At 62.2% G+C, this 106,230-nt stretch carries 129 protein-coding genes, 1 tRNA gene, 1 pseudogene, 1 riboswitch and 1 other annotated feature (1 of these 133 only partly in view); of the genes and pseudogenes, 92 read left to right on the top strand and 39 right to left on the bottom strand.

What is annotated here, in order from left to right; translation table 11 throughout:
- Positions 1–88 precede the first annotated feature (88 nt).
- Entirely contained in the window at positions 89–2,110 is a 2,022-nt protein-coding gene (locus tag UIB01_RS15580; protein WP_038662403.1) for a TonB-dependent receptor, read from the top strand.
- Between the two features lie 210 nt (positions 2,111–2,320).
- On the top strand, positions 2,321–3,805 hold the full coding sequence (putP, locus tag UIB01_RS15575; protein ID WP_038662400.1) for a sodium/proline symporter PutP: 1,485 nt from the start codon (positions 2,321–2,323) through the stop codon (positions 3,803–3,805).
- A gap of 102 nt (positions 3,806–3,907) precedes the next feature.
- Here putP and UIB01_RS15570 read toward each other — a convergent pair whose 3' ends face one another.
- Complete coding sequence (locus UIB01_RS15570) at positions 3,908–4,723, bottom strand: DUF1206 domain-containing protein (protein WP_038662397.1); 816 nt, start codon at positions 4,721–4,723, stop codon at positions 3,908–3,910.
- Positions 4,724–4,928: 205 nt separating this feature from the next.
- On the opposite strand from UIB01_RS15570, the gene UIB01_RS15565 reads away from it, so the two are divergent.
- From UIB01_RS15565 to UIB01_RS15535, 7 genes are all read left to right on the top strand, one after another.
- Entirely contained in the window at positions 4,929–5,771 is an 843-nt protein-coding gene (locus tag UIB01_RS15565) for an IclR family transcriptional regulator domain-containing protein (protein WP_038662394.1), read from the top strand.
- 227 nt (positions 5,772–5,998) lie between these two features.
- Positions 5,999–6,856: a CoA transferase subunit A gene (locus UIB01_RS15560; protein ID WP_038662391.1), complete on the top strand. Its 858-nt coding sequence runs from the start codon at positions 5,999–6,001 to the stop codon at positions 6,854–6,856.
- Positions 6,856–7,653 carry a CoA-transferase subunit beta gene (locus tag UIB01_RS15555; protein WP_038662389.1) on the top strand — a complete coding sequence of 266 codons (798 nt, stop codon included), beginning with the start codon at positions 6,856–6,858 and terminating at the stop codon, positions 7,651–7,653. The genes UIB01_RS15560 and UIB01_RS15555 overlap by 1 nt, the downstream gene beginning before the upstream one ends.
- Positions 7,650–8,855 carry a 3-oxoadipyl-CoA thiolase gene (pcaF, locus tag UIB01_RS15550; protein ID WP_038662386.1) on the top strand — a complete coding sequence of 402 codons (1,206 nt, stop codon included), beginning with the start codon at positions 7,650–7,652 and terminating at the stop codon, positions 8,853–8,855. The genes UIB01_RS15555 and pcaF overlap by 4 nt, the downstream gene beginning before the upstream one ends.
- Positions 8,856–9,070: 215 nt before the next feature.
- Positions 9,071–9,859, top strand: coding sequence for a 3-oxoadipate enol-lactonase (gene pcaD, locus UIB01_RS15545; RefSeq protein WP_038662383.1), 789 nt, complete (start codon positions 9,071–9,073; stop codon positions 9,857–9,859).
- Between the two features lie 302 nt (positions 9,860–10,161).
- Entirely contained in the window at positions 10,162–10,398 is a 237-nt protein-coding gene (locus UIB01_RS15540; protein ID WP_038662380.1) for a type II toxin-antitoxin system ParD family antitoxin, read from the top strand.
- Positions 10,395–10,724, top strand: coding sequence for a type II toxin-antitoxin system RelE/ParE family toxin (locus tag UIB01_RS15535; protein WP_038662376.1), 330 nt, complete (start codon positions 10,395–10,397; stop codon positions 10,722–10,724). The genes UIB01_RS15540 and UIB01_RS15535 overlap by 4 nt, the downstream gene beginning before the upstream one ends.
- Positions 10,725–11,782: 1,058 nt before the next feature.
- On the opposite strand, the gene UIB01_RS15530 is transcribed toward UIB01_RS15535, so the two are convergent.
- The 3 genes from UIB01_RS15530 to UIB01_RS23555 form a co-directional block, all read right to left on the bottom strand.
- A complete protein-coding gene (locus UIB01_RS15530) occupies positions 11,783–12,493 on the bottom strand; it encodes a hypothetical protein (RefSeq protein WP_038662373.1) in 711 nt (236 codons plus the stop codon).
- Positions 12,494–12,549: 56 nt separating this feature from the next.
- A complete protein-coding gene (gene drt4, locus UIB01_RS15525; protein WP_051605104.1) occupies positions 12,550–14,154 on the bottom strand; it encodes an antiviral reverse transcriptase Drt4 in 1,605 nt (534 codons plus the stop codon).
- Between the two features lie 93 nt (positions 14,155–14,247).
- Positions 14,248–14,382 (bottom strand): hypothetical protein, encoded by a 135-nt coding sequence (locus UIB01_RS23555; RefSeq protein ID WP_256380614.1) that lies wholly within the window; start codon positions 14,380–14,382, stop codon positions 14,248–14,250.
- A 261-nt stretch (positions 14,383–14,643) separates the two neighbouring features.
- On the opposite strand from UIB01_RS23555, the gene UIB01_RS15515 reads away from it, so the two are divergent.
- From UIB01_RS15515 to UIB01_RS15445, 17 genes are all read left to right on the top strand, one after another.
- On the top strand, positions 14,644–14,859 hold the full coding sequence (locus tag UIB01_RS15515) for a hypothetical protein (RefSeq protein WP_014819553.1): 216 nt from the start codon (positions 14,644–14,646) through the stop codon (positions 14,857–14,859).
- Positions 14,856–15,005, top strand: coding sequence for a hypothetical protein (locus UIB01_RS23295; protein ID WP_196247244.1), 150 nt, complete (start codon positions 14,856–14,858; stop codon positions 15,003–15,005). The genes UIB01_RS15515 and UIB01_RS23295 overlap by 4 nt, the downstream gene beginning before the upstream one ends.
- Positions 15,002–15,175 carry an Arc family DNA-binding protein gene (locus tag UIB01_RS22885; RefSeq protein ID WP_038662367.1) on the top strand — a complete coding sequence of 58 codons (174 nt, stop codon included), beginning with the start codon at positions 15,002–15,004 and terminating at the stop codon, positions 15,173–15,175. The genes UIB01_RS23295 and UIB01_RS22885 overlap by 4 nt, the downstream gene beginning before the upstream one ends.
- 39 nt (positions 15,176–15,214) lie before the next feature.
- Positions 15,215–15,553 (top strand): lysogeny maintenance protein PflM, encoded by a 339-nt coding sequence (gene pflM / locus UIB01_RS23290; RefSeq protein ID WP_080695103.1) that lies wholly within the window; start codon positions 15,215–15,217, stop codon positions 15,551–15,553.
- A gap of 682 nt (positions 15,554–16,235) precedes the next feature.
- A complete protein-coding gene (locus tag UIB01_RS15500) occupies positions 16,236–16,595 on the top strand; it encodes a hypothetical protein (RefSeq protein ID WP_038662361.1) in 360 nt (119 codons plus the stop codon).
- Between the two features lie 15 nt (positions 16,596–16,610).
- Positions 16,611–16,790: a hypothetical protein gene (locus UIB01_RS15495; protein ID WP_008567547.1), complete on the top strand. Its 180-nt coding sequence runs from the start codon at positions 16,611–16,613 to the stop codon at positions 16,788–16,790.
- Positions 16,787–17,002: a hypothetical protein gene (locus tag UIB01_RS15490; RefSeq protein WP_015277797.1), complete on the top strand. Its 216-nt coding sequence runs from the start codon at positions 16,787–16,789 to the stop codon at positions 17,000–17,002. The genes UIB01_RS15495 and UIB01_RS15490 overlap by 4 nt, the downstream gene beginning before the upstream one ends.
- Before the next feature lie 10 nt (positions 17,003–17,012).
- Positions 17,013–17,222, top strand: a complete 210-nt coding sequence (locus tag UIB01_RS15485) for a major capsid protein (protein WP_038662356.1) — start codon at positions 17,013–17,015, stop codon at positions 17,220–17,222.
- Between the two features lie 155 nt (positions 17,223–17,377).
- On the top strand, positions 17,378–18,748 hold the full coding sequence (locus UIB01_RS23465) for a virulence factor TspB C-terminal domain-related protein (protein ID WP_230585257.1): 1,371 nt from the start codon (positions 17,378–17,380) through the stop codon (positions 18,746–18,748).
- Positions 18,748–19,074 (top strand): DUF2523 domain-containing protein, encoded by a 327-nt coding sequence (locus tag UIB01_RS15475; protein ID WP_038662353.1) that lies wholly within the window; start codon positions 18,748–18,750, stop codon positions 19,072–19,074. The genes UIB01_RS23465 and UIB01_RS15475 overlap by 1 nt, the downstream gene beginning before the upstream one ends.
- Before the next feature lie 12 nt (positions 19,075–19,086).
- A complete protein-coding gene (locus UIB01_RS15470) occupies positions 19,087–20,271 on the top strand; it encodes a zonular occludens toxin domain-containing protein (RefSeq protein WP_038662351.1) in 1,185 nt (394 codons plus the stop codon).
- A 147-nt stretch (positions 20,272–20,418) separates the two neighbouring features.
- Positions 20,419–21,696 carry a phage replication initiation factor gene (locus UIB01_RS15465; RefSeq protein ID WP_038662348.1) on the top strand — a complete coding sequence of 426 codons (1,278 nt, stop codon included), beginning with the start codon at positions 20,419–20,421 and terminating at the stop codon, positions 21,694–21,696.
- A complete protein-coding gene (locus UIB01_RS15460; protein ID WP_230585256.1) occupies positions 21,696–22,703 on the top strand; it encodes a phage integrase in 1,008 nt (335 codons plus the stop codon). Before UIB01_RS15465 ends, UIB01_RS15460 begins: the two co-directional genes overlap by 1 nt.
- A 44-nt stretch (positions 22,704–22,747) precedes the next feature.
- Positions 22,748–23,062 (top strand): type II toxin-antitoxin system RelE/ParE family toxin, encoded by a 315-nt coding sequence (locus UIB01_RS15455; protein WP_038662341.1) that lies wholly within the window; start codon positions 22,748–22,750, stop codon positions 23,060–23,062.
- Positions 23,063–23,067: 5 nt separating this feature from the next.
- Positions 23,068–23,358 (top strand): helix-turn-helix domain-containing protein, encoded by a 291-nt coding sequence (locus tag UIB01_RS15450; RefSeq protein ID WP_003302338.1) that lies wholly within the window; start codon positions 23,068–23,070, stop codon positions 23,356–23,358.
- A 62-nt stretch (positions 23,359–23,420) separates the two neighbouring features.
- A complete protein-coding gene (locus tag UIB01_RS22870; protein WP_080695101.1) occupies positions 23,421–24,074 on the top strand; it encodes a DUF6988 family protein in 654 nt (217 codons plus the stop codon).
- Positions 24,075–24,374: 300 nt separating this feature from the next.
- On the top strand, positions 24,375–25,574 hold the full coding sequence (locus tag UIB01_RS15445; protein ID WP_038662336.1) for a tyrosine-type recombinase/integrase: 1,200 nt from the start codon (positions 24,375–24,377) through the stop codon (positions 25,572–25,574).
- A gap of 3 nt (positions 25,575–25,577) precedes the next feature.
- On the opposite strand, the gene UIB01_RS15440 is transcribed toward UIB01_RS15445, so the two are convergent.
- From UIB01_RS15440 to UIB01_RS15370, 15 genes and pseudogenes are all read right to left on the bottom strand, one after another.
- Positions 25,578–25,778: a helix-turn-helix transcriptional regulator gene (locus UIB01_RS15440; protein WP_038662333.1), complete on the bottom strand. Its 201-nt coding sequence runs from the start codon at positions 25,776–25,778 to the stop codon at positions 25,578–25,580.
- A complete protein-coding gene (locus tag UIB01_RS15435; protein ID WP_038662330.1) occupies positions 25,765–26,076 on the bottom strand; it encodes a hypothetical protein in 312 nt (103 codons plus the stop codon). Before UIB01_RS15435 ends, UIB01_RS15440 begins: the two co-directional genes overlap by 14 nt.
- On the bottom strand, positions 26,073–26,537 hold the full coding sequence (locus UIB01_RS15430) for a hypothetical protein (protein ID WP_038662327.1): 465 nt from the start codon (positions 26,535–26,537) through the stop codon (positions 26,073–26,075). The genes UIB01_RS15435 and UIB01_RS15430 overlap by 4 nt, the downstream gene beginning before the upstream one ends.
- A complete protein-coding gene (locus UIB01_RS15425) occupies positions 26,534–28,126 on the bottom strand; it encodes a DNA cytosine methyltransferase (RefSeq protein WP_038662324.1) in 1,593 nt (530 codons plus the stop codon). The genes UIB01_RS15430 and UIB01_RS15425 overlap by 4 nt, the downstream gene beginning before the upstream one ends.
- 7 nt (positions 28,127–28,133) lie before the next feature.
- Positions 28,134–28,637, bottom strand: coding sequence for a hypothetical protein (locus UIB01_RS15420; RefSeq protein ID WP_038662321.1), 504 nt, complete (start codon positions 28,635–28,637; stop codon positions 28,134–28,136).
- A gap of 106 nt (positions 28,638–28,743) precedes the next feature.
- A pseudogene (locus UIB01_RS23550) lies at positions 28,744–28,854 on the bottom strand (YfdP family phage-associated protein); the annotation flags it as partial.
- Between the two features lie 24 nt (positions 28,855–28,878).
- Positions 28,879–29,142, bottom strand: coding sequence for a pyocin activator PrtN family protein (locus tag UIB01_RS23285; protein WP_038662318.1), 264 nt, complete (start codon positions 29,140–29,142; stop codon positions 28,879–28,881).
- A complete protein-coding gene (locus tag UIB01_RS23280) occupies positions 29,139–29,537 on the bottom strand; it encodes a hypothetical protein (RefSeq protein ID WP_051605103.1) in 399 nt (132 codons plus the stop codon). The genes UIB01_RS23285 and UIB01_RS23280 overlap by 4 nt, the downstream gene beginning before the upstream one ends.
- On the bottom strand, positions 29,534–29,809 hold the full coding sequence (locus UIB01_RS15400) for a hypothetical protein (protein WP_051605102.1): 276 nt from the start codon (positions 29,807–29,809) through the stop codon (positions 29,534–29,536). The genes UIB01_RS23280 and UIB01_RS15400 overlap by 4 nt, the downstream gene beginning before the upstream one ends.
- Positions 29,810–29,819: 10 nt before the next feature.
- Positions 29,820–30,362: a hypothetical protein gene (locus UIB01_RS15395; RefSeq protein ID WP_038662315.1), complete on the bottom strand. Its 543-nt coding sequence runs from the start codon at positions 30,360–30,362 to the stop codon at positions 29,820–29,822.
- Positions 30,359–30,553: a hypothetical protein gene (locus tag UIB01_RS15390; RefSeq protein ID WP_038662313.1), complete on the bottom strand. Its 195-nt coding sequence runs from the start codon at positions 30,551–30,553 to the stop codon at positions 30,359–30,361. The genes UIB01_RS15395 and UIB01_RS15390 overlap by 4 nt, the downstream gene beginning before the upstream one ends.
- Before the next feature lie 94 nt (positions 30,554–30,647).
- Positions 30,648–30,905, bottom strand: a complete 258-nt coding sequence (locus UIB01_RS15385) for a DUF1654 domain-containing protein (RefSeq protein ID WP_038662311.1) — start codon at positions 30,903–30,905, stop codon at positions 30,648–30,650.
- A 141-nt stretch (positions 30,906–31,046) separates the two neighbouring features.
- Positions 31,047–32,030 (bottom strand): LAPAL motif-containing putative phage structural protein, encoded by a 984-nt coding sequence (locus tag UIB01_RS15380; protein ID WP_051605101.1) that lies wholly within the window; start codon positions 32,028–32,030, stop codon positions 31,047–31,049.
- Positions 32,031–32,102: 72 nt separating this feature from the next.
- On the bottom strand, positions 32,103–32,309 hold the full coding sequence (locus tag UIB01_RS15375; RefSeq protein ID WP_038662309.1) for a carbon storage regulator: 207 nt from the start codon (positions 32,307–32,309) through the stop codon (positions 32,103–32,105).
- Positions 32,310–32,338: 29 nt separating this feature from the next.
- Positions 32,339–33,028 (bottom strand): S24 family peptidase, encoded by a 690-nt coding sequence (locus UIB01_RS15370; protein ID WP_051605100.1) that lies wholly within the window; start codon positions 33,026–33,028, stop codon positions 32,339–32,341.
- Between the two features lie 763 nt (positions 33,029–33,791).
- Between UIB01_RS15370 and UIB01_RS15360 the strand changes: the two genes are divergently transcribed.
- From UIB01_RS15360 to UIB01_RS23110, 4 genes are read left to right on the top strand one after another with little or no spacing between them, the layout of a single operon-like run.
- Positions 33,792–34,283, top strand: a complete 492-nt coding sequence (locus UIB01_RS15360) for a phage regulatory CII family protein (protein ID WP_038662306.1) — start codon at positions 33,792–33,794, stop codon at positions 34,281–34,283.
- Positions 34,276–34,497: a TraR/DksA C4-type zinc finger protein gene (locus UIB01_RS15355; protein ID WP_038662303.1), complete on the top strand. Its 222-nt coding sequence runs from the start codon at positions 34,276–34,278 to the stop codon at positions 34,495–34,497. The genes UIB01_RS15360 and UIB01_RS15355 overlap by 8 nt, the downstream gene beginning before the upstream one ends.
- Complete coding sequence (locus UIB01_RS22855; RefSeq protein WP_196247243.1) at positions 34,490–37,195, top strand: DUF5906 domain-containing protein; 2,706 nt, start codon at positions 34,490–34,492, stop codon at positions 37,193–37,195. The genes UIB01_RS15355 and UIB01_RS22855 overlap by 8 nt, the downstream gene beginning before the upstream one ends.
- The gene (locus UIB01_RS23110) at positions 37,192–37,470 is read left to right on the top strand and encodes a hypothetical protein (protein WP_155268716.1); all 279 of its coding nucleotides are present in this window, start codon (positions 37,192–37,194) and stop codon (positions 37,468–37,470) included. The genes UIB01_RS22855 and UIB01_RS23110 overlap by 4 nt, the downstream gene beginning before the upstream one ends.
- Position 37,471: 1 nt before the next feature.
- Here the strand turns inward: UIB01_RS23110 and UIB01_RS15345 are convergent.
- A protein-coding gene (locus UIB01_RS15345; RefSeq protein ID WP_107320815.1) for an IS3 family transposase occupies positions 37,472–38,694 on the bottom strand; the annotation gives its coding sequence in 2 pieces (ribosomal slippage) (positions 37,472–38,409 and positions 38,409–38,694; 1,224 coding nt in all).
- Positions 38,300–38,416 (bottom strand) — a sequence feature (AL1L pseudoknot). It overlaps the preceding gene by 117 nt.
- Before the next feature lie 146 nt (positions 38,695–38,840).
- Between UIB01_RS15345 and UIB01_RS15335 the strand changes: the two genes are divergently transcribed.
- The 29 genes from UIB01_RS15335 (at position 38,841) to UIB01_RS15205 (ending at position 61,069) form a co-directional block, all read left to right on the top strand.
- Positions 38,841–39,332 (top strand): hypothetical protein, encoded by a 492-nt coding sequence (locus tag UIB01_RS15335; protein WP_155268715.1) that lies wholly within the window; start codon positions 38,841–38,843, stop codon positions 39,330–39,332.
- Positions 39,333–39,646: 314 nt separating this feature from the next.
- Positions 39,647–39,985, top strand: a complete 339-nt coding sequence (locus UIB01_RS15330) for a phage holin family protein (protein WP_038662298.1) — start codon at positions 39,647–39,649, stop codon at positions 39,983–39,985.
- A 473-nt stretch (positions 39,986–40,458) separates the two neighbouring features.
- Positions 40,459–40,983 carry a phage terminase small subunit P27 family gene (locus UIB01_RS15320; protein WP_038662293.1) on the top strand — a complete coding sequence of 175 codons (525 nt, stop codon included), beginning with the start codon at positions 40,459–40,461 and terminating at the stop codon, positions 40,981–40,983.
- A complete protein-coding gene (locus UIB01_RS15315) occupies positions 40,946–42,769 on the top strand; it encodes a terminase large subunit (RefSeq protein ID WP_038662289.1) in 1,824 nt (607 codons plus the stop codon). Before UIB01_RS15320 ends, UIB01_RS15315 begins: the two co-directional genes overlap by 38 nt.
- Positions 42,766–42,939, top strand: a complete 174-nt coding sequence (locus UIB01_RS23275; protein ID WP_196247242.1) for a hypothetical protein — start codon at positions 42,766–42,768, stop codon at positions 42,937–42,939. The genes UIB01_RS15315 and UIB01_RS23275 overlap by 4 nt, the downstream gene beginning before the upstream one ends.
- A 1-nt stretch (position 42,940) precedes the next feature.
- Positions 42,941–44,212 (top strand): phage portal protein, encoded by a 1,272-nt coding sequence (locus UIB01_RS15310; RefSeq protein WP_038662286.1) that lies wholly within the window; start codon positions 42,941–42,943, stop codon positions 44,210–44,212.
- Positions 44,209–45,156 (top strand): S49 family peptidase, encoded by a 948-nt coding sequence (locus UIB01_RS15305; RefSeq protein ID WP_038662284.1) that lies wholly within the window; start codon positions 44,209–44,211, stop codon positions 45,154–45,156. Before UIB01_RS15310 ends, UIB01_RS15305 begins: the two co-directional genes overlap by 4 nt.
- A gap of 65 nt (positions 45,157–45,221) precedes the next feature.
- Entirely contained in the window at positions 45,222–46,538 is a 1,317-nt protein-coding gene (locus UIB01_RS15300; RefSeq protein WP_038662280.1) for a phage major capsid protein, read from the top strand.
- Positions 46,539–46,591: 53 nt separating this feature from the next.
- Positions 46,592–46,852, top strand: coding sequence for a hypothetical protein (locus tag UIB01_RS15295; RefSeq protein ID WP_038662277.1), 261 nt, complete (start codon positions 46,592–46,594; stop codon positions 46,850–46,852).
- Between the two features lie 3 nt (positions 46,853–46,855).
- Positions 46,856–47,407 (top strand): head-tail connector protein, encoded by a 552-nt coding sequence (locus UIB01_RS15290; protein ID WP_038662273.1) that lies wholly within the window; start codon positions 46,856–46,858, stop codon positions 47,405–47,407.
- 1 nt (position 47,408) lies between these two features.
- Positions 47,409–47,744, top strand: a complete 336-nt coding sequence (locus UIB01_RS15285; RefSeq protein ID WP_038662269.1) for a phage head closure protein — start codon at positions 47,409–47,411, stop codon at positions 47,742–47,744.
- Positions 47,741–48,214 (top strand): hypothetical protein, encoded by a 474-nt coding sequence (locus tag UIB01_RS15280; RefSeq protein WP_038662266.1) that lies wholly within the window; start codon positions 47,741–47,743, stop codon positions 48,212–48,214. Before UIB01_RS15285 ends, UIB01_RS15280 begins: the two co-directional genes overlap by 4 nt.
- Positions 48,211–48,786, top strand: a complete 576-nt coding sequence (locus tag UIB01_RS15275; protein ID WP_038662261.1) for a phage tail terminator protein — start codon at positions 48,211–48,213, stop codon at positions 48,784–48,786. The genes UIB01_RS15280 and UIB01_RS15275 overlap by 4 nt, the downstream gene beginning before the upstream one ends.
- A 3-nt stretch (positions 48,787–48,789) precedes the next feature.
- The gene (locus tag UIB01_RS22850) at positions 48,790–48,948 is read left to right on the top strand and encodes a DUF2635 domain-containing protein (RefSeq protein ID WP_080695097.1); all 159 of its coding nucleotides are present in this window, start codon (positions 48,790–48,792) and stop codon (positions 48,946–48,948) included.
- Positions 48,948–50,435 (top strand): phage tail sheath subtilisin-like domain-containing protein, encoded by a 1,488-nt coding sequence (locus UIB01_RS15270; protein ID WP_038662259.1) that lies wholly within the window; start codon positions 48,948–48,950, stop codon positions 50,433–50,435. Before UIB01_RS22850 ends, UIB01_RS15270 begins: the two co-directional genes overlap by 1 nt.
- Before the next feature lie 12 nt (positions 50,436–50,447).
- The gene (locus UIB01_RS15265; protein ID WP_038662256.1) at positions 50,448–50,807 is read left to right on the top strand and encodes a phage tail tube protein; all 360 of its coding nucleotides are present in this window, start codon (positions 50,448–50,450) and stop codon (positions 50,805–50,807) included.
- Positions 50,798–51,109: a phage tail assembly protein gene (locus UIB01_RS15260; protein WP_051605099.1), complete on the top strand. Its 312-nt coding sequence runs from the start codon at positions 50,798–50,800 to the stop codon at positions 51,107–51,109. The genes UIB01_RS15265 and UIB01_RS15260 overlap by 10 nt, the downstream gene beginning before the upstream one ends.
- On the top strand, positions 51,106–51,249 hold the full coding sequence (locus UIB01_RS23105; protein ID WP_155268714.1) for a hypothetical protein: 144 nt from the start codon (positions 51,106–51,108) through the stop codon (positions 51,247–51,249). The genes UIB01_RS15260 and UIB01_RS23105 overlap by 4 nt, the downstream gene beginning before the upstream one ends.
- A complete protein-coding gene (locus UIB01_RS22535) occupies positions 51,242–52,918 on the top strand; it encodes a tape measure protein (RefSeq protein ID WP_051605098.1) in 1,677 nt (558 codons plus the stop codon). The genes UIB01_RS23105 and UIB01_RS22535 overlap by 8 nt, the downstream gene beginning before the upstream one ends.
- A 625-nt stretch (positions 52,919–53,543) precedes the next feature.
- Positions 53,544–54,833, top strand: coding sequence for a DNA circularization protein (locus tag UIB01_RS15250; protein ID WP_038662253.1), 1,290 nt, complete (start codon positions 53,544–53,546; stop codon positions 54,831–54,833).
- Complete coding sequence (locus UIB01_RS15245; protein WP_051605097.1) at positions 54,830–55,930, top strand: phage baseplate assembly protein; 1,101 nt, start codon at positions 54,830–54,832, stop codon at positions 55,928–55,930. The genes UIB01_RS15250 and UIB01_RS15245 overlap by 4 nt, the downstream gene beginning before the upstream one ends.
- Positions 55,930–56,454: a phage baseplate assembly protein domain-containing protein gene (locus UIB01_RS15240; protein ID WP_051605096.1), complete on the top strand. Its 525-nt coding sequence runs from the start codon at positions 55,930–55,932 to the stop codon at positions 56,452–56,454. The genes UIB01_RS15245 and UIB01_RS15240 overlap by 1 nt, the downstream gene beginning before the upstream one ends.
- Positions 56,451–56,882 (top strand): phage GP46 family protein, encoded by a 432-nt coding sequence (locus UIB01_RS15235; RefSeq protein WP_051605095.1) that lies wholly within the window; start codon positions 56,451–56,453, stop codon positions 56,880–56,882. Before UIB01_RS15240 ends, UIB01_RS15235 begins: the two co-directional genes overlap by 4 nt.
- Positions 56,875–57,933, top strand: a complete 1,059-nt coding sequence (locus tag UIB01_RS15230; RefSeq protein WP_051605094.1) for a baseplate J/gp47 family protein — start codon at positions 56,875–56,877, stop codon at positions 57,931–57,933. Before UIB01_RS15235 ends, UIB01_RS15230 begins: the two co-directional genes overlap by 8 nt.
- A complete protein-coding gene (locus UIB01_RS15225) occupies positions 57,924–58,526 on the top strand; it encodes a YmfQ family protein (protein ID WP_155268713.1) in 603 nt (200 codons plus the stop codon). The genes UIB01_RS15230 and UIB01_RS15225 overlap by 10 nt, the downstream gene beginning before the upstream one ends.
- Positions 58,526–59,383 (top strand): pyocin knob domain-containing protein, encoded by an 858-nt coding sequence (locus UIB01_RS23270; protein ID WP_051605093.1) that lies wholly within the window; start codon positions 58,526–58,528, stop codon positions 59,381–59,383. The genes UIB01_RS15225 and UIB01_RS23270 overlap by 1 nt, the downstream gene beginning before the upstream one ends.
- A gap of 13 nt (positions 59,384–59,396) precedes the next feature.
- Positions 59,397–59,798, top strand: coding sequence for a hypothetical protein (locus tag UIB01_RS22525; protein ID WP_051605092.1), 402 nt, complete (start codon positions 59,397–59,399; stop codon positions 59,796–59,798).
- Positions 59,799–59,876: 78 nt separating this feature from the next.
- The gene (locus tag UIB01_RS15210; RefSeq protein WP_038662248.1) at positions 59,877–60,515 is read left to right on the top strand and encodes a glycoside hydrolase family 19 protein; all 639 of its coding nucleotides are present in this window, start codon (positions 59,877–59,879) and stop codon (positions 60,513–60,515) included.
- The gene (locus UIB01_RS15205; protein ID WP_038662245.1) at positions 60,506–61,069 is read left to right on the top strand and encodes a lysis system spanin subunit; all 564 of its coding nucleotides are present in this window, start codon (positions 60,506–60,508) and stop codon (positions 61,067–61,069) included. Before UIB01_RS15210 ends, UIB01_RS15205 begins: the two co-directional genes overlap by 10 nt.
- Positions 61,070–61,148: 79 nt before the next feature.
- Here UIB01_RS15205 and UIB01_RS15200 read toward each other — a convergent pair whose 3' ends face one another.
- From UIB01_RS15200 to metG, 5 genes are all read right to left on the bottom strand, one after another.
- On the bottom strand, positions 61,149–63,191 hold the full coding sequence (locus UIB01_RS15200) for an acyltransferase family protein (protein ID WP_051605091.1): 2,043 nt from the start codon (positions 63,189–63,191) through the stop codon (positions 61,149–61,151).
- 437 nt (positions 63,192–63,628) lie between these two features.
- Positions 63,629–63,702, bottom strand: a tRNA-Gly gene (locus UIB01_RS15195).
- Between the two features lie 80 nt (positions 63,703–63,782).
- On the bottom strand, positions 63,783–64,475 hold the full coding sequence (locus UIB01_RS15190) for a pseudouridine synthase (protein WP_038662241.1): 693 nt from the start codon (positions 64,473–64,475) through the stop codon (positions 63,783–63,785).
- Entirely contained in the window at positions 64,465–64,677 is a 213-nt protein-coding gene (locus tag UIB01_RS22840) for a cysteine-rich CWC family protein (RefSeq protein WP_080695094.1), read from the bottom strand. The genes UIB01_RS15190 and UIB01_RS22840 overlap by 11 nt, the downstream gene beginning before the upstream one ends.
- Before the next feature lie 62 nt (positions 64,678–64,739).
- A complete protein-coding gene (gene metG / locus UIB01_RS15185; protein WP_038662238.1) occupies positions 64,740–66,797 on the bottom strand; it encodes a methionine--tRNA ligase in 2,058 nt (685 codons plus the stop codon).
- A 180-nt stretch (positions 66,798–66,977) separates the two neighbouring features.
- Here metG and apbC point away from each other — a divergent pair, with 180 nt between their 5' ends.
- The gene (gene apbC / locus UIB01_RS15180) at positions 66,978–68,072 is read left to right on the top strand and encodes an iron-sulfur cluster carrier protein ApbC (protein ID WP_038662235.1); all 1,095 of its coding nucleotides are present in this window, start codon (positions 66,978–66,980) and stop codon (positions 68,070–68,072) included.
- 104 nt (positions 68,073–68,176) lie between these two features.
- On the opposite strand, the gene UIB01_RS15175 is transcribed toward apbC, so the two are convergent.
- Positions 68,177–68,386, bottom strand: a complete 210-nt coding sequence (locus tag UIB01_RS15175) for a cold-shock protein (RefSeq protein WP_003282211.1) — start codon at positions 68,384–68,386, stop codon at positions 68,177–68,179.
- Between the two features lie 328 nt (positions 68,387–68,714).
- On the opposite strand from UIB01_RS15175, the gene dcd reads away from it, so the two are divergent.
- Complete coding sequence (dcd, locus tag UIB01_RS15170) at positions 68,715–69,281, top strand: dCTP deaminase (protein WP_003302346.1); 567 nt, start codon at positions 68,715–68,717, stop codon at positions 69,279–69,281.
- 97 nt (positions 69,282–69,378) lie between these two features.
- Here the strand turns inward: dcd and UIB01_RS15165 are convergent, their stop codons facing one another.
- Genes UIB01_RS15165 through napE form a run of 5 tightly spaced genes read right to left on the bottom strand, consistent with a single transcriptional unit; the run spans position 69,379 to position 73,484 of the window.
- Positions 69,379–69,975: a cytochrome c3 family protein gene (locus tag UIB01_RS15165; protein ID WP_038662232.1), complete on the bottom strand. Its 597-nt coding sequence runs from the start codon at positions 69,973–69,975 to the stop codon at positions 69,379–69,381.
- Between the two features lie 10 nt (positions 69,976–69,985).
- A complete protein-coding gene (locus UIB01_RS15160; RefSeq protein WP_038662229.1) occupies positions 69,986–70,474 on the bottom strand; it encodes a nitrate reductase cytochrome c-type subunit in 489 nt (162 codons plus the stop codon).
- An 11-nt stretch (positions 70,475–70,485) separates the two neighbouring features.
- On the bottom strand, positions 70,486–72,990 hold the full coding sequence (gene napA, locus UIB01_RS15155; RefSeq protein ID WP_038662226.1) for a nitrate reductase catalytic subunit NapA: 2,505 nt from the start codon (positions 72,988–72,990) through the stop codon (positions 70,486–70,488).
- A complete protein-coding gene (locus UIB01_RS15150) occupies positions 72,990–73,244 on the bottom strand; it encodes a chaperone NapD (RefSeq protein WP_038662223.1) in 255 nt (84 codons plus the stop codon). Before UIB01_RS15150 ends, napA begins: the two co-directional genes overlap by 1 nt.
- 60 nt (positions 73,245–73,304) lie before the next feature.
- Positions 73,305–73,484: a periplasmic nitrate reductase, NapE protein gene (napE, locus tag UIB01_RS15145; protein ID WP_015277781.1), complete on the bottom strand. Its 180-nt coding sequence runs from the start codon at positions 73,482–73,484 to the stop codon at positions 73,305–73,307.
- Positions 73,485–73,684: 200 nt separating this feature from the next.
- On the opposite strand from napE, the gene UIB01_RS15140 reads away from it, so the two are divergent.
- Positions 73,685–74,863: an MFS transporter gene (locus UIB01_RS15140; protein WP_038662220.1), complete on the top strand. Its 1,179-nt coding sequence runs from the start codon at positions 73,685–73,687 to the stop codon at positions 74,861–74,863.
- Positions 74,864–74,879: 16 nt separating this feature from the next.
- On the opposite strand, the gene UIB01_RS15135 is transcribed toward UIB01_RS15140, so the two are convergent.
- From UIB01_RS15135 to UIB01_RS15120, 4 genes are all read right to left on the bottom strand, one after another.
- On the bottom strand, positions 74,880–75,374 hold the full coding sequence (locus UIB01_RS15135) for a SprT family zinc-dependent metalloprotease (RefSeq protein WP_038662217.1): 495 nt from the start codon (positions 75,372–75,374) through the stop codon (positions 74,880–74,882).
- Positions 75,375–75,436: 62 nt separating this feature from the next.
- Positions 75,437–76,138, bottom strand: coding sequence for a Yip1 family protein (locus UIB01_RS15130; protein WP_038662214.1), 702 nt, complete (start codon positions 76,136–76,138; stop codon positions 75,437–75,439).
- A 177-nt stretch (positions 76,139–76,315) separates the two neighbouring features.
- The gene (locus UIB01_RS15125) at positions 76,316–76,915 is read right to left on the bottom strand and encodes a Yip1 family protein (RefSeq protein WP_038662211.1); all 600 of its coding nucleotides are present in this window, start codon (positions 76,913–76,915) and stop codon (positions 76,316–76,318) included.
- Between the two features lie 139 nt (positions 76,916–77,054).
- Positions 77,055–77,648, bottom strand: a complete 594-nt coding sequence (locus UIB01_RS15120) for a DNA-J related domain-containing protein (protein WP_038662209.1) — start codon at positions 77,646–77,648, stop codon at positions 77,055–77,057.
- A 134-nt stretch (positions 77,649–77,782) separates the two neighbouring features.
- Here UIB01_RS15120 and ttcA point away from each other — a divergent pair, with 134 nt between their 5' ends.
- The 16 genes from ttcA (at position 77,783) to nhaD (ending at position 89,894) form a co-directional block, all read left to right on the top strand.
- On the top strand, positions 77,783–78,607 hold the full coding sequence (ttcA, locus tag UIB01_RS15115; protein ID WP_015277775.1) for a tRNA 2-thiocytidine(32) synthetase TtcA: 825 nt from the start codon (positions 77,783–77,785) through the stop codon (positions 78,605–78,607).
- 490 nt (positions 78,608–79,097) lie between these two features.
- Complete coding sequence (locus UIB01_RS15110; RefSeq protein ID WP_038662206.1) at positions 79,098–80,174, top strand: 3-deoxy-7-phosphoheptulonate synthase; 1,077 nt, start codon at positions 79,098–79,100, stop codon at positions 80,172–80,174.
- Between the two features lie 306 nt (positions 80,175–80,480).
- Positions 80,481–81,149 carry a DNA-3-methyladenine glycosylase I gene (locus UIB01_RS15105; RefSeq protein WP_038662204.1) on the top strand — a complete coding sequence of 223 codons (669 nt, stop codon included), beginning with the start codon at positions 80,481–80,483 and terminating at the stop codon, positions 81,147–81,149.
- Positions 81,150–81,207: 58 nt separating this feature from the next.
- A complete protein-coding gene (locus UIB01_RS15100; RefSeq protein WP_038662202.1) occupies positions 81,208–81,576 on the top strand; it encodes a DUF2946 domain-containing protein in 369 nt (122 codons plus the stop codon).
- Between the two features lie 105 nt (positions 81,577–81,681).
- Positions 81,682–82,236, top strand: a complete 555-nt coding sequence (locus tag UIB01_RS15095) for a putative natural product biosynthesis protein (RefSeq protein ID WP_038662199.1) — start codon at positions 81,682–81,684, stop codon at positions 82,234–82,236.
- Positions 82,237–82,561: 325 nt separating this feature from the next.
- The gene (gene cydP, locus UIB01_RS15090) at positions 82,562–82,741 is read left to right on the top strand and encodes a cytochrome oxidase putative small subunit CydP (RefSeq protein ID WP_038662196.1); all 180 of its coding nucleotides are present in this window, start codon (positions 82,562–82,564) and stop codon (positions 82,739–82,741) included.
- Positions 82,738–84,378, top strand: coding sequence for a cytochrome ubiquinol oxidase subunit I (locus UIB01_RS15085; RefSeq protein WP_038662192.1), 1,641 nt, complete (start codon positions 82,738–82,740; stop codon positions 84,376–84,378). Before cydP ends, UIB01_RS15085 begins: the two co-directional genes overlap by 4 nt.
- 10 nt (positions 84,379–84,388) lie before the next feature.
- Positions 84,389–85,531: a cytochrome d ubiquinol oxidase subunit II gene (cydB, locus tag UIB01_RS15080; RefSeq protein ID WP_038662188.1), complete on the top strand. Its 1,143-nt coding sequence runs from the start codon at positions 84,389–84,391 to the stop codon at positions 85,529–85,531.
- A 49-nt stretch (positions 85,532–85,580) separates the two neighbouring features.
- Positions 85,581–85,685, top strand: coding sequence for a cytochrome bd-I oxidase subunit CydX (gene cydX, locus UIB01_RS22835; protein WP_003292563.1), 105 nt, complete (start codon positions 85,581–85,583; stop codon positions 85,683–85,685).
- Positions 85,682–85,975, top strand: a complete 294-nt coding sequence (locus UIB01_RS15070; protein WP_038662183.1) for a cyd operon YbgE family protein — start codon at positions 85,682–85,684, stop codon at positions 85,973–85,975. The genes cydX and UIB01_RS15070 overlap by 4 nt, the downstream gene beginning before the upstream one ends.
- 42 nt (positions 85,976–86,017) lie before the next feature.
- Positions 86,018–86,479 (top strand): group II truncated hemoglobin, encoded by a 462-nt coding sequence (locus UIB01_RS15065; protein WP_219807507.1) that lies wholly within the window; start codon positions 86,018–86,020, stop codon positions 86,477–86,479.
- A 15-nt stretch (positions 86,480–86,494) separates the two neighbouring features.
- The gene (locus tag UIB01_RS15060) at positions 86,495–86,833 is read left to right on the top strand and encodes a cytochrome b/b6 domain-containing protein (RefSeq protein ID WP_038662180.1); all 339 of its coding nucleotides are present in this window, start codon (positions 86,495–86,497) and stop codon (positions 86,831–86,833) included.
- Positions 86,834–86,853: 20 nt separating this feature from the next.
- Positions 86,854–87,096 (top strand): hypothetical protein, encoded by a 243-nt coding sequence (locus tag UIB01_RS15055; RefSeq protein WP_155268712.1) that lies wholly within the window; start codon positions 86,854–86,856, stop codon positions 87,094–87,096.
- A 122-nt stretch (positions 87,097–87,218) separates the two neighbouring features.
- Positions 87,219–87,851, top strand: a complete 633-nt coding sequence (locus tag UIB01_RS15050) for a C40 family peptidase (protein ID WP_038662172.1) — start codon at positions 87,219–87,221, stop codon at positions 87,849–87,851.
- A gap of 76 nt (positions 87,852–87,927) precedes the next feature.
- Positions 87,928–88,452, top strand: a complete 525-nt coding sequence (locus UIB01_RS15045; RefSeq protein ID WP_038662170.1) for a C40 family peptidase — start codon at positions 87,928–87,930, stop codon at positions 88,450–88,452.
- A 188-nt stretch (positions 88,453–88,640) separates the two neighbouring features.
- Positions 88,641–89,894 carry a sodium:proton antiporter NhaD gene (nhaD, locus tag UIB01_RS15040; RefSeq protein ID WP_038662166.1) on the top strand — a complete coding sequence of 418 codons (1,254 nt, stop codon included), beginning with the start codon at positions 88,641–88,643 and terminating at the stop codon, positions 89,892–89,894.
- A gap of 13 nt (positions 89,895–89,907) precedes the next feature.
- Here the strand turns inward: nhaD and UIB01_RS15035 are convergent, their stop codons facing one another.
- A complete protein-coding gene (locus UIB01_RS15035) occupies positions 89,908–90,711 on the bottom strand; it encodes a metallophosphoesterase family protein (protein WP_038662163.1) in 804 nt (267 codons plus the stop codon).
- A gap of 145 nt (positions 90,712–90,856) precedes the next feature.
- Positions 90,857–91,071, top strand: a riboswitch (cobalamin riboswitch).
- Between the two features lie 115 nt (positions 91,072–91,186).
- Here UIB01_RS15035 and btuB point away from each other — a divergent pair.
- The 13 genes from btuB (at position 91,187) to UIB01_RS14970 (ending at position 103,354) form a co-directional block, all read left to right on the top strand.
- Positions 91,187–93,040: a TonB-dependent vitamin B12 receptor gene (btuB, locus tag UIB01_RS15030; RefSeq protein WP_038662161.1), complete on the top strand. Its 1,854-nt coding sequence runs from the start codon at positions 91,187–91,189 to the stop codon at positions 93,038–93,040.
- Positions 93,041–93,087: 47 nt separating this feature from the next.
- Positions 93,088–93,657 carry a hypothetical protein gene (locus UIB01_RS15025; RefSeq protein ID WP_038662158.1) on the top strand — a complete coding sequence of 190 codons (570 nt, stop codon included), beginning with the start codon at positions 93,088–93,090 and terminating at the stop codon, positions 93,655–93,657.
- Complete coding sequence (gene cobO / locus UIB01_RS15020; protein WP_015277758.1) at positions 93,654–94,265, top strand: cob(I)yrinic acid a,c-diamide adenosyltransferase; 612 nt, start codon at positions 93,654–93,656, stop codon at positions 94,263–94,265. Before UIB01_RS15025 ends, cobO begins: the two co-directional genes overlap by 4 nt.
- Before the next feature lie 124 nt (positions 94,266–94,389).
- The gene (locus tag UIB01_RS15015; RefSeq protein ID WP_038662154.1) at positions 94,390–95,682 is read left to right on the top strand and encodes a cobyrinic acid a,c-diamide synthase CobB; all 1,293 of its coding nucleotides are present in this window, start codon (positions 94,390–94,392) and stop codon (positions 95,680–95,682) included.
- Complete coding sequence (gene bluB / locus UIB01_RS15010; protein WP_038662150.1) at positions 95,679–96,326, top strand: 5,6-dimethylbenzimidazole synthase; 648 nt, start codon at positions 95,679–95,681, stop codon at positions 96,324–96,326. Before UIB01_RS15015 ends, bluB begins: the two co-directional genes overlap by 4 nt.
- Positions 96,323–97,123 (top strand): cobalamin-binding protein, encoded by an 801-nt coding sequence (locus tag UIB01_RS15005; RefSeq protein WP_038662147.1) that lies wholly within the window; start codon positions 96,323–96,325, stop codon positions 97,121–97,123. Before bluB ends, UIB01_RS15005 begins: the two co-directional genes overlap by 4 nt.
- The gene (gene cbiB / locus UIB01_RS15000; RefSeq protein WP_038662144.1) at positions 97,120–98,031 is read left to right on the top strand and encodes an adenosylcobinamide-phosphate synthase CbiB; all 912 of its coding nucleotides are present in this window, start codon (positions 97,120–97,122) and stop codon (positions 98,029–98,031) included. The genes UIB01_RS15005 and cbiB overlap by 4 nt, the downstream gene beginning before the upstream one ends.
- Positions 98,024–99,013 carry a threonine-phosphate decarboxylase CobD gene (gene cobD, locus UIB01_RS14995; protein WP_038662141.1) on the top strand — a complete coding sequence of 330 codons (990 nt, stop codon included), beginning with the start codon at positions 98,024–98,026 and terminating at the stop codon, positions 99,011–99,013. The genes cbiB and cobD overlap by 8 nt, the downstream gene beginning before the upstream one ends.
- The gene (locus UIB01_RS14990; protein ID WP_038662138.1) at positions 99,010–100,467 is read left to right on the top strand and encodes a cobyric acid synthase; all 1,458 of its coding nucleotides are present in this window, start codon (positions 99,010–99,012) and stop codon (positions 100,465–100,467) included. Before cobD ends, UIB01_RS14990 begins: the two co-directional genes overlap by 4 nt.
- 2 nt (positions 100,468–100,469) lie before the next feature.
- Positions 100,470–100,988, top strand: a complete 519-nt coding sequence (gene cobU / locus UIB01_RS14985; protein ID WP_038662135.1) for a bifunctional adenosylcobinamide kinase/adenosylcobinamide-phosphate guanylyltransferase — start codon at positions 100,470–100,472, stop codon at positions 100,986–100,988.
- Positions 100,988–102,037 (top strand): nicotinate-nucleotide--dimethylbenzimidazole phosphoribosyltransferase, encoded by a 1,050-nt coding sequence (gene cobT / locus UIB01_RS14980; RefSeq protein ID WP_038662132.1) that lies wholly within the window; start codon positions 100,988–100,990, stop codon positions 102,035–102,037. The genes cobU and cobT overlap by 1 nt, the downstream gene beginning before the upstream one ends.
- On the top strand, positions 102,034–102,612 hold the full coding sequence (gene cobC, locus UIB01_RS14975) for an alpha-ribazole phosphatase family protein (protein ID WP_038662129.1): 579 nt from the start codon (positions 102,034–102,036) through the stop codon (positions 102,610–102,612). The genes cobT and cobC overlap by 4 nt, the downstream gene beginning before the upstream one ends.
- Before the next feature lie 10 nt (positions 102,613–102,622).
- Positions 102,623–103,354, top strand: coding sequence for an adenosylcobinamide-GDP ribazoletransferase (locus tag UIB01_RS14970; protein WP_038662127.1), 732 nt, complete (start codon positions 102,623–102,625; stop codon positions 103,352–103,354).
- Here UIB01_RS14970 and UIB01_RS14965 read toward each other — a convergent pair.
- Positions 103,351–104,286: a LysR family transcriptional regulator gene (locus UIB01_RS14965; RefSeq protein WP_038662124.1), complete on the bottom strand. Its 936-nt coding sequence runs from the start codon at positions 104,284–104,286 to the stop codon at positions 103,351–103,353. The two genes, UIB01_RS14970 and UIB01_RS14965, sit on opposite strands and share 4 nt — an antisense overlap.
- A gap of 131 nt (positions 104,287–104,417) precedes the next feature.
- Between UIB01_RS14965 and UIB01_RS14960 the strand changes: the two genes are divergently transcribed.
- Positions 104,418–104,822 (top strand): RidA family protein, encoded by a 405-nt coding sequence (locus UIB01_RS14960; RefSeq protein ID WP_038662120.1) that lies wholly within the window; start codon positions 104,418–104,420, stop codon positions 104,820–104,822.
- Positions 104,823–104,828: 6 nt separating this feature from the next.
- Here UIB01_RS14960 and modC read toward each other — a convergent pair whose 3' ends face one another.
- Together modC and modB are read right to left on the bottom strand one after the other, a co-directional pair.
- The gene (modC, locus tag UIB01_RS14955; protein WP_038662117.1) at positions 104,829–105,926 is read right to left on the bottom strand and encodes a molybdenum ABC transporter ATP-binding protein; all 1,098 of its coding nucleotides are present in this window, start codon (positions 105,924–105,926) and stop codon (positions 104,829–104,831) included.
- Positions 105,923–106,230 carry the final stretch of a molybdate ABC transporter permease subunit gene (gene modB, locus UIB01_RS14950; protein ID WP_038662114.1) on the bottom strand. It continues 373 nt past the right edge of the window, so the window shows 308 of its 681 coding nt (coding positions 374–681); the start codon falls outside the window, past its right edge; it ends in the stop codon at positions 105,923–105,925. The genes modC and modB overlap by 4 nt, the downstream gene beginning before the upstream one ends.

Here is a 106,230-nt window from a genome sequence, read left to right as displayed (position 1 = left end):
CCCCGCGAAGCCGGCCCTCGCGAGCGGGGGCGGCGCACAGTCGTCTTCGGTTGCCTCGGAAGGCAACCGCCACTGTCTGGAGAGTCACATGAAACTGAAGCGTCATCCCCTGGCCTGGGCGATCAGCCTGGCCCTGATTCCGTCTGCCTGGGCCGTCGAACCGGTCGAACTGCAATCCGTGGTGGTCAGCGCCAGCGGCCTGGCCAAGCAGAGCCATGAGATGACCACGCCGGCTGCCGTGATGGAGGGAGATGAACTGGTGCTGCGTCGCGAGGCGACGCTGGGTGAAACCCTGGAAAGCGTGCCCGGCGTACGCTCCAGCAGTTTCGGTGCCGGTGCGGCGCGTCCGGTGATTCGCGGGCTGGATGGCGCCCGGGTCAAGGTGCTGAGCGATGGCGTGGAGTTGCTCGATGCTTCTACCATCAGCCCCGACCACGCGGTGACCAGCGAGCCGCTGCTGGCCGAGCGCATCGAGGTGCTCAAGGGACCGGCGACCCTGCTCTACGGCGGCGGCGCTATCGGCGGTGTGGTCAACGTGATCGACAAGAAGATCCCCACTCGCGTCCCGGAGAAGGGCTACGAAGGCGAGCTGGAGCTGCGCGCCAACAGCGTCGCCAACGAAGGGGCAGGGGTGTTCGGTATCACCGCCGGCAGCGGCAATTTCGCCGTGCGTGCCGAAGGCACCAAGCGCCAGGCCGATCCCTATGAAATCCCCGGTTCGCCGAAAAAGCAGGAAGGCTCCTACAACGACACCGACAGCTTCAATCTGGGTGCCAGCTTCATTGGCGAGCGCGGCTTCATCGGCGCCGCCTACGGTGAGCAGAACAACCGCTACGGGCTGCTGGCCCATGAGCACGCCGATTGCCACACCCACGGCAGCGACTGGCACTGTGGTGGCCATGATGACCACGACGATGACGACGACCATGATCATGACGAACATGGCAGCGTGCCCTATGTCGACATGCGCCAGAAGCGCTGGGACCTGCGCGGCGAGCTGAGCGACCCGCTGCCGGGCTTCGAACTGGCGCGGCTGCGCATCGGCCACAGCGACTACCAGCACAAGGAAATCGAAGGCGGCGAAGTGGGCACCCGCTTCAACAACGACGCTACCGACGCACGCCTGGAACTGACCCATCAGCCGCTGTTCGGCTGGCGCGGTGTGGTCGGCGCGCAGACCCTGCGTCGCGACTTCGAAGCCCTTGGCGAAGAGGCCTACGTGCCGCAGACGCTGACCCGTAACCACGGTCTGTTCCTGCTGGAGGAATACACCGCCGGCGCCTGGCGCTACGAGCTCGGCCTGCGTCACGAATGGCAGGACATCGATGCCGATGGCCGTCCGGATACCGACCACAGCGGCACTTCGATGTCCGCCGGTGCGGTCTGGACCTTCGCCCCGCAGTACTCGCTGGGCTTTTCGCTGACCCGTTCGCAACGCCTGCCCAGCGCAGAAGAGCTTTACGCCAACGGCCCGCATGCGGCGACCCGCACCGTCGAGCTGGGTAATGTCGACCTGGAAGAGGAAACCTCGCACAACGCCGAGATCACCCTGCGCAAGTTCGCCGGCCGCACGACCTTCAGCCTCAGCGTTTTCCGCAACGAGGTGGATGACTTCATCTATGCCGCCGACACCGGTAACGACATTGGTGGCGGCTACCGCGAGATCGAGTATCGCCAGCAGGATGCCGTGCTCACCGGCGCCGAAGGGGAGGTGCGCTTCCAGGCAACCGATGCCACCGCCTTCACCCTCTTTGGTGATCACGTGCGCGGCAAGTTGCGCGACGGTGGCGGCGACCTGCCGCGCATCCCGGCCGATCGCCTAGGCGTGCGGCTGGATCAGAGCTTCACGCCGGCGCTCAACGGTCAGCTGGAGTTCTATCGCGTGCAGCGTCAGGACGAGCTGGCCGATTACGAAAGCGAAACTGGTGGCTACAACATGCTCGGTGCCAGCCTGGGTTACAGCGGCTCGCTGAACCAGACGAACTACCTGCTCTACCTCAAGGCCAATAACCTGCTGGATGAGAAAGCCCGCCAGCACACGTCCTTCATCAAGGACGACGTGTTGCTGCCCGGACGTAACCTGACCGTAGGCATGCGTCTGGCGTTCTGATAAGGCTGATTGCCACGGCGCAAGGGTCGGCACCGGTTGCCGACCCTTTTTTCGTTTGCAGAGGCCAGACCCTGACAATGAAGAGCCGGCAGTCACGGGCGCGGATGTCAGCGACGCGCTATCCTTGCGCCCCTCGATTGCTCCGTTGCGGGTGCCGGTCGCATCCCGGGCTGTGGCGGAACGTCAGGACCAACAAGGAAAACAAGTCCCATGAACGTCAGCACTCCCACTCTGATCACCTTCGTGATCTACATCGCGGCGATGATCCTGATCGGCTTCATCGCCTATCGCGCTACCAAGAATTTCTCCGACTACATCCTCGGCGGTCGCAGCCTCGGCAGCTTCGTCACGGCGCTGTCGGCCGGTGCCTCGGACATGAGCGGCTGGCTGCTGCTGGGCCTGCCTGGCGCGATCTTCGTCGCCGGCCTGTCGGAAAGCTGGATCGCCATTGGCCTGATCGTCGGCGCCTGGCTCAACTGGATCTTCGTCGCCGGGCGGCTGCGCGTGCACACCGAGCACAACCACAACGCCCTCACGCTGCCCGACTATTTCTCGCATCGCTTCGAGGACGAGAGCCGCATGCTGCGGATCTTCTCCGCGCTGGTGATTCTGGTGTTCTTCACCATCTACTGCGCGTCGGGCGTGGTCGCCGGTGCGCGGCTGTTCGAGTCCACTTTCGGCATGCCCTACGAATACGCCCTGTGGGTCGGTGCGGCCGCGACCATCCTCTATGTGTTCATCGGCGGCTTCCTGGCGGTGAGCTGGACCGACACCGTGCAGGCGACGCTGATGATCTTCGCGCTGCTGATCACCCCGGTGTTCGTCATCCTGGCCCTGGGCGACATGGGCACCGTGATGGCCACCATCGAAGCGCAGAACCCAGCCAACTTCGACATGTTCCGCGGGCTGTCCTTCGTCGCGATCGTCTCGCTGCTGGCCTGGGGCCTGGGCTATTTCGGCCAGCCGCATATCCTGGTGCGCTTCATGGCCGCCGACTCGATCAAGACCATCCCCAACGCCCGCCGCATCGGCATGACCTGGATGATCCTGACCCTGGCGGGCGCCGTCGCGGTGGGTTTTCTCGGCATCGCCTACTTCGCCGATCATCCTGAGCAGGCTGGTGCGGTCAGCCAGAACGGCGAGCGGGTGTTCATGGAGCTGGTGAAAATCCTGTTCAACCCCTGGGTTGCGGGCATCATCCTCTCCGGTGTTCTGGCAGCGGTTATGAGCACCCTCAGCGCGCAGCTGCTGGTCAGCTCCAGTGCGCTGACGCAAGACTTTTACAAGGCCATGCTGCGCAAGAACGCCTCGCAGACCGAGCTGGTCTGGGTCGGCCGCGGCATGGTGTTGTTGATCGCACTGATCGCCATCGGCATCGCTTCCAACCCGGACAGCAAGGTGCTGGGCCTGGTGTCCTACGCCTGGGCCGGCTTCGGCGCGGCGTTCGGCCCGGTCGTGCTGATCTCGCTGCTGTGGAAGCGCATGACCCGCAACGGCGCGCTGGTCGGCATGCTGGTCGGTGCGGTCACCGTGGTGGTGTGGAAGGAGTTCATTGGCCTTGGGCTGTACGAAATCATTCCGGGCTTTATCCTCGCCAGCATCGCCATCGTCGTGGTAAGCAAGCTGGGCGCCGAGCCGGCCCCGAGCATCGTCAAGCGCTTCGAGGAAGCCGACGCGGATTATCACGCCGGGTGATCAGACAGTGCAGGTCGAGCGTTGCTGCTCGACCTGCACGGCGCCTTCGCCAGTCCGCTCAGCGCATCGTCTCTACTTGGCTATCTCTTCGGCCGCCAGGCTTCAATCCGTCACTTCGGAAAGGTCGATCCGCCGCCAGCGCGCTTCCGCGAAGCTGTACACGGCGAAGGCGAGCATGCCGACACCAATCGCCAGCAGTAGCACCCCGCCTGCGGGCAGACCCTGCAGGGCTTCCAGTGCTTCTTTGAGGCCGGGTGGATCGGTGGGCTCGTAGCGGCTGCCGCCCATGAACAGCAGCCCGGCGATAATCAGGAAGGAACAGCCCCGAGCAGCCAGCCCAACGCGGGAAACGGGACGGACCAGACGCATGGTGCGTTCATCGCACTGGAAGTAGCGTTCGAAATGCGCGCGCCAGGCCTTGATCAGGTGCGCAATGCCAACCCCTAGTGGAATAAGCGCGATCGTCCAGATCAGCCAGTGGGAGTGTTTGAGGCCGAGAACGCGCATCAGGCTATCGGTGCTTTCGCCACCCGAACCACCGCCGGCCTCGGAGAAACGATCCAGCCCGCTCACCAGCAGGCTCAGGGTGAACAGTGCGAGCAGCAGGTTCACCGCACCGCTACTCACCAGCCCGGTGCGAATCAGCAGCCCTTTGGCATCGTGACCGTGCCTATCGGTATCGCCGATGCCCTGCGTCAGCCGCCACGCCACGTGCGCCAGCAGGCCGATCACCACCAGCCAGAGCAGCACGCTGCCGAAGGGTTGGCCGAGCAGTTGCTGGACTGCGCCTTTGGTATCTACCGTCTTTCCTGCGCCAATCGCGGCCATGATGGCGAAAAATCCAATGATCACGTACACCACGCCCCGTGCCGCGTAGCCGCTGCGTGCCAGCCAGATCACTCCGCGGGTTACGTTCATCCACCATCCTCCATTGCGCCATGAGTACGTTGCCGCTTCGGCAACCTGTTCAATAGACGCCCGCCGTCCGGCTCGGTTCGGCCTGATAGCGGAGCGGGTAGGTGGTGCAGATGGGCGCCTGTGGGCCTCAGCTGGATGCGTGCTGGCGATTATCGGCCGCTGTATCGATAATCGCCCCACTGTCAGCAACCTGGGGTGTTCTGCCATGACCGATGATCCGCGTGTTCTTCAGCCATCAATGGCGCCACCCATTGTTGCTTCGCCTGCCAAGCGCATCGAGGCGCTGACCGGCGATCCCAACTTCATGACCTCGCTGGCGCGCGGACTGGCGGTAATCCATGCGTTTCAGGAGCGCAAGCGTCACCTGACCATTGCGCAGATCAGCCATCGCACGGAAATTCCCCGCGCCGCCGTGCGTCGCTGCCTGCATACGCTGATGAAGCTGGGTTACGTCACCACCGATGGACGCACCTATTCGCTGCTGCCCAAGGTGCTGACACTCGGTCATGCCTACCTGTCGTCGACGCCGCTGGCGGTGACTGCACAGCCGATCCTCGACCGTCTTAGCGAGCAGCTTCACGAGGCCTGTTCGATGGCAACCCTTGAAGGTGACGAAGTGCTCTATGTGGCGCGCTCGGCCACGCCACGGCGATTGATCTCGGTTGACCTGTCGGTGGGCAGTCGACTGCCGGCGTATTGCACGTCGATGGGCCGCATCCTGCTGGCAGCGCTGGATGACGCAGCGCTCGACGACTACCTGGGCCGCGCTGACCTGCAGGTAAAAACCAGTCGAACCTTGCATAGCCCAGAGGCGTTGCGCGAGAACATCGCCGAGATTCGCCGGCAGGGTTGGGTGGTCATCGATCAGGAACTGGAGATGGGGCTGCGCTCGTTGGCCGTTCCGCTCAAGGATTCCGCGGGCCAGGTGTTGGCCGCGCTGAACGTCGGCACCCACGCTGGGCGAGTATCACGCCAGGAACTGGAAACCCGCTTCTTGCCGGTACTGCTCGAAGCCAGCCGAGAACTCAGCACGCGGTTGTTCCACTGATCAAATGCGATGGCGGAAGCCCCGTTCAGGCCAGTCAAAGACAGGTTGCGGCGATTGCGCCATAGCCCGTCTAGCCCGCGAAGCGAGCCGCAACTGGAGTGGGTTCCAACTGAGCATACTGTTCGATTATCGAACGGTATGTCGATTATCGGATTGTGACTCGGTGATCGGACCGTTAACGTTTTCCCAACGCATTCGGCGTACGAAAACAATACGAGATCCGACTCATGGCTGAACTCCTCATGCTCCGCGAAGCCGTCGAGCGTTTTGTCCAGAACGGCGACACCGTCGCGCTGGAAGGCTTTACTCACCTGATCCCCACGGCTGCCGCTCATGAGATCGTCCGCCAGAACAAGCAGGACCTGACGCTGGTGCGCATGACGCCCGACCTGGTTTATGACCTGCTTATCGGCGCCGGCTGTGCGAAGAAATTGATCTTTTCCTGGGGTGGCAATCCTGGTGTCGGTTCGCTGCATCGCCTGCGCGATGCGGTGGAGAAGGGCTGGCCGCGGGCCCTGGAGATCGAGGAACACAGCCACGCGGATCTCGCCAATGCCTATGTCGCCGGAGCTTCCGGTCTGCCATTTGCGGTGCTGCGTGCCTACGCAGGCTCCGATCTGCCGAAGGTCAACCCGCTGATCAAGTCGGTTACCTGTCCCTTCACCGGTGAGGTGCTGGCCGCCGTGCCGAGCGTGCGTCCGGACGTCACCGTCATCCACGCGCAGAGGGCAGATCGCAAGGGCAACGTGCTGATTCGCGGCATCCTCGGCGTGCAGAAGGAAGCGGCATTGGCGGCGAAGCGTTGCATCGTCACCGTAGAGGAAATCGTCGATGACCTCCAAGCACCGATGAATGCCTGCGTGCTGCCGACCTGGGCGCTGACCGCCGTGTGCCTGGTGCCAGGCGGCGCTCATCCGTCCTACGCGCATGGTTACTACGAGCGCGACAACCGTTTCTACCAGGCTTGGGACCCGATCGCCCGTGACCGCGACGCGTTCACCGCCTGGATTGATACCCACATTCGCGGCACCACCGATTTCGCCGCCTACCGCGCGAAGATTGCCCAGCAGCAGGAGGCCAACTGATGAGCGCTCACCTCGGCAATGACTACAGCACCAACGAAATGATGACGGTGGCCGCGGCGCGCAATCTGGGCAACGGCAGCGTGTGTTTCGTCGGCATCGGCCTGCCGTCCAAAGCCGCCAATCTGGCCCGCCTGACCCATGCACCGGAAGTGGTGCTGATCTACGAATCCGGCCCGATCGGCGCCAAGCCGTCGGTGCTGCCACTGTCCATCGGCGATGGCGAACTGGCCGAAACCGCCGACACCGTGGTGCCCACTGGCGAAATCTTTCGCTACTGGCTGCAGGGCGGACGCATCGACGTCGGCTTTCTCGGTGCTGCGCAGGTGGACAAGTACGGCAATATCAACACCACGGTGATCGGCGACTATCACAAGCCCAAGGTGCGTTTGCCGGGTGCCGGTGGTGCGCCGGAAATCGCCGGCAGTGCGAAGAAGGTGCTGATCATCCTCAAGCAGTCCCATCGCACCTTCGTCGAAAAGCTCGCCTTCATCACCTCGGTCGGGCATGGCGAGGGCGGTGAGCACCGCAAGCAGCTCGGTCTGCCAGGGGCAGGCCCGGTGGCGATCATCACCGATCTGTGCATCATGGAGCCGGAAGAAGGCACCAATGAATTCGTGGTCACTTCGCTGCACCCGGGCGTTGCGCGTGAGCAGGTGATCGAGAACACCGGTTGGCAGATCCGCTTTGCCGACAATGTGGCCGTAACCGAGGCGCCACGTGCCGAGGAGCTGGAGGCGCTGCGCGCCCTGGAAGCACGCACGGCTGCTGCTCATGGTCAGTTGGGAGGTGAGGAATGAGTCGCGACGTATTTATCTGTGATGCCGTGCGCACGCCCATCGGCCGCTTCGGCGGTGCGCTGGCTGCAGTGCGCGCCGACGATCTGGCGGCGATTCCGCTGCGTGCATTGCTCGAGCGCAACCCGGGCCTTGACCCGGCAGCGGTCGATGAGGTCTTCATGGGCAGCGCCAACCAGGCCGGCGAGGATAACCGCAACGTCGCGCGCATGGCTTTGCTGCTCGCCGGTCTGCCGGAGACGGTTCCGGGCGTGACGCTCAACCGCCTCTGCGCCTCGGGCATGGACGCGGTCGGCACCGCCTTCCGTGCCATCGCCAGCGGCGAGCTGGAGCTGGCGATTGCCGGGGGCGTCGAGTCGATGTCCCGGGCGCCCTACGTGATGGGCAAGGCTGATACGGCCTTCGGTCGCACCCAGAAAATCGAGGACACCACCATCGGCTGGCGCTTTATCAACCCGAAGATGAAGGAGCTCTACGGCGTCGACGCCATGCCGCAGACGGCCGACAACGTCGCCGATGAATGGCAGGTCGGCCGTGCCGATCAGGATGCCTTTGCCCTGCGCAGCCAACAGCGAGCCGCGGCCGCGCAGCAAGCCGGCTTCTTTGCCGAGGAAATCGTCCCGGTGGTGATCAGGGGCAAGAAAGGCGAAACGGTTGTCGACACTGACGAGCACCCGCGCGCCGACACCACCGCCGAGGCACTGGCCAAGCTCAAGCCGGTCAACGGCCCGGACAAGACCGTCACCGCCGGCAACGCCTCGGGCGTCAACGATGGTGCTGCGGCAATGATTCTCGCCAGCCCCGAAGCCGTGCAGAAGTACGGACTCAAGCCGCGCGCCAAGGTGCTCGGCATGGCCAGCGCAGGTGTCGCACCATGCATCATGGGTTACGGCCCGGTGCCGGCGGTGCGCAAGCTGTGCGAGCGGCTGAACATCGCCGTGAGTGATTTTGACGTGATCGAACTCAACGAAGCCTTTGCCGCGCAAGGGTTGGCCGTGACCCGCGACCTCGGCCTGCCCGACGACAGCCCGAAGGTGAACCCCAACGGCGGTGCCATCGCCCTCGGCCATCCACTGGGCATGAGCGGCGCGCGACTGGTGCTGACGGCAGTCCATCAATTGGAGAAAACCGGTGGCCGTCTCGGTCTGGCGACCATGTGCGTCGGCGTGGGGCAGGGGCTGGCGCTGGTCGTGGAGCGCGTCTGACAGCGAAGCAGTACCGGTTGCTCGCGGGAGCAGTTTCGCGCACGGAGACTCGAGCGCAAGCAGGTTGTAGCGGCGGCCATGTGCGCAGGCGGATTGAGCTCCACCCGCTCGACATGCGAGCGCGCATCAAGCTGCCTGCGTGATTGGCCCACACCTGGTGAGACACGGCTCTTGAGAGAGCGGCCTGCCGAACATAACGCAAAGTGAGAAGAACAATGCCGAGCGTAAAACTGGCTGATGTCAGCCTGAACTATCGATTCGATGGCGCGGAAAATGCGCCCGTACTGGTGCTCTCCAATTCACTGGGCACCAACCTGCAGATGTGGGACGACCAGATTGCGGCGTTTGCCGAGCATTTTCGCGTGCTGCGCTATGACACTCGCGGACACGGCGGCTCCGGCGTGACGCCTGGTCCCTACAGCATCGAACAGCTGGGCCAGGATGTGCTCGGCATGCTCGATGCGTTCGGTATCGAGCGTTTTGCTTTCTGCGGTCTGTCCATGGGCGGGCTGATCGGCCAGTGGCTGGGCATCCACGCTGGCGAGCGTCTACAGCGTCTGGTGTTGTGCAACACCGGAGCAAAGATTGGCACTGATGAAGTTTGGAACACTCGGATAGACAGCGTCCTGGCCGGTCGCGAACAGACCATGCGCGACATGCGTGATGCGTCCATCGCGCGCTGGTTCACCGCCGAGTTCGCCGAGGCCAACCCGGCGGTTGCGGCACGCATCACCGACATGATCGCCAGCACCTCGCCGGACGGCTACGCCGCCAATTGCGCGGCGGTGCGCGACGCCGACTATCGTGAGCAGCTCGCCACGATCAAGGCACCGACATTGATCGTTTGTGGCGCCAAGGACCCGGTGACCACCGTCGAGCACGGCGAGTTCATCCAGGCCAGTATCCCCGGCGCCGAACTGGTCGCCTTCGAGGCTGCGCACCTATCCAACGTCGAAGCTGGCGATGCCTTTACACAGCGAGTGCTGACGTTCTTGCGCGGCTGAGTACGGTGATGGGCTAGCAACCTGACGACGAAGCGCCTTCGTAGCCGAACTCCATACGCTGGCACAAATGAAAAGGCCCCGCGCATGAGCAGGGCCTTCGAAGACTGGAGCGGGCGAAGGGAATCGAACCCTTTTGCTTAGTGTGTCGTTCCGGCTCAATGCGTGTCGTTATGCGGTTTCCAGACCGAACCGCCTGCTCGATTCGTCGCTATTCGGCACAGTGATTTCGACACTTTATCGACACCGCGTTTAGCAACGCGCTAAAGTGCTCTTGCCAATTTTTGCCAAACGGGGCTGCCGGCATGAGCACCATGAACATCTCCCTTCCTGAGACGCTGAAGAGCTTTGTGGACGAGCAAGTCAATCAGCGTGGCTACGGCACCAGTAGTGAGTACGTCCGCGAGCTGATCCGCAAGGACCAGGACCGCCAGCATCTTCGAGGTTTGCTGTTAGCAGGTGCCGCCTCGGCGCCGACTGCTCCCGTTGATGCCGATTACTTCGAATCTCTGCGTGATCGGGTTCGGAATGCGCGCGGATGAAGCAAAAGCCAGTCATCCCAAGAGCGCTAGCGCGCGAGGACGTTGATCGAGCGATTGCCTTCTACGTGGAGCAGGAGGCCGACAAGGCTGCGCTGGGCCTGATTGATGCGTTGGAGCATGCCTATAAACAGCTCAGCCGCCATCCCGAATCAGGCTCCAACCGCTACGCCCATGAGCTGGATATTCCTGGGTTGCGATCATGGCCGCTCAAGCGCTATCCCTACGTGGTGTTCTACGTGGAGCGTCCGAGCCACATTGAGATTTGGCGCATACTGCACGGAATGAGTGATATTCCGTCTTGGCTCCAAGATGATGTGCAGCGCTAGCTTTGTGAGAGTGTCGGTTACTCTTTGCAGTGGAGATGCTTAACATCCGCTGCCATGCCGATTCTTGCGTTTTCTTCTTTGCAGATCTAAGGATAGATATGCGCCCCGTAATGAAAAATAATCCGTGGCCGCGAAGACTTCAGCATGTCCCGATGGCTGGAATGCTAATTCTCATAGCGGTGCTGTCCACCAAGCCGATCACCCTAACAGGCCTCGCAATTGCCCTGTGTACTATTCCTTTTTTTTGTCTCGCTGTTTTCGCTGTAGTAAATCGTTGGGGAAAACGATTCGGTGGTAGCAAATTCATGAACATAGTTGCAATTATATTTCTAATTGCAATGGCGTCGGTTGTGCATTCCACTGCGAGTTATATGAAGCCTTATATTGGAGAGCATTTCTGCCAGGTTAAGCGGGCAACTTTATCGAAGTGCTATCCTTGGTAGATATGCTGCCGCGCACGCATGGAAAGACTCGTTAGGGATAGCTTCATCTGGTTGCTATGGTTTATACAGAAATAAATCTGTCCCTTTTTTTGCTCGTCCTTTTTTGCTCTTCCGGTTAAAGCTAAGTGGCTAGCCAGAACTAGTTTTCCTAGAGCACGCCGCCGAAACCGAAAAGGCGAATACCCACATAAAAAGAAAAAGAAATAACGAGGCGCCGAACCAATCTAGATATGTAGCCATAGTCATGGCTAATCCGTGGTATTTTGTACCTTCGCTCGCTGGTAAAAGGCCTAATGATGCTGGGAGGAAAGGAAGCGAAATGATTAATAAAAGTATGCGTCCTCTCGTTGGGATAGATATTGAGGTGAATCCATAGCGCCTAATCAAGATTATTGCTATTGGTAGTAAGGCAGTGTGAGCGATTGTAATTGAGGTAGCTAACCTGCTATTTTCAGTTAAATGGCTAATATATGTGTAAGAATTGATGCTGCCTATTTCGCTAGGGGTTATGAAACATAAGAGGTGGCCTAGCGCTATGCCGATCACAAGCCATGCAATAGAAATGTGGAATAGGTACTTCGAGTAGATGATTTTTCTAGGTGCTTTAGACATATTTCATGGCAGGTAATTATTTTCAGCGGCGCAAGCCGGTTTGTACCGGCTGCACATCCTCTTGAACGCAACCTTCGCACCTTTACGGCAGTCACGGTAGACCAGCGAGCCGCGTTTGTAGTTTTGGCACACGCTGTTGTAGTCGATCTGGCCGTTTACCACTGTCCACTCAAACTGGCCGCTGATGCGCTGTTTGTTGTGGCCGTTTTCCCAGCTCCAGTTGCTGAGGTGAGTCTGGCGGGAAACGGAGCGCTTTTGCGTGCTGCTGGTGGAGCTGGCTGCATAGTAGCGGGCCGGTGGTGGCTGCATCGTGTTGGCGACGGGGCGGGGCGTGTAGTTGCTATCGTTAAACGATGTTTGACGGGGCTGAACCGCTTCTGCTGTGCGCTCTTCGAACCATTCGATTTCTTCCTGGCTCAGCTGTCGCTGCTGGGGCGCTGGTGTTGGTTCTGCTGCCGGGGCTTCGTAGATTGCAACGGAAGGCTGGCTATCCGGCTGTATGGGCTGCTCTGGCTCTTGGTTAAACCAAGGCTTGCCGCCGACATGGATGCCTTGCTTGATCTGGTTTACGTCCAGTACAACCGGCTTGCCGAACGTAAACGCCAGTGCTGACAGTACCGCGGAACCGATACCCAGGATCGCCAGGAATCGCCAAGGGCTCGGTTGCTTTCTGTTGCGTAGGTAATCGGGTGCATCATCCCAATCTGATCTCATCAGGCCTCCTTGCTCAGTTATCGGGTTGTTAAATAAATCTTCCCCCTTTTTTCCAATTAGAAGGGGAGTTGCTCCTCTGAGAATAGCGCCTGAATTTTCATGGCTTCGAATTGTTGTTCTGAATGTCCTGTTTGTTGGTCGAGAGCAGAAAAACTAACTTCGTGCTTGAGCATAACTTCATAGGCTGGTGTTAAGTGCTTTTCTGCTAATCTCCCCCATTTTAGAAGTTGATAGGTTAGTAGCCAGTATCTATGCTGGTCATAGCCTTCTTCAAGACTATCTATTAATGGGATCGATGCTCCATGGTAGCTTTCAAAGTGCTCTAGCAGCAAAAGTGCAGTGCAGTCTTGCGATTTCACAATCGCTTCGGCACTTTTGTTTTCTAATTTGAGTTTGTGTTTGTGGATGTAGTAAAGGGGCCAGCACATACCATCGGAGCGGCCGAGATGATAATTTTCTAACAAAATATCATTGAGGTGTCTGGTATATTTCTCGGCGTTGACTTCACTGTCAGATAAAATTGAGTCGAGCAATGGAAGTAAATGCGGATAGGTGAATGACAGATTCAGTAGGTAGTGTGTAAAAGGCTCTTTAGCATCGCTATCTAATCGGTGCATGACTGACTTTGCAGCGAACTTAAGCACGCTGCCGTCGGGGTCTTTTTTATTTAGATGGAGAGCTAGCTCTAGGTGCCTAATGACATCGCGAGCGCTATGTTTGATGCTTATGGTTTCGTTGCTTTCTGTAGTTAAGTAACCGATAGGGCTTCTGGATTGGAGCTCTATAACCCAGGAACAAGCGTTACTCGATGGCAACTCAAGAATCTCTGTCTTACGAGGGTTTAAGGTGAGCTTGAATCTTTTTAACTGATTCTCAAGGTCATAGATAAAGCTAATGGCTTCACTGTGGTCTTTCGCATAGCACGTATAATCATCGATATAGCGATAATATGCGTATTTTTGACGAAGTTCCTGATCTATCTTGGAGAGTATTATTTCGGCAATAAAGTTTGAGATTGCCGGGCCGATCCCGATGCCTTGAGTTTCTCCTCTTTTTATAGTTCTTAAATTAGTGTCCAGTTTGTTGAACCAAAGATCCTTGCTTCGGTTCGCTTTAGCATGCTCAAAACCAACCAAGGCCCAGGGTAATGCATGTGTGTATATGCTAGGAAAGCAGTTGCTTATGTCTGCTTTAACCATAAACTTTTTGCCGAAGCTTTGTTCGACTAGTCTGTTGGTTTTTTCTAGAGGGTCTTCATAATCCATTGTTATTATTTTATCGCCATAATCTTGGCTGGGTTTTATTATGCTGTTTTCGTTTTTATATATTTGAGTGGCGCTTTCTATTTTGTCTAAGTTTTCGAATAGCGTGTGGCAGAGTATGGCGTATGCGTGGGGGTGAGGTATTGATAGTATTCTTGAAGTGGAGTTGTGGCGCGTTAGTCTAAACTCCACTTGGTCAAAACCATACTTTAGCTCGTTTTTTGTTAGGTTTAGATTAGACAGTTCCTTTGTAACGAGCGGGGTGAAGCTTTTGCTATGTAATAGAGGGGTGTACTCATTTTCTTTTTTTTGAGTGGGAAAGTAATTCCACCTTGTTAATGCCTCTAGAACAAAATCTTTAGATATACTGTTTTTGTCAATAGGGTTTATATCGTCCATGGCCGGCTCCATTGTCCTTGTCTACTGACCGCGCTGTTCAAAATCTGCGCTTTCCATACACATACCATCTATCAGCTACTTCTTTAGTAAGTGCTATACCGCGCTTTGATTGGGCAAGTTTGAATGGGCCTCTTCATAGCCTGGAGAGTATTGCCCCTGGGCCGGATCGACTTCGCCTTTCCAAAGCCAAAGCTCGTACTGCGGAAAAGCTTTCAGCAGCTCTTCCATGTCTTCGATCCTGGCTTTCACCTTTCTATTGGTCGCTACGGTCTGCCATCGCTGGCGTTCCTTGATAGCGGTGCTTTCGGCCAGCTTTGTCGCGCCGAGATGACGAACAAGCGTTCTAAGCCGCTCTTCTATCATTCCAAAAAGCTCTTAACAATGATGAATAATTTATTGATAAATAGTTCATCACTGGTACATTTGCCCCGTGATAAATAATTCATCAGCGCAGGTGCGCTTACTGCCACGAATAGTGACGGAACGAGCATGGAACTGGAAGAGCTAGAACCTTCAAAGCTGATCGCCCCACAGCAGGACGTGGAAACCGTCGAAGCCTGGGCGGAACGTAATGGCCTGACATGCTCCATGGCCCGCGCCTGGGTCTACCGGGGCGTACTCCCCACCGTAAAGCTCGGCAAGCGCCGCATGATTAACAGTGCGCTGCTGCGTAGCTGGCTGTTGGAACAGGAGTGGACTGCATGAATCCTCCTCTCTATACGCAAGCCGCCTTCGCCGCTCTGGCCGGTATATCCGTAGATATGGTCGCTGGCTGGGTCAGAACTGGCGCCGTCGAGAGCGTGAAGCTGGCCAACACCCGTCTGGTGCGGTTTCCGGGGGTGAACCAATGAGCCGCACAGACCCGCAATTCAAGCTGCGCATGCCTGCTGCACTCCGCGCCCAGGTCGAGCAGTCCGCTTGGGCTGCTCGCCGCTCCCTGAACGCCGAAATCGTCATCCGCCTGGAAGCGTCCTTCGCCCAGGTTGCGCCCAGCACCAATGAACAGGAGCGCTCCGCATGATCCGCGCCGTCTACGGAAAGCCAGGGGAGGGGATGACCTATGCAGAAGCCGGCCAGCTATCAACGCCTTCCGCACGCCCAGGACTGCGACTGCTCTGTCTGCTGGTCCAGACGCGAAATGGCGAACCCCGGTCCCTCCCGGTCCACACCCTGCGCCCAATGCCGCCCCGCCTATGCGCGGCCGATTCGCACGCTGCAAATGGGCTGCGTCGGTGGAACCTGGCAGCCTCTGCTTTCGGACTGGACAGTGGAACCGGCCTTTATCTGCGAGAAGCACACGCCACCCGACCGCCCCGCGAAGTGGTGGAGCGTTGTGCTCGACACTGGCAGGCCAACGCCTTTCGTCCCGATCCACGAACCGTTCGAGCTGGTGGGGTAGGGCGTAAGCGGATGCAGGTTCGTATCGCGTCGCCTAATTGGCATGAGATCGGGCGGGAGCTGACCGTTGGCGGAGAGCTGTACGGGCACGTTACCTATCGCCGCGACGTTCCGTTGTTCATTCCATTGGATGGCGGCGAGCCAACGAAACACCGGTCCCTCGTCGAGCTGCGTCGCTATGTCGCTGAGCGTTATAAGGCTGAGCGCGCAGCCGAACAGGTCCAGGGCCGCGCTCCCGGCTCGTCGGATCACGCCTCACCGATCCGGCGAACGGAAGCACGGGCGGAGCGCACCCTTGACCCTGCACGAACCGAAACAGCCTCCGCTCGTGAGTGCGGGAGCGCTTTTCCCTCCCGCGCTCCCGAGCCCTCGGCGGCAAGAGCGGGATTACAAGGGCAGAGCCCTTGGTGTTAAACAGCGTTGCGGATGATTAATTAAATTAATGTTTGCTCAAGTGGAAAGTGTCAATTCAGCACTATTCGTCTCATTAAGAAATGAAGTATTGAATGTTTTAATACTTGGTAAATAGTTGTTCCAAGAACGTTTAAATGCAGCTATAGATAACCCGCAAGCCAAGTAACAAGCCGGTCGCAGTGAAATTGCTTTTTCACTCGTTCGGAATCGCTCGGCCTGCAGAAAGCAAAGCAGCGCAATAAAGCGCAACTAGAGAGAGGAAACCCAAGATGGCACGTTCGACTATGGAAGTTGCATTTCTCGGCACTCAACGCTTCGACGGCGAAGCCGGCCAGAAGTACATCAAGGTCTTCTACGGCGATGAGCCGGACGGCAAGACCGAACACGGCCTGTCGATCATCGGCATGGCAGCAGCGGACGAAGTAGCCGACGAGATCTTCGCAGCCGGCGCCAAGTTCGAGCCGCTGCAACTGGTGCGTATCCATTTCGAGATTGCCCGTGGTGGGCAGAACAAGGGCAAGAATCTGGCGCTCCAGCTCGAAGCCGTTCAGACCCGCGTCGCTGCTGAAACCCCGCGCACCCCAGCTCAACCCCAGGCCAAAGCCGGCGACCCGGCCAAGGCCAACTAATCGGGAGGGGCGGCCATGCTGATCGATGACCGGGTGTACTGCGACTGCTGCGGAAACGACATGGGCAAGCTCATGGCGCTGCCCGCGCCGCAAAGCGACCTGCTGCCAGACCTCAGCCTGCCGCCCCACTTCGCCGTCTGCCCTGACTGCGAACCCTCCGAACAAACCGCCGACCTTGAGCAGGCCGGCGAATGAATTTCCTCGCCTGTGACGGTGACTGGCTGCAAGGCGCCGATGGCTCGCCCATCTGCTCCGGCTCGCTGGTCGCTCTCACGGTCGAGGAAATGCAAAGCCTCTACGGCTCTGCACTGACCTGGGACCAAGTCTCCGAGCTGCAAGGCGAAGCGATTGTTCTGTTCGCCACCGTGTTCGGTTTCCTGGTCCTGAAAAAAGCCCTGAAACAGTGAGGTATCACCCATGCAACTGAACAAGCACTTCATCAAGAAAATCGGCCTCGGCGCTGCCGTTGCCCTCTCGGCTGCTGCCGGCTCCGTCTACGCGGCAGTCCCGGCCGAAGCCACCGCGGCGCTGGATACCGCGGGCACCGACGTCGGCACCATCGGCTGGGCGGTGTTCGCCGTGATCATCGCCGCGATGGCGTTCAAGTACATGCGCCGCGCCCTGTAACCGGGAACCGCGCACTGCATGTGCCGAAGCAAACAAACCCCGCTCCGGCGGGGTTTTCTCTTCCAGGGAAACGCCATGAGCTACGAACTGTACGTCCTGATCCTCACCACCCTGGCGTTTTATCTCGTGTTTTTTGGGCGGGTGTAGGAGGCGTAATGTCCATTATTCGTCGCGGCTTATCGTCAGTTGCGCTGGTTGCCGCCTCGCTCTTTCTCGTCAATCCGGCATTTGCGGTTGATTACTACTGGACCACCACAACTGGCGGAACCCAGTACCCTGATCCGGAAACCGCCTGCCGAAACTACGTTCCTGCCGAAAGCGACAACTACTCCTATCGGCATGCCTATGCCCAGTTTGCGACCCCGACCCAGTACTGGTGCTATTTCATTCGCACCACTAAAAGTACCGGACAGGATGGCTCGCCCACTTACATCCTTTCGGGCACACCTCGGCGTGCCACTCGCTCAGGCGATAGCTGCCCTAACGGCGCCAATTACAACGCTTCAACCGGACTGTGCGAGGCCCCCAATCGCTGCGAAGCCACCATCGGCCAGGTCGTCACCCACGAACACAAGATGAAAGAAGCGGTAGGCCAGCCGGTGATCGAACCGCCGGGTTCGGTCTGCGCCAACAGCTGCCAGTACGCCTTTGGCTTCACTGCGGCCACCAACGTTTACGTCTACAGCAGCGGCAACCCGCCGGGCGTGTTTGGCGTTTACAGCTACACCGGCAACGGCGTCGAGTGCAACGAAGACACCCGCAAGGAACCGGGCAATCCCGGTCAGCAGACCGACCCCGACGAAACCCCAACACCTGATCCCGATAACAACTGCCCAGACGGATATGCCTGGAACGGCACCTATTGCAGCAAGGAACCGCCGCCGCCATGTGATCCCGAGGTCGAGGTGGGCGGCTGTGACAACACCGAGGAACCCGGCGAAGGGGATGGGGACGACGATGGGGATGGCGAGGGAGATGGTGAAGGCGAGGGAGATGGTGAGGGAGACGGCGAAGGCGAAGGCGAAGGCGAAGGGGACGGTGAGGGCGAAGGTGAAGGTGAAGGTGAAGGTGAAGGCGATGGCAAATGCGACCCTGCCAAAGACCCCTACAAGTGCGAGAAGCCCGGCGTAGAAGGCGAAGCCTGTGATGCCGAGGTGAAGTGCGTCGGCGATGCCGTCCAGTGCGCGATCCTCCGCCAGCAAAAGGAACTGCGCTGCCACGCCGAAGAACAGGCCGACTTCGAGAAGCACAAACCGGCCATCGAATCCGCCGTCCAGGGCGACAAGTTCAAGCTCGAGGAAGGCGCCGAGATTCAGCTGCCGTCCTTCGTCAACCAGGGCACTCGCTTTCTGCCTGCCACTTGCCCCAGCGCCGAAAGCTTCAGCTTGCGCACCGGTGGCGGGCGCTCTTTCCAGATCAGTTACGAGCCCCTCTGTCGCGCCGCCAGTGACCTGAGCGGCCTGTTCGTGGCTGTGGCTACCGTTCTCGCTGCCCTGTATGTGGGTCGCGGCGTAGGAGGTCAGTAATGCAGTTTCTCTTCTTCGTGCAGATGCTCGTCATCATCCTCGGCCCACTGGTGAAGATGGTGCTGAAGATCCTCGGCTTCGGCTTCGTCACCTACCTGGGCTTCAACCTCATCATTGGCCAGGCGCAGGATTACCTGTTCGGGCTGATGGGTGATGTCGGGCCGGTGATCCAGGGCGTTCTCGGGCTGGCCAAGTTCGATGTGGTGGTGAACCTGTATTTCGCCGCCATTTCGACGCGCTTCATGCTCGCCGGGATCGACAAGGCAACTGACCGTCGCCGCAATCAGGTCTGGCGCAAGCCGGGCGGCACCTCCATCGACGCATAAGGAGGCGCCGTCATGCTCGTTATCCGTACCGGCAAGCCCGGCCATGGCAAGACCCTGAACACCATCCGCGAGGTCGACCAGAAGGCCCACGCCGAAGGCCGTGTCGTCTACTTCCACAACATCAACGGCCTCAAACCCGATCAGCTGCAAGCGCAGTGGTTCGAGTTCGAAGACCCCGAGAAGTGGTTCGAGCTGCCGAACGATTCGATCATCGTCGTCGACGAAGCGCAGGGCTGGTTCGGTTCACGCGATCCACGGGCGCGGCCACCGGAGCACATCACCCGCTTCGAGACCATGCGCCACCAGGGCCATGAGGTTCACCTCGTCACCCAGGACCCGCGCTATCTCGATGTTCACCTTCGTCGGCTGTGCAACACGCACATTCACTACTGGCGCGTCTTCAAATCCGCCCAACTGCTGCGCTTCGAGTCGGAAGTCGTCGTAGAGAAGGTCGAGCTGAAGACCAGCTTCAAGGACGCCGACAAAAAGTCGCTGCGCCTGGATAAGCGCTACTTCGGTGCCTACACCAGCAGCAACGCCAAGCACCACTTCCAGGCCAAGGTGCCGACCAAGTTCATCTTGGCCATCTGCGTGCTGGTGGGTGCCGGCATCCTCGTTTATCGCGCCTACGAGCGCTACGCAGCCGAGAAAGCGCAAGCCGCGACCGCAACCAGCGCGCCGGCCGGCAGCATGGTCGATCAGGTGCGGGATACGGTCGGCGCCTTCATCCGGCCAAGCGCCGACACCGAACAGGCCGCACCGCTCACCGTCGAGCAATATCTGGGCAAGCGCGTGCCCAGGGTGCAGGACCTGCCGGCATCAGCGCCGGTGTATGACGCACTGACCGGACCGCAGACCTTCCCGAAGCCCGTGTGCATCGCCACCACCGACCGCGACCTGATCGCCCGCAACTACAAACGCATGCAGGTCGGCGACAGCGATGAAGGGCTGACGGGGTGTCGATGCAACACCCAACAAGGCACGCGCCTGGATGTGTCGTTCGGCTTCTGCAGGTCGGTCGTGCAGAACGGCTACTTCGACGACACCAAGCCCGACCCAGAACCGCCGCAGGGGCCGATGCACGCCAGCAGTCCGCCTCCGGCATTTGAACAGGCGGTCGCCAGCGGCCTGCAGTCAGCCCCTAAAGGCTCGTCCGTGGTCGTGGTGCCCTATGAGAAGGGGAAATTCCTGTGGTGATGACCGTCAGCGCGCGTGCGCTCCGCGCTCTTTGCACGCGCGGCGAGGCACGAGCCGGCGTGCAAACGCGCGCGCTGACGTCCCTGTAACACGTCAGATAAACCCAACTGAACAGTGTCAATTCGTTGCAATTTGGAGCACAAGAGAATGAGCGTTAAAGACCAAATTCGTGTTGATCAGAACTTCCAAGAAACCCTAACCGGGCGACTGTTCTTCGATAGCCATTCGGCCAAGCTGACTGACCTGTCAGGCGTTCGCTTGCTGCGTTGCGGCGTCGATACGGTCCGCCAGCTGTACCGCGGCCTGATCCGTCCAGAGATCATGGCGCTGTTCGAGAAACCGGGCGTCATGGTCGAGTTCGCCGGGGAGTTCTGGCACGCCGGACGAGTAGGGCGGGACTCGGGCTACCAGTACAAGCTCCAGAATGCTGACCTCGGGTTCATCCTGCTCATCAAGAACTTCAACGCTAAGCTCGAGAACATCGGCCCGCACTTGAAAATCGAAGTGTCGCCGCACGCCATCGACGCGCTGTCGCCTGAGCGCTTGCAAGAGCGGATGGACTACTACGCTGCAGCCGTGATGACACACCGCGAACGCAACCAGTGCGCTGTCCATCTGGCGTTGGATCTTCAGGGCTGGAAGCCTCCGGTGGATCTGGTGGCACGCCTGCACTGTCGCGCGCGGACGCACCGGGATATCTCGGGTATCAACGAGATCAACTGGGCGACCAAGTCCAGCGTCTACGGTCGTGGTGAAACGTCCATGTTCGGCTCTGCTGGTGGCGTTCAGCTCTGCATCTACAACAAAACCGAACAGGCCCGCGCGACCGATAAGCTCGACTTCTGGGAAAGTGTCTGGCATCGCCGTGATTCGTTCGATTCGACCGATCCCGATAACTACGACCCGACCCAAGATGTATGGCGGGTCGAGCTGCGCTATCACCATTCGGTCATCCAGCAGTTCGCTAGCGGGTCGATCAGTGCCAAGACCGGTGAGGCCATTGAAACGAATTCGTTTGCAGCGTTCTCCGCCCACTTGGACGGCCTGTGGCGCTACGGGCTTTGCCAGTTCAAGTTGTTGCACCGCCCAGGGCAATACGAACCGATCTGGACGCTGATGCGTGATGACGTGCGGGTCGATGTGGCGGTCGATTCTCTGGTCGATGAAACGGAGTACAAACGCTATTACAAGACTTCACGGGGCTTCTCTGGCAAGAACGTGGAACTGTTCCTGGGAAACTTCGTAAGCCTGCTGGCACGGGAGCGAGTGGGCGCTAAAACCGCATTTGATCGACTGAAGGATTGGGAATGCTGGCCGGTCATTCGTGACCACTACGCCGCCAAGGACATGAGCGAGCGTGATCTGTACAAGCACATCAAAACGTTGCTTCAAGAACGCCACGTTCGATGGGGCAGAGCGGTCTGATGGCGATCCAGCAGCTCTCTGACGGTCGCTGGCGGGTCGACGTCGAGCCGGTCAAAGGCAAGCGGTTCCGCAAGACGCTGAAGACCAAGGCCGAGGCAATGCGCTTCGAGGCGACCTGTCGAGCCAAGTGCAGCGAATCTAACGATTGGGCACCGCGGCCAAAGGACAAGCGCAGGCTGTCAGAGCTGGTCGAGCTATGGTTCGACCTTCACGGCGTCTCGCTCTCCGATGGCGTTCGTCGTGTGGCGATCCTGCGGGCGTGTGCAAAGGCGATGGGCGATCCGATAGCACGTATGGTCGATGGCGCGAAGATCGCCGCCACGCGCGCGCGTTGGATGTCAGCTGGTGTCACCGGCAAGACGGCGAACAATCGCCTTGGCTACCTGAAAGCGGTTTACAACGAGCTGCACAAACTCGACGTGATCGACTATCCCTGTCCGTTCACACGTATTCGTCCGGTTCGGTTGCAGGAACGGCCCTTGGCCTACCTGACCAAGCCGCAGATCTCCGAGCTGCTCGATGCACTTCTGGCGCGGACCACGTCTCCGCATCCGGCGATGGTGGCGCGGGTCTGCTTGGCGACCGGGGCGAGGTGGGGTGAGGCTCAAGCGCTTCGACCGGAGCGGATTCGAGGCAACGCCCTGGTGTTTGCCAATACCAAGTCGAAGCGGGTGCGGATGGTCCCAGTAACGCCCGAGCTGGTGGCGGCGATCAAGAAGCACTGGCAAACCTACGGGCCGTTCACCAACTGCATTGGCGTGTTTCGGCTGGTCCTGCTCTCGACCTCGATCAAGCCACCACGCGGACAAGCAAGCCACATCCTGCGCCACACCTTCGCGGCTCACTTCATCATGGGCGGTGGCCATATCGTGACGCTGAAGGAGATCCTGGGGCATGCCTCGCTGAACATGACGATGCGCTACGCACACCTCGCGCCTGAGCATTTGCATGATGCGATCAGGTTAGGACCGTTGGCCGGCATCACGTTACCGCTCGCCTGCCAGTAATCGAATCAATTGAAGGAGGTGCGCCACTGGCGTACTATTCGTTTATGATCTTTATCGAGACACCGATCTTCTCCAAGCGTCTGCGGGAGCTGCTTAGCGATGACAGCTATGCGGAGTTTCAGCGGCAACTGGCCGACCGGCCGGACATGGGCGATGTGATTGAAGGTACTGGCGGCATTCGCAAGGTTCGCGTTGCGTCTGGTGGTCACGGCAAGCGGGGCGGGTCCAGGGTCATCTACTACCACTTCACGGCGGCTTCGCAGATCGCATTACTGCTGATCTATCCGAAGAACGAGAAGGACGACCTGACGGCAGACGAGCGCAAGGTGCTCAAGCAAATCATCGAACGGTGGAGGTAATCACCATGAGCAAATTCTTCGAAGACCTTCTGGAAAGCGTCCAGCAGATGGACGAGATTCACCGTGGCGAACGTCAGCCCTCGCGGGAATTCGTCGTCGACTCGCTGCAGGTGAAAGAGATCCGCAAGGCGACCGGGCTGACCCAGGCCAAATTCGCAGCGATGATCGACGTTCAACTGGGTACGCTGCGTAACTGGGAACAAGGCCGACGCGAACCGACCGGACCAGCAAAGGCCCTGCTGCGCGCCATCCATAACGATCCGAAGCACGTCATCCAGGCGCTATCGTCCGTCTGATCACCGCCTAGTCGACTAGACGCTAGCTACGGAAATTCCACACTTTGGGCAAGGACGCTGACATGAATTTAGACGTGCTTCTTTCCAGATCTGCTGCTCTAGAGCAGTCGCTATATAAGTGCTTTTCAGTACCTGTATATGACTCGTCCCCTAGACTGGTTGCTAGCAAGACATTGTCTGCCCTTGCTTTCGAGCATTCACAGGCGATAAAGCACTTAATAGCCGCCGGCCTTTACACGCCTGCGGCAGCGTTGTTAAGGGTCCAATATGAGTCGCTGGTTCGCTCTCTTTGGGTGCTTTATGTAGCGTCCGACTCACAGGCGGAGCTGATCATTTCAGACCTTACATACGATAGCGCGAAGAAGGGGTCCACTATTCCGATGCTCAGTCAGATGCTCGTTGCCATCGAAGAAAAGGCACCGCACGCACCGATTGAGATGCTAAAGGAATTCAAGCATTACTCTTGGAAGCCTTTAAGCTCATACGTCCATGGTGGAATTCATGCGGTGAATCGCTTCAGCCGAGGATTTCCGGCGCCGCTTGTTCACGCCATGGTCATCCATTCAAACGGGCTATTAACGATTGCGGCCAACCTTGGACTAATTGTTTCTGGCGCCCCGCCTACTGATCAGATCCCAAAAATTCAAAGAGAATTTGGAGACTGTTTGCCACCTCCTGCCGTTCCGTGCCCAGCCGCGACTGAGCCATCGCATTAGGCTGACCGGAATTCGTGGAAGGGTCTTTTCGACACTTCTTCGACACCATCAAAAGCCAGAAACGAAAAAGCCCTGTAAAAACAGGGCCTTAACGTTAGGTGTCTGGAGCGGGCGAAGGGAATCGAACCCTCGTCATGAGCTTGGGAATCTATAACGGGCCAAATATCAGGGTATAACGCGAGGTATCGTAAAGGCGCTACAATCCCCGTCCTGTATGGGCTGGGGCTTCCGGCTCAGTCTCATTCTGTCCCGCCGAATTTCGTGTTAGTTCGGGACAACTGTCACCGGAAACTGTCACGCATGCTAACCGAAAAGCAGATCCGTTCGCTCAAGCCAGAAGACCGCGACTATGTGATGTCCGACGGGCGCGGTGCGCGCGGGGAAGGGGTGCTGCTGCTGAAGGTTCGCTCCAACGGCACGAAGGAGTTCTACTACCAGTGGTTCGTGGCCGGCAAGAAGAAGCAACGCAAGCTCGGTGTGTGGCCAACGATGTCGCTCACCGTTGCGCGGGACAAGTGCAAGGGTGCGTCGCCGCAGAGTGAAGCGGAGGGCACGCTGCAGAACCTGCTCGATTCGTATGTGGCCAAGCTGAAAGCCGAAGGCGCGGCCTCGGCCGGCAACGTGGAGTGGTCGCTAAAGCACTATGTCTCTGAGCCGTTCCCGCACCTGGTGAAGAAACTGGCCAGTGCCATCGAGCCCGGGGATATTCGGGACATTATCTCCGCGATGATCAAGGCGAAGGTGACCACCTACTGCAACCGGGTGCGGTCGCAGCTGCATGCTGCGTTCCAGCACGGACTCAACCAGGAATACAACCCGCGGGACTACCTCAAGTCGAAGGTGCGCTTCGGGTTGACCTATAACCCGGTGGCGAGCATCCCGGTGCAGGGCGATTGGGAGCGCCCCGGCCAGCGCGTGCTGAGCAAGGAAGAGCTGGCGGCGCTGTGGAACCTGCTGCCCGAGGAGCTGAGCCTGGTCACGGCGGAGCTGATCAAGTTCCTGATCGCCAGCGGCGGGCAGCGGCCGGAGCAGGTGGTGGCGTCAGACCGCACCATGTACCGCGACGACTACTACATGATCCGCAGCAAGAAGGGCGTAGAAGGCGAGCGCGAGATTCATGTGGTGCCGTTCAACGGCCTGAGCCGCGCATGCCTGGAGCGGCTGAAACCGATCTCCGGCGAAGAGGCCTTTCCGTTCATGGGCCGGTACAAGAACAACTCGATCAACGTCCAGTCCGTGTCGAGGGCGGTGACGAAGCTTTGCGCGCGGCACCCGGACACGTTCAAGACGCCATTCACGCTGCGCGACCTGCGGCGAACCTGCAAAACGCTGATGGGTGTGGCGGGGATCAGCAAGGAACTGCGCGATCGCATCCAGGGGCATGCGTTCAGCGATGTTTCGTCGAAGCACTATGACCGCTACGACTACCTGAAAGAAAAAAGCCAGGGCCTCGAGGATTGGGCTACCTGGCTTGTAGATGTGGCTGGCGTGAAGCCATAGCCGTCACGCCGCCTGTTTGCTCCACGCTTCCGGATCCTCCAGCCAAAGGCGCAGGTCGGATGCCCGCCAACCGACGCGCCCTGGCGAAAGCCGGACCTGTTTCGGGAAGCGCCCGGCCTTGATCTCGCGCCAGAGCGTGGCGTGGGAAAGGGTGGTGACCTCCAGCACCTGCTCCTCGCGCAGGTATCCTTCAAGCGCGACCACGGCGTTTCCCTCCCTTGCGATGCTTCTTGGTGCCGCCGTGGCAGGTCAGGCGGTAGCTGATGAACGTGGCGAGCTCGCCGATTTCCGCTTTGATGTCATCGATGATGGCGCCCATGATCGCGTTCACCTCCTCGTAGGTGGCGCGCTGAATGGTGCGGGAGTTGTCGACGTGGGTCTTGCCGTCCGGCGTCTTGACCAACCATTCCATTGTCCAGCGCTGCGGCTTGCGTGGCAGGCGCCCGCTGACCTGGGCGATGTCGTTCGGCATTTCGGTGCTGTAGAAGATGGAGTAGGTCATGCTGCATCCTCTGCTGATGTCCCGAAGTCGAACATTTGTTGTTGCTGTTTCTGCGGTGCGACGGGTGAGGCAGTGGGGCTCTGCTCTGCAGGCTGAACCCTGGGCGGGGCGCCGCGCACTGTGATGAACGAGGAGCTAACGAGCAAGTTGGAGGCGCGCATGGCCTCGCCTATCCATCGACCTCTGCGATAGACCTGGATCAGGTGATTCTCGTCGTCTGGTCGGTAAAAACTCCCGCTCTCCTTACCGACATGGGTGGCGCCTTCGGGGGCTGGACCTGTGTGTACTGGCGTAGGCTGCCGGCGCTCTCGTTCAGCTTTGGCGCATTCCACAGCCTTCAGATAGCTGCCAGTGTGTTTGTGCGCGCAGCGCCAAAGGATGTTGAACGCGGCGTCGCGTAGGCAGCCTTGCCATTGATCCGGGGTGCGCTGGGCCGCCGAAACGATTAGGGTCTGGCTCATGCAGCCACCTCGCTCGGCTGCACGTCCACGAGGTTGGCGCGGACGAGGGCGGCGGCTACCGGTGGGCAGACGCTGTTGCCGCACATGCGCACCTGCGCGGCCTTGCTGAGCTTCTTGCCGCCGGCGGTGCGGTCGTGGATGTAGTCGGCCGGGAAGCCTTGGGCGGCGAAGAGTTCGTGCGGCTCTAGCATGCGCATGCCGATGTCGACGATCTGGTAGGGCTCGCCCTTGATCATCACCAGTGCGTGCCGGTCCTTGGTGGTGACGGTGTGCAGTGGTTCCTGCAGCGGCTGGCCGTCGCCAGTGCCGTAGTACTTGAGCAGGAAGGCCCGCACTTCGCCCATATGACCACCGGTGGTCAGCGTGTGGACTGGCTTGCGCAGGTCCTGGCCGATGCAGTTGTTGCGGAGCTTCACCAGGTGGCTGGTCACCAGTGCATTGTGGTCGACGGTCGTCGCGGTGGGCAGCGGGCTTTCCAGACTGCTGCCCGGGCCGGTGTAGTTGCCGCCGTAATGCTTGGCGAGGAAGGCGGCGACGAGGCCGATCGGCGCAGCTCCGCCCGGCTTTTTGATGAAGCTGTTCGCGGTGACCGTTGCCAGCGGCTTTTCGACCGATGAGCCCCGATCATTCGACCGGAACTTGGTGATCACTGGTGCTACCAGCGCGAAGTGACCGCCTTTCACCTGGGCGCAGATGGTGCGCAGCGGCGCATCGGCCGGCATGTTGCGCTGGGTGCTGCCGTTGGCGTGCTCCGTGATGAAAGGTGCTATGCCCTGAACAACGAAGGGCTGGTTCGATTCGATCACATAGCGCTGAATGCCCCGGGCGATGCGGCGCAGGGTGTTCTCGGCCAGTGGCTTCTTGCGGGTGAAGATCGACGGGCAGGGCAGTGACCAATCGATGATCTCTGCGGCGGTGCGCCATGGCTTCAAGCGCTTGGCCTTGACCGCTTCGCTCGCTGGGTCCCCGTGGGTGGGCTCGGGCCAGACGATCGGCTGGCCGTCGCAACGGGCGATGAGGAACAGGCGCTTGCGGATGGTCGGCGCGCCGTAGTCGCAGGCGCGCAGTTCGCGCCAATCCACCTGGTAGCCAAGACGGCGAAGTGCGTTGACGAAGCTGGTGAAGGTGCGGCCCTTGTTCTTTGGGCAGGGGCGGCCGTCGGCGGCCAGCGGCCCCCAGGTCACGAACTCTTCGACGTTCTCCAGCATGATGACCTTCGGCTTGGCCGTAGCGGCATAGCGGATGGCGACCCAGGCGAGGCCGCGGATCTCCTTCTTCACCGGGGCGCCGCCCTTGGCCTTGCTGAAGTGTTTGCAGTCCGGGCTGAACCAGCACAGATCGACCGGGCGACCGTCGACGACAACGCGTGGGTCGACCTCCCAAACCGATTCGCAGAAGTGCTTGGTGTGCGGGTGGTTGATGTCGTGCATGGCCACGGCTTCGGGGTCGTGGTTGATGGCGATGTCGACTGGGCGACCAAGGCCCAGCTCGATGCCCGTAGAGGCACCACCGCCACCGGCGAAGTTGTCGATGACCAGACCGTTGAAGTTGAACGCCGGCTGCGGGTGAAGGCGGTAGAGGTTGTTCATGGTCGCCTCACATGCACATCGCAGCAGGCTGCGTGCCGAGGGTCGCGTCTACGCGCTCCCAAGTGGAAAGCGGGGTGGTGTTCCAGTAGCGGTCAGCGATGGCGATGGCGGCGAGGGCCAGCTTGCTGGCGTGGGTGCCTTGTTCGGAGCCCATCTTGGTGAACACGGTGGCGGCCAGGTTGAGCTTGGCGGCGATCTCGGCGAGGGTTTCGGCGTCCTCTGCGGTGAGTGCGCGGCGCTGGGCGTCGGCAAGTTCGGCGCGCAGGGCGTCCAGCTCCTCGGTCAGGTGCTCAAGGGCTTGAGCGGCGTTGAGGCGGCTGATGGTGTGTTCGTGCTGGGCGCGTTCGGCGCGGTGGCGCAGGTTCTCGACCAGCTGGCGGTTGGCGGTAGCCAGGTGTTCGAGGTCCTGCCGGGCGGCGCGGCGGCCTTCGAGGTAGCCGAGGCCGAAGACGATGGTCATGGCGGCGACAGCGCCGACGAAGGCCAGAATCTGGATGGTTGTGAAGTTCATTGCTGTGTCCCTCTGATGTAGAACCGCCGGCTGGTAAGGCCGGCGGGTAGTTGCTGCGCTTACTTGCCGAGGCTGAAGGTGCCGATGCTCAGCGGCACGATGCCGCCCTGTGCTCGATGACGCCTGCGGCGACGTCGCAGAGAGCGCGGCCTACCTGGTCGGCGAACACGCCGGCGTTGAGGCTGTTGATGAACTCGCCGGTGTCGGTTGCTTTCATTTGCTGTGTCCTTGTTGCGGTTGGTTACGCCACCTGGTCAGTGGCGGGTTGGGTGTTGCTCGGGTCGTGGGCGTCCAGCCAGGCGGCCAGATCGCGCAGGTAAACAACGGGTGGCGCCTTGCGGGTGACGTCCGTGCGGGTGTAGCGCAGGCGGACGCGGCCCTGGTGGATCAGCTTGATCAGCGACTCGACGTCGCCGATGTGCGGCAGGTACTCGGCGCGCACTTCGTCCAGCGGCAGGCAGGGCCGGTCGTAGCGGCGCAGCAATTGCTGGTAGGTGCTGCTCACGGGGCGGTCCCTCCGATCTCCCCGCGCCCCTCTGAGGTGCGTGCCGGGCTGGGCGCGATGTGGCGCAGGCGGATGAGTTCGGTGATGCCTTCGATGGTCTTGCCCAGCTGGCGATCGACGATGTTGCCGGCGGCATCGGTGATGACGCAGGCGTAGGGCGTGGCCGGGTCGGTGGTCAGCGTGACGTAGGGCAGAAAGCTGCGCGGCAGCACGGCGAACAGGGCGCACCAGAGCCGGCCAAGGTCATCCGCGTGCGGTTGGTTGGCGCGCAGGTGGATGATGGCCTCGGTGCAAGCGCCGCGCAGGGTGTCGGCAGATACCACGCTGGGGTGGTCCAGATACAGGCTGGTGAGCTTGAGCGCGCCGATTGCGTGTTGGTTGGCAGAGATTGTCATGCGGCGGCGTCCTTCTTGGTAACGGTGATGCCCAGCTGTTCGGCCAGCCAGCCGATGCCCGCCTCGGTGGCCATGACCACCCCGTAGTGGGTGTAGCTGTTGATGGCCGGGTTCCAGCGGCTGCGGGTGTCGACGAACAGCCGGCCCTGGCCACGTTCGGTGCTGATGAGCTCGCCGGCATGGTTGAGCAGGCCCAGCTCCCGCAAGCGGGTGCGCAGCTTGCGCGGGCCAATGCCTAGCACGGCGGCTGCCTGGTCGAGGGTGCGGTTCATGGTGGCGGCCTCAGGCTGTGGGGCTGGGGGCCGGGGCGGCGCGGAGCATGGCGTGCCACTGGCTATCCGGGCTCTCGCCATAGCCATCTTCGTAGCGCTCGGTCGCCGCGTGAAACGCCTCGCGCATTGCCTGCGTCGGCTCCATCGGCACGAGCTGCCATCCATCTGGAGCCTGGGCTGGCTTTGCCTTCGCGTTCAGCTCACTGGCGGCAGCGTTGAATGCCGCCGTCGCAGCCGACAAGTCGCTAGGGTCAGTGCGCTGCGGAATGGCCTCGGACGTATCCAGCGTGCCGTTGGCGATGGCCTCGACCCAATCAGCCAGGTGCTGGACGTTGGCGCCGTCGTTGCGCTGCAGGGTCATGCTGTGTCGCTGCTCGCGCATGAACAGCACGGCCAGCAGCTGATCGCCACTGTCGCTGGTAAACGGCTCGATGCTGAGTTCGGCGCGCAGCTCGCGGGCGGGCTGGGTGAGCAGCAGGGTTTCGCTGCCGGCCTGGCTGGCGAGCATGCCAAGGGCGGCTTCGCTGCCTCTGGTAAGGGAGAAGGTGCTCATGCTGCGCCACCGAACGGGCCGAAGTCCTCGAAGGCGGGCAGGGTGTGGCGCTTGAGTTGTGCGGTGCGAAGGGTGACGTGAGCGGTCAGGCCGGTTTCACGTTCAATGCGGCGTACGGTGAAGGGGTTGGATGCCGCTGCCGGGTGCAGAAAGACCGGGCAGCGGGTGCTGCTGTGCTGTGCTGTGTCCATTGTCGCGATCCCGTGGTAAGTGGGTGTGCGACAAAATATGTACTAACGGTTCATTACAGTCAATACTGAGTTCGAATTATTATGAACCACAGGTTCATAGTTCGGGCTCGAGGGAACGCCAAGTAACATAGACGCTGCCGTCGTTGCGCCTGGTCATCGCAACGCCATCAGCCTGCTGGATCTCGTCGAGTAGGCGGTCCCAGTCGTCGGGCTGGTCACCGGGTTCGCGGGCGAGGTTAGCCTGGCGCTCCCGCTGGGCGCGAGGAGTAGTGATGGCCCGGTTAACGCGGCGCACCAGCCGGTGGTAGGTGGAGAGGTGGGATGGGTGGGAAAGCGCAGCGTGCCCTTGCATGAAAAGCCTCCTTTTTACTGTGCATATACACAGTAGTTGTGAGGATTAAGCCGGGCAACCCTAAGCTTTGGTGGCGCGATGACACATGTAAAGAAACTGAGCAGACTGAATAGAAAAGCCCCGCCGAAGCGGGGCATAAGTTCACTCAGACTCTCTCTGGAAATTCATTCTTAACTGCGCAGCAGCCTTGCGATGCTCCAATACGCGTACTACAGAAAACTCGGTTTTGAATGACTCTCCAGCAAGGCTCTGCACCCTACGAAGGCGTACCTTCAGGATGTCGCCCTTAGTGAAGCTCGTCGCACTGGCTGCTACCTGGCCAGCGAATGTCTCATCAAGCATGTCGGCGTAAAACACGCTCGCGCCATCGCTGAAGCGCCATTTGTTTCCGTCTTGGAACGAGATGCTGACGATCTGGAGGTTTACGTCTGACTCATCATCGGACAGGACTTCGGGCTCAGTATCTGGTGTTTTGAAAAAGCTGCGCTCTGCTTTTTTGATTTCGATGAAACGCTGCTGCTGTTTCAGGTCCGTCACAGCAAAAGTGTCGATTCCCTCGCTTTCTAGCGGCTTCAGGACAGCTTCTAGCGCGCTACGAACTCGAAATTGGCGGTATAGCTCCAAGACCTTTTGCTCTGTCTCAATATCCTCTTCATCGAGAACAATCTTGATCTTACCGTTATCAAGCAGGACTACCTGATTGATTCGCCGACCGCGGATCCGCTTGATTAACCACAGCAGGCCAGCCCCGCCTGCGATCAGATTTCCAGCATGATCTTGAATCAGGCCAAGCCATTCCAGCAGCTCTTTGGCGGTTGCTACAGCGTCGTGCGCAAATAGGCTCTGGGCCTGTTGGAGCAACGACTGCGCGACGTCCAGTTCAATTCCGAAGCAACCTGTCTTGAAGCTGGCCTTGACCTGGACAGCGATTTGAGCGCGCCCAGCGTTAACTACAGAGTTTGCCTCTTCCAGCAGCTCGCCCAAGGCTAGGAGCGCCGGCGCCAGGTCGCGGACATCCATCTCGCTGTTGGCGAGTGCAGGGCCATCGTATAGGACGTTGAAAGATGCTTTGCTCATGTCGTCTATTCTCTGCCCGCCCGCATCGTCTGTCCATTCACGTTCCATTACAGCCAGTTCCCTTTGTTTGCAGGTAGCACTGCAGTTAAACCCTAACCTTGCTCTGTACCAGTTTCGACCTCACGTCTCCTCTAGCTCACTTCGCAACACTTGAAGGTCAAGAGGCGCGTCGATGGTCAGACGCGCTTTGCTGCCTTTAATCTCTTTGACGGTGATGATCACGCCGTCCAGCAGGAGCTGCTCGATCAGCTCATCGGCATTTGTACCCGGCTGAACGCGGATGACGATCTTTTCGCCTTCTCGGCGGGTGAGGGTGAGGTTGCCCATGGTTTTGCTTCCTTGCTTGCGGTGTTCGGTCAGAGCCTGACTTTGCTGGGTGGCAGAATGGCCCCGACGTAGTGGATGGCTTCTATCTGCTCGACCGGGATTGTGCGCCGGCCGAAGGCGTCGTTGACAGACATGACGCTGACTTCCGTGTCGTTAGCGTAGAGCAGCTCTTTGACCATGCACTCGCCTTCGACGAGGCGGATCATCACATACTCACCTGGCACCCAAGAGTGGTTGGGTTCACAGACGGCGATCCATCCAGACCGTATGGCTGGGGCCATAGAATCGCCGCGTAGGCGCAGTGCGTAGGCGCCGGGGTCGCGGGAAGGCACGTCGACAAAGCCATCTGCCTCGTCCATTGCGTACCAGTAGCCCTCACTGCCCATTTGGGCGGTGCCTACTATTCGAATTTCTCTAAAGGGGCTGACGATTGGTGGTCCAGACTCAACATTAGAACCATGATCGGGTTGTGCGGCTGACATCGCGCCTTCTTCGTACTGAAGCCACTCCCGACGAACCCCCAGCTCATTGGCGATAGCCAGCAACTTGCTAGGCCCAGGGATCGCTTCTCCATTCAACCATTTGCTCGCAGCCTTGGGCGTGACGCCCGCAACTTTAGCTAGCCGCGCGCCAGCTCCCCAGGACTCAACGCCGTGAGCGGCTAGAGCTGCTTTGAGGCGCTTAGAGAACGCCGTGCGAATTTCTTCATGCTGAACCATAGGTTCAATTTCGCATGCCCTTGCATGAACTTTCAGTTCCGTCATAATATGTACCGCAGGTTCACATATTGGTTTGGAGGCTCTCTATGAGCTCAGTGAAAGAAGCGGTGCGATGCGCAGGTGGCGCTAAAGCTGTCGCACTGGCCTGCGGAGTGAGCGTGAGGGCGGTCTATAAATGGATTGCTGCCAATGCACTCCCCCGTACCGAGTACACCGGCGAAACGGGTTACCTAGCGAAGTTGGCGACATTAGCTGGCGAGCAAGGCGCTTCGTTTGACGTTGCCCGACTAAAAGCAGCAGCGGCGCCGCGAAAAGCCAACACCCCTGATCACGAGACGCTTCAGTCGCTCGAGCGGCGTTCTGGGGAACGGCGGAGCAATGAGCGCCGAACAGCAGAGCGCCGCCAGGAAGACCGCCGCTCCTAGCCGAATCACAGCCCGCCTTCAGGACACAGCACAGCTGCACCAAATATCAGGCGGGAGCCGGCCCGAGAGTCTTACCAACGCCATCGGGCCGGCGCCGGGCAAGCAGCCCAGAAACACAAAAGCCTGTCGCTACGGCGGCAGGCTTGTATAGAGGTCGAGAACTGGGGACCCACTTACCACAGCAAGAACCCCAGCCTCGACGGTCCGGTAACCGGTTACCAGCCGGCTACCTCAACCCGCGACCCGTGGACACAGCAGTCATGAGGGTCGCGTGCTGTAGGTGAACTGTAGGGCAACGGCCCGGCGGTTGGCTACAGCGTTACAGGGGCATTAACGCTATGAGCCGTAAAGACCTTCTGCCGGGCGCCGGCCCGGTGCTGACGACCCGCCAGGCGCTGTACCGCGCCACGCGCGATGCGGTGGGTGGGCAGAACGCGGTGGCACTGACCATCGGCATCGACCCCGACGAGCTGAGCAAGCGCGTCAACCCCACGGGCAACCGCCCGCTGCACCCTGAGTTTCTTGAAGAGATCGTGGCGACCACGCGCGATCCGCGCCTGCTGGCGGCTTTGGTACGTCCGGCCGGTGCTGTGGCGTTCGTGCCGCAGCCGGTACCGGCTACGCGCGATGCGCTGAAGGCGTTGGGCGCGCTGCTGCAGGCCGAAGGCGAGTTCGTCGGCAGCCTGCACGATGGCGCCGAGGACAATTGCTGGGAGCGGCACGAGGTGGAAGCGCTGCGCTACCACGCGAACAAGATGATCGGCGAGATCCTGGGGATTGTGGCCGGCGCTGAGCAGGCGATGGAAGCGGAGGCGGTGTGCCATGGATGAGCATCTGATTGAACGCGCCCAGCGGGAGCAGGACGAGGAGCTACAGCGCCTTATCGCAAGCCGCGTGCAGTACCAGGGGGAGAGCCTAACCGAGTGCGAAGGGTGCGGCGGCGAGATTCCGCAGGCCCGGCGCGACGCGGTGAAGGGGTGCCGGATGTGCTTTGACTGCCAGCAGGTGATCGATAAGCGGAATGCGGGGGTGCGGCGTGGTTGAGCGCGTTCCTCTTACGCTGGCCGACCTGACCGAGCTGCTGCAGTACATCCCGGCCGATGACCGTGATACCTGGTTGCAGGTGGGCATGGGCATCAAGGCGGAGTTCGCCAGTGCTGGCTTTGACGCCTGGGACACCTGGAGTGCGACGGGCGCAGGGTATAAGGCGGGCGATGCGAAGACGGTTTGGCGGAGCTTCCGCAAAGCCGGCACGGGCATGGGCACGGTGATCAAGCTGGCGAAGGATAACGGCTGGCGGCCACGCCGGGAGCCGATGACTGCCGAGGAGAAACGCCGGCTGAATGCCGAGGCGGAAGAGCGCCGAGCAATGCGGCAGGCGGAGATCGAGGCGGACGAAGCCAGGGCCTCGGTTATGCGTGAGGCGGTGGCCAGCGCGTGTGAGCTGATCTGGACGAAGCACTGCAAGCCGCAAGGCGAAAGCCCCTACCTGGAACGCAAGCAGGTGGGGGCTTTTGGTGTGGGCTACTTCCATTACACCGTTGTGCTTTCCGTCGATGACGAGCGGCAGCGCTGCGATGTGTGGGTGGGCAGCGAGACGCGCGAGTTCTTCGCAAATCTGCCGAAGCCGCGGCCGGATTCGATCAGCTTTCTGATGTTCAAGAAGGGCAGCATTGCCATTCCGCTGCGCGATGCGGCGGGGAAGCTGTGGAGCCTGCAGGCGATCAATGAGCAGGGCACGAAGCTGTTCCCGAAGTACGGGCGCAAGGCGGGTTGCCGGCATGTGCTGGGTGACCTGGACGGGGCGGCGGTAATCGGCGAGGCCGAAGGCTATGCGACGGCTGCCAGTGTGCATATGGCGAAGGGCTGGCCGGTGGCGATGGCGCTGGACTCCGGCAACATGCCGGCGGTGGCGCGTGACCTGGCGGCGCAGTACCCGGAAGCGCTGCTGGTGGTGACCGGTGACGATGACCCGACGAAGCCGGGCAACCCGGGCCGCAAGAAGGCGGAAGCGGCGGCGGGTGAGGTGGGTGGCATTGCTGCCTTCCCGATGCTGCCGGCCGAAGGCGAGTTGGGGCAGGACTGGAACGATGTTCATGTGGCGTGGGGCCTGGAGGCGGTCGCGCAGCAGCTCGATGCGGCTGTTGCGGCTGGCAAGCCTTCCCCGGCCCCATCCGCTGACGAAGCCGCTGCGCCGGCCGGCTCCTCCGACAACGGGGGGCAGGGGGCGGGCTTCACGCCCGAGCAGGTGCTGCGGCGGTTTGCGCTGGTTGAGGGCACGACGCAGGTATGGGACCAGGATAAGAAAGCGGCGATGAAGAAAACCGCCTTCGAGGCGCTGGTGGGCAAGCCGCTGGCGAAGACCTGGCTGGATGACACGAACAAGAAGCTGATCGGCGCCGACGCTGTGCGCGAGATCGAGCAGGCGCGGCGCATGGCGGGCAAGAAGGCCGGTGCGCTGGGCATGCCGCCGACCGAGCGCTATGTGTACATCGACGGGACGAAGGATGTGTGGGACCGCGAGAAGAAGCGGCGCATCCCGGAAGGTGCGGTGAAGATGGCGCTGGGCGATGCCTACGCGCTGTGGCTCAACAGTGCCGAGCGCCGCACGGTGGACGTCGATCACATCGTGTTCGACCCGACGATGACGAAGGACCCGGCGACGTACATCAACACGTTCGAGGGGCTGCCGCTGGAGCCGGTGCGCGACGATGCGGCGTGCGAGAACCTGCGCTGGCTGATTTCGTTTCTCTGTAACCATGACGGCAAGGCGCTGGACTGGCTGACGAAGTGGTTGGCCTTTCCGTTGCAGCATCCGGGCGCCAAGCTGGACACCGCTGTGCTGATGCATTCGGTGATGGAGGGTTCGGGTAAGAGCCTGTTCTTCGCGGACACGATGGGTGCTCTGTATGGGCAGTACGCGGCGACGGTGGGGCAGACGCAGCTGGAATCGAACTTCAACGCGTGGCAGAGCCGGAAGCTGTGGGCGGTGTTCGAGGAGGTGGTCAGCCGCGATCAGCGTTACAACCAGGTGGGCAAGATCAAGCATCTGATCACCGGCAAGACGGTGCGGATGGAGTCGAAGTTCATCAATGGTTGGGAGGAAGCCAACCATATGAATGCGGTGTTCCTCTCGAACGAGATTCTGCCGTGGCCGATCAGTGACAGTGACCGCCGGCTGTTGGTGATGTGGCCGCAGGAGACCTTGCCGCCGGAGCGGCAGCAGGCGATCGGGCGCGAGCTGGCTAATGGTGGTGTGGCGGCGCTGTATGCGTGGCTGCTGGCGGTCGACCTGGGCGACTTCAACGAGCGGACGCGCCCGCCGCATACCGATGCGCGGCAGCGCCTGGTGGCGTTGAGCCGGGCCGGCTGGCAGACCTTTCTGCACCAGTGGCGTACGCAGGAGCTGGGGCGCGGTTTGTGGGGTGGCTGCCTGTCGAGCGACCTCTATTCGCTGTTCCTTGAGTGGTGCCAGCGCAACCGTGAACACGCGATGAGCCAAACGAAGTTCTCGCTGTTCATCAGTTCCGAGGTTGAGAAGACGGCGCGGCCTATCCCGTGGACGGACGGCAATTCGCGGCGCTTTGGTGCGTTCTTCATTCCTGACGATCCGAACTCTTCCCTGCCCCCATCTCTGACGAGCGCTGCGCTCGGCCAGTTGGTGAAGGATTGGCGTGCGAAGGCGCGGGAGGCGGGCTGGGACGTTGACGGCTGGGATCATGTGAAGGGGAAGGCAGCATGAGTGCGCGCGATTGTGTGTCGGGTGTGTTGGGTTGTGTCGGGTTTGGTTTTGCGACCCAACACAGCGCGGAGCAAGCAACGGCGGGGCTTTGCGGCGTGTGTGCGGGGTGTGTTGGGTTTGACGCGCGCGCAGGCGTGCATGCGCCGATTCGTTTGGCTGTTTCAAAGGTGGCGCTGTTTTTTTCTTATGCGAGGGCTGAAAAACCCAACAAACCCAACACACCCGACACAGATGCTTTGAACCGCCCCGGGAATTCCGGAGGCTCTTTGGTGTGAGTCATGCCGCTTGGGCCGACTCGGTAAGTTGCTGATAGTAGATCGCTTCGGCCTCTGCCGGCGGCATGTTCCCGATGGGCTCCAGTAGCCGTCGGTGGTTGAACCAGTCCACCCACTCCAGCGTCGCCAGCTCCACTGCCTCCCGATTCTGCCAGGAACGACGATGGATCACCTCGGCCTTGTACAGGCCATTGATGGTCTCGGCCAAGGCATTGTCATAGGAGTCGCCCACGCTGCCCACCGAGGGCTCGACCCCAGCTTCAGCTAGGCGCTCGGTATAGCGGATCGAGACGTACTGCACGCCACGGTCGCTGTGATGGATCAGGCTGCCCTGGCCGACCGGTCGGCGGGCATACAACGCCTGTTCCAACGCATCGAGAACAAAGTCTGTGCGGGCTGAGCTGGACACGCGCCAGCCGACGATACGCCGGGCGAATACGTCGATAACAAAGGCCACGTAGACGAAGCCCTGCCACGTGCTGACGTAGGTGAAGTCCGACACCCAGAGCGCGTTTGGCCGCTCGGCGCGGAACTGGCGATTGACCTTGTCCAGCGGGCACGGGGTGGCCTTGTCGCTGATCGTAGTCTTGACCGGTTTGCCGCGTACGACACCTTGTAGACCCAGTCGCCGCATCAGTCGCTCCACCGTGCAACGGGCCACCACTACGCCTTCGCGCTTGAGTTGCCGCCAGACCTTGCGCACGCCGTAGACCTGGAAGTTCTCCTCCCAGACCCGCTGGATATGCCCGCTCAGTACCTCGTCACGCCGTGTTCGCGGAGAACGCCGCTCGGGAGCGGCCTGGCAATGTGCATGGGCGTAGTAGGTCGATGGAGCGATCGGCAGTACCCGGCAGATCGGCTCGACTCCATAAACCGCACGATGCTCATCGACGAACGCCTTCATGGCTTGAAGCGGCGGTCGAGCTCCGCCTGGGCAAAATACGCGGACGCCTTGCGCAGGATCTCGTTGGCCTGGCGCAACTCACGCACCTCACGTTCCAGCGCCTTGATCCGCTCGCGTTCGCTGCTGGTCTGGCCTTCACGTTTGCCAGTATCGCGCTCGGCCTGGCGTACCCAACGGCGCAGTGTTTCGGCGGTACAACCGATCTTGGCAGAAATCGAGCAAATCGCTGCCCATTCCGACTCGTGGTTGCCTTGATGCTCCAATACCAGTCGAACCGCTCGCTCGCGGACTTCCGGGGAGTACTTCGTCGTCGTCTTCATGGCTCCATCCTCTCAAGAGTTGGAGCCTCCGGGAAAGCCGGGGCGGTTCACTTTGAAAGTATTGATTTGTAAGGGTTTTGAGTGTGTCGGGTTTGTGTCGGGTTGGGCGTTTGTGTGTCGGGTTGGTTTTGCAGGGGAGGTGGGCCGTGATTGAGGCAGTCGAGGCGTTGTTGCAGCACTGGGGAGAGCGGTGCCGGGGCGGGCTGGGTTCGCCTGGCGCGTCGGGTTCGTCACCGCTGGCGGCGGCGATGCAGTACGGCGGGATGATCCCCTCTTCTGGTCGCGGCTCGATGGGGCTGGCGGGCGCGGTCGATCAGGTTGCCGAGGAGGTGGATGCTGCCATCGGGACGCTCAAGCAGGCGGGGCTGGTGCAGGACCGCAAGCTGGCGAAGGCCTGGCGGCAGGCTGGGAACACGACTCGACCGCCGTTCTGCCTGGAGACACAGCTGGTGAAGCTGGCGATGGTGCGCTACCTGCCTGACCCGATCCCGACGATTAAGCAGCAGATGCGGCGGGTGCGCATAGGCTCGGAGCGTACCTATCACGAGCGCGTGCAGCAGCTGCACGAGCGAGTGAGGGCGGAGCTGGAATGCCGCCGCCGGATGCAGCGGGTGCATGGCGGGCGTTACGTGGCTTAATTCCTTCGACGCTATTGGCGGAAGATAAGCGGCAGATAACCATCATATAACCGGAACATTGCAGGGTGGCGTTAACTCACCGTTTACGCCACCGCAGTCGGGGGGTACAAAGCGCATAACAGGTCAGAGCAGCGCCAAGGCGATGACCGAAACGAGCCTAACTTGCTGTGTCAGGCAAAGGCCGGTTCCCCTGCCGGTCACCTCTCAAAGCCCCGCCATCGTGCGGGGCTTTGTCTTTTCTGGCTGATGGCGCCGCCATCGCCCTTGCCCGTCGCCATGCGGGCTTTTTTATTCGCAGTTCAGGAGTGCGGTGCATGTCGACCGAACAGCAGATGCAGCAGTCGCTGGCAGACCTGCCGGCGTGGATGCTGATCCTTGTCGCGCTTGCCGGGCTGACTGGCGAGATGTGGCGCGCCGAGGCTGCTGGTGTGGCTGTCGGGGTGCTGGTCAAGCGGGTGCTGCTGCGCTTCGGCAGCTCGGCGCTGTTCGGTGTGTCGATGCTGATGTTCGTCTACTGGCTCAAGCAGGACTATCTGCTGGCCGGCGCGATGGGCATCGCCGTGGGCCTGATCGGCGCTGACATCGCCGGTGGCATCTATGCGCGCTACCTGGCCAAGAAGGCGGGCGTCTGCAATGTCGAGCGGCAGGGCTGACCGGCGCGGCACGGCTGCGTCACGCGGGTATGGCTACCGCTGGCAGCTGGCCCGTGAAGATCACCTGAGGCGCAATCCGTTTTGCGGGGAGTGCAGCAGCCCAGCCCGCCCGGTGCTGGCGCAGGTGGTCGACCACAAGACGCCGCCCCGGCTGAAGGAAGCGAAGGCGAGCGGTGACCCCGAGCGCATTGCGGCTGCCTGGAAGTTGTTCTGGTCGCGGGATAACTGGCAGTCGCTGTGCACCAACTGCCACAGCTCGGACAAGCAGCGCTTCGAGAAGTCGGGGCGTCAGGCAGGGTGCGGCCCCGATGGCCGCCCACTCGACCCTCGCCACCACTGGCATCGGCCAGGGTAGGGGGGGTGAAAAATTCAGCCGGCGACCCGCTCTAGACCAGTCCCCCAACTCCGTGTGCAACGGCGGGAAAAATGGATAGGGGGGGTATCCGGAAAACGAAGCGAATCAGAGGTTATTTATGGCCGGAAACAGTAACTCGGGCCGCCCGGGCAAGCCGGCGCACCTGCACCTGCTGCAGGGTAACCCGAGCAAAAAGAACGCCGACCAGTTGCTGGCCGAGGTGCGGGAGCCGGCCGTGCCGGTCGACGCACCGCCGAAGCCTGACTGGCTGAGCGCCGAGGCTGCGGCCGAGTGGGATCGCGTGGTTACGGACCTGCTGACGCTCGGCTGGATCAGCAAGTTGGACATGATGGCGCTGGCCACCTACTGCGAAGCGGTAGCGGACTGGCAGCGCTTCCGCCGGCTGATTGCCGAGCACAACGCCAAGGCCGAATGCAGTGGCGACATCCAGACATTCGCCACTGGCGCCAAGCAGATCAGCGTGTGGCGGCAGCTGGCCAACGACGCCGAAAAGCGCGCGAACGCGGCCGGCGCCCTGTTTGGTTTCTCGCCGATGGCCCGCCGCAACATGAAGGCGGCGGCCCCGCAAGGTGAGCTATTCCCCAATGAACAACGAGACGCTGCCGCCAAGTACTTCAGTTGACCGCGTAACCGCATTCGCCCAGGCGGTGCTGGCCGGTGAGCTGGTCGCCGGGCCTGACGTACGCAACGCCTGCAAGCGCCACCTGCGCGACCGGGATACCGCCGAACTGCGCGGGCTGGTCTGGGATCAGGCCGCGGCTGACAAGGCGCTCGGCTTCTTCGAGGAGGTGCTCTGCCTGAACGGCGGCGAGTACGAGGGCGAACCCTTTGTGCTGGCGCCCTGGCAGGCCTTCGTGGTTGGCAGCCTGTTCGGCTGGTACACCGTGGACGGTTACCGCCGCTTCCGGATGGCTTACATCGAGACGGGCAAGGGCTCCGGCAAATCGCCGCTGGTGGGTGGCATCGGCCTCTACGGGCTGGTCGCCGACGACGAGCAGCGCGCCGAGATTTACGCCGCTGCCACCAAGCGCGACCAGGCGATGATCCTGTTCCGCGATGCGGTGAGCATGGTCAACATGTCGCCCGCGCTGGTGCGACGGCTGGTGCAGTCGGGGCGGGACGAGAAGGTCTGGAACCTGTTCTATCCGAACACCAACAGCTTCTTCCGGCCGATCAGTTCGGACGATGGCCAATCCGGCCCGCGCCCGCACATCGGCCTGCTCGACGAACTGCACGAGCACAAAAGCGCCACGGCTGTGAACATGATGCGTGCCGGCACGAAGAACCGCCGCCGCGCCATGATCGTGATGATCACCAACAGCGGCAGCGACAAGAACAGCGTCTGCGGTCAGTACCACGAACTGGGCAAACGCATCTGCGCTGGCATCGAGGACAACGACAGCCTGTTCGCCTTTATCTGCTCCCTGGACGAAGGCGACGACCCGTTCACCGATGAGAGCTGCTGGGCGAAGGTCAACCCCTCGCTGGACTTCGTAGCTGATCCAGAGCGGCAAACCGAGGGCATTCCCGGCCGCAAGTACCTGCGCGAACAGGTGGCCGAAGCGCGAGGCCTTCCGGCGAAAGAGGCGGTCGTGCGCCGCCTGAACTTCTGCCAGTGGACCCAGGCGGACAACCCATGGATCGGCTGGGACGTATGGAGTGCAGCCGAAGAGCGCGTGCCCATGCGCCTGCTGCGCACCCGCCCTGCGGTGGCGGGGCTCGACCTGTCGAGTACCACAGACCTTACGGCGTTCGTGTTGCTGTTCTACCCGATCGAGGCCGACCCGCATTGGCGGCTGCTGCCGTACTTCTGGATTCCGGATCATCAGCTCGAGGAGCGGGAGCGCCGCGACAAGGTGCCCTACAGCGTCTGGATCAAGGATGGGCATCTCGAAACCACGCCGGGCAAGGCCATCAGCAAGCTGCATGTGCTGCGCCGGCTGCAGACGATCTGCGACTACTTCGAGGTGCACCAGATCGCTTACGACCGCTGGCGGATCGAAGACCTGCGCGAGCTGATGAACGAACACGGCATCACGCTCCCCGAGCTGACCCCGTTCGGCCAGGGCTTCAAGGACATGGGACCGGCGGTGGATGAGTTCGAGCGCCGCCTGCTGGGTACCGTTGCGGAACCTGACGTGCTCGACCTCGACCCCGGCGACTATCAACTGGTACCGCGCGAGGCGGCGGAAGTCGAAACGCTGCGGCACGACGGCAACCCGGTGCTGACCTGGAACGCAGGTAATGCCATCACCGTGTCGGACCCAGCCGGCAACCGCAAAGTGGACAAGCAAAAGGCGATCGGCCGTATCGACGGCATCGTCGCCGCAATCATGGCCACCGGCAGCAGCGGCGCGGGCAGCGTGAGCAGTGGCACCTCAATCTACGAAGAAGGCACGGGCATATGAAACTGATGGTGCTTTCCTGGCTGGCCGGGCTGGCTGGGTTCGGCCTACTGGTGGCGGGTGTCGCCCTGCTTAGCATTCCCGCCGCGCTGATGGTGGCCGGTGGTGGGCTGCTCGGCTGGTCCTATCTGGCCGACCGCGCTGCTGCCAAACTCAAAGCAAAAGGGGGCTGACATGTTCTTTTCCAGCCTTCTCGGCGACACGCGTGGCAGCGTCACCGAAAGCAACGACTGGTGGCGCGGGCTGATCGGCCGTGGCAAGAACAGCAGCGGGATGGTCGTCACGCCGGAAACGGCGCTGGGCATCCCGGTGCTGCAGAACTGCGTCACCCTGCTGGCCGAATCCATCGGCCAGTTGCCGCTCGAGCTGTACCGCCGGCAAGGGCAGGGCCAACGCGAAGCCGCCATCAACCATCCGCTGTACGACGTGCTGCGCTACCAGCCCAACGGCTTTCAAACGCCTTACGAACTGCGCGAGTGCACCCAGCTTTCCGCCGGCCTGCGCGGCAACGGCTTCCAGCTGATCGAACGCCGCGACGACGGCAACGTGGCTGCGCTCTGGCCGCTGGATACCGGCAAGGTGATCACCTACAAGGGCGGTGACATGCTGCCCTACTACCAGGTGGGCAACCATCCGGAGCGGCTGCCGATGCGCATGGTTCACCATGTGCGCTGGCACACGGTCAACCACTACACCGGCGTGTCACCCATTGAGCTGCACGCCGAAGCGGTGGGGCTGGCGCAGGCGGTACGCCAGTACACCGGCAAGAGCTTCGCCAATGGTGCGGCGGTTTCCGGCGTCATCGAACGGCCCCGCGAGGCGCCGCCGATCAAGGATCAGGCGAGCATCGATCGCATCCTGGATCAGTGGGGTGACAAGTACGGCGGCATGGACAACGCCAAGAAGGTCGCGCTGCTGCAGGAAGGCATGGCCTTCAAGCCGATCAGCATGAGCCACGTCGATGCCGACATCGTCAACATCCTCAAGCTCAGCGGCACCGACGTAGCGCGGATCTACAAGATCCCGCTGCCGATGGTCAACGATCTGGAGAAGTCGAACTACAACACGCTGGAACAGCTGCTGATCCAGTTCGTGGTGTTCGCCTTGCTGCCGTGGGTCAAGCGTCACGAGCAATCGATGATGCGTGACTTCCTGCTGCCCAAGGATCGGCGTGATCACTTCATCGAGTTCAACCTGTCCGGCCTGCTGCGCGGCGACCAGAAGAGCCGCTACGAGTCGTACGCCATTGGCCGTCAATGGGGCTGGCTGAGCGTCAACGACATTCGGCGGCTCGAGAACATGCCACCGGTTGCCGGCGGCGATGTGTACCTGCAGCCGCTGAACATGGTCGATGCCGGCAAGGGCATGCCCGACCTGAACAACCCCAACGTCCGCGCGCAGCTCGAACTGCAGCGCGCTGAAATCGAGAGGATCCTGGCGCAATGAAAGCCTATCTCAGAGCAGCCAGCCTGCTCTTCAACCAGCCGCTGCTGATCACCCCGGACATGCTCGAACTGGGCGTGCGCTGGGCCAACCAGGCGATGAGCCTGAACATCGTCAACATCGGTGCCAGTGACGGCGCCCGGATGATCGAGGACGAAGGGCACAGCGACCGCATCGCGCTGGCCGAGGAAAGCCGGCGTCAAACCATCGCGCGCACCGGCATTCAGGTCATCGACGTGCACGGTGTGCTGGTTAGCCGCGGGGCGCACCTGCAGCCCTGCGAAACCATGACCAGCTACGAAGGGCTTCGCCAGCAGCTTCGCGCAGCGGTCGCTGATCCGATGGTCGAGCACATCGTGCTGGACATCGACAGCCCGGGTGGCGCCGCTACCGGTGCCTTCGAGCTGGCTGCGGACATTCGTGCCATGGCACAGCAGAAGCCGATCACTGGGGTGATCAACTTCAGCGGCTACAGCGGCGGCTACATCATCGCGGCGGCCTGCAGAGAGATCGTCGTCAGCCAGACCAGCGGGGTCGGCTCGATTGGCGTCATCGCCAGCCACTACGACCGCAGCCAGATGAACGAAAAGCTCGGCGTGAAGGTGACCACCGTTTACGCCGGCTCGCACAAGAACGACCTGACGCCGCATGAGCCGATCAGCGAGCAGTCGCTGAAGGTGCTGAACGACCTGGTGCAGGACAGCTATCAGCTGTTCGTCAACGCCGTGGCCGATTACCGGGGGCTGTCCGTGCAGCAGGTCATCGACACCCAGGCAGGTCTCTACCGTGGCAAGGCTGGCATCGCCGCGGGGCTAGCCGATCGGCTGCAAAGCCCGCAGCAGGCCGTGGATGAGATATCCCAGGCCATCGCCCAGGCGCGAGCCCAGCGCAGCCCGACGCGGATCGGCATGCGCGCCGCCGCAGCCGACTTGCAAACCCGATTCTGACCGCGTTCGCGGCAGCTAACCCGAGCCCGCCCAGTGCGGGCTTTTTCATGCCCAGGAGACACCCGATGTCCAAAGTACTTCAACTGCGAAGCGAACGCGCCCAGCTCAACACCGAGCTGCAAGCGTTGGCCAAACTCGAGGCTGACGGTACCAGCCTCAATGCCGAGCAGCTGGCCAAGTTCGGCGAGCTCGAAGCACAGATCAACACCCTGTCCGACAAGATCAGCCGTGCCGAAAGCGCGGAGCGCGCCGCCGCCTCGTCCGCCGTACCGGTGAACGAAGGCGCCCAGGGCATTACCAGCCCGCCGGGCAGTCGCGTGGAAGGCCCGTACAACCAGCCGACCAAGCCCGATGTGGCCATGGCACAGATGGTGCGCCTGCTGGTTCAGGCCCAGGGCAACCAGCAGCAGGCCGCCGAGCTGGCGAAGGCGAACGGCTTTGGTGCCGACGTGCACATGGCCCTGAGCACCGTTACGCCGGGCGCTGGTGGCACGCTGGTGCCTGAGAACTTCAGCTCCGGCGTCATCGAGTCGCTGCGCCCGAAGTCGGTCGTTCGCCGCATGGGGGCGGTCAGCCTGCCGCTGAACAACGGCAACATGACCCTGCCGCGCATCAACGGCAATACCTCGGTCAGCTACATCGGCACCGAGCAGGATATCCCGCTGACCGAGATGACCTTCGCTGACCTCAAGCTGTCGGCCAAGAAGGCAGCGGCCATTGTGCCGATCTCCAACGACCTGCTGGCGTTCTCCGGCGTCAACCCGCGCGTCGACGCGCTGGTCAGCAGCGACCTGGCCACCAGCATGGGCCTTTCCGAGGACCTGCACTTCATTCGTGGCCCGGGTGTCGACCCGCTGCCCAAGGGCCTGCGCTACTGGGCACCGGCTGGCCACATCGTGGCGCAGCCTGCCGGCGTGACCCTTGCTGACGTCGATACCTTCCTCGGCGGCCTGATGCTGCGCCTGGAAGTGGCCAACGTCGATTTGGCTGCCTGTGGCTGGATCATGCATCCGCGCACCATTCGCTGGCTGCAGAGCCTGCGCGATGGCAACGGCAACAAGGCCTATCCGGAGATCGATGCCGGTCTGCTGAAAGGCTACAAGTGGGCGCTCACCACCCAGATCCCGACCAACCTGGGCGCGGGCGGCAACGAGTCCGAGATCTACTTCGTCAACTTCGCCGACTGCTACATCGGCGAGGTGGAGCAGCTGGCCATCGCCATCAGCACCGAGGCCTCCTATAAGGACGGCGAAGGCAACGTGGTCAGCGCCTTCCAGCGCGACCAGACGCTGATCCGCGTGGTCAGCAAGCACGACTTCGGCCCGCGCCATGTCGAGTCGATCGCCATCGGTACCGGCGTCACTTGGGGTGCCGGCATGTAACTGACTGCCCCGCCAGCTGGCGGGGCGTCCCTTGAACCAAGCGAGACTCCAACATGAGCAAGCCGACCATCATCAAGTTCAAGAAACCCTGGCAGGGCTACGGCCCGAACGAAGTAGCCGGGTTCGCCAAGGAAAAGGCCGATCAACTGATCGAAGCGGGCGTGGCGGAAGCCTACGCCAAGGGTAAGGGCGCCGCGGCCACGCAGCCTGCCGCACCCAAAGGCGGCGCCGCCGGAGCTACAAACACTGGTGACAACACCGCCGAAAACAAAACCGGCGATAACGACGCCGTCGACGAAGAAAAGAAGCCCTAAGCCATGGCCAAGCGAATCGCCTACACCGGTCCGCCGGTTCTGACGCTCGAAGAAGTGGCCCGGCAATGCCGGGTCGAAGTCGAAGACCTCCAGCCGGAGCTGATCGAGCTGATCATCATTCCCGGCGTAACGGCCCAGTGCGAGGCGCGGACCGGTGCGGCGATTCGTGAAGCCACCTATGAAGAGGAGTGGCCGCCGGCCTACGGCTCCGGCCACGCCCTCGACGTGGGGCAGGTCAAGGAAGTGCAGTCGGTGAGCGTGCGCGAAAGCGACGGCTCATTGACCGCCCTGCAGGTGCCGCATGTGCTACAGCACAGCGCCCGCGAAAGCTTCCTCATCTTTCCTGCCGGGCGTCCTCCGGGGCGCTTGGTGATCCGCTACAGCGCCGGGGTCGATCTGGATGCTTACCCGGGCGTGAAAAGCTGGATGCTGATGCATGCGGCGACGGCCTTTGAGAATCGGGAAACCCTGATTGTCGGGACCATCGTTGCAGAACTTCCGACCAGCTACATGGATTCCTTACTGGCTGAAGTAACCGTTCCGCCGAGGTTCTGATATGGCACAGGCTGGTTTCCGGGCGGGTCTGCTCCGCCAGCGAGTAGTCATCACTCGTCGACAGGACGTGCCGGACGCCTTCACCGGCCTCGATGCGCAACACCTGGCGCCGGTAACCGTATGGGCGGCGCTGCTGCCAGTCTCCGGCGCGACGTGGATCGGGTCGCAGCAGGTTGGCAGCCAGATCACCCACCGCATCGTCGTCAGGCATCGCCCCTTGCTCACAGCTGACCATGAGGTCACCTACGGCAGTCGCGTCTTCCGTATCCGTCGCGTAAGCGATTGGGAGGAGCGTGGGCGCTGGACGGTGCTCGATTGCGAGGAGTTGCAACGATGACAGTTTACCGCTCGCCTCTGGTTCGCGTTGCGACCAAGGGCTATCTCGGCTGGAAGCTGGACACGCGGTACATCCGCAAGCTGGTCCGCGAAACGGCGGGCAACATTCAGCGGGACTCCACCGCGCTGCTGGAAGGCAGTACCGGTGCCGGCCGGCTGTGGTACCGCCCGGGTGGCGGCCAGTACCGGGCCTCGGCGCCTGGTGCGCTGCCGGCGCGCCGTACGGGCCATCTGGCGCAGAGCATCCTTGCGCGCGTCAGTAAGCGCGACGGGCTGAAGGCCTGGATCGGGCCCAGCCGCGGTTCGTACAAAAAGGGCGAGTTCTACCCCGAGTTTCTCATCTCCGGGCGGGACCAGATCGAGCGCCGTCTCAGCGCCACCAGCGTGGCCGGCCGCAAGCATCTGGCGCGGTTCTCTCGTGAACTGAAGAAAGCGATGGAAAAAGGCATCAAGCCTGAGGCCGCGAAATGAACCTCGACAATGTGATAACGCGGCTGCGCGTAGCGTGCCCCAGCTTCGCCGGGCGGGTGGCGGGTGCTGCCGAGTTTGCGGGCCTGCCGCCAAACTCGAAAGTCGCGCTGCCGGCGGCTTTCGTCATCCCGAATGCCGACCAGGCTGGCCAGCAGCAAAGCCAGAACCGCTACCGGCAGACCATTACCGATCGAATCGCCATCGTCGTCGTGCTGGATAACAGCGCCGACCGGCGCGGCCAGGCGGCGGTGGCGGAGATTCACGACATCCGTGCCGAGCTATGGCGCGCCTTGTTGCTATGGCCGCCGGGCCCGGAATATGACGGGCTGGTGTACGAAGGGGGGCAGGGCGTCGACATGGATGCCGCGCGGCTCTACTACCAGTTCGAGTTCTCTGCCGAGGCCGAAATCGGCATCGAGGATACCGCGCAGCCCGGCATGGTCGAGCAGATGCCACGGCTTGCCGGCATCGATATTCGCACCGATGTGATCGACCCCATGTACGACCCCAACCTGGCATCACGCGGGCCAGACGGCCGCATCGAAGCCGGCGCTGACATCACCCTGGAGTAACCCATGCACCTCAAACCCGCCCGTAGCCGCGTCGTTATCGACCCGGCTACCGGCCAGCCTTTGCCCGAAAACGGCGCCAAGGTTGAGCCGACCCAGTACTGGTTACGCCGTATCGCTGATGGCGACGTGACTGAAGCCAAGCCCTCGAAGGAGAAAAAGTAATGTCGTCGATGAGTTTCAGCCAAATCCCTGCGGGGCTGCGGGTGCCGTTCTTCTACATCGAACTGGACAGCAGTAAGGCCAACAGCTTCAGCCAGACCATGCGGGTGCTGCTGATCGGCCTGATGGCCGCCGATGCGACTGCCGAGGCCAATGTGCCGGTCATCTGCCCCAGCGCCGAGCAGGCGCGCAGCCTGTTCGGTAGCGGCTCCATGGCGGCCGCCATGGTCGAGGCGTTCCGTGCGGGCAACCTGTTCACCGAATTGTGGGTGGCCCCCGTAGCTGAGCCGGCAGCCGGTGTTGCGGTGGTGCGCACCATCACCTTCACCGGAGCCGCGACTGCCAGCACCGTTGCGGCGCTGTACGTTGGCGCTGCGCGCGTGGCGATCACAATCCGTGCTGCTGATACCGCCGCTGACGTCGCGACTGCATTCGCTGCCGCCGTGAATGCAGCGCCGTCGCTGCCGGTCACTGCAACCGCGCTGGATGGCACGCTGACGCTCACCTCGCGCTTCAAGGGTGAAGCGGGCAACGGCGTGCCGTTGGCGCTCAATCGCCGCGGCCTTGCGGGGGGCGAGTCGTTCCCGGCTGGTATCAGTGCCGGGCCGGTAACAGTCGCGACGGCCGGCGCGGGGGCGCCTGATCTGTCCGGCGTGATCGCCAACCTGGGCGATGAGGAATACGACTTCATTGGTTGCGCCTTCAGCGATGCTGTCAGCCTCGACGCGCTGCGCGCGGAGATGGATGACACCGCCGGGCGTTGGAGCTGGGCGCGGCAGGTTTACGGTCATGTCTACAGTGCCCGCCGTGGCACGCTGGCTGAGCTGCAGGCCTACGGCGCCACCCGGAACGACCAGCACTGCACCCTGTTCGGCGTCGAGCCGCGAGTAGGTGCATGCGACCACGAGTACATCGCTGCCCGGGTTGCCCGGGAGGCCTCGCTGCTGTCCGCACACGTAGCCCGGCCCACCCAGACCGGCGAGATCAGCGGCGTGCTGGCGCCGGCTTCGCATGAGCGCCTCACCCTGACCGAGCGACAGACGCTGCTTTCCAGCGGTATCGCCACTCACTACAGCGGCAAAGACGGCGTGGTGCGCATCGAGCGCTCCATTACCACCTACCAGAAAAACCCCTGGGGCTCGAACGACACCAGCTATCTGGACAGCGAAAACCTGCACCAACTGGCGTACGTCATGCGCTACCTGCGCACCGGCGTGACCACCCAGTTCGGCCGGCATGCGCTGCGCAGCGACGGCATCCGCGTGCCGGAAGGCGTGGCCACCCCGAGCATGATCAAGGCGCGCCTGGTGGCGGATTACGCCGCGATGGAGCGGGCCGGCATCGTCGAGCGTTCGGACCTGTTCGCTGAAAACCTCATCGTCGAGATCGACGAAACCAACCCCAACCGGGTGAACGTGCTGTATCCGCCGGATCTCGTGAACCAGCTGCGCATCTTCGCGGTACTCAACCAGTTCCGCCTGAATTACTGATAGGAGCCATCCATGAAAAACCGCATTGCAGGCACCTGCTTTGTCAGCGTCGACGGCGACCAGCTGGAGCTTGGTGGCTCGCTGAGCCTGTCGTTGAACAGCTCGGAAAAGGAGGGGCTCGCCGGCCTCTCCGGCGTTGCCGGTTACAAGGAAACCCCGCGGGTGCCCTTCATCGAACTGGAATGCTTCGTGCCCAAGGGCTTCCCGCTGGCCAAGATCCGCGACGGCGACGGCCTGGTGATCACCGCCGAGTTGGCCAACGGCATGACCGGTGTGCTGTCCGAAGCCTGGCTGGCCGGTGAACTCGCCATCAACGGCGCCGAGGGCAACACCTCGCTGCGCTTCGAAGGGAAGGAAGGCAAATGGATCTGACCATCACGCTCAAAAAGCCCATCGAAGCCCACGGCCAGACGGTCGAGCAAATTCACCTGACCGAGCCGACCGGGCAGCACGTCATCAAGCTAGGCGAGCCATTCGTCATGGGCGGCGGCGGTGGCGGGAGCATTCGTGAGCTGCCGGAAATCACCGTCAACTACATCGTCAAGCTGGCAAAGATTCCCCGTAGTTCCGCCGAGGCGCTCGCACCGAGCGACCGCAAGAAGGTGTTCTTGTGGCTGCTCCCTTTTTTGATGCCGGAGGACGTGGAGGAACAGGCAGCGGATCAGGAGGATTGATCGACTGCTGTTTCGAAATCGCCCGTTACTTCGGCGTGTCCCCTCAAGTGGTGCTGGACTTGCCGCACTCGGAGCGCGAGCTCTGGGAGCGGCAGGCCCTGCGCCTGGCTCAGCTTGAAAACGAGGCCGCCAATGGCTAAGGCAAGTTTCACTGCCGTACTCGACGTCATCGACCGGGTCACCCGGCCGCTGAAAAAGATGGAGCGGCAAATGCGCCCGTTCAAGCGGGCGTTTCAGGACATCGGCCGAGCCACCTCCGGGCTGCAGGCGACCATAACCGGACTGGTGGCGCCGCTCGGCGCCGTATTCGGTGCGGCGGGGCTGGGCAGCATCGGTGCGCTCGGCACCAAGGTCGTCAGCACGTCGGCCCAGTTCGAGCGCTTCGAAACGATCCTCTCGACCATCGAGGGGAGTTCGGACAAAGCCAAAGCGTCGATGGACTGGATCAGCCAGTTCGCCGCCCAAACGCCCTATGAGCTGGCCGGGGTCACCGATGCCTTCGTCAAGCTGAAGGCGTATGGCATCGACCCACAATCCGGTGCACTGAAGTCGGCGGGTGACGCTGCTGCCGCGATGGGCAAGCCACTGGAGCAGGCGGTGGAGGCGCTGGCCGATGCGATGACCGGCGAGAACGAGCGCCTCAAGGAATTCGGTATCACGACTGAGAAAGCCGGGGACAAGATCGTCTATCGCTGGCAGCAGAACGGCAAAGCCATGGTGGCCACCGCCAAGGCCAACTCGCGGGAGCAGATTCAGGCGGTAATCCAGGGTATCTGGAACGGCAACTACGGCGGTGCGATGGACAAGCTGTCGACCACCTGGGACGGCATGTGGTCCAACCTGCAGGACACCTTTACCCGCGTCTTCAAGATGATCGGCGATGCCGGCATCTTCGATGTGCTCAAGGGTGAACTGAAAGGCGTGCTCGATTCCCTTCAGGCGATGGAGGCCGATGGTTCGCTGAAGAAGTTTGCGCAGGGGGTATCCGACAACCTCGTCAGTGTGTTCCGCGAGCTGAAGGGCTGGGTGATGGCCATCGACTGGCAGGGCGTCTGGGATAGCGTAAAGGGCTTTACCACTGGCGTGATCGATGTGACCAAGGCACTCGGCGGGCTCAAGGGAATCGCCATCATCATCGCATCCATCATTGGTATGCAGGTGCTGTCTTCTGTTGTCGGATTGACGATGGGGCTGTTCTCGCTGGGTGTCACCGCCGGCCCTGCACTGATGGCAGTCGCCACCGGGTTCAAGGGGGTGCTGCTCGCCATGGGGCCCGTTGGCTGGATCCTCGCCGGTATCGGTACTGCTGCCGCGCTCATCTATGCCAACTGGGAAACGGTCGGCCCGTGGTTCGCTGCGATGTGGCAGGGCATCAAGGATGTGGCCTCGGCGACCTGGGATTGGCTGAAGGACGTATTCTTCAGCTTTAGCCCGCTCGGCCTGGTGATCAAGAACTGGGAGCCGCTCGTTGGCTGGTTCTCTGGTCTTTGGGATCGGGTGAAGAAGTTCATCGAACCCATTACCGGCGCAGTGAGCAAGGTCGGCGGCTGGTTCGGCGGTGACGAAGAAGCGGCGCCCACGGCAGCATCAGGAGCCGGAGGCGGTGGGGTTGCTCCACCCGGCGCGGTCACCGACGCCATTGCTCGCCAGCGTGCGTTGGTTTCCGGGAATCGCCAGAGCCTGGATGGGCAGATGGTGGTCAAGTTCGAAAACGCCCCGGCAGGCATGCAGGTGCAGGCAGCGAAAACCAATCAGCCAGGGCTCGCCATGGAGGCGGACGTGGGGTATCGGGCGTTGGCGCTGCCGTAGAGGATCTCCCCGACGAAAGGCAACCGGATAGTCATGCTCTCATACATAGCGTTACTACAATTACGATGAACGATAGAGGTGTTTCGAACGTGCATTACAGCTCGGTTTGCCGACCGCCGCTGTGAAGTCCTGGCGCATGCAATTAGAGGTAAATCTACGATGAAATACCCTGTGGCGCTTTGTGCTTTGCTCTTTTCGGTTGCAGCTCAATCCTTTGCGCAAGATGGGCAGCCAGTTCAAGGGCAATCAGTGAAATCGACCCATTCATCGGGCCAAGAGGTAGTTGCCCCGCCAGATGATGCTGAAATAAAACCGCAACGAACCAATTGCTGGACCAGCGAACCTGGGTGCGCTGGTCTAGCTAGGTTTGTGAATACTTACTCGAATCGGCACATTGCTTGTACTGTCTTCTTTGATAATGGAAAGAATGGATCTAGCGGTTTTGTAATGCCACCGAACCAAGGGCATCAGATTCACGTAAGAACGGGCGATACTTGTGCCTGTGTGTTCGGGAACGCGGCGCCCCCTTCCAATGCGCAAAGGGGCTGGATTTGGGTTCAGTAACGGACGAAATGTTTATAGAAACCCCGCCTCGGCGGGGTTTTTTATTGCCCGGAGAAAAGCCATGGCGTGGCGTGATCGGCTGCAACCCGCCTCGTTTCGGGGCGTGGCGTTTGAATACCAGTCCGATGACCTGGGTGGCATCGGGCGGCGCAACGTGGTGCACGAGTACCCCAAGCGCGACGTGCCCTACGTCGAGGACATGGGGCGCAGCGTCGAGGAGATCAGCCTCGAGGCCATCGTCATCGGTCCCGACTACCTGACCCAGCTCGACGAGCTGCTCAAGGCGCTGCGGGCCGAAGGCCCCGGTGAGCTGGTCCACCCATTCTATGGGCGGATGCAGGTAGTTGCGTCGGGCTGTCGGGTGCGGCACACCTTCGAGGAAGGCGGGCTGGCTCGCGTCTCGATGACGTTCACCGAGGCCGGCGAGAACCAGTATCCGGCGGGCGGGTCCGTTCCGCAGTTGGAGATCGCCACCTTCCGCGAGTCCCTGCTGCAGTCCGCCTTCAATCGCTTCACCGAGAAATTCGGCATCGATGGTTGGCCGGACTGGGTATCGACCGACAGTCTGTCGGCGGTACAGGAAGGCTTCACCACGGCGCAGCAGCTCTATGGCGATTTCGTCTCGGGCGACTATGCCGGCCTGCTCGGCGGCATGCCGCTACCGGGCTGGGTCGACCGTGCCGTGTTGGATGAAGTGGCCGGCGTGGTCGGTTACGCGCAAACGGCGGTTGGCAAGATCCTCAACGGCACCTGGCCTTCCTTGATGGGCGCGCCGGGAGCATTGGCGACCGGCATGCTGGCCTTCGTCTCGAGCTTTGGCGGCGGGTCATCCGCGCGGTCGTATCGCCGCGCCACGGGCCCGACGGCGGCGCTGAGTCTGGCGCAGGCATACAGCGCCCAGCCACGCCTGCCGGCGGCGCGTGCTTCCTCCGCTGCGCTCACTCAGGCGCGGGGCAACATGGCGGCCGTACAGGACCTGTTCACCCAAGCGGCGATCGCCAAGGCGGCGGTCGAGCTGGCTGCGGTCGAGGAGCCGGTTTACGACGACCTGCAGGGCTGGAAGGGCCAGCTGGTCAGCGTGATCGACACCGAGATCGGGCGGCCCGGCCAACCACAGCCCACGGTCGAGGCGCTGGCTGAGCTGCGCGGCGCGGTCAGCCGCTATGTGCTCGCCGAGGCCGGTACCGCCTCGCGCCTGGTCGAACTCACGCCGCGGCAGGTCACGCCGGCCGCGGTGCTGGCCTATGACCTCTACGACGACGCCAGCCGGGGCGAGGAGATCACCCGCCGCAACGGCTTGGCACATCCCGGCTTCGTACCGCCGACCACGCTTAAGGTACTCAACGCATGAAGGCAACCGAACGCGTGCGGCTGGTGGTCAACGGCCACGAGCATGCTGGCTGGAAGGAGGTACGGCTGTCGGCCGGTATCGAGCGCCAGTGCCGCGACTTTTCGCTCACCGTGACCGACCGCTGGCCAGGCAACGAAGGGATTCGCCGGGTTCGCCCCGGCGACCTGTGCGAAGTCTGGTTCGGGGCGGACAAGATGCTGACCGGCTACATCGACGCCACGCCGATCAGCTACGAGGCGGGGCAGGTGACGGTATCGGTCAACGGCCGCAGCAAGACCGCCGACCTGGTGGACTGCGCCGCGCAGCACCGCTCCGGCCAGTGGCGCAGCGCGAGCGTACTGCGCATCGCGCAGGAGCTGGCGGCGCCCTACGGCGTCACGGTGCTGGCAGAGGTCGAGCCGGGCAACATCGCCGAGCATCAGCTCGAGCCGGGCGAAACGGTGTTCGAAAGCATTGACCGGCTGATCACCCAGAAGGCGCTGCTCGCCACGGATGATGGCGAGGGGCGGCAGATTCTCACCCGCGCAGGCCGGCTTCGCGCCGGTACCGCACTGGAAACGGGGGTGAACATCCTCACCGGCTCGGCCTCGCTGGACTTCAAGGAACGCTTCTCTGAGTACATCTGCAAAGGGCAGCGCGCCGGTAACGACCATGACTTCGGCGCAGCGGTCGCGCAGTCGGCCGCCAGCGTCACCGACGCCAGCATCACCCGCCGCCGCGTCATCGAATTGCGCGCAGAAGGGCAGGGCGATATCGCCGCCTGCCGTGATCGTGTGCGCTGGGAGGCGGCCTACCGCGCCGGCAAGAGTTACCAGACGACGTACACCGTGCAGGGCTGGCGCCAGGCGGATGGCGCGCCGTGGCTGCCGAATCAGCGGGTGCAGGTACGCGACGCGGTGATCGGTTTCGATCTGGAAATGCTCATCGCCGAAGTCGAGTACAGCCAGAGCGAGTCCGGAACGATCGCCACGCTCACCGTGGCGCCGGTGGCCGCGTTCGAGCTGCTGCCCGAGGTACCCAAGCCCAAGGGCAAAAAGAATAAGGGCAGCGGGGGCTTCTCCCTGCTGCCCGGTGAAACCCTGGTGGAGTTCAACTGATGCGCAGCATGCGACGACTCAGCGAAAAGATGCAGCGTGGCCTCGGCAATCTGCTGGCCCGCGCGGTGCTGGCCGGTGTGCAACAGAACCGGCTGCAGTCCCTGCAGCTGCAGCTGCTGGCCGGCGAGGTGAAGGATGGCGTCGAGCTGTTCGAGCCCTACGGGATCACCGGCCACGCGCTGCCAGGTGCAGAGGCGGCGGTGGCCTTCATTGATGGCAGCCGTACCCACGGCATTGCCCTGGTGCAGACCGACCGGCGCTATCGCCCCGTTGACCTGGCGCCTGGCGAGGTAGCCCTGTTCAACCACGAGGGCACCTGTGTGGTGCTGCGTAACGGCGGGCGTATCGAAATGACCGCCGCCACTGAGGTGGCTATCCAGACCGGGCGGCTCGCGCTGACCGGCGATCTGGCGGTCACGGGCAATACCACCTTCACCGGCACCGTGACCGCGAACGGCAAGCGCATCGACGAATCGCACCGCCACCCCGGTGACAGCGGTGGCACTACGGGGGCCGTGCTATGAGCTTCGACTTCCCGCTGATCCTCGATGGCGCCGGCCGCAAGCTGCAGGACACGCGCCTGGCCAAGGCCGTCATCAATAGCCTGTTTTCCTGGGCTCGGGCGCGCCCCGGCGATGAGCTGCCTACCCCGGAAAGCCCGCGCATGGGCTGGTGGGGCGACAGCTATTCGCCCGTCACCGGGGATCGGTTCGGCTCGCGCCTCTGGCTGCTGAGCCGTGAAACCCTCACCGCCGCGACCGTTGCCAAGGCGCGGGATCTGGCGCGCGAGGCGCTTGCCTGGCTCACCGAAGATGGCCTGGCCGTCCGCGTCACCGTAGAGGCCGAACGCATCGGCAATGACACATTGGGCATGCGCGTGCTGATCGACCAGCCGGACGGGCAACGCCTGGACATCCGTTTCGCTGACATCTGGAGTGCAATCCGTGGCTGAAACCAGTTTCTCTCGCCCAACCATGGCGACGCTGGTCGCGCGACAGCGCACCGACCTGCTGAGCCGACTCGACCTCTCCGATGTGCGCCGCGACGATGCCGAAGTATTCGCCCGGGTGCAGGCCGAAGGGCTCAATGGGCTCTATGCCTACCTGGAATGGCAGGCCGAACAGTACCTGCCTGACCTGGCGGCGCAAGGCGGCGTAGAGCGCTGGGCGCGACTGCTTGGCTTGTGGTACGCGCCGGCCAGCGCCGCGACTGGCGATCTCACTGTAACCGGTGTGGTCGGCAGCCAGATCGACGTCGATGCGCAATGGCAGACTGCGGCCGGCGTCATCTACCGGCCCGTCGATGCGGTAACGCTCACCGCCGCCACCCAGGTAGTTGCGGTCATGGCGGCGGAGGCGGGTACGGCGGGCAACCTCGATGCAGGAAATGTGCTGACGCTTATCTCGCCCATCGCCGGTGTTCAATCCCAGGCCGCGGTGGCGGCTGAGGGGCTCAGTGGCGGTGCCGATCAGGAAAAGGTCGAGTCGCTGCGCGCGCGGGTGCTGATGCGCCTGCGTCAACCGCCGCGCGGTGGCAGTCGCGGCGACTACGAAAGCTGGGCGCTCGCCGCCCATGCCAGCGTGACGCGGGCGTGGGTTTACCGCCACGAGCTTGGACCGGGCACGGTCACCGTTCGTCTGGTGTGTGATCGCCTGGATGATCCGATACCGCCCGCTTCGGTGCTCGACGCGGTGGCCGCCTACATCGAGCAGGTCCGCCCGGTTACGGCCGAAGTCTACGTCGTGGCGCCAGTGGCGGTGCCGGTCGACTTCACCCTGCGCGTCATTCCGGATACCGGCGCGGTCCGCGCGGGAGTGCTCAGCAGCCTGGCTGATCTGTTGCGCCGCGAGTCCGAGCCGGGCGGCACGCTGCTGCTGAGCCACATCAAGGAAGCGATCAGCCAGGTGGCCGGCGAAACCGACCATGTGCTGAGCGCACCCGCTGCCGACGTGGTGCTCGGTACCGGCGAGTTCGCCGTCATGGGGGCTATCACATGGCTATGAGCGGCGACGACTACCGGCAGCAGCTGACGGCACTGCTACCGCCTGGGCCGGCATGGCAGCCGGAAGCGAATGCCTTCCCCGAGGCGCTGCTGGCGGGCTTCGCGGCCGGCCTGGCATCGGCCCATAGGCGCGCTGACGACCTGGTGAACGAAGCTGACCCGCTCACCGTGCATGAGCTGGTTCCCGATTGGGAGCGGGTGATGAACCTGCCTGATCCGTGCCTGGGTCCGTCTCCTGCGCTGGAGGACCGCAAGCGCGCCATCCGCCAGCGATTCGCCGAGCTCGGTGGCCAGACCCCGGAGCGGTACGAGCAGATCGCGGTCAGCCAGGGCTACGCCAATGCCCGAGTGATCGAGCGGCGCGCGCCGCGCTTCGGCCGTGCGCGCTTCGGCCGTTCGAACTTCGGCACCTGGGCCGCACAGCATATGTGGACGCTCTACACCGGTGCCAGGCTTACCGGCGGCCGCCGCTTTGGCGGCAGCTACTGGGGCGAGCGCTTTGGTGCAAACCCCGCGCAGGCGCTCGAATGCCTGATCAGACGCGCCGCCCCGGCGCACACCATCGAAACCATCCTGTATGAAGAGGCGCCCTAATGGATTACCCGAAGAGCGTGCCAGGCGTCGGCCTGGTTGACGGCAAATTCGTCGATGAGAACCAAGTCACGGGCGAACCCGGCTCGCTGATTCCTGCGGCCTGGGGCAATGCGGTGACGGCTGAAATTATGGCCGTCATCAGCGGCGCCGGGCTCTCTCCTAGTGAGGGCGACAACGAGCAGCTGCGCCAAGCGATCAGTGGGCTTATCGGAAAAGCAACGGTTGACTTCGGCCTTGGTTCGTTGTCGCTGCCCCTACTGGCTTCAGTCAACGATCAGGCGATTTCGAGCGGTCTTTACCGTGTGGCAGCTGCTGCGATCGGGCTGCCGATTGCGGAGCCTGGCTTTGTTGATATTCGCCGCGAAGATGACGGCAAGATCAGTCAGCGTTACTACTCGCGCACCAGTGACCGGGCGTTCTTCCGCCGCGCCAATGGTTCGTTTGGCCCCTGGTTGGAAAAACTCCACGCCGGCAACCTTGGTTCGGCCACGGAAATGGCGACCGGGACCAGCACAAGCAAGCCGCCATCCATCGCCGCTGTGATGAGCCTGTTTGCGAAGCGTTCGTTCGCTGCTGATGACTTTGTGCGAATTCCTGATGTGCCGGGCGGCCTGATCGTCCAGTGGGGGCGCTCGCCCAACGTGGCCGCCGACGCCACCCGCGAGGTCATATTTCCCGTGGCGTTCCCTAATGCCTGCCGGGGAATGCTTGCGTGCTTGCAAAGTGCGGTGGCAGGAACCAACCCGGTCGCTGTCTACGCCGCGCCTACGAGCCTTTCCGCCGGTCAGGTGGTGCGCGACGTGGCCACCTCGCCTTATGCGGCCGGCGAAATCGTATATCTGGCCTTTGGCAACTAATGGAGCTGATGCAGTGACCTATTTTAGCGAATCGCTCGGCGGCTTCATTCCGGCCGCTTGGAAGAATGACGGCACCTATACCACCGAAACCTGGCCCGCCGACGCGGTGCTGTTGACTGATGAGGAGAGTGATCGCTATTGGCGGCAGCCAGCGCCGGTCGGCAAGAAGCTCGGGAGCTCGGGCGGCCGCCCCGCATGGGTCGATATTCCCCCCCCGTCCCCGCCGACCCGCGCCCAGGTCGAGGCGCAGCGTCTGCGTGCGTACGCTGACCCGCTGATTGGGTCTGATCGCTATTTCGCAGAGGCGCAGCGCGAAGGCCTGATTGGCAATGCCGAGGCCGCCGAGGTAGCCAAGGCGCTCGGGCTGGCCCGCTTCGCCGAGATTCAAGCCGAACACCCATGGCCGGCTGAATAGGCTGCCCACCGCCCCCGAAGAGCCCTGCCCTGCGCGGGGCTTTTTCTTTCTGATTCCGCTTGTTGCTCGGAGAGAACCATGCGCCCCCTGACAGTGCAGCAGCTGCTGCACATCCTTCCCACCGCCCGCCCTGTAGCGGGCGTTTTTGTTCCTGCGCTCAATCGAGCAATGAACCGTTACGAGATTGAGAGTCCAATGCGCCGCGCGGCATTCCTTGCCCAAGTCGGGCATGAGTCGGGCCACCTGCGGCGCTTGGTGGAAAACCTCAACTACAGCGCCTCCGGCTTGGCCTCGAGCTGGCCCACGCGCTTTCTCGCTCCCGACGGTCAGCCGAACGCACTTGCGCAGCGCCTTGAGCGGCAGCCAGAGCGAATCGCCAATCACGTATATGCCAACCGCTTGGGTAACGGAACCGTCGAGAGCGGCGATGGCTGGCGATTCCGTGGCCGCGGGTTGATCCAGCTCACCGGCCGAGCAAACTATCGCGCGTGCGGCGAGGCGCTCGGCGCTGACCTGCTGGCGAGCCCCGAGCTGCTGGAACAGCCCGAGTGGGCGGCGAAGTCGGCAGCCTGGTTTTGGTTCGCTAACGGTCTCAACGCGCTGGCAGATGGAGACCGCTTCCTCGATATCACCAGGCGCATCAACGGTGGTGCCAATGGCATCACCGAGCGCCGGCTGCTGTGGGGCAAGGCGCGGGAGGTGTTGGGATGCAACTGACCGACCTGATACCGGCCCAGTTCCGGCGGCTCGCAGTGGGGCTGCTTGCGGCGTGCCTGTTTGGCGCCGGTTGGCTTGCCAATGGGTGGCGACTTGGTGAGCAACTAGCGAAACAAGGTCGGGCGCTGGAAGAGCAGATAGCTCAGCGCGATCTGCTCCATGCCAACACGCTGGACGAAATCGCACGCGCCTCATACGCCCAACTGCGCACCGAGCAGGACAAGCGCTTGCAGCTGGAGCTGCAGCTGCAGAAATCCTCCGCCACCCGCCACAAGGAATCTGTCGATGCAAAGACCGTTGCTGATCGCCTGCGCGATCGCCTCGCTACTACTGAACTCCGGTTGTCAGTCCTCGTCGACTCAGCATCTGGAGGTGCGCTCTGCGCAGTGCCAGCCCGTGCCGCAGCCGGAGGCGTGGTTCATGGAACCGCGCGAGCCGAACTTGACGCAGCGCATGCTCAACGAATTGTCGGCATCACCGACGATGGCGACCAAGGACTGATCGCCCTGAAAGCCTGTCAGGACTATGCGCAGAAAGTCTCTGCCTATCGTTGATTGGTAAGGTGTCAGCGAGGGTTAAGAATCTCTGCTCGCAGGGACTATGCAGAGTGCTAACCATTCATAGGCTCAAATGCTACTTACCCGAAGATTTGGCAATGCCATTGTCGGTCATGGCTTTTTCCCCAGCAGTGGCCTCTTTCGCCTCGCGCGCGTCTTCAAATACTTGGCGGAACATCGGCACCAGCAGGCTACTACCGCGCTCACTCAAGTGGTCATCATCGTAATAGAGAGGTAATCCATCGACGTCGCCCCAGCAACGACCCTCCCGGCAGAGGTATGGCAAGGGGTCGAGGATCTTTACGCCGCACTGACTAGCTGCCATATCCTGTGCTTTCCATACGAAGTTATGGCGCTGATGGTATTCATCTAGAGAAATGGAGACTCTAGTGGGCTGGCCCATGATATGTGAACGCCCCATCGTAGTGGGCACGTTTAGCTTGAGCTCAGGGATTGGCCGGACCATATAGACCTGCCTCGTCTTTGACAACTCGCAAGCAGTATCTATTATTGCCTTTCTCATTTCATTGAGGAAGTCCTTGTTTACACTGTATTGAGGCGAGCTTATGTAGAAGGCTGGAGTGCCGGCTTCGCTCTTTCGCTCTGGCTCGTTTGGGCCGAAAATATAAGTTGATGTCCTGTTGATTATTACAATCGGTGCGCTATTGGGGATTAATATGGATTTTTCTATGTTTTCGGATATAAACTTGCTGCAGATATTGGAAGAAGGTTTTACCGTTTTTATGCCCGAGATTGTTGGGCAGCTTGACATTGTCCAGTCTAGAACCTTGATGCTAGCATCTGGCGTTGATTTTTCTACTGAGCTGATTATCGCTTCAGCATGACTATCGCCGATAACAATAGCGCCGATTTGGTCTGGGTCAAAGCTGCATCCCTTGGATGATGAGTCTCCAGAAACATGACATTTTTCCCGTTTAGGGCGCTTGTTGTTAGCCTCTTCAAAAATTGCATTGGTCTGGGCTGTATGCCTTGAAGGGACGCCGCTATTTATTATGACAACCTGGGCGGTTAGCATTATGCTCGCGACGGCGAAGATAATAGTTGTTGCTCCGGCTAATCTAGATGTTTGGTTTAATCTGGTGCGTGCTGGTTTTTCAATCAGTCGATACGAAAAAACGCTGAGTAAAAACGTCAGGGTGATTCCAACGAGGATTGCTTCTGCTTGATCCTGCAGTTGCATGTAAACCAAGGCGACAACGAAAGGCCAGTGCCACAGGTATAGCGAGTAGGACCAGTCGCCCACAGCTTGTATAGCCCGATTGCCGGTCCAGAACGAATGTTGACGAGATGCAATGAGTACAAGCACCGTGCCTGCTACTGGGATCAATGCCTTCCAGCTAGGCCACGTGCTATTTGCATCGAAGATGAAGATGGACGTGATAATTAAAATAAAGCCAATTGCTTCGAGAGCTTTCTTATGTTGAGCCGAAAGATTAATCGATGGGGCAATAAAATAAATTAGGGCGCCTGCCAGCATTTCCCAAGCTCTAGTTGGGAGTAAATAAAATCCTGCGGTTGGGTTTTTCGTGGAGGCATAAATCGATAGCAGAAGTGAAATTGCGAGTCCAAGCGTAATCATTATGCTCAAGGGCGTTCGCCCAGGCTTGGTCTTCCAAACTGCTACGAGAAATAAAGGAAATATTAGATAGAACTGCCATTCAACTGATAGCGACCAAGTATGCAAAAGAAATTTTTCATGGGATGACGCGTCGAAATACCCAGCCTCACTGAAGAAAGTTATGTTGGAGAAAAAGCCAAGTGCGCTGATGGTGTGCGTGCTAAGTGTGCGATAGTCCGCGGGTGATAGGAAGAACCATCCGGCAATCATTGTCGCAATGCAGACGGCCAGCAAGGCTGGGATGATTCGTTTCGCTCGTGATAAGTAAAAGTCCATGATAGAGAAATGTTTTTCTCTATCACTTTTTGAACTTTTCTCGATCCCGTTTACTATGATTCCTGTCATCAGGAATCCCGATATCACGAAAAATACGTCGACACCAATAAAGCCACCGGAAAAACCCGCGATCCCGAAGTGATAAAGAATGACCGCTATTACGGCCCAGGCGCGCAGGCCATTGATGTCTTTTCTGAAGGTCATTTGTTGTGTCATGTTCTAAGGTAGGGCAGTGATACAAATTGGTTAGCTTTTCCGGGCGGCAGCGTAGGGCGGTTCACTCATTGATGCAAGCTGGTCTAGAGAGCAGTTGGCCATTAATACAGTGTTGCCGGGAGCTGAAACCCTAGCACTTTGGTTTCCGTAGAAAATGCGAGCCGAGTCAGGTAAGTTTTTGCGACTCATTTAGGATGTAAAGGAAAGGCCTCGCGGATCGCTCCGTGAGGCCTTTTTTGTGTTTAGAACGTCACACATGGTTGTTTGCGTGATCGCATGCTGCCTGTTCTGCATGGACCCGTAGGGGTTAGAAATGGTCGAAAAGCGGGCTGCTGGTGACGGTTTGCAGCGGATCGGCGAGGCAGTAACTGTCGCCGTTACTGTCACCAAATAAAAAGGGGCCTCGATAGAGGCCCCGTAGAATCTGGAGCGGGCGAAGGGAATCGAACCCTCGTCATGAGCTTGGGAAGCTCAGGTAATGCCATTATACGACGCCCGCTCAGGGGTGCCTTTGTACCAGAAGGTTTGGGTGAAATGAAGGCTGGCGTGGGCTTTTTCTGGCAGGTGGGCGAAAAGGGTTCAGATTTGGGCGATCTCGTGCTCGGTTAGCGGCCGATAATCACCAGGCTCCAGTGCTGTGTCCAGTATCAGGTGGCCCATGCGTTCGCGGTGCAGGGCGGTAACCTTGTTGTTGAAGTGGCCAAACATGCGCTTGACCTGATGGTAGCGGCCCTCGTGCAGGGTGAGGCGGGCCTTGTTTGAAGCGAGTATCACGAGTTCGGCGGGAAGGGTGGTGAGGTTTTCGAAACGGAAGTACATGCCTCGGGCAAAAGCGTCGACGCACGCTGGGTCAATTTCGTCTTCGGTTTCAACCAGGTAGACCTTGCCCTGCAGGCTGGTCGGTTGGGTCAGGCGGCGGGACCACTGACCGTCGTTGGTGAGCAGCATAAGGCCGGTGGTATTGAAGTCGAGGCGGCCGGCGATGTGCAGGTCTTGCTTGTCCGGTTCGTCGATCAGGTCGAGCACGGTTCGGTGTGTCGCGTCCTGAGTAGCGCTGACGCAGCCTGCCGGCTTATGCAGCATCAGGTAGCGTGCCGCTTTCCCCTCTTGCAGTAGTTCTCCGTCCAGCTCGATTCGGTCAAATACGCGGATTTCCAGATCCATGATCTGGCTGGTTTCACCGTTCACCTGCACTCGGCTTTCAGCTAGTAAACAGCGAACGTCCTGACGACTTAGGCGTGCGCGGTTGGCGAGATAGCGATCAAGGCGCATCGGGAGTGGCGGATTCGCCGCGGGCGCAGCGCGGGCAGATGCAGGCCTGGTTTCTGTGCGTGGCAGGAATGCGCTCGAGCACGCGATCGGGGATGGGTATTGTGAAGCACCAGCAAGGCTGGGCTGCTGCTGGGTCGCACTCGCCGCACTGGTTGGGCTGACCGCAGAGCGGGCAGTGGGAAGGATCAACAGTCTCGCTCATGGCGTATCCGTAATGGCGTCGAGCTTCGCGAGCCGGATGGTTGATCCGGCTCGCGAGGCGCGTTACATGACGCGCTGGCCTGGCTTGGCGCCGTTATCGGGGCTGAGCAGGTAGATCTCGCTGCCGCCTGGGCCGGCCGCAAGGACCATGCCTTCGGACATGCCGAATTTCATTTTGCGCGGCGCCAGATTGGCGACGTAGAGAGTTAGACGACCTTCGAGCTTGCTTGGGTCCGGGTAGGCGCTCTTGATGCCGGAGAAAACGTTGCGCTTGGCATCACCGATGTCCAAGGTCAGACGCAGAAGCTTGTCGGCGCCTTCGACGAACTCGGCCTTCTCGATCAGCGCAATACGCAGATCGACCGCGGCGAACGCATCGAAGTTGATTTCCGCGGCGATCGGTTGCTTGGACAGTTCGCCATTACCTGCCGGGGCAGCTGAGGCTTCGCTGGAGGCGAGGTCTTCTTTGGAAGCTTCGATCATGGCTTCGATCTTCGCCGGCTCGATACGAGTCATCAGTGGGGTGAAGGCGTTGAGTTGGTGATTGGCCAGCAGCGTTGCGTGATCGTTCCAGCGCAGCGGCCCAACATTGAGGAACTGCTCGGCAGCGGCGGCAAGGTTCGGCAGCACCGGCTTGAGGAAGATAACCAGCTGGCGGAACAGGTTGACGCCGAAGGCGCAGATTTCCTGTACCTCGGCCTGCTTGCCTTCGACCTTGTTCAGTGCCCAGGGCGCCTTGTCGGCGATCCAGGCGTTGGCACGGTCAGCGAGCGCCATGATTTCGCGCATGGCCCGGGCGAAGTCGCGTGCTTCATAGGCATCGGCGATACCCGGTGCAGCTTCCTGGAAGGCGGTCCAGAGTTCGGGCTCAGGGTTGGCATCGACCATCACTCCGCCATTGCCCTTGTGGATGAAGCCCGCGCAGCGGCTGGCGATGTTGACCACCTTGCCGACGAGGTCGGAATTGACCTTTTGCACGAAGTCCTCGAGGTTCAGGTCGAGATCGTCGACGCCACGGCCGAGCTTGGAGGCATAGTAGTAGCGCAGATACTCGGGATTGAGATGATCGAGATAGGTGCGTGCCTTGATGAAGGTGCCGCGCGACTTGGACATTTTCTGTCCGTTCACCGTCAGGTAACCGTGCACGTTGACGGCGGTCGGCTTGCGGAAACCCGCGCCTTCGAGCATGGCCGGCCAGAACAGGGTGTGGAAATTGATGATGTCTTTGCCGATGAAATGGTACAGCTCGGCAGTCGAGTCCTTACTCCAGAAGGTATCGAAGTCCAGCTCCGGGCGGCGTTTGCACAGATTCTCAAAGCTGGCCATGTAGCCGATCGGCGCATCCAGCCAAACGTAGAAGTACTTGCCCGGCTCACCCGGGATCTCGAAGCCGAAGTAGGGTGCGTCGCGGGAGATGTCCCATTCCTGCAGCCCGCCGTCGAGCCATTCGGCGATCTTGTTGGCGACCGACTCCTGCAGATTTGTGCCGCGTTCGTTGGAGCCGCGGGTCCACTCCTTCAGCATGGCCTCGAAATCCGGCAGCTTGAAGAAGAAGTGCTTGGAGTCCTTCAGCACCGGCGTGGCGCCGGAGATCGCCGAACGGGGATCTTTCAGCTCGGTCGGCTCATAGGTGGCGCCGCATTTTTCGCAGTTGTCGCCGTACTGGTCCTCGGCGGCGCACTTCGGGCAGGTGCCCTTGATGAAGCGGTCGGCGAGGAACATGCCTTTCTCAGGGTCGAAATACTGGGTGACCGAGCGGGTGGCGATGTGGCCGGCGTCGCGCAGGCGGGTATAGATCAGCTCGGCCAGCTCGCGGTTTTCTTCCGAATGGGTGGAGTGGAAGTTGTCGAAGTCCACCAGGAAGTCGGCGAAATCACTGCCGTGTTCGGCCTGCACGTTGGCAATCAACTGTTCCGGCGTGATGCCTTCCTTCTCAGCGCGCAGCATGATCGCCGAGCCGTGGGCGTCGTCGGCGCAGACGTAGATGCACTGATTGCCGCGCAGCTTCTGGAAGCGCACCCACATGTCCGTCTGAATGTACTCGAGCATATGGCCGAGGTGGATCGAACCGTTGGCGTAGGGCAGTGCGCTGGTAACGAGAATCTGGCGAGCTTCGGACATGGGAAATCTGCAGTCGGAATTGCGAAAGAAAGTCTGCAACTATAAAGGTCCGGCGCTTATTTTTCACCCGCATTGCCCCATCTGGCGGGCGTGATCGCGTCTCCCGGTCGTCGGTGGGCTCGGAACTAGCGGGCGGGGTAAGATGCCTGTCTGATTTGCTCGGTCTTTCTAGGAGTAACCATGTCCGTCACCCGTGAAGCTGTGGAAACCGTACTGCGCCAGTACACCGATCCCCATTTGAATCAGGATCCGGTAAGCGCAGGCTGTGTGCGTTCGATCGATGTGCAGGGTGATCGGGTCAGTGTGCAGCTGGAGCTGGGCTACGCCGCTGCGCTGTTTCGTAGCGGCTGGGCGCAGATGTTGGCAATGGCGATCGAGCAGTTGGAGGGCGTCAGTCGTGCCGATGTCCAGGTCGATTGCGTGGTGCGTCCGCACAAGGCGCAGGACCAGGTGCCGGCTCTGGCCAACGTGAAGAACATCATTGCCGTAGCCTCGGGAAAAGGTGGGGTCGGCAAGTCCACCACTGCTGCCAACCTTGCCTTGGCGCTGGCGCGCGAGGGTGCGCGGGTGGGCGTACTGGATGCGGATATCTATGGTCCGAGCCAGGGCATTATGTTCGGCATTGCTGAGGGCACGCGCCCGGAGATTCGCGACGGTAAGGCGTTCATTCCGCTGGAGGCTCATGGCGTACAGGTCATGTCCATGGCGTTTCTGTCCGATGACAAGACACCGATGGTTTGGCGTGGACCGATGGTTTCCGGCGCGCTGCTGCAGTTGATTACCCAGACTGCCTGGAACGATCTTGATTACCTGGTGGTGGACATGCCGCCGGGAACGGGCGACATCCAGCTGACCCTGGCGCAGAAGGTCCCGGTGACCGGCGCAGTGATCGTGACCACGCCACAGGATCTAGCACTGCTCGACGCGAAGAAAGGTGTGGAGATGTTCCGCAAAGTGAACATTCCGGTGCTCGGTGTGGTGGAGAACATGGCGATTCATATCTGCTCGAACTGCGGCCATGCGGAGCATCTGTTCGGCGAGGGTGGCGGTGAGAAGCTGGCGGCGCAGTACAACGTCGATCTGCTGGCATCGCTGCCGTTGTCGATGGCGATCCGCAGCCAGGCGGATGCAGGTAAGCCGACGGTGATTGCCGACCCGGAAAGCCAGATCGCCATGATCTATCAGGAAGTGGCGCGTACCGTTGGTGCGCGCATCGCCCAGAGCGGGCAGATCATTGCGCAGTCGATGCCGAAGATCGTTATTTCCGAGGACTGATCTCTGGCGACGGTGGCGCCAGGCGCCACCGTCCGTACTTCAACGATAAATCGCAGGCACAAAAAAGCCCCGCCGAAGCGGGGCTTTTTCAGAGAAGACTCAGGTTAGATAACCTGAACTTCCTCAGCTTGCATGCCCTTCTGGCCGCGGGTAGCGACGAAGGAAACTTGCTGGCCTTCTTTCAGGCTCTTGAAACCGTCGCCCTGGATGGCGCGGAAGTGTACGAAGAGGTCGTCACCGGATTGCGGAGTGATGAAGCCGAAGCCTTTCTCATCGTTGAACCACTTAACGGTACCGGTTTGGCGATTGGACATTTGATGTCTCCTTGAACCAAGTTTTGAAGAATAAAGTGCGGACTGAAAGGGTCCGAACATCACTGTGTGCAAGGAGATAGGAGTCGTATCGATATTTGGATCGAAATCTAAACATGTAGCGATTCACGGTGACACATGCAGCAGCAGCCCAGTAACAATACCTTTTTTCTGGAGCAAAGCGAGCTTTATTTTGGATTTCTTCTCCAAGAGGCATCTCCCGGATGTGATGAGCTCTGCGCCGCGCATGCTGGCCATGCTTTAACAGGCGCACGAGGGTCGGTAAGATGCGCGTCTTCGCACGCCCATTTCCCCAAACAGGACGCCAGCCATGAGCATCAAATCGGACAAGTGGATTCGCCGCATGGCCCAGGAACACGGCATGATCGAGCCCTTCGTCGAGCGCCAGGTGCGCACCGAAGGCAATGATCGGCTGATTTCCTACGGCGTCTCCAGCTATGGCTACGATGTGCGCTGTGCCGATGAATTCAAGGTGTTCACCAACATCAACTCGGCGACGGTCGACCCGAAAAATTTCGACGAGAAGAGCTTTGTCGACATCAAGAGCGACGTCTGCATCATTCCGCCAAACTCCTTCGCCCTGGCGCGCACCGTCGAGTACTTCCGTATTCCACGCAATGTGCTGACTATCTGTTTGGGCAAGAGCACCTATGCACGTTGCGGCATCATCGTTAACGTCACGCCGCTGGAGCCTGAGTGGGAAGGGCATGTAACCCTGGAGTTCTCCAACACCACCACGCTGCCGGCAAAGATTTACGCGAATGAGGGTGTGGCGCAGATGCTGTTCCTCGAGTCCGACGAGGAGTGTGAGGTGTCCTACCGCGATCGCGGCGGCAAATATCAGGGCCAGCGTGGCGTGACTTTGCCCAAGGCCTGATGGCGAAGAGCGATACGAAAAAGCCCTGACCATTGGTCAGGGCTTTTTTTGCGTCGCTGGGTACATGGCTGGTACAGCTGCCAAGCATTTGGTGCCATTACCAGCCTGGCACGCCCCTCATGTCTGGCAGCTTGTGCGCGATGCCTTTATGGCAATCGATGCAGGTTGCCTCACCGTTGGCCAGTGCAGTGGAGTGGAACTCCGATGCGCGCTTGCCCTGCCGGGTGAAATCCATATAGCCGAAATCATGGCAGTTGCGGCATTCGAGCGAGTCGTTGGCTTTGAGACGTGCCCACTCGTGTTCCGCCAGTTCACGACGCTTGTCGAGGAATTTCTCGCGGGTGCTTATGGTGCCGAAGATCTTTCCCCAGACCTCCTTCGAGGCCTGCATCTTGCGCGCGATCTTATCGGTCCACTGGTGTGGCACGTGACAATCCGGGCAGGTTGCTCGCACCCCGGAGCGGTTGCTGTAGTGGATGGTGTCCTTGATCTCCATGTACACGTTGTCTTCCATCTCGTGACAGGAGATGCAGAAGGCCTCCGTGTTGGTGGCTTCCAGCGCGGTGTTGAAACCGCCCCAGAAGATGATGCCGGCGACGAAACCGCCGAGCGTCAGCGCACCAAGGCTGTAATGGACGCTGGGCCGGCGTAGGACGCCCCAGTAACGTGTGAGAAACGACTTGATCGACTTCATCCAGGCCCCCTCAGTTTCCGCTGGTGGATGGTGAGGTTTCCCGGTACAGCAGCTCGTCGATGTTCTTGAAGCGGTTTTCCACCAGTGGCTTCACATCGTGCTGAGGCACGTGGCACTGCGTGCAGAAGTAGCGACGCGGTGCGACAGCGGCCAGGGTCTGGTGATCGCGGTCGGTGTAGTGGGTGATGCTGATCATGGGCGCCTGCGCACGTGCGCTGTTGGCCCTGCTATGGCAGCTCAGACATTTGTTGGCGTTCTTGTCGACGTGGTAGCCGCGGATGCTGTGCGGGATGGTCGGCGGTTGCTCCGGATAGTTGCGCTCGCGCCTGATGTCCTTGTTTTCCTCGTCATGCAGCTTCGGTGGGGTGAACTCCTGGGTAATGGTCCCGCCTGGGCGGCGTCCGTCCGGAGCCGGAGCGTCCAGCGGATAGTTGGTTTCGGCAGCGATGGCCAGGCCGAACACCGCAAGCAGGGTCAGCGGCAGTAAACGGAATTTCATGGCGGTTCTCCTCAGGCGATGCTGACCACTTCGATCTTCACGGCGCATTTCTTGTAATCGGTCTGCTTGGAGATCGGGTCGGTGGCGTCGAGGGTGACTTTGTTGATCAGCTTGTTGGCGTCGAAGAACGGCACGAAGATCAACCCCATCGGAGGTTTGTTGCGGCCCCGTGTTTCCACCCGCGCCTGCATCTCGCCGCGCCGGCTGATGACCTTGACCACGCTGCCGCGGCGCGCATTGAGCTTGCGGGCATCCTCCGGGTGCATGTAGACGAGCGCATCGGGAACCGCCTGATGCAGCTCGTCGACCCGCTGGGTCATGCTGCCGGTGTGCCAGTGCTCGAGTACCCGTCCGGTGCTGAGCCAGAAGGGGTAATCCTTATCCGGTACTTCGGCCGGGACGTCATAGGGCAGGGCGAAGATGATCGCCTTCTTGTCGCCGTAGCCGTAGAACTGCACCTCGCTGCCGGCTTCGACATAGGGGTCATAGCCTTCACGGTAGCGCCACTGGGTTTCCTTGCCGTCGACCACCGGCCAACGCAAACCGCGGGTTTCGTGGTAGGTCTCGAACGGAGCCAGATCGTGGGCGTGGCCGCGGCCGAATTCGGCGTATTCCTCGAACAAACCTTTCTGCAGGTAGAACCCAAAGGCTTCGGCCTCGTGGTTTGCGTATCCCTCAGCGATTTCGTCGCTGGGAAACTTGTCCACCTGCCCATTCTTGAACAGGACGTCGTACAGGGTTTTGCCCTTGAGCTCTGGTGATTTGCTGAGCAGCTCGGCCGGCCATACTTCGTCGACGTTGAAGCGCTTGGAGAACTCGACCAGCTGCCAGAGGTCGGAGCGCGCTTCCCCAGGCGCGGTGACCAACTGATGCCAGAACTGGGTACGGCGCTCGGCATTGCCATAGGCGCCTTCCTTTTCCACCCACATGGCGCTGGGCAGGATGAGGTCGGCGGCCTGGGCCGAAACGGTGGGGTAGACGTCCGAGACGATGATGAAGGTTTCCGGGTTACGCCAGCCCGGCAGGATTTCCTGCATGACGTTCGGACCGGCCTGCATATTGTTGGTCACCTGGGTCCAGTAGACCTTCAGTACGCCGTCCTTGAGCTTGCGGCTCTGATCGACCGCGTGGAAGCCAGGCTTCTCCTGGATGGTGCCTTCCGGCAGTTTCCAGATCTTCTCGGCGATGGCGCGGTGCTTCGGGTTGGCAACGGCCATGTCTGCCGGCAGGCGGTGGGAGAAGGTGCCTACTTCACGGGCCGTGCCGCACGCCGAAGGCTGGCCGGTGAGCGAGAAGGGGCTGTTGCCCGGCTCGCTGATTTTTCCGGTGAGCAGGTGGATGTTGTAGATCATGTTGTTCGCCCAGACACCTCGGGTGTGCTGGTTGAAGCCCATGGTCCAGAACGACATCACCTTGACCTTCGGGTCGGCATAGAGTTCGGCTAGCGCCTGGAGCCGCTCGGCCGGCACGCCGGATTCTTTCGTGGCGTATTCCAGCGTGTAGGTTTTCAGAAACTCGGCGTAATCCTCGAAGCTGATGTCGGTCCAGGTGTTCGCTACCGCAGCATTCTCGGCTTTGAGTTCAAGCGGGTCGGTCGGACGTAAGCCATAGCCGATGTTCGTCGCGCCTTTAGCGAACTTGGTGTGTTTCTCGATGAAGTCCTTGTTTACCGCGCCGCTCTGAATAATGTGATTGGCGATGTAGTTGAGGATGACCAGGTCAGTCTGCGGATTGAAGATCATCGGGATGTCGGCCAGCTCGAAGCTGCGATGCTCGAACGTCGACATGACCGCCACCTTGACGTTCGGCGCGCTCAGGCGGCGATCCGTCACGCGGGTCCAGAGCACCGGGTGCATCTCCGCCATGTTCGAGCCCCAGAGAACGAAGGCGTCGGCGGCCTCGATGTCCTCATAGCAGCCCATGGGCTCGTCCATGCCGAAGGTGCGCATGAAGCCGAACGCTGCCGAGGCCATGCAATGACGTGCATTGGGGTCGATGTTGTTCGAGCGGAAACCGGCCTTCATCAGCTTGTTCGCAGCGTAGCCTTCCCAGATCGTCCACTGTCCCGAGCCGAACATGCCGATGGCTTCCGGACCGCCTTGCTTGAGCGCCGCCTTGTACTTCTCCTCCATGATGTCGAAGGCCTGGTCCCAGGTAACCGGCTGGAACTCGCCCTGCTTGTCGAACTTGCCGTCCTTCATGCGTAGCAGTGGCTGGGTCAGGCGATCCGAGCCGTACATGATCTTCGACAGGAAGTAGCCTTTAACGCAGTTGATGCCGCGATTGACCTCTGCCTTCACGTCACCATGAGTGGCGACGACGCGACCCTCGCGAGTCGCCACCATGACGCCGCAGCCGGTGCCGCAAAAGCGACAGGGGGCCTTGTCCCACTTCAGGTTGGTGGCATCGGCTTCGGTCACCAGATTGCTCGCCGTAGAGGCGATGGGCATACCGGCCACGGTTGCAGCAATCGCTGCTGCGTTGGCTTTGGCGAATTGGCGTCGGGTAAGGCTCATCAGGCGTCTCCTTCGAGGAGTTCTTCGTGATAGATCAATGCGGCATTAAGCACGCCAGGTAATTGCTGGATGTGGTCGATCGCGGCAAGGATGCGTGATTCGTGTTCGGCTTCCAGGACTACCACCAGCTTGCCGCTGGCGTTTTCCTGGTGCAGCTCAAGGCCGGGCAACAGTTGCAGGTTGGCCTTTACTGCCGCCAGCCACTCAGGACGGCAGTGCACCAGCAGGCTGGCGATATGCAGGGGGGTACCCATCAGTTATTCCGTTTTTTATTGGTGATAGGGCGACGTGCGGTTCTATCGGCAACGGTCGGCTTACGCCGGGCCTGGCGGTCCGAAGATCATCTGCACGATCCAGACGATGAAGCCGTAGCCGCTCACCAGCACGACGCTAAGGATGGGAAACAGGAATACGATCAGAAAGACGAAGAGGCGGGTTTCATCCCGCTTGATCGAGGTGGGGGTGGGGCGGGTGTCATTCGGCGTTACTGTCATTGTTTTACTCCGACTGGCATATAGGGAGTCTAGTCAGAGACCCGTGGAGGGCAACGTTCGTTTCGACCGTTGGCACGGATTAGCTCTTTATTGGCGATCAGCGGTGCGCTTCGGAAGCTCTGGCATGCGCTTTTGCGCGAGGTTGTGCTAGCCTGCGCGGTTTTTTTTTTGCGGGCCATGCAGCGCGGGAAAAGATTCTGATGATTGTCGACAGCACCCACCTCAAACGCGGTACGCCTGCCTATCGGCGCGCGACGTTGGCGCTTTTCTGTGCCGGCTTCGCTACTTTCGCCCTGCTGTATTGCATCCAGCCGTTGCTGCCCATGCTGGCCGCACACTTTTCCGTGTCCGCTGCCAGCAGCAGCCTGGCGCTGTCGCTGACGACGTTGTCGCTCGCGCTTTGCCTGCTGATCTCGGGTGCGCTTGCAGAGAGCTGGGGGCGCAAACCGGTGATGGCGGCCGCGCTCGGCTTGGCCAGCCTGCTTGGGTTGGCCTGCGTGCTGGTGGAGTCCTGGCAACTGCTGCTGGTGTTGCGTGCGTTGCTGGGGTTGGCGCTCAGCGGTTTGCCGGCGCTCGCGATGGCGTATGTCGGTGAAGAGTTCGAGCCGGAGTCGCTGCCTGCTGCAATGGGGCTTTACATCGGTGGCACCGCGCTAGGGGGAATGCTCGGGCGCCTTTTGTCGGGCTTGCTTAGCGATCTGGGTGGCTGGCAGCTGGCCCTTGGTGGCATCGCGTCGCTGGGCCTGCTGGCGCTGGCGTTATTTGTCTGGTTGTTGCCGGCATCCCGGCATTTCAGGGCGCAGCCACTCTCGCTACGTAATCTGTTGGCAAATTTCCGCCTGCATCTGCGCAACCCCACGCTGCGCAACCTGTTCCTGCAGGGGTTCCTGCTGATGGGCGGCTTCGTCGCGTTGTTCAACTACATCGGCTTTCGTCTGGCTGGCGCGCCGTTTGGCCTGTCCTCGACGCTTATCGGTCTGCTTTTCGTGGTCTACCTGGCTGGCATCTTCAGCGCTGGATGGGCGGGGCGCCTGGTGCCACGCTTCAGCGCGCGAAGAGTGTTGCGGGGCGGGGTGGCGTTGATGCTGCTCGGCGTAGGCTTGTGCGCGACGCCCTGGCTGGCGGCTATCGTGCTAGGACTCGCGCTGTTCACCCTCGGCTTTTTCGCCGCGCATGCAGTAGCCAGCGGCCAGGTCGGCAGCCACGCGAGGGAGGCGCGTGCGCAAGCATCTGCACTGTATCTGTGCGCCTATTACCTGGGTTCGAGTGTGGTCGGCTATGGCGCAGGCTACGTCTGGGATCATGCCGGCTGGTTGCCGTTGATGGCGCTGCTGGCGGCGCTGTTCGTCGTTGCTGGCTGGAGGGCGAGGGCGCTCTAACGACGCCGGAACGGCATCATTCGCGGCGCTGTTCGCCGGTGAACGACAATGTCGTCTTGCAGCGGCGGCAGTAGTAGCGGCGGCCTTTTGCCACGAGCGCATGGCGCTGGGGCGTAAAGTCGAAATCCTGATCCACGCAGCTGCACCGATAGACATAGCGGGTGCCAGCTCGACGTTGAACGGCATAGGTATGGCAGCGATCAGGTGGCAGCTCGTACACGCCACGCATGATCAGCTGCCATTCCTCGCCGTGCGGCTGAATCCGTGAGCCGAACATCTGATGGGCGACCAGATGCGCCACCTCATGGGCGACGGTCTGGCGCAGGAAGTGCTCGGTGTTCTCCCGATACAACTGTTCGTTAAAGCGAAGCAGGTTCTGCTGAAGGTGGGCCACGCCGGCTTTCTGGCCGCGCAGCTTGAAGCTCACCTCGGGACGCCGAAAGCGTCGGTTGAAAAACTGCTCGGCCAGCGCATAGCAGGCTTCGACACGGGCATTGAGACGCTCGGGCATTGGGCAACTCCTGAGAGCGCTGCATTATGCCAAACGATGCCCGGCCAAGCAGTATCGCTTCGTCACTCGTTGGGGCGCTCGTTGAAGCGGCGTTCATTATCCACGCCACCCGGTTCCTCTTGCGGTCGATTCTCCTCGAAGCCATAGCTCTGATTCTGCGGAATATCGCGCTCGTAGGTTGGGTCGAGTGCGAGCATCCAGAACAGGATCATCGGCACTTTCAGGTTGACCAGTACCAGCAAGCCTACGCCCCAGGTGCAGGCGCCGTAGAGGAAGGTGTTGCGGTTGTCGAGGCGCATGAAGGTCGGCAGGCCTACGAAGAGCAGGTAGGTCGAGTACGCCCCCGCGGCCACCAGCACCAGGATGGCGATCCAGCGGGTCGGGTAAAGCGCGCCAAGCCCGGCCAGGAAGAACGGTGTGATGACGTAAGCGATGAAGCCGACGCACTGGTTGAACGTCGGGCGGGCATCGAAGGTTCGCGACATCCAGCGCAGGAAGAAGCCCATGATGAAGGTGCCGGCGATGATGGTGATGTAGATCAGCGCGCTCAGCTGAAAGGCGCTGCGGGTGTCGAGCCAGATACGCTCGTCTTCCACCAGGCTCCAGCCCACGTAGCGCGTACCGATGAACATGCAGATCGCGGGCAGCAGGGCCCAGAGCAGCAAGTGGACAAGGTAGTTGGAGCTGTTCTTTTCTTCGTCGCGGCGAATGTCGGCCCACGCCTGATCGGGGCGGGTGAGCAATGTTACAAAGTGCGGGATCATACCGAGTCTCCGTCTGCCTTGAGGGTCGCTGAGACAGGAGTCAGCAGCGGTGTTATGGCTTTAGAACGGCAGATGCGGTGAGGGTTTCCCTTGACAGGTCTCGCGCTGCGTCATGGGCTTCGGTGTTTGGCAAACGAAAAGGCCGCCCGGAGGCGGCCTGGCAGAGGATTGCGCCGGTCAGCGCACGTATACCGGGCCGATGCCCATGCCCCAGGTGATCACCGACAGCGCAATGATCGCCACCAGCACTACCAGCCCCACGGCAAGCACCGAGCTGGAGAACATGAAGCCCTCGTCTTCGGGGATGTTCATGAACTTAGGCAGGCCCACATAGAGCAGGTAGGCCGTGTAGCAGACCGCTGCCGTACCGACCAGCATGCCGAGCCACAGGTGCGGGTAGAGTCCGGCAAGCCCGCCTATGAATAGTGGGGTCGCGGTGTAAGCGGCGAAGACGATGCACTGGGTAAGTGTCGGATTGGCGTCGTAGGTGCGCGCCATCCAGTGGATGAAGCCTCCCATCACGGCAACGCCAGCCAGCATGGCGAAGTAGGAAAGTATCGCCAGCTGCATGCAACTGGCCTGCGTCAGCTTGACTGGCTCTCCACCACCGATGCTCCAGCCCACCTGCGTGGCTCCGATGTACGCCGATATCGCCGGAATCGCAGCGAGCAGCAACACATGCGTCAGGTACATGTGGCTGACGGTTTCCTCTTCGCCGCGGATTTCGGTCCACTCCTGGCCAGGGTGAGTGAACAAACCCCAAACGTGATTGATCATGCCAGCGTCTCCTCTGTTTATGGAGGGTCGCTTCGCCTGGCGGTCGTCATCGAGGACGGCGCGTGCGACCTTATGTCGCAGTATAGGAATGACAATCGGCAATGCATCAGCGAGGTTAGAGCGTTTCGAAGCTATAGCGTCAGCGGTAATAGCGCTCGAGTATTTCCATCGCCAGATTAATTGACTGCAGGCGCTGCGTGCTGCCGCCGCGATCCGGATGGTGGAGGCCGACCAGCTGACGATAGCGCCGCTTGATAACTTCAAGCGTAAGCGGGTGAACCGAGCGATCCAGTTCGAACAACTCCAGCGCAGCACGCTTCTCGTCGCTACCCTGCATGCGCGTCCAGAAGCTTGCGAGCAGGCGCTCGACGTCGTCTTCGTCGGTATTTCTCAGGTTGGAGAGATCAAGATAGTACGCGCGCAGGGCGTCCTGCTCGGCTATGCCGGCGCTGGCGCTCGTATAAGGAAGCAATTGAACATGCAGCGGGCTGATCTGCAGATGGCCAGTAGTATTGGCCCAGAGTCGGTCGCGCAGCAGATAAAGCGCGTTGAAGACCAGAAAGTGCGTGCGAAAGAGCACCAACTTGTCGGTCAGCGGCAGATTGGGCACGTGCGTGCTGTGCCGGCGCTTGAGCTGTTGAATCAGCTCGTATTCGCTGCAGCCTGCGGGGTTTTCCTGCAGCAGTATGAGCAGGTGATCCGGCAGATCCAGTGCGGGGGAGAGGTCGTCCATCAGGCGAGACTAGCACAGCACCGCGGGTGCTCATTCGGTGCTGGTTCACATCGGCGCAGGCGGCGAACGGGCTGCGGCCAGGCGTGCTTTGCGCGTAAAATGCGCGCCTTTCGCATCTCACCCGGACACCTGACATGGGCAACCTCTCGGTCAACCAGAACAAACTGCAGAAGCGCCTGCGCCGCCTGGCCGGCGAGGCCGTCACCGATTTCAACATGATCGAGGACGGCGACAAGGTCATGGTCTGCCTGTCTGGCGGCAAGGACAGCTACACCATGCTCGACGTGCTGCTCTATCTGCAGAAGGTCGCGCCGATCAAGTTCGAGATCGTTGCCGTGAACATGGACCAGAAGCAGCCCGGCTTCCCCGAGCACGTTCTGCCCGAGTACCTGAAGTCCATCGGCGTCGAGTATCACATCATCGAGAAGGACACCTACTCGGTGGTGAAGGAGAAGATCCCGGAAGGCAAGACCACCTGCTCGCTGTGCTCGCGCCTGCGCCGCGGCACGCTGTACACCTTCGCCGACGAGATCGGCGCGACCAAGATGGCGCTCGGGCATCATCGCGACGACATCCTGGAAACGTTCTTCCTCAACATGTTCTACGGCGGCACGCTGAAGGCCATGCCGCCCAAGCTACTCTCCGACGATGGACGCAACGTGGTGATCCGCCCGCTGGCCTATTGCAACGAGGCGGACATCGAGGCGTATTCGAAGATGAAGGAGTTTCCGATCATCCCGTGCAACCTCTGTGGTTCGCAGGAAAATCTGCAGCGCCAGGTGGTCAAGGAAATGCTGCAGGAGTGGGAGCGCAAGTCGCCAGGGCGCACCGAAATCATGTTCCGCGCGCTGCAGAACGTAGTGCCTTCGCAACTGGCCGACCGCAACCTGTTCGATTTCAAGAGCCTGCGTATCGACGACAGCGCCACGCCGCGCTTCGTCGATGTGATGAGCCTGTAATTGGGCGCACTCAGCCGAGCCAGCCACTTTCTTTTGCCGTGCCGGTTGAAAGCGGCCGTCTCGGCGGAGTATGGTTCGACCATCTTCTGGAGATCAGCATGTCCCTCAACCCTGTAGCCCTGAACGTATCCGATGCCGGCGCCATTCGCGTCGCGGCCGGTCGTGGGCAGCGGGTTGCAGCCGCTGGTTATTACTTTGGGTATTGGTTTAGCCACAGGCGCGCCTGATACCCCACAGGCGCCCTAGCAAGCAGGGTCGCCACCAGAGCAGTTTTCGAACCCCCGGTCGGCCACCCGACCGGGGGTTTTGTTTTTCGGCCACGAATGGCCCAACGCAACGAGGAATACAGCATGACCACTTACCGCACTGATCGTTATTACCGCTACGACTGGCGATTTAGCCGCTTCGACGCCGAACAGACATCACGCGAACGAACACCCGACTAGCGCCGCTGCGGACTACCCGCGCCGGCTGAAGGAACCGCCAGATCATGAATGCATCCGCCACCGTACTTGCCAAACAACCCGCCGCCACCGCCGAAGCCAGCGTCGCCCGCCGCAGCGCGCAGCCGCTGCCCAGCCCCGCCGTTCTGCGCCAGCGTCTGCCCTTGAGCGACGCCCTTGCCGCACGCATCCATAACGACCGCAACGCCATCCGCGCGGTGCTCGATGGCCGCGACCCGCGCCTGCTGGTCGTCGTCGGGCCCTGTTCCCTGCACGATCCTGTCGCCGCGCTCGAGTACGCCGAGCGTCTCGCCGCGCTCGCGCCCGAAGTCAGCGACCAGCTACTGCTGGTGATGCGTGCCTATGTGGAAAAGCCGCGCACTACGGTCGGCTGGAAAGGCCTGGTCTACGACCCGCACCTGGACGGCAGCGGCAACATGGCCGAGGGGTTGCACCTGTCGCGCCGCCTGATGCTGGATGTTCTTGAGACCGGCCTGCCCATCGCCACCGAGCTGTTGCAGCCGATGGCTGCCGGGTACTTCGACGATCTGCTCGGCTGGGCCGCGATTGGTGCGCGTACCAGTGAATCGCAGATTCATCGTGAGCTGGTCAGCGGGCTGGACCTGCCGGTGGGCTTCAAGAATGGCACCGATGGCGGCCTGGGCATCGCCTGCGACGCCATGCGTTCAGCGGAACATCCGCACCAGCACTTCGGCATCGACGACCTCGGCCACCCAGCGCTGTTGCAGACCCGTGGCAATCCGGATACCCACCTGGTCCTGCGCGGCGGCCATGGCGCACCCAACTACGACGCGGACAGTGTCGCTGCTGCTCGTCGCGCGCTGGAGAAGCAGGGCATCGCGCCGCGCATCATGGTCGATTGCAGTCATGCCAACAGCGGCAAGAATCCGCTGCGCCAGCCAGAAGTGCTGGAGTCGGTCATCGCACAGCGCCTGGCCGGCGACGCTAGCCTGCGCGGTGTAATGCTCGAAAGCCACCTGTTCGATGGCTGCCAGCCGCTGTCCGGTGAGTTGCGCTACGGCGTGTCGATCACCGACGGCTGCCTGGGCTGGACGGCCACTGAGCAAATGCTGCGGCAGGCGGCACAAAGCCTGCGCGGCTGATACGTGGAGCCCGCTGCAACGTTAGAGCGGGCTCGCACGCGAATGACGTTCTGCTTGTAGGGTGGACAACGCGAAGCTTGTCCACCATCGGCTCCCCCTACGTGTGGAGACGCTACGGGCTTTATCCACGGAGTGTCCATCGATCCCACGCCAGCCTCCAGTAAACGCAGGCATGCGCATTCGCGGAGGCTGACCAGCCCGGCCCCAAACGCTCGTGGCTCAGATGGAGCGGCCTCGGCGATGGGCTTGCGGGGCTGGCTCGTCACCGGCACCCTGTGCCGCTGCCGTCACCATCGGATCTGAACCATGCATGACTACAAATGGCTGCACGAATACTGCCTCAACCGCTTCGGCTCGTCCGCGGCACTGGAGGCACGGCTGCCGCAACCGAACAGTGCCGATGAGTTGCGTAGCGTTTCGGATGATCGCTACCTCTCGCTGATCAGCCTGCGCATCTTCCGTGCCGGCCTCAAGCACAGCCTGGTGGATGCCAAGTGGCCGGCGTTCGAGCAGGCCTTCTTCGGCTTCGATCCGGAAAAGGTGGTGCTGATGGGCGAGCACATCGAACGACTGATGCAGGACACCCGGCTGATCCGCCATCTCGGCAAGCTGAAGAGCGTGCCGCGCAACGCGCAATTCGTGCTCGATGTGGCCAAGGAAAAGGGGAGCTTCGGCAACCTGCTGGCCGACTGGCCGAGCAGCGATATCGTCGGCCTGTGGCGCTACCTGGCCAAACATGGCAGTCAGCTCGGCGGCCTATCGGCGCCGCGGCTGTTGCGCATGGCGGGCAAGGACACCTTCGTCCCCAGCAATGACGTGGTCGCCGCCCTCAAGGCGCAGCACATCGTCGACAAGGTGCCCAGCAGTCAACGTGATCAGGCGGCGGTACAGGCGGCGTTCAACCGGTGGCACGCCGAAAGCGGCCGCCCGCTTTGTCAGTTGTCGGCAATGCTGGCGTTTACCGTCAACCATTGAGGGGGCTGCGACGGTTTAGCGCAGCGCCGTTGTGACGCGCGCGGTGTAAAGTCGAAACATGACCATCATCAAAGACAAGCGTGCGCAGATCGTATGGGTGCTTCTCACCTGCATCCTGCTCAATGCTTTTGTCTGCAGTCTGAACCATGCCACTCACGTGGGCTTCGGGCTGGCCATGGGGCAGGACGCTTTCTGCGTGACTGGTGATGATGGCGGCACAAGCATCGCTGCGCTGCCCTCCGACGCCCACGACTTGTCGCAACATGCCCTCGACTGCCCGCTGTGCAGTTCGGTCTTTCTCGCGATCGTAGTGCTGTTCGCTCTGGCCTGGCTGGGCCGTCGAACGGCAAACGCGACGCCGCCACCACCGCTTGAGCGCCATGGCCCGCGCCACCATTGGCCGGCCCTAAACCCGCGCGCCCCCTGAGCCCCCGTTGACGTATCTCGCTCGTCCTGCTGCCGCGTAGCGGCGAACAGGATGGCCAACGGTCGGAGCTTTCCGACGACACCGTCAATCCAGGGGCTTTTCACCATGACTATGATGGAACGATTCACCCGCGCCGATAGCCGCGTCAGCTACCGGCTGCCCTTCCCGGACTATCCCAGCAACGCCCGAAACTTCGTCCATCTGGACGCCAAGCTCTTGCCGTACTGGCACGCTCTGTTCGACGTCTGCCCGCAGCTGCTCAAGCTCGACCCTCCCGATGGGCTGGCGATCTTCCGCCAGTTCATGACCTGGGCCTATGGCTGTCAGCTAGCGCTGGACTGGACCTTCCACCTCAGCGTCTGCCGCTGGTTGCTGGCTTCCGGATACCGCGACCTGATCGAGCCGGAGCATATCGAGGCCATGATGCTCGCCGCCGCGGCGCGCTGGGTCGCCAGCGATGACAGTCCGGCAATCGGCATCGTGCTTGGCTGGCGCGGCAGCAGCGAGCATGTGTTCGACTGGAAGCCGCGGGTGCGGCAGGGCGGACGACCGCTCGCCGCCGAGGCAGAGGAGTTGCCGCCGGCGCCATGGGACTTCGCCTGGAGCCCGATGTCGAGCACCGCGGGCAACGGGTTTCGTCGTTGGTTGCGTGTGCCATGAGTGCGACAGGACGCCGCAATTACCTCTGTGCGTGGCGTTGCGGCCAGCGTTTGCCGCGCCTGCAGCTACGCTCTGCAAGTGAGGCGGCAAATCTTCGATCGCTGCTTTTGGCGGGTGAGGCGGGTTGTCGCAGTTGTCGGGCTGCAGACCTGGCGGGACACTTTGATTGCCTCGAATCCGAGCAGCGCTTCCACGGGTGGGTTCGAGGCAGAGCGATTGAGTCCAGGCAGTCACGCCGGGATTTCGGCCCCACCCCAAAGGGGGCCTTCAATCGCTCATGCTGCCCGAGTGCCAGGTGCTCGGGTAGTCACGCAAGGAGGTAGGCATGTTCAAGTCATCGCTCAGGCGAGACGTCGTGCTGGTAGTGCTGGTCAAGGTCGCGATCCTCATGATTATAAAAAACGTCTGGTTCGATGCTCCCAGCATTCCCGAGAACGGTTCGGTGCGCGTTGCCGACCATTTGCTTGATTCGCGGGGTTCGAACCCCGAGGGAGGGCCGAGATGATCTCGGAAAGCGTTGTCGATCTATCACGCCTGCAATTCGCCATGACGGCGATGTATCACTTTCTCTTCGTGCCGTTGACCCTGGGGCTGGCCTTTCTGCTGGCCATCATGGAATCGGTCTATGTCATGACCGGCAAGCAGGTCTATCAGGACATGACCAAGTTCTGGGGCAAGCTGTTCGGCATCAACTTCGCTCTGGGCGTCACCACCGGGTTGACCATGGAGTTCCAGTTCGGCACCAACTGGGCCTACTACAGCCACTATGTCGGTGACATCTTCGGTGCGCCGCTGGCCATCGAAGGGCTGATGGCGTTCTTCCTCGAATCCACCTTCATCGGCCTGTTCTTCTTCGGCTGGGATCGGCTCTCCAGGGTGCAGCACCTCGCGGTGACCTGGCTGGTGGCGCTGGGTTCGAATCTCTCGGCGCTGTGGATCCTCATCGCCAATGGCTGGATGCAGAACCCGGTCGGCTCGGAGTTCAACTTCGAAACCATGCGCATGGAGCTGGTGGATTTCGGCGCGCTGCTGTTCAACCCGGTGGCGCAGGTCAAGTTCGTCCACACCGTTTCGGCCGGCTACGTCACCGGTGCGATCTTCGTGCTGGCGATTTCTTCCTTCTATCTGTTGAAGAAGCGCGACCTGGGCTTCGCTCGCCGGTCGTTCGCCATCGCCGCGGTGTTCGGCCTGGCCTCGACCATCTCAGTGATCATCCTCGGCGACGAGTCCGGCTACGAGATCGGTGACGTGCAGAAGGTCAAGCTGGCCGCCATCGAGGCCGAGTGGGAAACCCACCCGGCGCCTGCAGGCTTCACCCTGTTCGGCCTGCCCAATCAGCAGGAGATGCGCACCGACTACGAGGTGAAGATTCCCTACGCGTTGGGGCTGATCGCCACGCGCTCGGTGGACGAGGAGGTCAAGGGCATCAAGCAGCTGATCGCCGAGCACGAGCTGCGCATCCGCAACGGCATGCTCGCCTACGAGCGGCTGCAGGTGCTGCGTAGCGGCGACAAGTCGGCCGAAGCCATCGCCGCGTTCAACGAGGTCAAGCAGGACCTGGGTTACGGCCTGCTGCTGAAGAAGTACACCGCGGATGTGGTCGATGCCAGCGAGGAGCAGATCAAGCTGGCTGCGCTGGATACCATTCCCAATGTGTTTAGCCTGTTCTGGACCTTCCGCGTGATGGTCGCTGCCGGCTTCCTCATGCTGGTGCTGTTCGCCCTGGCGAGCTGGGCCTCGATCAAGCGCAATGCCGAGACCAAGCCCTGGTTGCTGAAGTTCGCCTTGTTCAGCCTGCCGCTGCCGTGGATTGCCGCGCAAACCGGCTGGTACGTCGCCGAGCATGGTCGTCAGCCCTGGTCGATCGCCGAGGTGCTGCCGACCCACTTGTCCACATCTACGCTGGCCGCAGGGGATATTTGGGGCTCGCTGATCGCCCTGGTGGCCTTCTACAGCCTGCTGCTGGTGATCGAGATGTTCCTGATGATCCGCTTCGCACGGCTCGGCCCAAGCAGCCTGCATACCGGGCGCTATCACTTCGAGCTCGAGACGGCTGCCGCCAATCAGGTACAGCGGCTCCGTGATGCAGTCACCAGGCCGGCAGTTAGCAAAGACGCCCCTACTGAACCTACCGCCGTGTGAGGTAAACGAGATGTTCGATTACGAGGTTCTCAAGCTCATCTGGTGGGTGCTGATCGGCGTGCTGCTGATCGGCTTCGCCCTGACCGATGGCTTCGATATGGGCGCCATGGCGCTGATGCCCTTCGTCGGCAAGACCGACCACGAGCGGCGCGCGGCGATCAATACCATCGCTCCGCACTGGGATGGCAATCAGGTGTGGTTCATCACGGCCGGCGGGGCGTTGTTCGCCGCCTGGCCAATGGTCTACGCGGTGGCCTTTTCCGGGTTGTACTGGGCGATGCTGCTGGTGCTGTTCGCGCTGTTCTGCCGGCCGGTGGGCTTCGACTATCGCAGCAAGGTGGAAGACCCCCGCTGGCGCAGCGCATGGGACTGGGCGCTATTCGTCGGTGGGGCGGTGCCGGCGCTGGTTTTCGGTGTGGCCTTCGGCAATCTGTTCCTCGGCCTGCCGTTCCAGCTGGATGAGCTGATGCGCTCTACCTACCAGGGCTCCTTCTTCGCGTTGCTCAACCCGTTCGCGCTGCTGTGCGGCATCGTCAGTCTGAGCATGCTTAGCGCCCACGGTGGCGCCTGGCTGATGTTGCGCACCGACGGCGCCCTGGCCGAGCGCTCGCGGCAGGCCACTCGCCTGTGTGCACTGGTGTTCCTGCTTGGTTTCGTCGCCGCTGGCCTGTGGCTGGCGCTGGGGATTCAGGGCTTCACACAATTGTCGGTCACCGATCCGGGCGCGGCACTCAATCCATTGCTGGATAAGCAGGTCGCACAGGATAACGCTGGCTGGCTGGGCAACTACAGCCGCTATCCAATCATGCTGATCGCGCCAGTCGCCGGGATCGTCGGTGCACTGCTGGCCCTGCTCGGCTCCAGCCGCAACAGTGGTGGGGTCAGCTTCGTCGGAACCAGTCTGATGATCGTCGGCAGCATCTGCACGGCCGGCTTCGCGCTGTTTCCCTTCGTCTTTCCGTCGAGCCTTGATCCCGCGTCGAGCCTGACCATCTGGGATGCGGTTTCGAGCAAAAAGACCCTGGGCATCATGTTCGTCGTGGCCTGCATCTTCGTGCCGCTGATTCTCTGCTACACGCTGTGGAGCTACATCCGCATGTGGGGCCGGATCAATCAGAAGACCATCGAAGCCAACCCTCACGGCCTGTACTGAATGAGCAAGCGGGCCGTCTGCGCCCGCTTCGCCCCAAGGAGAAACGACTATGTGGTACTTCACCTGGATTCTCGGTGTGCTGCTGGCCTGCAGCTTCGGCATCATCAATGCGCTGTGGCTGGAGGCCACACAGGATCTGGACGCCGAGCCGTGAGCAGCATCGCGCACAGGCGGTTCTACGGGTCGGCCAGTCGCGTGCTGTCATTGCTGCTGGCAGCGCCGCTGGCGCTGGTGTTGCTGATCCATCCGGCAGCAATGTTGGACGGGCAGGGCGGTTACAGCCATCCGCAACTGATGCTGGTGATGTTGGGCATTTCTGTGGGCTTTGTGCATGGCGTTGGTTTCCTGCCCCACCATTGGCTATGGCGCCTGCTGTTTCATCCGCTGATTGGCTGGCCGCTGATGGGGCTGGGTTACCTGATCCTGTGGCAGGCGCAGTTTTAGAGGTGGCAGCCGGGTGCCATGACTCACGCAAGAGGTAATGTTTTGAATACTTCCCTTGATCTCACTCCCTACCAACAGCTGGGCGGGGATGGGCCGCTGCGACAGCTGGTCGACCGTCTGTATGACGTAATGCTCAGCGAGCCAGATGTCCGGGTGGTGCGCGACATGCATGGCGACGACACCACGGAGATCCGTGAGCGGCTCTTCGACTTCCTATCCGGTTGGCTGGGCGGGCCTTCCCGCTTTATCGAAAAGCACGGACACCCGCGCTTGCGCGTCAGGCATCGCTTCTTCCGAATCGGAGAATCCGAGCGGGACCAGTGGATGTTCTGCATGCGCAGGGCCTTGGCGGACACGCCGATGGACGCCAGTCTGCGAGATCGCCTCGAGCAGGCGCTTGCGCAGATGGCCGATTATCTGCGAAACGATTCGCAAAGCTCGCCTGGCTGTGGCGCGGCCAGCTGTGCAGTCGAGCAGAAGCCCGCCGAGCGGTGCGGTTGCTGAGCGGGCCGCGCAGGCATGACTGCTGGTTGGGATATCAAAACGCGCCTGCTGCACTGGGCCATTGCGCTGACCGCTTGTTTTCAGCAGTTCAGTAGTCTGTGGATGTCCGACCCTGGCAGTCAGTACCTGTTTCCCTGGCATCGCCTGCTTGGTGCACTGACGGCGCTCATCGTGTTGCTGTTCTGGCTCTATAGCTACGCCGTTTATGATCTTCAGCGCCTGTTCCCCTGGGGGCGTGCCGGCCGGCTGCTGGTGCTGCGCGAAGGGTTTGGCCTGTTGCGCGGTCGTCTGCAGGCCAGCGGCCCGCGGCGGGGCTTTCGAGCTTTGTGCATGGCCTCGGGCTGCTGGCGCTGAGCGGCTGCGCAGTCACTGGCATGATCATGTTCGCCATGATTCCGCCAGGGCATGTCGGGCCGCCGGCGGACGGGATGGCCTTCACGCGCTATACACTGCAGCACAAATTCTTCGGCCAATTGCTGTGGCTCTACTGGTACGGCCACGTGGCAGTTGCGGTGGTTCACCAGCTCAAGGGGAATAATGTGCTCGGCGCCATCTTCGGGCTGCGCCGCGTCCAGAGCGCAGCGTCCAGCGATCAGGCTGAATCGAACTCCGGCTGAAGAACGGACCGCAGACGTTTTGTCGCAGGCAGCCGGTCACATTTCGTCCGATTGAATTTGATCATCGAAGCGATAGCGGGCATAGTCGCCGGCACTTTGAAATCAACGACACGGTCGTGCCCATGCGCCAACGCTTCGCACCCCTCGTGCCTCTCGCACTTATCGCCCTGCTGACCGCCTGTGCCGGTCAGCCGGTACAGACCGAGCAGCAAGCCAATGCGCCTCGTCTGTCGCAACATCACCCCCTGGCTGGATTCGACTTCGATGCGCTCGACAAGAGCGAGGAAGAGTCGCTGGCCGAGCTTACTGATGAGCACGATTACCAGCTGCCGCAGCTGGCCGATAGCATCCTCGAGCGCGGCTTCACCCTTGTCGGCACCCCGTATCGCTACGGCGGCAGCTCGGTGAAGAGCGGTTTCGACTGCAGCGGCTTCGTCGGCTTCCTGTTCCGCAAGGAAGCCGGCCTCAAGCTGCCACGCTCGACCCGCGAGCTGATCAACCTCGACGCGCCGGTGGTCAAGCGTAACGAGCTGGAGCCGGGTGACGTGGTGTTCTTCAACAACCGTGGCCGTGGCCGGGTCAGCCACGCCGGAATCTATATCGGCGATGACCAGTTCATCCACGCTTCCAGCAGTCGCAGCGGTGGCGTTCGTGTAGACAGCCTGGACGACAAGTACTGGCGCGCCAGTTACATGGAAGCCAAGCGTGTTCTGGCATTGGCTTCGGACCTGACACCACACACCGCCCAGCGTTGATCCGGCGATCTGCGGGGGTTGCGTCTTCCCCCGCATGCCGGCAGAGTGATGGCTCATTTGCCTGGACCGCTCTGCGATGCACTACCTGGCCCGTCTCACGCTTGTTGTCCTCTTTGCGCTGCTGGCCGCCTGTGCCGGTCAGCCACCGGCGCCGCCAGTTATTCAGGAACCCGCTACCTCTCACCCCATGCCAGGTGTTGCCGAGGATGTACTTTTCAGTGCGCTCGGCTTGGTCGGCACGCCGTACCGCTGGGGCGGCAACACGCCCGACAGTGGTTTCGATTGCAGCGGCCTGATCGGCTATGTCTATCGCGGCGCTGCCGGCATCAACCTTCCTCGCACCACTCAGGAAATGAGCAATCTGCGCGGCCCGGCCGTGCGCCGTCATGCGCTGCAGCCGGGTGATCTGGTGTTCTTTGCCACCAGCGGTGGCCGTCGTGTCAGCCATGCCGGTATCTACGTTGGACAGGATCGCTTCGTCCACGCGCCGTCCTCGGGCGGCACGGTTCGCCTGGACAGCCTCGCCGCCAGTTACTGGCAGAAAAACTATCTGGGCGCGAAGCGGGTGCTCGATCACGAGCAGCTTGCACGCAATCCCTGAGTGGAGGCTCTTCTAGCCTCGTGACCGACAGCGCTTCGTTAGCGTTATTCACATTCTGAAATACTCTGCGTTTGACATGCGGTGATTCCGCTCATCTCTGCGTTTGGCTACCATGCGCTGCCCAATTTCCTTCCGTGCGCAGCCCGCTGTGCACAAACCCCTTTCCTTACTTCTCCATTAGGTGAGTTATGCCTGAGTTGCTGACGTACGTGCTCATCGCGCTGGCGGTGGCGGCACTGCTTGGTGTCGTGCTTGAAGAAATTACCCATGTAAACAAGGCCAAGGTGACGCTGTTCTTCGGCACCCTGGCCTGGCTGCTGCTGTTCATCTTCACGCCGATGGGCGAAGCGCGGGAAGCCGTGCTGGAAAGCCTGAACGAGAACATCGCCGAAATTGCCGGATTGTGGATATTCCTAGTGGCGGCGATGACCTTCGTTGCCTACCTGAACAAGAAAGGCATGATCGAGAACCTGATCTACCTTGTGCTGCCGCGGCGGATCAGCGAACGAGCGTTACTGTTCCTCACTGCGACCTTCTGCTTCGTGTTCTCGTCGCTCGCCGACAACATCACCGCGACGCTGGTCTCCATCACGCTGATCCTTTCGCTGCAGCTGGATCGGGCGAAGACCATCAAGTTCGCCACGTTGGTGGTCTTCTCCGTCAACTCCGGTGGCGTGGCGCTGATTACCGGCGACGTCACCACGCTGATGATCTTCCTCGCTGGCAAGGTAGCGATCCTCCAGCTGTTGGTGCTGGCGGTACCGGCCTTCGTCGCGGTCATGGTGCTAGCTGCCATGCTGTCGATCGGTATGAAGGGGGAGGTGGCCGTACAGGGCCAGCGCAACGATGTACGTGGCGTGGACGTGGCGATTGCGCTGATCTTCCTCTGCACCATTCTCAGCACCATCGTTGGCAACTTCCTGTTCCAGATTCCGCCTGTACTGACCTTCCTCGCCGGCCTCTCGGTGATGTTTCTGGTGGCGCGCTTCTTCAGCGACGACAACGACTCCGATCCGATTCTCGAGTACGTGCGGCAGGTGGAGTTCGAGACCCTGTTCTTCTTCCTCGGCATCCTCCTGCTGGTGGGCATGCTCAAGGAAATCCGCGTGCTCGACGGGCTGGTACATATCTATGACCAGGTGCCCGCCGTGATGGCCAACTACCTGATGGGGGTGATGTCCGCGGCGATCGATAACGTGCCGCTGACCGCCGCGCTGCTCAAGTCCGGACTGGAAATGGGCGTCGCCGAGTGGATGGTGCTGACCTATGCGGTCGGCGTCGGCGGTTCGCTGCTGGTGATCGGCTCGGCGGCTGGCATCGTCGCCATGAGCAAGGTGCCGGGGCTGACCTTTGGCAGCTACCTGCGGCACATGCTCTACCTGTTCATTGCCTTCAACATCGGCTTCGCCGGGGTATACCTGATCGGCCTGTCGATGGGCTGATGGCGCTGCCGCGCTACCAGCTCAGGTTGAAGTGCGAACCCAGTACGAAGCGGTCGTCGAGCAGATCCCAGCGCTCGACGCAGACCTTCTTCTCTTCGCCCGGATGCAATTTCAGCCGGTTGAAAGAGTTCGGTGAGGTGCCGCGCAGGCGGGTCGAGAGTGTGGTGCCCGCCTGCACCATCCAGATCTCCCGCGCGAGGCCGGCGTACTGTTTGGACAGCGGCAGCACGTAGGGCAGGTGGATGTGCCCGCCCATGACCAGATCCAGCCCGTGCTCGGCCCAGCGCTGCAGCGCGGGTTCGGCGCCGTGCTGCAGGTTGCGCAGATCGCTCGGCACCATCGCGCCGAACGGTTGGTGGGCTACGACGATGCGAATCTTGCGTGGATCGCCATCGGCCAGCCGTTGCGCCACCCGCTCCACCTGCCGCGCCGTCACCACGCCGTCCTTGTGCCGGCGCGGATGGGTGGTGTTGAGGCCGACCACCAGCACGTCGTCGTTCTCGAACACCGGCTCCAGCTCATCGCCGAAGTGCCGCCGGTAGTTGCCGTAGGGCGTGAACAGGCGGGCGAAGAGGTTGTACAGCGGGATGTCGTGATTGCCTGGAATTACCAGCGTATCGCCGACGCCATTGGCTTCCACCCGTTGCACGAAGGCGGCGGCACTGGCGAACTGGCCGCGGCGGGCGCGTTGGGTAATGTCGCCGGAGAACACCAGCAGGTCGGCGCTGTGTTCGCGTATATGATCTTCCAGCGCCTGAACCACGCTGGCTTGTTCGGTGCCGAAATGGGTGTCGGAAATCTGCACGATGCTGGTCATGGGCGTCGGATATGGGTCCTGGCTGATTGCTGGCATTGTTGCATTCGAAGCCTTTCGGCGTCCGCCGTTCCGAGTGGCGAGATGCAAGCGGAAATTGCAGAGCGCTGCGACAACCCTGCGGTTGCGTCACGCCCGGCCTTGGACTAACCTCCGCGTCGCCTCAGGTGCCCCCTCGTCGAAGAGGGGGTGAAACAGGGAAGCCGGTCCATTCTCACGAAGATTCCGGCGCTGCCCCCGCAACGGTAGGCGAGTTGAGAAACCGTAACAGCCACTGTGCTCACGCATGGGAAGGCGCGGTTTCGGAACGCTGCAAGGCGTACGCTCGCAAGCCCGGAGACCGGCCTGTCGCATTCACTGACAGTGCGGCGGGCGCTGGGCGGGTGCATATCGTTCGATATTCACTTCTCTTTGCTGTTCCTCCGTCTGTCTTCGTCGACTTTCAGTCGTGCGGGTGGGCACGACGGAGACCTGAACCTTGATTGGCAAGCCCCGTTTCAAGCCAGCGGCCTATGTGTTGCTCGGCATTTCCCCCTTTTCCATTGGCCAACTGGCCGCGGCCCCGCTGGATCTCCAGCAACAGGTGGTGACCGCCACCCGCACCGCACAGACGGCTCAGCAAAGCCTCGCTGCGGTGACCGTGATCGACCGTGAGCGCATCGAGCGCAGCCAGGCGAGTTCGTTGCCCGAGCTGCTCAAGCAGGTTCCCGGCGTTTCGCTGAGCAACAACGGTGGGCCTGGCAAGTCCACCTCGCTCTTTATGCGCGGCACCGAATCCGATCATGTGCTGGTGATGATCGACGGCATCAAGATCGGTTCGGTGACTGCCGGCGGTGCCGCACTGCAGGACCTGCCGCTGGAGCTGATCGAGCGCATCGAAGTCGTACTCGGCCCACGTTCCAGCCTGTATGGCTCGGAAGCCATCGGCGGGGTGATCCAGATCTTCACCCGCAAGGGCGAGGGGCAGGGCGTCAAGCCGTTCTTCTCGGCCGGTTACGGCACCCACGACACCTACAGCGGCAGCGCCGGCGTTTCCGGTGGTGACGGTCGTGGCTGGTACAGCCTGGGCGTCAGCGGTTCGGATACCGACGGCATCAACGTCAAGTCGGCAGGCACCAGTGGCTACGAAAACGACGCCGACGGCTATCGCAACCTGTCAGCGACGCTGAGCGCCGGCTACCGCTTCGACAACGGCCTGGAGCTGGACGCGAACCTGCTGCAGGCCAAGTCGCACAACGATTACGACAGCGTGAACCGGGCTCGCACGTCCGGCTTCGGCGCCAATGCCGATGGCGAGTCGAGGGTCTTCGGCACCCGTGCGCGCTTCAGTCCGCTGGAGCCCTGGCTGGTGACGCTGCAGGCCGGGCGTAGCGAGGACAAATCCGATGCCTATCAGGACGGACAGTTCTATTCACGCTTCGACAGCCGTCGCGACACGTTCAGCTGGCAGAACGATATCGAGCTGGCCGCGGGGCATACGCTGATCCTGGGTGCCGACCACCAGCGCGACGAGGTCAACGGCACCACGGAGTACGCCGAGGACTCGCGAGACAACGACGGCTATTTCGCTCAGTACCTGGGCGAGGTCGGCCGCCATGACTGGCAGCTGTCGCTGCGTCGTGACGACAACGAGCAGTTCGGCCAGCACCACACCGGCAACATCGGCTACGGCTACGCGCTGACCGACTGGTTGCGCGGCACCGTCAGCTATGGCACGGCATTCAAGGCGCCGACCTTCAACGAGCTGTATTACCCCAACTACGGCAATCCTGAGCTGGATGCGGAAACCTCCGAGAGCCTCGAGGTCGGCCTCGCCGGCCAGCATGGCTGGGGCCACTGGGCGGTGAATGCCTATCGCACCGTGGTGGATGACCTCATCGCCTATGACGCCAGCATTTCCGCACCGGCCAACGTGCAGGAAGCGCGTATCCGTGGCGTCGAGCTGGTGCTCGGCAGCCAATTGCTGGGCTGGGACTGGAATGCCAACTACAGCCTGCTGGAGCCGGAGAACCGCTCTGCGGGCGCCAACCGTGGCAACGAACTGGCGCGCCGGGCCAAGCAGCTGTTCAACCTCGACCTCGACCGCCGGCTCGGTGCCTTCAGCGTCGGCGCCAGCCTGCACGCCGAGGGGCAGCGCTACGACGACCTCGCCAATACCAAGGAGCTGTCCGGTTACGCCACCCTCGATTTGCGCGGCGAGTACCGCATCACCCCTGAATGGCGCCTGCAGGCACGCGTCGCCAATCTGCTCGACGCCGACTTTGAGACCGCCGAGGGCTACAACCAGCCCGGACAGGCCGCTTACCTGACCGTGCGCTACCAGGCGCTGTGAACCCGAAGGCGCGCGGACGTCCCGCGCGCCGCATCAAGGAGATTGCAATGATCAAGCTTGCCCCGAGATACCAGCTGCTGGTGGGCCTCGCGCTCGCTGCGCTGTTGGCCATGACCCGCGGACAGCACTTCGCCAGCGTGAACCTGCCGAGCGCATCCTGGGCCGTGTTCTTCCTCGCCGGTGTGCTGGTGCGGCCGAAGTGGGTGTTTCCGGCACTGTTTCTCGAGGCTTCGCTACTGGATTTCGCCGCCATCCAGTGGGCCGGTGTCAGCGACTGGTGCATGTCGCCGGCCTACTGGATGCTGGTGCCGGCGTACGGTTCGCTGTGGCTGGGCGGCCGGCTCTACGCTCGTTGGCATCGTGACCAGCTGAGCAGCCTGGCGACCCTGGCGCTGTGCGTGATGGCGAGTGCCTTCGTCTGCTACCTGTTCTCCGGCGGCGGCTTCCTCTATTTCTCCGGGCGCTACCCCGAGCCGAGCCTGATGTTGCTGGCCGACCGAATCGCCACCTACTACCCGCGCTACCTGTCGACCCTGGCGCTGTATGTCGGCGTCGCCGCGCTGCTGTTCGCCGGTCTGCGCGCCTGGGTCGGGCAGCGTGACGAGGCCCGGGCATGAGCGAATCGAGCGAGCGCGATGATCGCCACAAGGCGCGCATGCAGCGCAAGAAGGCGCTGATCGACGAGAAGATTGCCGAGGCGCAGGACGAGTACGGCCTGCTGCTGGTGCACACCGGTAACGGCAAGGGCAAGAGCAGTTCCGCCTTCGGCATGGTCGCGCGTGCGCTCGGCCATGGCATCAAGGTCGGCGTGGTGCAATTCATCAAGGGCGCGGCCAGCACCGGCGAGGAGGCATTCTTCCGGCGCTTCCCGGACGAGGTGCGCTACCACGTGATGGGCGAGGGCTTCACCTGGGAAACCCAGGATCGCCAGCGTGACATCGCCAAGGCCCGCGAAGCCTGGGCGGTCGCAGCCGAGCTGCTGGCCGATCCCGAGATCGGCCTGGTGGTGCTCGACGAACTGAACATCGCCCTGAAGTACGGCTACCTGGAGCTGGCGCCGGTGCTCGCCGACATCGAGTCGCGGCCGCTGTTGCAGCACGTGGTGGTCACCGGCCGCGGCGCCCCGCCGGGTCTGGTCGAGGCGGCGGACACCGTCACCGAGATGGCGTTGGTCAAGCATGCGTTCAAGGCCGGCGTGAAGGCGCAGAAAGGCGTCGAATTTTGATGCCAGCGCTCAAGACATTCACGGACCGTTGCATAGGGTGGATGACGTCTGTTTCATCCACCATCGGCGTGGTCGGTGGATGGGTGAAGCGTCATCCACCCTACGATGCTGATGAGAGACCGCGATGACCAGTAGAAACTGCCCGGCGCTGTTGATCGCCGCACCTGCTTCCGGCCAGGGCAAGACCACCGTCACTGCGGCTCTGGCGCGTTTGCATGCGCGGCAGGGCAAGCGCGTACGGGTGTTCAAGTGCGGACCGGACTTTCTCGACCCGATGATCCTCGCGCGTGCCAGCGGCAAGCCGGTCTATCAGCTCGATCTGTGGATGGTTGGCGAAGAGGAGTCGCGGCGCCTGCTCTGGGAAGCGGCGGGCGAGGCCGACCTGATCCTGATCGAAGGCGTGATGGGCCTGTTCGATGGTTCGCCCTCGGCGGCGGATCTGGCGCGGCGCTTCGGCGTTCCTGTGCTGGCGGTGATCGACGGCTCGGCCATGGCGCAAACCTTCGGCGCAATGGCGCATGGGTTGAGCAGCTTCCAGCCGGACCTGCCGTTCGATGGCGTGCTGGCCAATCGGGTCGGCAGCGCCCGGCACGGCGAGATTCTGCGCGACAGCCTTCCGCAGGCGATCCGCTGGTACGGCGCCCTGCCGCGCAGCGTCGAGGTAGAGCTGCCAAGCCGGCACCTGGGCCTGGTGCAGGCCGAGGAACTGGCTGATCTGGACGCCCGTCTGGATGCCGCGGCCGATGCCCTGGCGCTCAGTGCGGACACCGAGTTGCCTGCACCGGTCAGCTTCGCCGCGCCGGCCAGCGCGCCGCTCGAACCGCTGCTGGCGGGTGTACGCATCGGTGTCGCACGCGATGCGGCCTTTGCCTTTCTCTACCAGGCCAATCTCGACCTGCTACAAGCGTTGGGCGCCGAGTTGCTGTTTTTCTCGCCGCTGCGCTTCGCCCGCCTGCCGGCCGTCGACAGCCTGTACCTGCCGGGCGGTTATCCCGAATTGCATCTGCGTGGCCTGTCGCGCAACCGTGCCATGGCCGACGCCATCCGCGCGCATCATGAGGCGGGCAAGCCGATCCTCGCCGAGTGCGGCGGCATGCTCTATCTGCTCGACGGGCTGACTGACCGTGCCGATGAGCGCGCGCAGATGCTTGGTCTGCTGCCCGGCGAGGCGCGCATGCAGAAGCGTCTGACCGCGCTGGCGTTGCAGGAGGTGGAACTGCCGGAAGGGCGGCTGCGCGGCCACACTTTCCATCATTCCGCGCTGGAGTCGCCACTCGAGCCGCTGGCTCGCGGCGAGTGCCCGAACTACAAGCGCACAGCCGAAGCGGTTTATCGAGATGGCCGGCTGACGGCGTCTTATATCCACTTCTATCTGCCGTCCGATCCGGTGGCGGCCGCGGCGCTGTTCCGGCCGTGAGCGTGCATGCCTTCAGCCAGCAGGAGCGCGCGGCGGTCTATCGCGCCATCGGTGAGCGCCGCGACATGCGCCATTTCGCCGGCGGCGAGGTGGCGTCGGAGCTGCTGTCGAGACTGCTCAACGCCGCGCATCAGGCACCCAGCGTCGGCCTGATGCAGCCGTGGCGCTTTATCCGCATTACCCGCGCCGAGTTGCGCACGGCCATCGCCGCTCTGGTCGGTGAGGAGCGCCAGCGCACGGCTCAGGCGCTCGGCGAGCGTTCCGCCGAGTTCATGCGGCTCAAGGTCGAGGGCATCGAGGATTGTGCCGAGCTGCTGGTCGCTGCGCTGATGGATGGCCGTGAGCAGCACATCTTCGGTCGCCGCACGCTGCCGGAGATGGACCTCGCCTCGCTGGCCTGCGCGATCCAGAACCTCTGGCTCGCGGCGCGGGCGGAAGGCCTGGGCATGGGCTGGGTGTCACTGTTCGATCCCGCCGCGCTGGCCGCCTTGCTCGGCATGCCGGATGGCGCCAAACCGGTGGCGATCCTCTGTCTCGGGCCGGTGCATGAGTTCTACCCGGCGCCGATGCTGGCACTGGAAGGCTGGACCACGCCGCTCCCGCTGCACGAACTGGTTTTCGAGAATGCCTGGGAGGCGAAATGAGCAAGGGGCCGCAGCGCATCGTCTGCCTGTCCACCGAGACCTGCGAAACGCTTTACCTGCTGGGCGAGCAGGCGTGCATCGTCGGCATTTCCGGCTTCACCGTGCGTCCGCCGCAGGCCCGCAAGGAGAAGCCCAAGGTCAGCGGTTTCACCAGCGTCAAGCATGAGCAGATTCTCGCCCTCGAGCCGGACCTGGTGCTCGGCTACAGCGACCTGCAGGGCGACATGCTCGCTGAGCTGGCCCGCGAGGGGCTGGAGGTGCATTTGTTCAACCAGCGCGATGTCGCGGGCATCCTGCGCATGATCGAGACCCTCGGTGCGCTGGTGCACGCTGGCGAGCGCGCGCGAGCGCTGATCGGTGAGCTGCAGGCGGGGCTGGACGTCATCCGCGCCAGCGCCGCTGCCTTGCCGCGCCGGCCGCGGGTGTACTTCGAGGAATGGAACGAACCGCTGATTTCCGGCATCGCCTGGGTCAGCGAGCTGATCGAACTGGCCGGTGGCAAGGACTGCTTCGCCGAGCTGGCGCCATGCAAGCGTGCCAAGGACAGGATCATCGACGACCCGAAGGAAGTGGTACGCCGCGCGCCGGAGCTGATCGTCGGTTCCTGGTGCGGGCGCCGCTTCCGGCCGGAGCAGGTTGCCGCTCGGCCAGGCTGGCAGGCGATTCCGGCGGTGCGCACGGGCCAGCTGCACGAGATCAAGTCGCCGGACATCCTCAACCCCGGCCCGGCGGTGCTGACAGACGGCGTACGCCAGCTGCATGCGCTGATCAGTGCCTGCGCGCAGAGGGCCGAGTGAGTCTTTTCCTCACCGTTAGCGCGGCGCTGCTGCTGGATGCGCTGCTCGGAGAGCCGAAGCGGGCGCATCCACTGGTGGCCTTCGGTCGCCTGGCCGATCGCCTGGAGCAGCATTTCAACGGCGCTGCTGCGCGCGGCTGGCGCAGCCACGGGGTGACCGCCTGGTGTCTGGCGGTGCTACCGCTGACGCTGCTGGCCTGGCTGCTCAGCCTGTTGCCGGGCATCGGCTGGCTGGTGGAGATCGTGCTGCTCTATCTGGCCCTGGGTCTGCGCAGCCTGGGCGAGCATGCGCTGCCGGTGGCGCAGGCGCTGTGGCGGCATGATCTGCCAGAGGCACGCCGCCGCGTCGGTTGGATCGTCAGCCGGGACACCACGCAGCTGGACGAGGAGGGCGTGGCCCGTGCGGCCACCGAGTCGGTGCTGGAGAACGGCAGCGATGCGGTGTTCGCCGCGCTGTTCTGGTTCATCGTCGCGGGCGTGCCGGGTGTGGTGCTGTATCGCCTGAGCAACACGCTGGACGCCATGTGGGGCTATCGCAACGCGCGCTTCGAGCGCTTCGGTTGGGCCGCGGCGCGCATCGACGACGTGCTCAACTACCTGCCGGCACGGCTGGTCGCGCTGACCTATGCATTGCTTGGACGCACCCGCCGCGCGCTGCGTTGCTGGCGCACCCAGGCGCCGCTCTGGGACAGCCCCAACGCCGGTCCGGTGATGGCGTCCGGGGCTGGAGCGTTGGGTGTGGTGTTGGGCGGTGCTGCGATCTATCACGGTGAAGTGCATGCGCGGCCCGAGTTGGGCCGCGGCGAGGTTCCGCAGGCGCGGCATATCGAACATGCGCTGGACCTGGTCTGGGGTGGCGTCGGCGTCTGGCTGCTGGTGCTGCTGTTCGGTGGCTGGCTCTATGCTTGAGCACGGTGGACGACTGCGCGCAGCCGCACAGCGCTACGGCATTCCGCTTTCGGATTGGCTGGATCTGTCCACTGGCATTGCCCCGTATCACCCGCCGTTACCGAGCGTTTCCAGCTGTGCCTGGACACGTCTGCCGGAGTCTGACGATGGTCTTGAAGCCTCGGCGCGACAGTACTACGGCGCGCGCGCGGTGCTGCCGGTGGCCGGTTCGCAGAGTGCCATCCAGGCATTGCCACGCCTGCGTGGGCTGGCGCGGGTCGGCATCGTATCGCCCTGTTACGCCGAACACGCCGAGGCCTGGCGTCGCGCCGGCCACCGGGTCGTCGAGCTGTGCGAGGCCAGCGTGCCGCGTGCGCTGGATCAACTCGACGTGCTAGTGGTGGTCAACCCGAACAATCCCACCGGCCAGCTGATCGCGCCGCAGCGTCTGCTGGAATGGCGCAGCGAGCTGGCGGCCTATGGCGGCTGGTTGGTGGTGGACGAGGCCTTTATGGACTGCACGCCGCAGCACAGCCTGGCCGAGCATAGCCACCTGCCGGGGCTGATCGTGCTGCGCTCGTTTGGCAAGTTCTTCGGCCTGGCTGGTGCGCGACTGGGTTTCGTACTGGCTCATGCCGGCCTGCTGCGGGCGCTTGCCGAGCTGCTCGGGCCCTGGACGGTGAACGGCCCGACACGGCAGCTTGCTGCCGAGCTGCTGGCTGATCAGTCCGCTCAACAGCGCCAGCGCGAATGCCTGCACTGCGACGGCCAGCGTCTGGTTGATCTGCTGCGCCGACACGAACTGGCGCCGTTGGGTGGCTGTGCACTGTTCCAGTGGTGGGTAAGCGCCGACGCTGCGCTGCTGCATGAATTTCTCGCCCGTCGAGGCATTCTCACGCGGCTTTTCGCTCAGCCTTCCAGCCTGCGCTTCGGCCTGCCGACCGGTGCCGGCTGGGCGCGACTGGATCAGGCGCTGCAATCCTTCAGGGAGCAACATCCATGACCACGCTGATGGTGCAGGGCACCACCTCCGATGCCGGCAAGAGCACGCTGGTGACCGCGCTGTGCCGCTGGCTGGCACGCCAGGGAGTTGCGGTGGTGCCGTTCAAGCCGCAGAACATGGCGCTCAACAGCGCGGTGACCGCCGATGGCGGCGAAATCGGCAGGGCTCAGGCGGTGCAGGCGCAGGCGGCGAATCTTGCGCCGCACACCGACATGAACCCGGTGCTGTTGAAGCCCAACAGCGACATCGGTGCCCAGGTGATCATCCACGGTCGCGCGGTGACCAGCATGGATGCCGCCGCCTACCATGACTACAAGCGTGTGGCGATGCAGGCGGTGCTCGACTCGCACCAGCGGCTGTCCGCGGCTTATCGCGTGGTGATGGTCGAGGGCGCCGGCTCGCCCGCGGAGATCAATCTGCGCGCCGGCGATATTGCCAACATGGGCTTCGCCGAGGCGGTGGACTGCCCGGTGATCCTGATTGCCGATATCGACAAGGGGGGGGTGTTCGCCCATCTGGTCGGCACCCTGGCATTGCTCTCGGAAAGCGAGCAGGCGCGGGTGCATGGCTTCGTCATCAACCGTTTTCGTGGCGACATCGCCCTGTTGCAGCCCGGCCTCGATTGGCTGGAGCAGCGCACCGGCAAGCCGGTGCTGGGCGTGCTGCCGTATCTGATGGATTTTCATCTGGAGGCGGAGGATGCCATCGACGTGCGCCAGTCCGGCAAGACCGGCGAGGCGCTGAAGGTGGTGGTGCCGGTGCTGCCGCGGATCAGTAATCACACCGATTTCGACCCGTTGCGCCTGCACCCGCAGGTAGACCTGCAATTCGTCGGTCCCGGCCAGCCGATTTCCGCCGCCGATCTGATCATCCTGCCCGGCTCGAAAAGCGTGCGCGCCGACCTCACCTGGCTGCGTGCCAATGGTTGGGAAGCGGCGATCCGCAAGCACCTGCGCTACGGCGGCAAGCTGCTGGGCATCTGCGGTGGCTTGCAGATGCTCGGCACGCGCATTGACGACCCGCTCGGGTTGGAAGGCCCGGCCGGAAACAGCGAAGGACTCGGCTTGCTGGATTTCGCCACCGTGCTCGAAGCCGACAAGCAGCTGCGTAACGTCACCGGCCGGTTGCTGCCGGGCGGCGCCCGCGTTACCGGCTACGAGATCCATGCCGGCGTCAGCCGCGGCCCGGCCCTGGAGCAGCCAGCGGTGCAGCTCGACGACGGCCGCTGCGATGGCGCCATCAGCGCCGACGAGCAGGTGCTCGGCACCTATCTGCACGGCCTGTTCGAAGGCCCCGAGGCCTGTGCCGCCCTGCTGCGCTGGGCAGGCCTCGAGGTGGTGGAAACTGCCGACTACTACGCGCTGCGTGAGCGCGACATCGAGCGCCTCGCCGACTTGGTCGAGACACATCTGGATATCGCGCGGTTACGCGCGCTCTGCGGGCTGGAAGACTGAGCATGCTGGAACTGATTCTTGGCGGCGCCCGCTCGGGCAAGAGCCGCTTTGCCGAGCGCCTGGCTGCCGAAAGCGGCCTGGCGGTTAGCTATATCGCCACCAGCCAGGCGCTGGACGGCGAGATGACCGGGCGTATCGCCCATCACCGTGAGCGGCGCCCGGCGCACTGGGCACTGGTCGAAGAGCCCCTACAACTGGCGCGGGTGCTGCACGAGCAGGCTGCCGCGAATCGCTGCCTGCTGGTCGACTGTCTGACCCTCTGGCTAACCAACCTGCTGATGCTGGACGACGCGGCGCGCCTCGCCGAGGAACGCGATGCCCTGCTCGAATGCCTGGACGGGTTGCCGGGGCGGATCCTGCTGGTCAGCAACGAGACAGGCCTCGGCGTGGTGCCGCTGGGCGAACTGACCCGGCGCTATGTGGACGAGGCCGGCTGGCTGCACCAGGCCGTGGCGGAACGGGCGCAGCGGGTGAGCTTCATGGTCGCCGGGCTGCCCATGAGATTGAAGGAAGTGAGTTGATGCACGATTGGTGGAACGAGCCTTGCCACATGCTGGATGAGTCCGTGCGCGCCCAGGCTCTGGCGCGACAGGACCAGCTGACCAAGCCACGCGGCGCGCTCGGCCAGCTCGAAGCCCTGGCGGTGTCGCTGGCAGCCATGCAGGGCAGCGAGCGGCCGCAGGTCGAGCGCCTGCATGTCAGCGTGTTCGCCGGCGATCACGGCGTGGTGGAAGAGGGTGTTTCGGCTTATCCGCAGTCAGTGACAGGGCAGATGCTGCGCAATTTCGTCGGCGGCGGGGCTGCACTGAGCGTGTTGTCGAAGCGCCTGGGCGCGCCGCTGGAGGTGATCGACCTGGGCACGGTGGAACCGCTACAACTGGATGGCGTGAGCCATTTGCGACTTGGCCCCGGCACGGCCAACCTGGCTCGCGAAGCGGCGATGAGTGACGAGCAAATGCGTCTGGCCCTGGCAGCCGGACGCGACAGCGCGCAGCGTGCCGCGCAAGGCTCTGCCCAGCTGTTCATCGGTGGCGAAATGGGCATCGGCAACACCACCAGCGCCAGTGCCTTGGCCGCTGTGCTGCTGCCGCGCTCGCCGTTGACGCTGGTCGGGCCGGGCACCGGGCTCGATCTGGCCGGTGTTCGACACAAGGTTCAGGTGATCCAGGACGCGGTTCGGCTGCACGCCGAGCACTGCGTCGAACCGCTCGAAGCCCTGCGTCGCCTGGGCGGGTTCGAGATTGCGGCTCTCGTAGGTGCATACCTGTGCTGCGCACAACTGGGGGTTCCGGTATTGGTCGATGGCTTTATCTGTAGCGCTGCAGCGCTTTGCGCGGTGCGGTTAAACCCGGCATGTCGGCCATGGCTGATCTTCGCCCATCGCTCCGCTGAACCTGGCCATCTGGCAGTGTTGGAAGCGCTCGGTGCCGTGCCGTTGCTCGACCTCGGCCTGCGGCTGGGCGAGGGCAGCGGGGCGGCGCTGGCGGTGCCGTTGTTGCAGCAGGCCTGCGCGCTGCACAACGACATGGCGACGTTCGCCGAAGCCGCAGTGTCGGACCGAAGTGCATGATCACGCGCATCGATCTGCTGCGCCATGGCGAGACCGAGCAGGGCGGTGGCTTTCGCGGCAGCCTCAATGATGCGCTGACTGAGCGGGGCTGGCAGCAGATGCGCGATGCGGTTTGCGCCGCCGGCCCCTGGGACATGCTGGTCAGCTCGCCACTGCAACGCTGTGCCGCCTTCGCGCGGGAGCTGGCCGCACAGCACGGCCTGCCGCTGCAGCTGGAGCCTGACTTGCGCGAGCTGCATTTTGGCGACTGGGAAGGCCGTAGCGCCGCAGAGCTGATGCAGGACAGCGCCGAGGCGCTCGGCCTGTTCTGGGTCGATCCCTATGGATTTACGCCGCCTGGTGGTGAGCCGCTGGTGCAGTTCGAGGCGAGGGTTCTGTCTGCCATGACCCGGCTGCAGCAACGCTTCGCCGGGCAGCGCATGCTGATCGTCGGGCATGCCGGCGTGATGCGCCTGCTGCTGGCGCGCGCGCGCGGCTTGCCACGGGAGCGCCTGCTGGAGGTGGTAGTCGCCCACGGTGAGCTGCTTCCGCTCAGCCCTTTTCCGGCGGGCGAACTCACCGCCGTTGGCGAATAGGGACGTGCCGATGCTGCCGCTATTGATCGCCCTGCAATTTCTCACCAGCCTGTCGATCCGCTTGCCGGCAATGCCGGAGCCCGAGCAGCAGGGGCGATCGTTGCTGTATTACCCGGTGGTTGGTCTGTTGCTCGGCGCGTTGCTCTGTCTGGCAGCGTTTGTGCTGGATGGGACTGCACCGTTGTTACAGGCGGCCTTGCTCCTCACCCTCTGGGTTGCGCTGACCGGCGCCTTGCACCTCGATGGCCTAGCCGACAGCGCCGACGCGTGGCTGGGCGGGTTCGGCGACCGCGAGCGCACGCTGCAAATCATGAAGGACCCGCGCAGCGGTCCGGTGGCCGTGGTGGTCCTGGTGCTGCTGTTGCTACTCAAGTTCGCGGCGCTGCTGGCTTTGTTGCAGGCCCAGCACTATGTGGCGCTTCTGTTGGCGCCTCTGTTGGGTCGCGCGGCGCTGCTGGCGCTGTTTCTTGGCACGCCGTACGTGCGGCCTAATGGCCTTGGCCATGCTTTGGCAACGAATCTGCCGCGCACTTGGGCGAAGGGCGTTCTGCTCCTGGTAGCAATCGGATGCCTGCTGTTCGGCAGCAGCGGGCTGATCGCCCTGTCGTTGGCTGCGGTGACGTTTATGCTGGCGCGTCGCGCCATGTTGCGCCGACTCGGCGGCACCACCGGCGATACCGCCGGCGCGCTGCTGGAGCTGGTGGAGTGCACGGTATTGGTAGGGCTGGCCCTGCAGCTCTAGTGGTCGGCTACCGGTCGACGGTCGAGCACGGGTGCATGCTGCGCCATCAGCTCGATGACCCAATCGATGAACACCCGCAGCTTGGCGCTGACATGTCGATTCGGCGGGAACGCCAGGTAAAGCGGCATTTCATCGAGTCGCCAGTCTTGCAGAAGTGGCAACAGCTCGCCGTTGGCCAGGTGAGTTCTGACCATGTACTCCGGCAGCCAGATGATGCCCAGCCCAGCCAGCCCCGCGGCCAGACAGGCATTGCCGTCGTCCACGGCAAGCGCATAGCGGCCGTGTACCTGAACCTGCTCGTCCTGCCGCTGCATGACGTACGGTGTGGGTTTGCCGGTGCGCGCCCAGAGAAAGCCGACGACACGGTGGTGGCTGTTTTCCAGCTCGCTCGGGTGTGTCGGTATGCCGGCGCGTTCGAGGTAGCCAGGGGCCGCGTAGACGCCAAGGCGTAGGTCGCCAACGTGGCGGGCGATCAGTGACTGGTCGGTGATTTCGCCACCGCGCACCACGCAGTCCACATTCTCCCCGATCAGGTCCACCCGCCGGTCGCTGACGCCCATGTCCAGCTGGATGTCCGGATACTTCGCATAAAAGTCCGGCAATGCCGGAATCAGGATCATCAGCGCCAGTGGGCTGGGGACGTCCACGCGCAAGCGTCCTCGCGGTACTGCCGCAGCGGCGGACAGACTGGTTTCGGCGTCGTCCAGATCCGCCAGCAGGCGCAGGGCGCGCTCGTAATAGGCCGCACCGTCGGCGGTGACGTTGACCTTGCGCGTGGTGCGGTTGAGCAGCCTGACGCGAAGCCGCGCCTCGAGTTGCTGGACCTGCTGGGTGACGCTGGTCTTGCTGATGCGCAGGGTCTCGGCGGCCTTGGTGAAGCTGCCGGTCTCCACCACGCGAACGAAGGCCTGCATCGCATCGAAACGGTCCATCTGAACTCCCGCGGATTGTTTGGATTACACAAATAGTGTTGAGCGGCCTGGCGCGTTTATCCAGCGCTTTGCGACTTCTACAGTGAGGCCTTCATTCAACGGGTCGCTCCGACCCTTGCTGGAGGTTGCACATGACACCGCGTGACGTTGTTTTTCCGCCTGGCCGCCAGGCGCTCTACGAGCGCAATCGTTATTCTCCGGCCATCCGTGCCAATGGCTTGCTGTTCGTCTCCGGCCAGGTCGGCAGCCGCGAGGACGGCTCACCCGAACCGGAGCTGGAGGCACAGGTGCGGCGCGCGTTCGATAACCTGAACGCGATCCTGCAGGCGGCGGGTTGTACGTTCGACGATGTCATCGACGTCACCGTGTTCATGGTCGATCCGCAAGCGATCTTCGAGCGGGTCTGGAGCGTCGTGCCCGAATACTGGGGCGCTGCGCCGCATCCGACGCTGACGGCCGTTGGGGTCACCTGGCTTTACGGCTTCCAGTTCGAGATCAAGGTGATCGCCAAGCTGCCGGAACCGGCCGAGAGTTGACCCGCCTCAGCCCAGCAGCGCCACCGTCTTGATCTGCGCCCAAAGCGCCTGACCGGGCGTAATGGCCAACTGATCGGCCGAGCGTCGGGTGATGCGTGCCAGCAGCGGCGTGCCACCGGCATCGAGGCGCACCAGCACGTGCGCGGGGGTATCGGCCGCGACCATCGCCTCGACCCGAGCGGGGAGCAGATTGGTGATGCTGCTGCCTTCGGCGCGCTGCAGCGCCAAGCTCACGTCGCGGGCGTGCACACGAAAGCGCAGGCGCTGGCCCAGGGCTTCCGGACGCTGCGAGACCAGCACTTCGCCGCCGGAAAAGCTCAGCCGGGTCAGGTGGTACTCGGCATCATGTCCGGCAATCTCGCCTTCGATCACCACACCGGCGTCGTCGCTGAAGGCGGTCGGCAGGTCCAGCCGGGCCAGCGTCTCGCGCAGTTCGCCCTGGGCGATGGTGCGGCCCTGCTCCAGCAGCACCACGTGGTCGGCCAGCCGCGCCACTTCGTCCGGCGAGTGGCTGACGTAGAGCACTGGGATATCCAGCTCGTCATGCAGGCGTTCCAGATAAGGCAGAATCTCGCTCTTGCGCTTGAGATCGAGCGCTGCCAGCGGCTCGTCCATCAGCAGCAGGCGCGGGCTGGTCAGCAGTGCACGGGCGATGCCGACGCGCTGGCGTTCGCCGCCGGACAGCCGGTCGGGCATGCGTTCGAGCAGATGATCGATACCCAGCAGTTCCACCGCTTGTTCCAGCGCTACACGGCGCTGCGCTGCCGCCACGCGGCGCATGCCGAATTCCAGATTGCGTCGCACGGAAAGGTGCGTGAACAGATTCGCCTCTTGAAACACATAACCGATGGAGCGGCGATGCGGTGGCACGAACAGGTTCCGCGCGCTGTTCTGCCAACGTTCGCCATTGACGGTCAGCTCGCCCTGGCCTGAACGTTCCAGGCCCGCTACGCAGCGCAGCAGGGTGGTTTTGCCCGATCCGGAGTGACCGAACAGCGCGGTCACTCCGCGGCCGGGAAGCTGCAGATCGACATCCAGGCTGAAGTCGGCGTAGTCGAGGCGAAAGCGTGCCTGGATTCCGCTGTGGGTTGCAGCGTCGCTCATCCGCGCCACCCTTGCTTCAGTCGGCTGCCATACAGCACCAAGAGCACCAGGAAGGAGAACAGCAGCATGCCGCCGGCCAGCCAGTGCGCCTGGGCATACTCCATGGCTTCGACATGGTCGTAGATCTGTACCGACACCACGCGCGTCTGGCCCGGAATGTTGCCGCCGATCATCAGCACCACGCCGAACTCTCCGACGGTATGCGCAAAACCAAGGATGCTGGCCGTGATGAAGCCGGGGCGGGCGAGTGGCAGCACCACGCTAAAGAAGGTGTCCCAGGGACTGGCGCGTAGCGTGGCGGCGG

Source organism: Stutzerimonas decontaminans (assembly GCF_000661915.1).
Taxonomy (GTDB): domain Bacteria; phylum Pseudomonadota; class Gammaproteobacteria; order Pseudomonadales; family Pseudomonadaceae; genus Stutzerimonas; species Stutzerimonas decontaminans.
This window is presented reverse-complemented; position numbering and strand designations above follow the sequence as displayed.

Excerpts from the sequence above, each read along its gene's own strand:
- UIB01_RS22870 (WP_080695101.1), top strand. The coding sequence starts at position 23,421 with ATGAATTTAGACGTGCTTCTTTCCAGATCTGCTGCTCTAGAGCAGTCG.
- UIB01_RS22840 (WP_080695094.1), bottom strand. The coding sequence starts at position 64,677 with ATGAGCGAGACTGTTGATCCTTCCCACTGCCCGCTCTGCGGTCAGCCC.
- UIB01_RS15300 (WP_038662280.1), top strand. The coding sequence starts at position 45,222 with ATGTCCAAAGTACTTCAACTGCGAAGCGAACGCGCCCAGCTCAACACC.
- UIB01_RS15035 (WP_038662163.1), bottom strand. The coding sequence starts at position 90,711 with ATGACCAGCATCGTGCAGATTTCCGACACCCATTTCGGCACCGAACAA.
- UIB01_RS15060 (WP_038662180.1), top strand. The coding sequence starts at position 86,495 with ATGACTGCTGGTTGGGATATCAAAACGCGCCTGCTGCACTGGGCCATT.
- UIB01_RS15110 (WP_038662206.1), top strand. The coding sequence starts at position 79,098 with ATGAATGCATCCGCCACCGTACTTGCCAAACAACCCGCCGCCACCGCC.
- UIB01_RS15560 (WP_038662391.1), top strand. The coding sequence starts at position 5,999 with ATGGCTGAACTCCTCATGCTCCGCGAAGCCGTCGAGCGTTTTGTCCAG.
- napA (WP_038662226.1), bottom strand. The coding sequence starts at position 72,990 with ATGAGCCTTACCCGACGCCAATTCGCCAAAGCCAACGCAGCAGCGATT.
- UIB01_RS15290 (WP_038662273.1), top strand. The coding sequence starts at position 46,856 with ATGGCCAAGCGAATCGCCTACACCGGTCCGCCGGTTCTGACGCTCGAA.
- cydX (WP_003292563.1), top strand. The coding sequence starts at position 85,581 with ATGTGGTACTTCACCTGGATTCTCGGTGTGCTGCTGGCCTGCAGCTTC.
- UIB01_RS15055 (WP_155268712.1), top strand. The coding sequence starts at position 86,854 with ATGATCATGTTCGCCATGATTCCGCCAGGGCATGTCGGGCCGCCGGCG.
- dcd (WP_003302346.1), top strand. The coding sequence starts at position 68,715 with ATGAGCATCAAATCGGACAAGTGGATTCGCCGCATGGCCCAGGAACAC.
- UIB01_RS15565 (WP_038662394.1), top strand. The coding sequence starts at position 4,929 with ATGACCGATGATCCGCGTGTTCTTCAGCCATCAATGGCGCCACCCATT.
- UIB01_RS14970 (WP_038662127.1), top strand. The coding sequence starts at position 102,623 with ATGCTGCCGCTATTGATCGCCCTGCAATTTCTCACCAGCCTGTCGATC.
- metG (WP_038662238.1), bottom strand. The coding sequence starts at position 66,797 with ATGTCCGAAGCTCGCCAGATTCTCGTTACCAGCGCACTGCCCTACGCC.
- UIB01_RS23275 (WP_196247242.1), top strand. The coding sequence starts at position 42,766 with ATGAAACTGATGGTGCTTTCCTGGCTGGCCGGGCTGGCTGGGTTCGGC.
- UIB01_RS23295 (WP_196247244.1), top strand. The coding sequence starts at position 14,856 with ATGAATCCTCCTCTCTATACGCAAGCCGCCTTCGCCGCTCTGGCCGGT.
- UIB01_RS15355 (WP_038662303.1), top strand. The coding sequence starts at position 34,276 with ATGGATGAGCATCTGATTGAACGCGCCCAGCGGGAGCAGGACGAGGAG.
- UIB01_RS22885 (WP_038662367.1), top strand. The coding sequence starts at position 15,002 with ATGAGCCGCACAGACCCGCAATTCAAGCTGCGCATGCCTGCTGCACTC.
- UIB01_RS15475 (WP_038662353.1), top strand. The coding sequence starts at position 18,748 with ATGCAGTTTCTCTTCTTCGTGCAGATGCTCGTCATCATCCTCGGCCCA.
- UIB01_RS15275 (WP_038662261.1), top strand. The coding sequence starts at position 48,211 with ATGAACCTCGACAATGTGATAACGCGGCTGCGCGTAGCGTGCCCCAGC.
- UIB01_RS23280 (WP_051605103.1), bottom strand. The coding sequence starts at position 29,537 with ATGACAATCTCTGCCAACCAACACGCAATCGGCGCGCTCAAGCTCACC.
- UIB01_RS15045 (WP_038662170.1), top strand. The coding sequence starts at position 87,928 with ATGCACTACCTGGCCCGTCTCACGCTTGTTGTCCTCTTTGCGCTGCTG.
- UIB01_RS15390 (WP_038662313.1), bottom strand. The coding sequence starts at position 30,553 with ATGGACACAGCACAGCACAGCAGCACCCGCTGCCCGGTCTTTCTGCAC.
- UIB01_RS15205 (WP_038662245.1), top strand. The coding sequence starts at position 60,506 with ATGCAACTGACCGACCTGATACCGGCCCAGTTCCGGCGGCTCGCAGTG.
- cobO (WP_015277758.1), top strand. The coding sequence starts at position 93,654 with ATGAGCGAATCGAGCGAGCGCGATGATCGCCACAAGGCGCGCATGCAG.
- UIB01_RS15530 (WP_038662373.1), bottom strand. The coding sequence starts at position 12,493 with ATGAGATCAGATTGGGATGATGCACCCGATTACCTACGCAACAGAAAG.
- pcaD (WP_038662383.1), top strand. The coding sequence starts at position 9,071 with ATGCCGAGCGTAAAACTGGCTGATGTCAGCCTGAACTATCGATTCGAT.
- UIB01_RS15400 (WP_051605102.1), bottom strand. The coding sequence starts at position 29,809 with ATGAACCGCACCCTCGACCAGGCAGCCGCCGTGCTAGGCATTGGCCCG.
- cobD (WP_038662141.1), top strand. The coding sequence starts at position 98,024 with ATGCTTGAGCACGGTGGACGACTGCGCGCAGCCGCACAGCGCTACGGC.
- UIB01_RS14960 (WP_038662120.1), top strand. The coding sequence starts at position 104,418 with ATGACACCGCGTGACGTTGTTTTTCCGCCTGGCCGCCAGGCGCTCTAC.
- UIB01_RS15095 (WP_038662199.1), top strand. The coding sequence starts at position 81,682 with ATGACTATGATGGAACGATTCACCCGCGCCGATAGCCGCGTCAGCTAC.
- UIB01_RS15140 (WP_038662220.1), top strand. The coding sequence starts at position 73,685 with ATGATTGTCGACAGCACCCACCTCAAACGCGGTACGCCTGCCTATCGG.
- UIB01_RS15370 (WP_051605100.1), bottom strand. The coding sequence starts at position 33,028 with ATGGTTCAGCATGAAGAAATTCGCACGGCGTTCTCTAAGCGCCTCAAA.
- UIB01_RS15320 (WP_038662293.1), top strand. The coding sequence starts at position 40,459 with ATGGCCGGAAACAGTAACTCGGGCCGCCCGGGCAAGCCGGCGCACCTG.
- UIB01_RS15100 (WP_038662202.1), top strand. The coding sequence starts at position 81,208 with ATGACCATCATCAAAGACAAGCGTGCGCAGATCGTATGGGTGCTTCTC.
- cobT (WP_038662132.1), top strand. The coding sequence starts at position 100,988 with ATGCACGATTGGTGGAACGAGCCTTGCCACATGCTGGATGAGTCCGTG.
- UIB01_RS15025 (WP_038662158.1), top strand. The coding sequence starts at position 93,088 with ATGATCAAGCTTGCCCCGAGATACCAGCTGCTGGTGGGCCTCGCGCTC.
- cydP (WP_038662196.1), top strand. The coding sequence starts at position 82,562 with ATGTTCAAGTCATCGCTCAGGCGAGACGTCGTGCTGGTAGTGCTGGTC.
- UIB01_RS23270 (WP_051605093.1), top strand. The coding sequence starts at position 58,526 with ATGGATTACCCGAAGAGCGTGCCAGGCGTCGGCCTGGTTGACGGCAAA.
- pcaF (WP_038662386.1), top strand. The coding sequence starts at position 7,650 with ATGAGTCGCGACGTATTTATCTGTGATGCCGTGCGCACGCCCATCGGC.
- UIB01_RS15150 (WP_038662223.1), bottom strand. The coding sequence starts at position 73,244 with ATGGGTACCCCCCTGCATATCGCCAGCCTGCTGGTGCACTGCCGTCCT.
- UIB01_RS15375 (WP_038662309.1), bottom strand. The coding sequence starts at position 32,309 with ATGGGCAACCTCACCCTCACCCGCCGAGAAGGCGAAAAGATCGTCATC.
- UIB01_RS14990 (WP_038662138.1), top strand. The coding sequence starts at position 99,010 with ATGACCACGCTGATGGTGCAGGGCACCACCTCCGATGCCGGCAAGAGC.
- UIB01_RS15015 (WP_038662154.1), top strand. The coding sequence starts at position 94,390 with ATGACCAGTAGAAACTGCCCGGCGCTGTTGATCGCCGCACCTGCTTCC.
- UIB01_RS15130 (WP_038662214.1), bottom strand. The coding sequence starts at position 76,138 with ATGATCCCGCACTTTGTAACATTGCTCACCCGCCCCGATCAGGCGTGG.
- cydB (WP_038662188.1), top strand. The coding sequence starts at position 84,389 with ATGTTCGATTACGAGGTTCTCAAGCTCATCTGGTGGGTGCTGATCGGC.
- UIB01_RS15540 (WP_038662380.1), top strand. The coding sequence starts at position 10,162 with ATGAGCACCATGAACATCTCCCTTCCTGAGACGCTGAAGAGCTTTGTG.
- UIB01_RS15380 (WP_051605101.1), bottom strand. The coding sequence starts at position 32,030 with ATGGAACGTGAATGGACAGACGATGCGGGCGGGCAGAGAATAGACGAC.
- UIB01_RS15385 (WP_038662311.1), bottom strand. The coding sequence starts at position 30,905 with ATGCAAGGGCACGCTGCGCTTTCCCACCCATCCCACCTCTCCACCTAC.
- UIB01_RS15210 (WP_038662248.1), top strand. The coding sequence starts at position 59,877 with ATGCGCCCCCTGACAGTGCAGCAGCTGCTGCACATCCTTCCCACCGCC.
- UIB01_RS15260 (WP_051605099.1), top strand. The coding sequence starts at position 50,798 with ATGGATCTGACCATCACGCTCAAAAAGCCCATCGAAGCCCACGGCCAG.
- UIB01_RS15050 (WP_038662172.1), top strand. The coding sequence starts at position 87,219 with ATGCGCCAACGCTTCGCACCCCTCGTGCCTCTCGCACTTATCGCCCTG.
- UIB01_RS15580 (WP_038662403.1), top strand. The coding sequence starts at position 89 with ATGAAACTGAAGCGTCATCCCCTGGCCTGGGCGATCAGCCTGGCCCTG.
- UIB01_RS15455 (WP_038662341.1), top strand. The coding sequence starts at position 22,748 with ATGATCTTTATCGAGACACCGATCTTCTCCAAGCGTCTGCGGGAGCTG.
- putP (WP_038662400.1), top strand. The coding sequence starts at position 2,321 with ATGAACGTCAGCACTCCCACTCTGATCACCTTCGTGATCTACATCGCG.
- UIB01_RS15310 (WP_038662286.1), top strand. The coding sequence starts at position 42,941 with ATGTTCTTTTCCAGCCTTCTCGGCGACACGCGTGGCAGCGTCACCGAA.
- UIB01_RS15225 (WP_155268713.1), top strand. The coding sequence starts at position 57,924 with ATGGCTATGAGCGGCGACGACTACCGGCAGCAGCTGACGGCACTGCTA.
- UIB01_RS15295 (WP_038662277.1), top strand. The coding sequence starts at position 46,592 with ATGAGCAAGCCGACCATCATCAAGTTCAAGAAACCCTGGCAGGGCTAC.
- UIB01_RS15570 (WP_038662397.1), bottom strand. The coding sequence starts at position 4,723 with ATGAACGTAACCCGCGGAGTGATCTGGCTGGCACGCAGCGGCTACGCG.
- UIB01_RS15490 (WP_015277797.1), top strand. The coding sequence starts at position 16,787 with ATGAATTTCCTCGCCTGTGACGGTGACTGGCTGCAAGGCGCCGATGGC.
- UIB01_RS15280 (WP_038662266.1), top strand. The coding sequence starts at position 47,741 with ATGACAGTTTACCGCTCGCCTCTGGTTCGCGTTGCGACCAAGGGCTAT.
- UIB01_RS15270 (WP_038662259.1), top strand. The coding sequence starts at position 48,948 with ATGTCGTCGATGAGTTTCAGCCAAATCCCTGCGGGGCTGCGGGTGCCG.
- cobU (WP_038662135.1), top strand. The coding sequence starts at position 100,470 with ATGCTGGAACTGATTCTTGGCGGCGCCCGCTCGGGCAAGAGCCGCTTT.
- UIB01_RS15160 (WP_038662229.1), bottom strand. The coding sequence starts at position 70,474 with ATGAAATTCCGTTTACTGCCGCTGACCCTGCTTGCGGTGTTCGGCCTG.
- UIB01_RS15125 (WP_038662211.1), bottom strand. The coding sequence starts at position 76,915 with ATGATCAATCACGTTTGGGGTTTGTTCACTCACCCTGGCCAGGAGTGG.
- UIB01_RS15425 (WP_038662324.1), bottom strand. The coding sequence starts at position 28,126 with ATGAACAACCTCTACCGCCTTCACCCGCAGCCGGCGTTCAACTTCAAC.
- UIB01_RS15450 (WP_003302338.1), top strand. The coding sequence starts at position 23,068 with ATGAGCAAATTCTTCGAAGACCTTCTGGAAAGCGTCCAGCAGATGGAC.
- UIB01_RS15445 (WP_038662336.1), top strand. The coding sequence starts at position 24,375 with ATGCTAACCGAAAAGCAGATCCGTTCGCTCAAGCCAGAAGACCGCGAC.
- UIB01_RS15460 (WP_230585256.1), top strand. The coding sequence starts at position 21,696 with ATGGCGATCCAGCAGCTCTCTGACGGTCGCTGGCGGGTCGACGTCGAG.
- UIB01_RS15535 (WP_038662376.1), top strand. The coding sequence starts at position 10,395 with ATGAAGCAAAAGCCAGTCATCCCAAGAGCGCTAGCGCGCGAGGACGTT.
- UIB01_RS22535 (WP_051605098.1), top strand. The coding sequence starts at position 51,242 with ATGGCTAAGGCAAGTTTCACTGCCGTACTCGACGTCATCGACCGGGTC.
- UIB01_RS15360 (WP_038662306.1), top strand. The coding sequence starts at position 33,792 with ATGAGCCGTAAAGACCTTCTGCCGGGCGCCGGCCCGGTGCTGACGACC.
- UIB01_RS15190 (WP_038662241.1), bottom strand. The coding sequence starts at position 64,475 with ATGCGCCTTGATCGCTATCTCGCCAACCGCGCACGCCTAAGTCGTCAG.
- pflM (WP_080695103.1), top strand. The coding sequence starts at position 15,215 with ATGCAGAAGCCGGCCAGCTATCAACGCCTTCCGCACGCCCAGGACTGC.
- UIB01_RS15555 (WP_038662389.1), top strand. The coding sequence starts at position 6,856 with ATGAGCGCTCACCTCGGCAATGACTACAGCACCAACGAAATGATGACG.
- UIB01_RS23465 (WP_230585257.1), top strand. The coding sequence starts at position 17,378 with ATGTCCATTATTCGTCGCGGCTTATCGTCAGTTGCGCTGGTTGCCGCC.
- UIB01_RS23110 (WP_155268716.1), top strand. The coding sequence starts at position 37,192 with ATGAGTGCGCGCGATTGTGTGTCGGGTGTGTTGGGTTGTGTCGGGTTT.
- cobC (WP_038662129.1), top strand. The coding sequence starts at position 102,034 with ATGATCACGCGCATCGATCTGCTGCGCCATGGCGAGACCGAGCAGGGC.
- napE (WP_015277781.1), bottom strand. The coding sequence starts at position 73,484 with ATGACAGTAACGCCGAATGACACCCGCCCCACCCCCACCTCGATCAAG.
- UIB01_RS15265 (WP_038662256.1), top strand. The coding sequence starts at position 50,448 with ATGAAAAACCGCATTGCAGGCACCTGCTTTGTCAGCGTCGACGGCGAC.
- UIB01_RS15420 (WP_038662321.1), bottom strand. The coding sequence starts at position 28,637 with ATGAACTTCACAACCATCCAGATTCTGGCCTTCGTCGGCGCTGTCGCC.
- UIB01_RS15165 (WP_038662232.1), bottom strand. The coding sequence starts at position 69,975 with ATGAAGTCGATCAAGTCGTTTCTCACACGTTACTGGGGCGTCCTACGC.
- UIB01_RS15500 (WP_038662361.1), top strand. The coding sequence starts at position 16,236 with ATGGCACGTTCGACTATGGAAGTTGCATTTCTCGGCACTCAACGCTTC.
- drt4 (WP_051605104.1), bottom strand. The coding sequence starts at position 14,154 with ATGGACGATATAAACCCTATTGACAAAAACAGTATATCTAAAGATTTT.
- UIB01_RS15235 (WP_051605095.1), top strand. The coding sequence starts at position 56,451 with ATGAGCTTCGACTTCCCGCTGATCCTCGATGGCGCCGGCCGCAAGCTG.
- nhaD (WP_038662166.1), top strand. The coding sequence starts at position 88,641 with ATGCCTGAGTTGCTGACGTACGTGCTCATCGCGCTGGCGGTGGCGGCA.
- UIB01_RS15315 (WP_038662289.1), top strand. The coding sequence starts at position 40,946 with ATGAACAACGAGACGCTGCCGCCAAGTACTTCAGTTGACCGCGTAACC.
- UIB01_RS15005 (WP_038662147.1), top strand. The coding sequence starts at position 96,323 with ATGAGCAAGGGGCCGCAGCGCATCGTCTGCCTGTCCACCGAGACCTGC.
- UIB01_RS15200 (WP_051605091.1), bottom strand. The coding sequence starts at position 63,191 with ATGACCTTCAGAAAAGACATCAATGGCCTGCGCGCCTGGGCCGTAATA.
- UIB01_RS15250 (WP_038662253.1), top strand. The coding sequence starts at position 53,544 with ATGGCGTGGCGTGATCGGCTGCAACCCGCCTCGTTTCGGGGCGTGGCG.
- modC (WP_038662117.1), bottom strand. The coding sequence starts at position 105,926 with ATGAGCGACGCTGCAACCCACAGCGGAATCCAGGCACGCTTTCGCCTC.
- UIB01_RS15495 (WP_008567547.1), top strand. The coding sequence starts at position 16,611 with ATGCTGATCGATGACCGGGTGTACTGCGACTGCTGCGGAAACGACATG.
- UIB01_RS15135 (WP_038662217.1), bottom strand. The coding sequence starts at position 75,374 with ATGCCCGAGCGTCTCAATGCCCGTGTCGAAGCCTGCTATGCGCTGGCC.
- UIB01_RS15105 (WP_038662204.1), top strand. The coding sequence starts at position 80,481 with ATGCATGACTACAAATGGCTGCACGAATACTGCCTCAACCGCTTCGGC.
- ttcA (WP_015277775.1), top strand. The coding sequence starts at position 77,783 with ATGGGCAACCTCTCGGTCAACCAGAACAAACTGCAGAAGCGCCTGCGC.
- UIB01_RS15515 (WP_014819553.1), top strand. The coding sequence starts at position 14,644 with ATGGAACTGGAAGAGCTAGAACCTTCAAAGCTGATCGCCCCACAGCAG.
- UIB01_RS15330 (WP_038662298.1), top strand. The coding sequence starts at position 39,647 with ATGTCGACCGAACAGCAGATGCAGCAGTCGCTGGCAGACCTGCCGGCG.
- UIB01_RS15485 (WP_038662356.1), top strand. The coding sequence starts at position 17,013 with ATGCAACTGAACAAGCACTTCATCAAGAAAATCGGCCTCGGCGCTGCC.
- UIB01_RS15240 (WP_051605096.1), top strand. The coding sequence starts at position 55,930 with ATGCGCAGCATGCGACGACTCAGCGAAAAGATGCAGCGTGGCCTCGGC.
- UIB01_RS15175 (WP_003282211.1), bottom strand. The coding sequence starts at position 68,386 with ATGTCCAATCGCCAAACCGGTACCGTTAAGTGGTTCAACGATGAGAAA.
- UIB01_RS23555 (WP_256380614.1), bottom strand. The coding sequence starts at position 14,382 with ATGGAAGAGCTGCTGAAAGCTTTTCCGCAGTACGAGCTTTGGCTTTGG.
- UIB01_RS15285 (WP_038662269.1), top strand. The coding sequence starts at position 47,409 with ATGGCACAGGCTGGTTTCCGGGCGGGTCTGCTCCGCCAGCGAGTAGTC.
- UIB01_RS15245 (WP_051605097.1), top strand. The coding sequence starts at position 54,830 with ATGAAGGCAACCGAACGCGTGCGGCTGGTGGTCAACGGCCACGAGCAT.
- UIB01_RS15430 (WP_038662327.1), bottom strand. The coding sequence starts at position 26,537 with ATGAGCCAGACCCTAATCGTTTCGGCGGCCCAGCGCACCCCGGATCAA.
- UIB01_RS15120 (WP_038662209.1), bottom strand. The coding sequence starts at position 77,648 with ATGGACGACCTCTCCCCCGCACTGGATCTGCCGGATCACCTGCTCATA.
- apbC (WP_038662235.1), top strand. The coding sequence starts at position 66,978 with ATGTCCGTCACCCGTGAAGCTGTGGAAACCGTACTGCGCCAGTACACC.
- UIB01_RS15470 (WP_038662351.1), top strand. The coding sequence starts at position 19,087 with ATGCTCGTTATCCGTACCGGCAAGCCCGGCCATGGCAAGACCCTGAAC.
- UIB01_RS15465 (WP_038662348.1), top strand. The coding sequence starts at position 20,419 with ATGAGCGTTAAAGACCAAATTCGTGTTGATCAGAACTTCCAAGAAACC.
- UIB01_RS14965 (WP_038662124.1), bottom strand. The coding sequence starts at position 104,286 with ATGGACCGTTTCGATGCGATGCAGGCCTTCGTTCGCGTGGTGGAGACC.
- UIB01_RS22850 (WP_080695097.1), top strand. The coding sequence starts at position 48,790 with ATGCACCTCAAACCCGCCCGTAGCCGCGTCGTTATCGACCCGGCTACC.
- UIB01_RS15085 (WP_038662192.1), top strand. The coding sequence starts at position 82,738 with ATGATCTCGGAAAGCGTTGTCGATCTATCACGCCTGCAATTCGCCATG.
- UIB01_RS15395 (WP_038662315.1), bottom strand. The coding sequence starts at position 30,362 with ATGAGCACCTTCTCCCTTACCAGAGGCAGCGAAGCCGCCCTTGGCATG.
- UIB01_RS15305 (WP_038662284.1), top strand. The coding sequence starts at position 44,209 with ATGAAAGCCTATCTCAGAGCAGCCAGCCTGCTCTTCAACCAGCCGCTG.
- UIB01_RS15435 (WP_038662330.1), bottom strand. The coding sequence starts at position 26,076 with ATGACCTACTCCATCTTCTACAGCACCGAAATGCCGAACGACATCGCC.